The following is a 112,795-nucleotide window of genomic DNA, read 5'->3' as shown; positions in this document are numbered from 1 at the left end:
CGCCGGACTGTTGCAGGCCGTCGAGCGCGCCTCCGCCGCCATGGCCGCGATGCGCGAGGCGGAGGGCGCGGCCCTCGCCGCCGTGCTTCTCGCCCAGGTCGGCGCCATCGAGAAGCTGACCCTGATGGTCGAGACCGATCCATCCCGGACAGCCGACCAGATCCGCGCGCGGCTCGAAGCGCAGGTCGCCACGCTGATGGAGGGTGCCTCGGGTACGCTCGATCGCGACCGGCTGCATCAGGAAGTCGCGATCCTCGCCACCAAGGCCGATGTCCGCGAGGAGATCGATCGCCTGAAGTCGCACATCGCGGCCGCGCGCGACCTGCTCCAGAAGGGTGGGCCGGTGGGGCGCAAGCTCGATTTCCTGGCGCAAGAATTCAATCGCGAATCGAACACGATCTGTTCTAAATCCAATAGCGCGGCGGTGACCGCTGCGGGGATCGAGCTCAAGGTGGTCATCGACCAGTTCCGCGAGCAGGTGCAAAATCTGGAGTGATCGCATGGCCGGGCCGGAAAAGGGATTTGTCGAGATCGCGCGGCGCGGTTTGATGCTGGTGATTTCCTCGCCGTCCGGCGCCGGAAAATCCACTATCGCCCGCAATGTGCTGGAGCAGGTCGGCGGCATTTCGCTGTCGGTCAGCGTCACGACCCGCGAGCGCCGGCCCTCCGAGATCGAGGGCGTCCACTACCATTTCGTCAGCAAGAAGGAATTCGAGCGCCAGAAGGGCAGCGAAGCCCTGCTCGAATGGGCTCAGGTTCATGGCAATTCCTATGGCACGCCGCGCGAGCCCGTCGAGGTCGCGATGTCCGAGGGCCGCGACATGCTGTTCGACATCGACTGGCAGGGTGCCCAGCAATTGCAGGACAAGATGTCCGCCGACGTCGTATCGATCTTCATCCTGCCGCCGACGATGACCGAGCTGCAATCGCGCCTCACCCGCCGCGCCGAGGACAGCGCCGAAGTCATCGCGACGCGCCTCAAAAACGCCCGCGAGGAGATCGGCCACTGGGGCGAATACGATTACGTCGTGGTCAACGACGACCTCGACCGCGCCTTCGCCTCGGTCCGCGCGATCGTCGAGGCCGAACGGCTCAGACGCGACCGCCGCCACGGCCTGTTCGATTTCGTCAGCACGCTGTTGGGCTAAGCCGCCGCAAGCTTCTTTCGCGAAGGCAGGGTCATCGCTGCCACACCTGCGATCACGCAAACCAGCCCAATGCCGGCGGTCTGGGTAACAGTCTCTCCGAGAAATACCACGCCGATGCCAACGCCGATCGGCACGCGGAGATAGGCCTGCGCCGTCGTGCCGACCGAGCCAAGCGTCTGCATCAGCCGGAAGAAGATTACAAAGGCGAGTGCCGTCGAAAAGACTGAAAGCCCAAGAAGAGCGCCGATGGATTCGGTGGAAGGCGTGAGCGTCCACGGCCGGTCGACGATCAGACTTATCGGAATAAGTATGATCGCACCACAGATCATCGATCCCGCCGCCGGCATCATCGGATCGAGGCCCTTGAAATTCCGGCCGAAGATCGCCGCACCCGCATAGGCCATACTGGCCAGCAGGATCGCGAACTGTGCGGGTAGCTGGTCGCCGATCCCGGAAAGCGCCTCGGTGCCGATGATCAGGCAGACGCCGGCAAGACCCGCAACCACACCGAACATCTTGCGCGCGGTGACCGGCTCGTGACGGATGATCAGCACGGTCAGGAGGAAGGTGAAGATCGGCGTTGTCGAATTCAGGATCGTTGCGAGGCCAGCATCGACCGATTGTTCGGCCCAGGCGATCAACGTGAAGGGTATGACGCTGTTGAGGCATGCCTGGAAGAGAAACCGCCGCCATGTGGTCGCATCACGCGGCAAGGATAGACCGCGAAGCTTGATGACCGACACGAGTATCGATGCGGCGATAAGCGTGCGCACCGCGATCAGCGTCACCGGCGGGATGGTTTCCACGCCGACTTTGATGAAGGTATAGGACGATCCCCAGAGCGTGGCGAGCGCCAGCAGCAGGAGGATATTGGTGAGCGGCTTCGAGGTGGGAGCGGTCATGTCGGTCGGATCTCACATTGCTGATGCCGCATTCCTATCCTCGAACATCGCCACGATGCTTCGGCGCCGGTCGAAGTGTCACAGCAAATTTGCGATCCGGCAGAATTCCTCGATGCTGAGCGTTTCCGCCCGCCGCGAAGCATCGATCTCCGCTCGGTTGAGCAGCGCCTCGCCACCGAGCGGCTTCAGGCTCTGGCGCAGCATCTTGCGGCGCTGGCCGAAGGCAGCATGTGTCACGCGCTCGAGCTTTGAAAGTTCGCACGGGATCGGGTTCTTGCGCGGCTCGATATGCACCACGGTCGAAGTCACCTTCGGCGGCGGCGTGAAGGCCTGCGGCGACAGGTCGAACATCATTTCGGCGTGGGTCAGCCAGCCGCAGAGCACGCCGAGCCGGCCGTAATGGTCGTCGCCGGCCTCGGCCACGATGCGCTCGCCGACCTCCTTCTGGAACATCAGCGTCAGCGATTGCCAGAACGGCGGCCAAGGGACGGTAAGCCAGTTCACCAGAAGCTGCGTGCCGATGTTGTAGGGCAGGTTGGCGACTATCTTGAGCGGCACGCCGGGCTCCGCAAGCTTTGCGACATCGATTGTCAGCGCGTCGCCCTCGATCACAGTCAGCCGGCCGGGATAGTGATCCGAAATTTCCGCCAGCGCCGGGATCGCCCTGCGATCGCGTTCGACGGCGATAATATGCCTAGCGCCGAGTGCCAGCAGCGCGCGGGTCAGGCCGCCGGGGCCGGGGCCGATCTCGACCACGATGGCGTCGTCGATCTTGCCGGCATTGCGGGCGACCTTCTGCGTGATGTTGAGGTCGAGCAGGAAGTTTTGGCCGAGCGATTTCAGCGCATCGAGCCCGTGCTTCGCGATGACCTCGCGCAGCGGCGGCAGGCCGTCAAGTGCTGCCATGGACGGTCTCTCTCGATGCCATTTCGGCGGCCATTTTCAGCGCCGCGATCAGGCTGTTCGGCTTTGCCTTGCCGGTACCCGCGAGCGAAAACGCGGTTCCGTGATCGGGCGAGGTGCGGATGAAGGGAAGGCCGAGCGTGACATTGACGGCATCGTCGAAGCCGAGCGCCTTGGCCGGGATCAGCGCCTGGTCGTGATACATGCAGATCGCCACGTCATAGGTCTCGCGCGCTGCCTTGTGGAACATCGTATCGCCGGGCAGGGGGCCGACCGCGTTGATGCCGTCTGCGCGCAACTGCCGGATCGCAGGCGCCACGATGGCGTCGTCCTCGAGACCGAGCGCCCCATTCTCGCCGGCATGGGGGTTGAGCCCGGAAACCGCGAGCCGCGGCGCCTCGATGCCGAAGCGGCGATTGAGATCATGGGCGGTGATGCGGCAGGTCTCGTAGATCAGCCGCGTGGTCAGCTGTTCGGGAACGTCCTTCAATGGAATGTGGATGGTCACCGGCACGGTCCTGAGTTCAGGTCCGGCAATCATCATCACAGGCATTCCAGGCTGGCCCGTCACCTTGCGCCCGAGATCGGCGAGAAACTCGGTGTGACCCGGAAAGGTGAAGCCGGATTCGTAGAGCACCGACTTGGCGATCGGGTTGGTCACCATTGCCGCAGCCTTGCCGAGCATGGTCATTTCAACGGCGAGTTCGATGGCACGGATCGTACCATGCGCCGTGGCACTGTCCGGCTTGCCGGCCTCCACGCCCACCCCAGCCGGCACCGCCAGCACCGGCAGCGCCTCGTTGAAGACCGACGCGCCCGATTGCTCGTCGGCTTCCCGCATAGGCACGTCAAAACCGAGCATGATGGCACGTGCGGCCAGAACGTCGGGATCGCCGAGATAAAGGAAAGGCGGAACGCTGTCCGCATCCCGCCGCAACCATGCCATCAATGTAATGTCAGGGCCGATGCCGGCGGGATCGCCCTGTGTGAGGGCCAGGAGTGGCGCGGCACCAGTGACCATGATCAGCGGATCGTGACCTCGTTCATCTTCCTCAGTTCTTCCATATATTTCTTGGCATCTGGGCTCTCGCCCTCTTCCTTGGCCTTCTCGAGATCCTGCGTTTGGAACGCGACCTGTGCCGAAAAGTCGTCGCTCACCTCGCGCTTCTTGCAAATCGCGGTGTATTCAACGCCGGTTGCGCTGACAGTTGTCGTCGTGGTTCCGCCGACAGGCACGCCGGCGAGAAGTTTCTTCTGTGCTTCGGCAAGCTGGACTTCCAGAACGCGGCCGATATTGCGGATCGACACATCCTTGAAGCCGGCAGCAAAGACCTTGGCCTGGTCGCAGCCGGGATAGCTCTTGCGGGAGGCCTCGGCTTCGGCCTTGCGCTTGCCGGTAATCTTGGCGCGCTTGGATTCCGGCACGACGAAGATGACCTGCTGCAGGAAATATTCCGTCACTTTCGGTTTCTGGCCGTTGTTCTCCTTGAGCTTCGCGACGAAATCCTCGTTGCTCATGCGCCCGTTGCCGCCGCCGTAACGGCCCGAGACGGTTTTCGGCCAGCTCATCTGCACGCCGATATAGGCCTTGAAGTGCGCGGCGCCGATGCCGGCACGTTTCAGGATCTCGGTCAGTTGCTCAGTCGACATGTTGTTGTTCTTGGCAAACCGGGCGAAGGCCGCGTCAACGTCATCGGTGCTGACAGATGTACCGGTCCGAATAATCTCCTGTCGCTGCAGCACTTCATCGACAAGCTGCTGAGTCGCCACTTGCTTCAGGTTACCCTTGGCGCGTTGCAGCTTCAGGAAATTGACGCGCTTGGCGACGTCACCACTGGTGATGACGGTCGCGTTGACGGTGGCGGCGATCTGCTCGGCATGTGCCGGAACAAATGTCTGCGGCACGATGAATGCCGCGAGCAGCAAGGATGCCGCGCCGAGATAAAGCGAACGGACTTTGGCCATGGATCCAACCTCTTGCTTCGGGCTTTTATAGTGAAGTGGTGGAATTGCACATTCCTTGCGGCAAAACAATGTCATTCGCCCAATTTGAGCCAACTGAACTGTTTCCATTTAACAATGAAAGGCTCTAACGCTGCTTTACTGGAACACCGGCACCAGGGTCTGGCCGGCGATCGAGGTCGGCTCGGCGGTGTCACCGACCTTCACGTCGCCCAGCGTGCGGAAGGAAAGCCGTGCACCGATCTGCCAGTCGTTGGCCGATGTGTCGTTGAGGTCCTTCGTCTGGGTGAAGGCGAGCGCAAAAATGGTGCAGCTGTCGTCATAGGCAAAGCCGATGCCCCGGCGCGAAAGCACATTGTCGTCCATGTCCCAGGTCGCCGAGCCGTAAACGGTCCAGTTCTGGTCGAACTTGACGCCGCTGATCGTCTGTACTTCGTCATTGTCGGTCGGGTAGCCGTAGAGCGGCTGCGCGGCGATCTGCGAATAAGTGACCTCGGTCTGCAGCCAGTTTGAATTATAGCCCACAGTCACGTCGGACCGGCGGATATCCAAAGTTTTCTGGTCGAGCCGTCCGCCGAGCGCGAGGGAAAGCCCCACCGGTATTTCCACGCCTATGGCGCCGACATAATCGGAGGTCGCCGTTTCCAGGCCCGAATCCGCGCCGGCATAAACCAGGTCGGGTGACGCGAAGGAATTCTTGCCGTCGAGCAGGAACGACTGGCCGAAGACGCCGCGCAGTGTATAGCCGGCGTCGAACGTGCCGGTATAGCGGGCGCCGATATTGGCGCGCGTTCCGCCTTCGACCCTGTCGAAGCCCGAGAACTTGTCGCGGTCGAAGAGGTTGGATGCATCGAAGACGAAGCTCTGCGCGTCTTCGTTGGGCAGCCCGCCGGCAAGTTGCTCGTCCGGCCGGGCGAAGATCTGCGCGATTGGCTCGAAGATGTGGCTCGAATTGGCCGTCGTCATCAGGATCGGATACCGCGCTTCCAGCCCGGCGGTCAGCATGCTGCGGGTGGCGCTGTTGCCATTATGGAAATCGCCGGGATAAGCCGCCGAGGGATCGTTCATGTCGACCTGGAAACCGTCGCCACGCACGACCGCGAGCGGTGTCAGGACCAAACCGCCGGGCAAGATGAAGGTGCGCTTCCACTCCGCTTCCGTCGAGAAACGGTTGAAATTGCCGGCGAGACCGCGGAACCGGTCGGCGACATCGATGTGTTCGATCCGGTCAATTTGGTCGGTGTTGGTCCGGCTCAAACTGGTAAAATTGGTGACGACGGAGAGCTGCCCGCCGAGCACCGAGTCCGGATGATAATAGGTGTAGTCGAAGACCGGATGGACGACTGCCTGCTCCTTCTCGTCGCGACTGTGCGGATCTGCGTCCTGCACATCGAAATAATAGGACCGCATATCGAACGAATTGCGATGGCCAAGCCCCGTCAGGTAGGTCTGGTTGGTGCGGACTTGGTCGTCCACGCCGTCGAGCGAATAGGTACGGGCGAAATTGTTGTCGGACTGGACCATCACGTCCCAGCCGAAAGCCCAGCGCGGATTGATCTTGAAGTCGGCCTTGGATTGAATCATGCCACGCTGGTCGACCTTTGCATCCGACGTATCGTTGGTAAAGGCGCCGCGATTAAGCTGGTCGATGCCGGCGATCCTCAGCGTGTGTTGGCCGAGCCGGAAGCGCTGGCGGAACTCGGCGTCGAACATCACGCCCTGGTTGGTGAAGCCGGTCGTCGTCAGCGTTGCGTCCATGTGCGGCGTCAAAGTCTGGTAGTAGGGGATAGCCAGTCCGAAGCCGAGATTTTCGGCGGTGGACATGCGCGGGAACAGGAAGCCGGACTTCCGCTTCACCGTCGGATCGGGCACTTCAAGCACCGGGATATAGGCAATCGGCGCGCCGAACAGTTCGAAGCGCGCCTTTTCGAGCCGGACCGTATGGGTCTTGCCGTTGTTGATGACACGCTCGGCCTTGATCTGCCAGAGCGGCGGCTTCTCGGGATGTTCCTTGCAGGGCTCGCAGGCCGTATAGACGCCCTTGTTGAGGATCATCACGTCGGCATTGACGCGTTCGCCGCTGACGGCAACCAGGCGCGTATTGTCGGTGGTTTCGATCCTCAGCGCATCGACGAAGCCATTGGCGAAATTGTCGGTCACGTCGATCTTGTCGCCATAAACCCGGTTGCCGTTGGGCTCGATCAGTTCGATGTCGCCAATCGCGATCATCCGGCCGGATGCCTGGTCGTATTCCACGCGCTTGGCGACCAGCTTGTAGCCGGCGTAATTGATCTGCACGCCGCCGACGGCGATGATCTTCTTGGCATCCTGGTCGTAGATGAGTTCGGACGATGTCAGCAGCAGCTTCGAATCAGGCGACGGCTTCGCAGCCATCTGCTCGATCGCATTTTGTGCGAAAGCAGGCTGGAACGAGGGCAAAAAAAGTCCGCAGGCGGCCACTGCCGAAAGCAGCGCTCCGCCGAACACCCTTGTTATTCCGCGGTTGCCTGCCGCCACTAACCGTCCTCCTGATGCAGCAAAATGGTGGACCCGAGAAACATTGCGACCACGACCGGAATCCAGGCTGCAACGAACGGAGGTACAACACCGCTGCTACCGAATGCTTTAATCAGCACGGTGATCACATAAAGCACGAAGCCCGAAACGATGCCACCGAAAATCATGCTCTGCGATTGGTTGAACCTGCTGAATTTTAACGAGACTGTTGCCGAAATGAGAGTCATCGCGACGAGCAGGAATGGCATCGACATGAGGGAGTGATATTGCGATTCAAGCGTGAAAGTTGAGACCCCAAACGACCTCGCAGCCTCGATTTTCGAGGGAATGTCGAGAAACGCAACGGTTTCAGGTCGTGCGAGCCGCTCTTGGACGAACTCCCGTTTCAGATTGGTGCGGACCTGTACCGTCTTGAGCACGGCCGGAATTTGTCCGGGCCGGTTCTCGGTAACGTCGTTAAGCTCCCAGTAACCATCTTTCAACTTTGCCTGGCGTGCGTCCTGCCTGAGCACGATTCGGCTCTCCGGTCCGAAATGGATGAAGACTGCGTCCTCGATCGTCGTGCCATCGGCGCTGACGCGGGCACCACCGACGATCACGTCATCATCGGCGGTGATCTGGCGCAGCCAGGGAATGGTTTCATTCTTGCGGCCGAGCTGCTTCGAGGCCTTGAGATTGTTTTCGATCATCGTCGCCGTGCGCATGCCGGCGGCCGCGAGCGGATTGAGCACGAAGAGGCCGACGAGCCCGACGAGAATCGCCCCGGTGATGAAGGGCGCCATGAACTGCCAGACCGAAATCCCGGCAGCGCGCGTCACCACCATCTCCTGCTTGCGGTTGAGCGACACGAGCGTGGTGATGCCGGCAAAAAGCATGATGAATGGCAGCGTCTGCTGCAGGATAGACGGCACGCGGATCAGCGTCAGGAACAGGCTGTCGGCAAGCGTGAAGCCCGGAATGTCGCCCCGGCGTGAAGAAATCTCGATGAAATCGACGAGGTAGACGAGGGCTGTCACGCCGACGAGAAACCAGAAGATGGTCATCAGGTGGCGACGCAGGAAGTAGCGAAAAAGCGTGCCGGTGAAGATCAAGCGGCACCTCCGCTCTTTGCGCGTCCAGGAACGAGGCGGCCATAGAACTGAACGCAACTATCGGCAAATCGGGGAAACAGGCTGTCACGATCAAGCCGCGTGACGCTGCGATAGATGCCCGCGAGCAGCAGAAGATTGATGACGATCATGAAGCCATAGAGCTGCACCGGCGAGTTTACGCCGCCCTCGATCCGATTAGCCAGATAGAATGCGCTCCAACGGAACACGAATGCCAGGAACAGCGCCGAGATCAGCGGATGCAGCCGCCGCTCGCGATGCGAATGCGCCGAGCCCGCGACCATCAACGAAATCAGCGCAAAGGTCACCGGAAAGAACCAATCCGTCAGGCGCCGGTGCAGTTCTGCCCTGAAATCATTCGGTTTTTCCTTGTAGTATGGGTCGTTGGGATCGGGATTGAAGAGGAAGCCCAAGTCGCGGTCGCCGGCCCTCAGCGTGGCCTGTCCGCGCGAGGCCGATAGTTCGGAGAGGTCGAAGGAATAGGAGTCGAAATGGATGACCGAGACGCTGCGGCCCTCGATCTTGCGGTGGATTTCGCCGTCCTTCATGATCAGCGTGCCGCCGCTCTCGTCGACCGCGCCCTCGCGGGCATAGTAGATCATCTCGAAGCGCGGATCGCGGGAATCGGCGACGAACAGGCCCTTGAGGACGCGGCCCTGCATGCGCTCGGAGATCTGCACATAGAGGCCGTCGTCGATCTTGCGGAAGGCCTTCTCCTCGATGACGGATGACAACAGGTCGGCATAGGTGGCGGCGATCGTCTTGCGCATGCCGTAGCGCGAGATCGGCTCGAGAAAATTGTCGACGCCGAACGAGACGACGCAAAGTATGCCCGCGAGGATGAGCGCCGGCTTGTAAACCGTCCGCCGCGGCGCGCCCGATGCGTCGATCACCGCAAGTTCGTTATCGTTATTCATCGTCTGCAGCGTCTGCGTGACGCCGATGATCACGGCGAAAGGCATCACCACGGGGATCAGCGTCGGCAGCATGTAGGTGGCGAGCGCGACGAAGGATCCGATCGATTGTCCGCTATCGGTGACGAGATTGATTCGCCCCAGCACCTGCGTCACCCAGATGATCGCCAGCACTGGAATCAGCGCTGCGACGAACATCCGGAATATCCGGCCGAAGATATAGTTTTCCAGCAGGTTCATGCATGATCCGCGAGCGTGCCCGCCCCTGAGCGCCATCGGGGCATAAGACCCCGGATGTGGCACTTTTACCGCGCGCGTTCAAGTGTTGCAGAAATGCGGATCGGCCGGAAAATCAGCAGCAGCGACAGAGCGGCAGGGCTTGCAAGCCCCATGATCCAGCCGAGAGCCACATCGGACGGATAGTGTCCGCCCATCGCAACGCGCAGCAGGGGCGTCGCAATCGATATATCGATGATGACAGCCGCCGAAACCGTGCGAAACCGCCCCTTGAGTAGCGGCAGCAGGCAGATCAGCCACCCGGCGCTCGCGGCCTCGCCTGAAACGAAGGAACAGTTGGCAATACAGGCGCCAGAGAAATCGCCCGCCGCCGCAAAGGGCAACGTTCCGCCAAAGTCGATCGTCTCATGCGGCCTCGGCCGGCCGGAAAAGGTCTTGAGCAGGCCATTGACGATCAGAACCGGCCCGAGAAGAAAGCCGCCGATCAGGATCGCCCTGGTTCGCAGGGTTTCGCGATCAGCCCAGCCGCTGCGCAATCCGGTCCAGGCGATGTTTGCCAGTAGCGCGAAGGGTGCAAGCACCGGGATCCAGTAGAACAATTTTCGAAATACCGTGGCAACTTCGCTTTCGCGCGCCGCGAAGCCTTCGCAGAGCAGACCGGCTTGGGTCGCAGAGCCCCGGCAGAAGAGCGTGGTCAGGCCAAGGTCGATGCTTGGAAGATTGCGGAAGACAACGAAAATGATAAGCCAGGCGAACACGCAACGGAGGAGAAAAATGGCGTCTCGTTCTGTCCGGATGTCTGAAATCACGCCTAACCTCCGCAGTGATCGCCGTCATGTGCATGCGGATTGACTTGCGATCTCGTGATCGCCTTCTTCACCTCGGAGCGTTACAGGGCTATGACAGCACGCAACGCCGAGCTACTTGCAATGAATGACGCTCGGTCCAAGATGCAGGAATCACGTGCGTAAGCCTTAGGAGCAATAATGAGATCGTTTGAATTCGCCTTCGCCCGCTCTGCCAAGGCATCGAGCGGAACTGCCGTCGTTCTCAAGCTGCAGGACAATCAAGGTTTTTCCGGGGCTGATGCCGCCGACCCCGGCGCAAGCCTCGCGCGTGCCGCCAAAATCGCCAAGTTCAAAGGCAAGCTCCTCGCTAAGCTCGATATTCTTGCGCCGCAGGGTTCGGGCGCCGACCGGCTGGTCGCGATCGGATTGGGGAAGGCATCCGAACTGACCGCGCACGACTGGCTGAAAGCCGGGGGTGCCGCTGCCGCTGCCCTCAACGGCGCGGAAAAAGCGGTGATCTATCTTGATGCGCCCGGCCTGACCGTCACCGGCGAGCAGGCGGCCGATTTCGCGCTTGGCATGATCCTGCGCGGCTACAAGTTCGACAAGTACAAGTCCAAAAAGTCCGACGAAGACAACGGCGCTTCCGACAAGCCGGTACGGGTGACGATCGTCGTCTCGGCCTCGATCACCGCCAAGCGCTTCTTCGAGACGGCGCAGGCCGTGGCCGACGGCGTCATCCTGGCGCGCGACTTGGTGAATGAACCCGCCAACATCCTCGGCCCGTCGGAATTCGCCGCCAAGGCCAAGGAACTCGAGAAATTCGGCATCGAGATCGAAATTCTCACCGAGAAGGAAATGCGCAAGCTCGGCATGGGCGCGCTGCTCGGCGTGGCGCAGGGTTCGGTGCGGCCGCCGAGACTGGTCGTGATGAACTGGAAGGGTGGAAAGCCGAAGGACAAGACCTACGCCTTCATCGGCAAGGGCGTGGTGTTCGATACCGGCGGCATTTCGATCAAGCCGGCCGCCGGCATGGAAGACATGAAGGGCGATATGGGTGGCGCCGCCGCCGTGACCGGCCTCATGCATGTGCTCGCAGCCCGCAAGGCGAAGGTCAACGCCATCGGCGTCATCGGTCTGGTCGAGAACATGCCCGACGGCAATGCGCAGCGTCCGGGCGATATCGTCACCTCGATGTCGGGCCAGACGATCGAGGTCATCAACACCGATGCCGAGGGCCGTCTCGTGCTGGGCGATGCGCTCTGGTACGCCAATGAGCGCTTCAAGCCCGCTTTCATGATCAATCTCGCCACACTGACCGGCGCCATCGGCGTCGCGCTCGGCAGTTATCATGCCGGTCTGTTCTGCAATGACGACCGGCTGGCCGCCAATCTGCTCGCCGCGGGCATAAGCTCCAACGAAAAGCTGTGGAGAATGCCGCTCGGCCGTGAATATGACAAAATGATCGATAGCAAGTTCGCCGACATGAAGAACACCGGCGGCAGCCGGCAGGCGGGCGCGATCACCGCGGCCCAGTTCCTGAAGCGCTTCGTCGGTGAAACGCCCTGGGCACATCTCGATGTCGCTTCGCTTGCCATGGGCGCGCCGAGCGACGAGATCAACACGTCCTGGGGCTCCGGCTACGGCGTGCGGCTGCTCGATGAACTGGTGCGCACCTATTACGAAAGTTGAGAAGAGACGAATTGGAAATCCTGTTCTACCACCTTACCGAATCCCGGGTTGACGACGCGCTGCCCGCGCTTCTCGAGCGCAGCATCGAGCGCAACTGGCGCGTGACGGTCCAGACCACCAGCGAAGAGCGCTGCGAGGCGCTCGACACGCATCTCTGGACCTTCCGCGCCGATAGTTTCCTGCCGCACGGTATGGACAAGGACCCGCATGCCGATCGTCAACCGATCCTGCTGACCTCGGGCGCCGCCAACCAGAACAATGCGGGCGTACGTTTCGTCATCGACGGCGCTGAACCGCCGGAGCTCACTGGTTACGACCGCGTGGTCTTCATGTTCGACGGCCATGACGACGACCAGGTGCAATCCGCGCGAAGCCAGTGGAAGCGCCTCAAGGGCGAGGGGCATACACTCTCCTACTGGCAGCAGAACCATGACGGCCGTTGGGAGAAGAAGGCCTGAGCGGCGGGGTGCATCGGGCGGGCGCCGGGATTGCGGGCGTCAAAAATGCTAGCCATTGCAGGTTGAATGCACGTCATCCAGCAGCGCCCGAAATGCGTTGCCTCGAATTTCGGCGCAGTATGAGGCAAGTCCTTTTCGGCAGATTCATGTTGTTAATGAAAGCACTAGCATTAAGAGCAGAATTTCCGAGGACAACTTGAGGCAACCCTAAATTAGTGGTAACCTCCGGAGCTTGAGTTCTGGGGGATATTACGATGCGCAAAGCTAGTATCGCCTGCCTCGCATGTTCTGCATTCGCATATTCCGTAATCTATCCCCCGTCGTCAGGCGCCGAAATCATCGGCGACATCATGACGAGCGGCAGCGACTCCTTCGCCGCCCAGTTCGAAGGCCAGATGGGTACGCTCTGGCGGAATGGCAGCCTTCCCGTGACCCTGCACGTCATCGACAAGGGTGAGACCGATATCGGCAAGATCTGGGTCGACCGTTATCAGCTCGGCTACTTTCCCGCCTGGATGAATGCGCTGACCTGCGACCTTAATCCCGACGCCTGTTATCGGCCGCTTCATCTTCCGCCCGGGCCGATCGAGAAGAGCCGCTTGACCAGCACCTTCCAGCTCGGGACCGATCCTGGTGTGTGGCACGGCCTCGTGCCGGGCTATGTGCTGGTGCTGCCGGACATCACTGTCGTGCGTGACACGACATCGGTGACCCGGCCTTGGGAAAATGGCAGGTCACTGAAGGAACTGAAGGCCCGGAACTACGCCTGCCAGAAAAGGCTGATACCGGGCCTGACCTGCGATGCGATGTTCGAATACTACAACCCGAGGATTGGTCGCACCAGGGAGCGACCGGAAACATTCGAGGAGCCGGTCTACACCTACACGTTTCATATCGATTCCGAATGCGAGGACTACTGTGCCGTCCTCAAGCCCGCCGATCGACTGAAGCTGGAATCGAACGGAACGAAGGGCGTCTGGTGGGCGGAACCGCCTTACGAACTGGTGACGACCACCCCCGCGACCGGCAATGACAAGGAAATTCCGGGCAAGGTCGTTCAGCGTGTTGGCAAACTGGAAAACGCGCCCACCTTCGACCAGCGCCAGGCGCCGGATGCGATCGTCGAACAAGCGCAGGACAAGGCTCTTGACCAGAAGATCGACCAGGCAAAGGACGCCTACGAGAAGGGCAGCTGGGACACGATCCAGAAGGTGTCGCCCTTTAGCGACTGGATTTCGTCGCGCCAGAAGAACGAATGGCAGTTGGGGAAATTCCCCGATGACGAGGAGAAGTTCACCAACCTGCTATCCAGGGTCACTGGCATCCAGAATGTCATGATCATCGACAGCGCCTTCGATGAAAAGCATTGCGAATTTGCGGCCTCGAAAATCGTGGTCTGGGATTGCAAGAACCCCGAGAACGATTTCAGCCGGGAAAGCGTCTGCAAGGTCAGAAGCAACGACCAACTGGTTGCCGCCAACGAATCTGAACCGGGCGCCTCACCCCAGGTTCGCAGCCTGTGCGGTGATGCCGGTGTCGTCGAGGAAGTGCCCAATCCCGGTACGAGGGCCTTCCGAGACAAGAGCCATGGCACCCATCTTGCCGGGATTATCGCCGCGCGATGGGACGATCGTTTCGGCACGGGAGGCATCAATCCGACCGCCCGGATCATCGCGGTCGAGATCGATTTCGACAAGGCGAAGAACGATCGCTACGGACAATGGCTGGCTGCCAAGCTCTCCAAGCTGATGGTCGATATCAATGTCCGTGTTGTCAACCTGAGCCTCGGCTTCAGCGCATCCGGATCCTCGACGACCTCGAGTGGCAATATCCGAAGCAGCGATTGGCTCACGCAGCTCATCAAGGGCAAGAAGGGCTCGGTTTTCGTGGTCGCCGCGGGCAATGAGCGTGATCCCGACGACGAATGCCTCGTGATGCCCGCATGCAAGGTCGATGTGTTCAGCAATGTCGTGAGCGTGGTGGCGTTGGACCTGTCGGGCAAGAAGGTCCTGGAAAATGCGAATTACAACAAGAAGTTCACCCTTGGCAGTAGCGGCGAGCAGATCTTCGCGCCGATTCCCGGCAACAAGTTCTCGACCTTTTCGGGCAGCTCCCAGGCCGCCGCGATCGTGTCGGGCGCCGTCAGCCTGGCGATTTCGCTCGGAGAGAACTACGCCATGCGGCCACCCGAAATCCGCGACAGGCTGATTGCATGTTCCGACATACCGGATCGCGATCTTCTCGGAAAAATGATGGGCGGCGGCCTCGATTTCGACTGCTTCGCCACGGCGCAGGACGACATTGTCTATCTCGATGCGGACACCGCGACCAGTCCATTCGAGCTCGGTGAAGCGAAGCCTTCGAGTCTTCATTTCAAGGATATCAATGACGGGCACGCCACCGAGGTCGATTTCCCGCGGTTGCTCGGCTTCCAGCGTCTGTCGGATTCCAGTGACGACGTGATCATCTTCATGGCGCGCAAGGGCGAAGACAGCGGTAAGCAACCGGAACGGCTGCGCGGCTCGTTCCAGGAAGGCGATGTTCTCACGCTGCAGGACGGCGACGACCTCAAACGGTTCCCGGTCAAGAACATCGTCAAATATGTCCGGAAATCGGTCGAGGGAGACTGAGCATGAGCCGCCCTCGCATCGCAGGCTTTCTGCTGCTCTTTGCCTGTCTCCTGCCGCTGGCTTCAGTCGCACAGGAGCGGAAGATCGAGGCCGCGCGCGATGGCGCCCTCGACCAGCACGTCTCCGATATCTCGCTCTCCGCTTTCGAAGTCGAGCAGGATGGGGCCAACGCAGCCGCCACTTTCGAATATGCCCATGACGGCGCGCGCTATCTCCGTGTCACGATCGACGAACTGGTGCTCGAGGCGGGCGACAGGCTCACCATATCGGGCGTCAATCTCTCGCCGACCGGAGCGCTCAACGGGGAGGTTTTCGAGGGCCCTCTCGAGATCAGGAAGTCCTTCAAGACCGGCCTTATTTACGGCAGCACACTCAAGCTCGTGCTGACGTCTACGAGGCTCGATGCGGCACGAATCCATATCGCGCATTTTGTCTATGAGGAGGTGCCGCCTGATCCGCAACTCTCGATCTTCGACAATGACGATCGGGAGAATTTTGCCGATATCGCCGATCCATTGCTTAAAGTCACGGGCGGATCGGTCGTCTTCATCGCCTTCGTGGATGAGGAAGGCACGCCGCGGGTCTGCTCGGGTTTCCTGATCAACCCGATGATGGTCATGACCAACGACCACTGCGTCAACACGGCGGCGAAATGCAGCACCGCGACGATCGTCTTCGACTACCTGATGGTGGACGGCGTCATCACGATGGGAAAACAGCGCCATTGTGTCGCGGTGAAGGATGCCCTGACGGCGCTCGACTTCGCGGTCATCGAGATGGACCAGCCGGTCACGGACACAATGCCCATTCCACTTGCGGAGAGCGATGCCGCGCCGGGTGTGCCGACCTTTCTCGTGCAGCATCCCGGTGGCGAGCACAAGCAGCTTGCGCAACTGGGTTGCCAGCCGATCGACGCGCTGGCGCCCGGCCTGGAGCCCGCACAGCCCACCGATTTCACCCATCGTTGCGACACGATCGGTGGCTCATCCGGTTCGCCGATCCTCGTGGCTGCAGGCGATGGCGCCGGCAAGCGGTACTGCGTGACGGGTCTGCACCATCTCGGCTTCGACGATTTCGGTGCCTACGAGACCAAGAACCGGGCGGTGAAGATTTCGCTGATCGCTACCCGGCTCAAGCACAATTCCATCCAATTCGTTCAATGCGGCCAGTGAACAGGGGAAGTCCATGCAGATTGCGCGACGTCATTTTCTCATTTCGGGCGCGGCGCTGCTGCCGCTTTCACAGGCATCGACAGCCTCCGCGACCGACAATTGCGGGGCGGTGACGGAGAGGTCCGAAAACCTCGTCACCTCGATCAAGATCTCGAAGTTTTCGCCCCGGGCGCGGGCGGATCTGGTTGCGACACTGGTCAACAAATGGCCGGATGCCTTCGCGGGAGGCGTCAACACGCCCGTCAGGACACAGCATCTCATGGTCCAGATGGCGACCGAGACCGGCGGTTTCGCGCGCCTCGACGAGAATCTCAATTACAGCGCCAAGCGCCTGCGCCAGATCTTCCCCAAGCGGGTCTCGGCGGCAAAGGCACTCGAACTGGCGAACCGGCCCGAAGCCATCGCCAACCACGTCTATAACAGGCCTGATCTCGGCAATACTGAACTCGGCGATGGGTGGAAATATCGCGGATCGGGTTATATCCAGCTCACTGGCAAGTTCAATTTCAAGAAGCGTGGCGAAAAGCTGGGCCTGGATTTCGTCGGCAATCCGGAACAGGTCCGCCAGCCGATCACCGGCTTCAGCGCGGCCCTTGCTTACTGGAAGGCCATCGGCGGCAATGCACTTGCCGATGCCGGCAACATGAACAATGTCAGGAAGGCGGTGAATGGCGGCCTGAACGGCATCAAGGAAGCCAATTTATGGATGACGCGCGCGCGCAAGTTCTTCACGGCCGCGCCATCACAGGTCACCGAGGCGGGCGGACCGGATGCGGCGGAAATCGCCGCCGCCCAGGCCCTGTTGAACGATTTCGTCCAGACCGAAACGTCGGTACCAACGGAATCGGGCGACCCTGGCCGCTTTGTCGAATCCCTGCAGGAATTCCGCAAGGAAGCCGAGCTGCCGACCGTCAATACCGAGGGCATGCCCGTGCCGCTCAAGGTCAAGCTGCTCTATGATGAGGACCTGCTCTACACGTTGACCGATCCGGTCTTCCTGGTGCCATCCGATCCTGGATGACGACATTTACAAATGCATGAGGATGTTGGCCACGTTGCCCGACGGATCCCTGACGAAGAAACGGCGGACGCCCCAATCCTCGTCAGTCAGCGGATAGGTGATTTCGTGTCCTCTATGGACCGCGCGGGCAAAGACCGCTTCGATGTCATCGACCTCGATCGAAACGTCGGGCATAGGCGCACCGGCGCCACCCTCGCTTCCGATACTGAGCTGCGGCACCATTTTTCCGCCGGCAGCCAGTGTCACAATCCAGCCGTGGTCCATGACCACATCGAGGTCTTGCAGGTCGCGATAGAAGGCGGCCACTGCCGCCGGGTCCGGTGCGGGCAGGTTTGCCACGATGCGGAGCACGCTCATAGTGAGACCTATTCGAGAGTAATCGCCTCACCGGTACGGGGGCGCATGATATAGGTCTTCTCGTAATTGTAGGCCGTAACGCCTGTGACCGGGGTCAGCAATTTCGTGAATGGCGTCTGCAGCGAATATGTCGCCCGGACGGCGATGAGCTGCACGCCGGACTGGGCGATATTCGTGGGGATGGTGACCGGGGAGGCCACACCCTTGACGAGCGCGGGAGTATTGTAGCCGCGCGACCAGTTGACCTTTGCCTTCAGGGTCGCGTCGATGTCGAGGATCGCCAGTTCGATCTTGACGCCCGTTTTGCTGTATGGGTCGATGATTGTCGCGGCACCTGCGACGATGGCATCGATGTCGGCCGCCTTCCATGTCGCTTGCTGCGAGGTCATGTCACCGAGCGTCGACGCGATCTGGTTCATCTTGCGACTGACCGTTAGCGCCTGGCCGATATCGACGGTGCCGGCCATCATGGTCACCAGGATCGGAAACAGCAGCACGAACTCGATCGCCGAGACGCCGCTCCGGTCGCGCAGCAGGCGTGCGGATGCCTGTTGGAACGATGCCCGGCTCTTGACGATCGCATTCTTCAATCGTGTCATCATCAGAATGGCTCGTTCTTGATAAGCTCGGAAGAGCCGAGGACGTAGGAACCGTTGGAAAGCCGGGCCGATGCGATTGGATAGAGCTTGAAGACGGGATCCCACGGCAGGAAAGCCTGGACAAGCACGTAGCTTCCGGAGTCCCCGAGGTTGAAATCTTCCGTCACATTGAGCGCGCCGTTGGCGATCGGCGATACCCTGTTCACCGATGCCATGTCGGTCACCACGATGGCGCGCACCTTGAGATTGGTCGAGCAGCCGAAGGAAAGCGACAGGTTCGCACAGACCGTGTCCTTGAATTTCTTGGAGTCCCAGGCACCGGACTTTGCAACGCCGACACGCACCTGCCGCACCGTCTGGTGAACGGCGGCATCAAGGCCGGATTCCACGAAATACATCACCGCGATTTCGGCGATGGCGAAAATGACGACGAAAAACGGCAGCGCCAGGATCGCGAACTCGATCGCGGCACTGCCCTTCCTGTCCTTGATCAACGAGCGCAACAGCCTCATGCCCGCACTCTCCCGCGTGCTATCGGCCCATGGCGGACCATATCACCCGGATGTGCGTCGAGGATCGATGCTCCGGCGCAGCCGGATACGCCACGCAATTGGCGTGCGAATCTGGCGGCCGAATTGTTGACCTGGAGACGCATGAACTCACTCCGGATGCAATATCGATCGGGAGCTTATCGCCCAAGCCTTGCGTTTCGGTTAAGCAAAGGTGTTGAATTGACCCGGGTTCCGGAACGAAACGGTTCACTTTGAGAGCGATCCGTTATTTATCGGGAAATCTGGTCTGGATTGCCGGGTTGCACTGTTTTGGAGCAGGGAATGACAATTCTAAGGGTGACCGATACGGCCGGGTCGGCACTTTCTTTCGACTTGCGCGACGTTCTTGCCTCGCTGGCCCCGCGATCGCTCAAGGCAACGTGGATTCTGTCAGCGGTCGATGCTGGGTTCCCGAGCTTTGATGCGACCGGCCCCGGTAACGAAAGGCTGGAAGCGATGGCCCGGACCGGGGAACCCGTGAGCGGCAGTGCGCTGATGGCCGCCGCGCAGGATACCGTTCAGGTCATCTGGGGAACATTCACGGGGTACCTGCCTGCCATTCACGGCAGGCAATGGCTCGTCATTCGGGCGATCGACAGCGATTTTTATGAGATCATCACTGACGACCGAAAAGTCGTCAGCAAGATCGAGGCACGTTTCAACGCGGTCAGCTTTCACAACGAGATGTGGCAGTCGGCACCCAGAGACCCCGAGGTCGTGCCGTTCTACGGTTTCGAACCTAGCCGTTAGTCGTGGAACGCTTCGACGAACTTCCGTTTGCCCAGCATGAACGCATCGGCGACATGCGTCAGCGGCGAGATGTCGGCATCGCTGACACCCGACTTGATGATCTCTGCAAAGCGGCGGTAGAGCTCGGGATATTCTTCCTCCGGCTTCTCGAATGTAAGCTTGCCGTCGATGAAGAGCTTGGCGCCGCCATCGGCAAGCCGCATCGCGCCCTGTTCGGTCACCGCCTCGATATCCCAGGTCTGCTTGCCGGTCTGACGCCAGTCGAACACGGCCTCGACCTTGAGCTTATCGGCATTGGTGAAGTTGAGCGAGGCTGCGATCGGCGCGTCGCGGTTCTCGGGGAATTCCAGCACTGCCGATGACAGGAACACCGGCTTCGGCAGGATATGCGTGACGATCGACAGCGCATTGATACCCGGATCGAACACGCCGAGACCGCCTGCTTCCCAGATCCAGGCCTGGTTCGGATGCCAGTGGCGCACATCTTCCTTCCATGTGACGGTCATCGACTGGACCGGCGAGGCGGCGAGGAAGGATTTCGCGGCTTCCACCGCCGGCGCATAGCGCGAATGCCAACTGGCGAGAAGCGAAACGCCCTTGGCCGAGGCAATGCGCTGGAGATCCTGCACTTCGGAAATCGTCGCACCCGGCGGCTTTTCAAGGAACACGTGCTTGCCGGCCTGAAGAGCGGCAAGCGCCGCCTCATAGCGGAACTGCGGCGGCATGCAGAGCGACACCGCCTCGATGTCCGGCTTTGCCGCGAGCATCTCCTCGATCGACTTGTAATTGTCGATGCCATCGACCACGCCATTGCGGCTGGCTGCGGCGATCAACCGGTAGTCGGCATTCCCAGCCACGGCGGGCAGATGCTGATCGCGGACGATCTTGCCGATGCCCACGATCGCGAGCTTGATAGGTGCCATGGTTTCCTCCCGAAAAGTATGATTATTTGACTGGCGTTTTAGCAGAACAGCGGACGGAGGCAAGGGCATGCCGGGTCGTCCGCTAGGCTATTCCGCCGCTTCCATCTCCGCCGTCAGCAGCAGCCACTCTTCCTCGGTCTCGGCAAGTTTCTTCTCGGCATTCGCCCGTGCCTTCGCGAGTTCCGCTGCCCGGTTGGGGTTCTTGGCGAAGATCGCGGGATCGGCGAGTTCGGTGTCAATGCCTTGAATCAATCTCTCAATCTTGCCCATCAAGTTGTGGAGTTCATCCACTTTTTTCTTGAGCAAGGTCGGATTGATCCGCTTGGCGGGTTCAGCCCCGGTCGGCTCGGGAGGGAGGACCGGCGCATCTTCCTGCTTGCTCTTCTTGCCCTTCTTCGATGAACCCACGACGATGTCGCGATATTCCTCGAGGTCGCCCTCGAACGGCTTGACAGTTCCGTCGCGGACAAGCCACAGCCGATCGACGGTTGCCTCGATCAGATAGCGGTCATGCGAGATCAGGATCACTGCGCCCGAATAGTCGTTGAGTGCCTCGATCAGCGCGCGGCGGCTGTCCATGTCGAGATGGTTGGTCGGTTCGTCGAGGATCAGCAGGTTGGGCGCGTCAAAGGCCGCGAGTCCCATCAGCAGCCGTGCCTTCTCGCCGCCGGAGAGATCCTTGGCGGCAGTGTCCATCTTCTGCGTCGCAAGGCCCATCTGCGCGGTGCGGGCGCGGACCTTGGCCTCCGGATCGCCGGGCATCAGCCGGCGGACATGCGCCACGGCACTTTCCTCGGGCCTGAGGTCGTCGAGCTGGTGCTGGGCGAAGAAGCCGATCTTGAGGCTCGGAGCGACGGTCAGCCCACCGGAATCCGGCTTCAGGCGGCCGGAGATGAATTTAGCGAAGGTGGATTTGCCATTGCCGTTCGAACCGAGCAGCGCGATGCGGTCATCGGTATCGATACGCAGGTTCATCCGGGTCAATATCGGGTGACCGGGTCTGTAGCCCACCGAGCCGCCTTCGATGGCGATGATCGGTGAGGCGGCCTCCTTCTTCGGATCGGGAAACCTGAAGCCCTGGACATGATCGTGCACGACGGCCGCCACGGTGCCCATGCGTTCAAGCGCCTTGACCCGGCTCTGCGCCTGCTTGGCCTTCGTCGCCTTCGCCTTGAAGCGGTCGATGAAGCTCTGCAGGTGCTTGCGCGCGGCTTCGTTCTTCGCCTTCGCCTTGGTCTGTAGCTCCTCGGCCTCCGCCTTCTGCCGCTCGAACTGGTCGTATGGGCCGCGATAGAAGGTCAGCTTCTTCTGGTCGAGATGGACGATCGAATTGACCGCCGAATTCAACAGGTCGCGGTCGTGGCTGATGATGATGACCGTATGCGGATAGCGCCGCACATAATCCTCCAGCCACAGTGTGCCTTCGAGGTCGAGATAGTTGGTCGGCTCGTCGAGGAGAAGCAGGTCCGGCTCGGCGAAGAGCACCGCGGCCAACGCCACGCGCATGCGCCAGCCGCCGGAAAAACTCTTGGCCGGGCGCCGCTGTGCCGCCTCGTCGAAGCCGAGGCCGGCAAGGATCGAGGCCGCGCGCGACTCCGCCGAATAGGCGTCGATGTCGGCAAGCCTTATCTGGATCTCGGCGATCCGGTGCGGATCGGTGGCCGTCTCGGCCTCCGCCAGCAGGCTCGCGCGCTCCTTGTCGGCGGCAAGCACGATGTCGATAAGGGGCTCGTCGGTGCCCGGGGCCTCCTGGGCGACCTGGCCGATGCGCGCGCTCCTGGGCAGCGAGACCTCGCCGCCCTCGGGCACCATCTCGCCGGTCAGGACCTTGAACAGGGTGGATTTGCCCGCGCCGTTCCTGCCCACGAAGCCGACTTTGAAGCCGGTGGGAATGAAGACGCTGGCGTCTTCGAGCAACAGGCGTCCGGCAATCCGGATCGAAAGATTGGAAATCGTTATCATGGCGCTCTCAATAACCGGGATATCAGGGAAGGCAAGGGGCAGGGCGGTTTATCGGGCTGCCCGGATCAGATCCCAGGCGCCAACGATGTTCCCCCGGTAACAGGTTTGCTCGCCGTGCGGGCGTAGGTTTCTCCGACTGGCGCGATTGGATCGCGCCTTGCAGCAAGCATCTTTGTCCATCGAGAAATTGAAGGAGAATGGCGATGGGTCTGCAGGTTTTCGGTACTGATCGTTCAGAAAATGGTGTTATCGGCCAACTCGGCGCCGTCGATGACGCGCTTGTCAAAAAGGGGGTGCTTCTCAACAGTCTCGACGACATCGTGATGCTCGGCACAGGCTCAGGCCACCAGGTCGTCGTCAGGGGTGATGTCATCGGCCATATCGGCGGCATGACTTTGGGCGACAGCGCACTCGACGCCAACCAACGGCTGACGATCGCCTCGGACGCTTCGGTGATCGGTTCGACATTCAGCGGTGCGGTCATCTATGGCAGCAACAGCGTGGTCAGGAACGACGGCCAGCTCGGCGGCGGCACGAATGCGATTTCACTCTATGGCGACGATACCGGAACGACCTCGCGCCTGTTCAACACCGGGCTGATCGTCACGGAAAGCCTGTCGGCCGCTGCGATCTATCGCAACGGCGAGGAAGACTTCCGCCTGGTCAACGACGGAAAGATCAGTTCCAAGGCGGATTATGCCTATGACGGTACCGACTCCAGTGGCCGGCAGACGATCATCAATTCCGGGAGATTCGACGGCGGCATCATCTTCGGCGACGCCAACGATCGCTATATCGGAGCCGGTGGTCGCGTCGTTGGGATCATCAGTGGTGAGGTCGGAAACGACCGGCTCACGGGTGGCTCGAGGGCCGATCAGCTCGCCGGCGACGAAGGGCGAGACATCCTGAAAGGCAGTAAAGGTAGTGACGAGTTCATCTACCACCTCATGAACGACACCCATGTCGACCGGAGTGGCCGCGACCTGATCCAGGACTTCAGCCACCATCAGGGCGACAGGATCATCCTCAATGAACTCGATGCCAATATCGGTGGCGCCAACGATGCCTTCACCTTCATCGGCAAGAACGATTTCTCCAACACACCGGGCGAGTTGCGATACTATTTCTCCGGCAACAAGACCTTCATCGAAGGCACTGTCGACGCCGATGGCCAGGCCGATTTCATGATCGAACTCAAAGGCCGGATCAAGTTGGTGGAAGACGACTTCGTCCTCTGATGCAACCCTGGCACCCGGGCGCATGGGGCCACCGGATGCCATGCTCCAAAGCGAAACACTGTGGCTGCCTGTCGCCGGAAACTCTTAGCCAAACAAGCAAACTTCTGGAACACCCGGTAAAGCCGGGTGTTATTCTGCTTCATCGAACAGGTGAACGCCATGACCCAGTGGTTCGAGGAAAGATATATTTCCCGCGTGGAGCACCAGCAAAGCATCGCCTACTATACAAAGCTTGTTGCCCAGCTCTACCGTCAGGTCTGCGAACTCAGGGCGGCCAACGTCGATCCTGAAGCGATCGATGCGTTGATCGAGGAAAATCGGCGCAAGGCGGAGGACGAAATCCGCCGGCACATGCGACCACCCGCCCGCATTCTGCGTGGCAACGTCGTCAGCGTGGACTTCCAACGCCGTGTAAAGATGGACAGCGAATGAGGCCCTCGCCGAAAGGTGCCGGATATTGCTGCTATAGCCACTGCTTTCCGGCGAACCGCTGGAAATAGACCAGGTCGAGTGTCAGGCTGGGCTTGCCCAGGCTCGTCAAGATCATGTGGCACTGGCCGCGATGGTGGGTCTGGTGGTTGAAGAAATGAAGCATCGCCGAGCCGAGCTTCTGGGTGACCAATTGCGGATTGGTGATCGGCGTATAGGTGAAATTCTGTCCAAGTGACTCTTCCTCGACGCCTGCAACCCAATCCGCGATCCGTTCGTCCTCCACCTTGCGCGCCACTTCGAGCGCCGCGAGTTCCTCGAACAGAATGACGTCCAGCGCGGCCGGCGCGTCGCCCGCGCCGGTGAACCGCCGCATCCAGATCCGGTCGGCGCAGAGCAGGTGATTGAGCGTGCCCTTCATCGAGCCGAAGTGGGCGCCGCGATTGGAGCCGAATTCCTCCGGCGTCAGCGTGGTCGCGGCCGCATAGAGGGCTTCGTTGGCCCAGCGATTATAGGCGGCGAACATCTCGAAATGGTCTTTCATGATAGATCTCCCCTCACAGTCGATGCCAGTTAATCGTCCATGGCGGGTGCGATCAAGTGACGATCATTGATGTCAGGGATAACATTTATTGAACAGGCCCTCTTGTGACAGGTTCATGAAAATCCGACATCTGCCGCGTTCCGGCCGCTCCGACCCCTTGTTTTCCCCTGGGAAGGCGGTTAAGAGCCGCCCACCCAAGGAAACCAAGACAAAGGACCCTGAAAATGGCGATTGAACGCACCTTTTCGATGATCAAGCCGGACGCAACCCGCCGCAATCTCACCGGCGCCATCACCAAGATGCTGGAAGATGCAGGCCTTCGCGTCGTCGCTTCCAAGCGCGTCTGGATGAGCCTGCGCGAAGCCCAGGGCTTCTACGCCGTTCACAAGGATCGCCCATTCTTCGGCGAGCTCACTGAATTCATGTCTTCCGCTCCGACCATCGTGCAGGTCCTCGAAGGCGAGAACGCCATCGCCAAGAACCGCGAAGTGATGGGCGCCACCAACCCGGCCAACGCGGCTGAAGGCACCATCCGCAAGGTCCATGCCCTGTCGATCGGCGAAAATTCGGTCCATGGTTCGGACGCTCCGGAAACGGCCGCCGAAGAAATCGCCTACTGGTTCTCGGGCACCGAGATCGTCGGCTGATTCAAGTCCTGAGGCGCACGCCTTAGAGAATTGATACTATTCAGGAAACCGGGATGCGCTGCATCCCGGTTTTTTCATGCCCGCGGTTCGAACCTGAACATAGGCGCTCCGGGCATCAGCACAGCTTCGGCGGGGAAGGCGAGGTAGCTGTTGCAATGCCGGTCGAGCGCCTCGGCGAACAGTTCGGCGAGCCGGATGCTGTCCGAATTGGGCACGGTGCTGGTCAGGAATTTCGCCAGTTCCTCATGGCGACCGGAGGCAAATAGCAGATTTGCGGCAATCGACAGCTTCTGGCCGCTCGATTTCAGGGAGGCGAGGTCGCCGCCGGCGGCGATCACGGCGGCTGCGTCCTGCCACGCCTTGTACTGCGGCTTGAAATCCGCCGAAGCACCTTCGAGTTCTGGCGGCCGCGAAGCACCGCCATTGGCGGCATGTGTCTTCAGCGCCTCGATCGCCAGCATGTGGTCGAGGACCTCGCGCACATTGTCGCCGCCGAACCGCACGCCGGTCACCGGAATGTTCTTGAGTTTCCGGTCCATCTCGGCGCGGTTGCCGGAGGATTCCACCAGCGATTCATAGATCACCAGCCAGGCCGTCTCCATGTCGATCGTGCCGCCGTCGCGAGTCAGGTCGATGATCGCGGCTGCCGCCCGGCCGGCGCCGGCGAAATCGCCGGTCTGGTTGAGATAGGTCCCGAGATAGTCCCGTTCGGGTATCCGCGCCGCGGCGATCGTCGTTTCGTGGATCAGCGCGCGCACCATTTTCCCTTCCGCATCGGCAGGTGCCGGGCGAGGCAGAGCAGGTTTTCCCTTCAGTGCCGGCAGCCAGTGAAGCATGGTGGTCAGCGACTCGGCGCGCCCAAGGTCCTGCATCGCCGCGAGGAATACCGGCCAGGCGTTCGCGTCATCCTGTGTTGCGGCAAGGCTGGCGGCCAAGACATAGAGCTTCCGGGTCAATGCCTCGGCGCCGAGTGCCTTCTTGGACTCGTCATCGACATCGATCACTGAGAGGGCGGCGCCCTTTTCGAGTCCGCGGCGGCTCTCCTCTGGCAGTGCCGCGAGCTTGTCGAAGAAAAATGCAATCTCGCCGGAGCGGGTTGCGGCGCGAAGCGGCGAAAAGCCTCCGCCTGATATCATCAGGAAGTCCTTCTGACCCTCCGGCGCAGCGCTCGTCAGCGTTTCCTCAAGCCCGTTGGTGCTGATCCGCCATGTCATAAGCAGTTCGTGGGCGCGATCGACCTTGGCATTGGCAAGCGGCTCGACGAGCGCCGCGATCTGCTCGGCCGCAAGCTGCTGATACATGATCTTGAGATAGGCCGAGACCGTACCATGCCGGCGGTTCTGCAGCTTCGGGAGCTTGGAACGGTTGGCGATCACATAGTCTGCGAGCAGGACAATGTGATCCTGTGACGCGCAAACCTCCTGCGCGAAACCGGGCCGCAACCCTATGACAAGCGGCAGGGTCGATCCCAGGAGAAATGCACGTCTCGAAATCAAGGATGTTCGCCTCTGCAAGAGTGCCAAGCCTCCGGATTCACTAAGGCTTCTCTATGGCGAACGTATAAGGCCAAGGAATTATTTCAAGCCCAGCAATGGTGCTAGCCACATTTCTTGCGGAACTTGATCGAGCCATCAGGATTGAAAGCCTCCGGGTTCCGGTCATACTTGGCGCCGAGCACGAGTGCCTTTTCCGGCAGCATGGTCGCGTCGAGCGTCGAGTTCAGCGTCGTGTCGATGGTTTGCAGTTCCTCGCCATCGGCGCTTTTGAGGGTAATCTTGATCTTGTAGGCCTTGCCGGTGACCACGCAATTGACATCCGGGCTCTGGAGATCGATCCGCGTCATCTTGGGGAACACCTTCTGCTCCTTGATCAGCGGTGGACCCCCGGCGGGATCCTCGAACTCGGCCACCACCACCGCATCGTCGGGCGTCGTCGGCAGCCGGTTGAGCGTCAGCATGTAGAAGGCGCGCGCCACCCTGATGTTGAAGATGAAAACCTTGCCCTTGATGGTGATGTAGTCTTCGGGTTCGCGCTGGCATGCCGAGAGCAGCAATCCGGCCAGCAGGGCAGGGATGATCACGAGCCTCTTCATCGCGATGCCTCCCTGCGCTTCTTCTTGTAGTGAAGCCGTGCCTTGGCGCGGTTGCCGCAGACGGACATGTCGCACCAGGTACGGCTCTGGTTCTTGCTGCGGTCGATGAACAGCCATTCGCAATTGGGGCAGATCTTCAGCCGTTCCGTATCCGGCGAGGCGATCAGCTTCAGCGCCGAACGCGCCGTGGCGAGATCGACGGGGCAGGGATCGGGCCCAGGACCGGAATTGCCGGCATGGGCCGCAAACGTCGCTGAAAGCCGCCCGAGCAAGCCGGCGACCAGCCGATGGTCATCGGCGCCATGAAGCGTACGATGGCGGAAATGCGCATCGATCGCCTCCCTGAGCCCGATGAAATCCGCTTTCCGTCGATCCTCGACCGGCGCAAGATCGGGAAAGTCCGTCCGCTCCGCCGAAAGTTCGCTCGCGGCCTCGGCAAAGGCGCCGAACTGTTCCGGCACCGCGAAACGATCCGTCCGGCGCTTCTCGTCGAAGCGCAGGATCACGCTGTTGGCGACATCGAGCGCCAGCGCGCCACCGGTAAAGCGATGTGGTGTCCATTGAAACGTCATGGTACGAATTATAACTGGCAAAAACTATTTTGCCAGTTATAATTTCGTCATGCTCAGCGACACCCAACTCGCCTATTTCCTCCAGCAGAGTCTCAATGCCGCACCGGTCGCGGCGCTCTATGCCATGCTGGCTTTCGGCTATTCGCTAAGTTTCGCGCTGACCAAACGCGCGGATTTCACACCAGGCGCGCTCTTCGCCTTCGCAGGCCAGGTCTTCGTCTATTTCACCGCTTTCGGCTACGACCGGCTGTGGCTGATCTATCCTGCGGCGCTCGCGATCGGCGCCACGGCATCGATCACCTATACGCTGCTTGCTGCGGCCATTGTCGGGGACAAGGTGATCCGGCCGCTTGCGCGCATATCGCCCAATTCGGTCATCACCGCCTCGCTCGCCATCATGATCGTGCTGATGGAATTGGTTCGGATCGCAGCAAGTGCCAAGGATCTCTGGCTGTCGCCCTTTCTCAATGAGCGTATCACCTTCTGGGCTCATCCCGGCTATCCCGTCGTGCTTACCGCGATCCAGGTCATCAATGTCGTGTCGATGACCGCGATCGTGCTGCTCGGCGCCGCCGTGCTCGCCTATAGCAAGCAAGGCCGCAGCTGGCGCGCGGTGTCGGATGATGCCTTTGCCGCGACCCTCCTGGGGGTCGATGCGGGCAGGGTTCTCGTCGCGGCGGCACTGATCACGGCAGGAATTTCCGCCGTCGCCGGCGTGCTCGCCACGGCCTATTACGGATCGATGGATTTCGGTGCCGGCCTGATGTTCGGGCTCAAAGTGGTGATGATCGCCGCCATAGGCGACCAGTCGTCACCGGCAAAATGCGCGCTTGGCGCGGCACTCTACGGTCTCGCCGAGACGATGTGGGGCGCTTACATGCCCTATGTCTGGCGCGATCTTGCGATGTTCTCGGGCCTTGTGATCCTCGCAGTCGTGGCAAGGCAGGAGCGGCGGGTTTAATCCTTGTCGCGCCACCGCTCGAACGCGCTGGTATCCCCATCCCTGGCACTCACCCAGCCGCCCTCGCTGCCATCGACAAAATGCTCCTTCTTCCAGAAGGGTGCAGAGGTCTTGAGGTAGTCCATCACGAAATTGGCGGCGTCGAAGGCGGCTTGCCGATGGCTCGAAGCCGCCAGCACGAGCACGATATTGCCGCCCGGCGCGATTTTGCCGAAACGGTGGATGGCGGTCAGGCCCGTCACCGGCCAGCGGTCGATGGCGATCTCGCAGATACGGCGGATCTCGCGTTCGGCCATCCCCGGATAATGTTCGAGTTCGAGAGCAGCAAGCCTGCCGCCCTCGTCGCGGCACAATCCGGTGAAGCTGACGACCGCGCCGATATCGCGTCGGCCTGAAGAGAGCAGCGCGCTTTCGCGAGCCAGGTCGAAATCCTCGGCCTGTACCCGGATGACCGGCTCGACCCTCGCCATCTCAGCCGCCCGTCATCGGCGGGAAGATGCCGATCTCGCGCACCCCGGCGATCTTGTCGGTATGGTGGGCATGTTCCTGGTCGAGCGCCACGCGGATCACCCGGTCGTGCTCGAGCGCGATCTCGTATTCCTCGCCGAGCGTCTTGAGATGGTTGAGCAGGTCGCCGACGGTGATCACATCGGGCGGCAGGTCGATTTCCTCGTGGCCCTTGCCGATCCGTTCGCGCACCCAGGCGAAATAAACGAGCGACGCCTTCATTCCTCATCCACCACATGCTTGAGGCCGGCGCGGAAATAGTCGTAGCCGGTATAGACAGTCAGAAGCGCTGCGACCCAGAGCAGAGTGATGCCGATCTCGATCGTGAAAGGCAGCACTTTTTCGCCCGCAGGGCCGGCCAGCAGAAAGCCGATCGCAAGCATCTGTGCTGTTGTTTTCCACTTTGCGATGCGCGTGACCGGCACCGAGACCTTGAGGTCGGCGAGATATTCACGCAATCCCGCCACCAGGATTTCGCGGCTCAGGATGATGATGGCGGCCCACAGCGACCAGCCGGCAATAGTGCGCTCGGTGTCGGCGGCGAGCAGCAGCAGGCAGACGGAGATCAGCAGCTTGTCGGCGATCGGGTCGAGCATCTTGCCGATATTCGACGTCTGGTTCCAGATGCGTGCAAGATAGCCGTCGAGATAATCGGTGATCGATGCGACCGCGAAAAGACCGAGCGCGGTCCAGCGGGCGAAATCCGTACTTTGCAGCCGGCCCTCGACGAAGAAGCACAGGACGATCAGCGGAACCGCCAGGATGCGGCCATAGGTCAGCATATTCGGAATATTCAATGCGCGTTTCGCCATGATCACCGCTTCAGACTCGTGGGATGCAGCCAAGAAGAAGGCTTTGCTGCCAAAAGGTCAAGCCGGTGCGCCCGCTAAACCCCTTGGATGTCAATGCTTTCGTCCCCCGCTGTGTCGGAAAATAGGCAGCTACGGATCGCCATTCAAATTTATTCGGACGAAAATGAAAAAAATTCGGGGATTGTTCCCGGCGTAACATCGTGTGCCCCGGGTCGCAGGCATTTTAGGCTCAAGAAGAGGGCCTGAAAAACCTTCGACACCACAAAGGGTTAGACGACAATGTTGATGAATCGCGCCGATATCAGCGGCCACGAAAACCTGTTGCCGCAAATCAGGCAATACGTCGAAATGAGCGTGGAATTCCACGGCAGGCACCGCCGGTTCCTGCGCTTCGTGGATACGCGCCGGAAGTGGCTGCTGCTGCACCTGATCGCCGACACCTGCGGCCATGCCGACAACGCCGGCGGCATGCATGGTGCCGCGGCCAACTGGATCTGCGACCGTGCCTCCGAGCTGTGCATAGCGAGCCGCAACACCTCGCTCGCCTTCTTCAACCAGCTGGTCGCCTATGGCTATCTCACCAAAAAGGAATGCCGAGGCGACCGGCGCATCCGCCTCATCTCGCTTTCCCCGGGCGCCGAGGCCGTGATGCTGGATTGGACGCGGCTGGTGGTCGAAAGCGCTACCGGAGAGGACACCGGCTCGCTCGGCGAGGATTGCCTGCGCCGCATGTATCTCGACATCGCGGCAAGCCTGCTCGCCGACGGCAAATGGATGAAGCCACCAATCGATGTCAGCCTCACCCAGGATATGCGCGGCGGCTGGCTGGTCATGAGCGATATCCTGCGCCACCTGCCGGTCGAAGCCACCGGCGAGGCCTGGGTTCCGGCCCGGGACCTGAATATTCCTGATATGAGCCGGCATTTCGGCCTGTCGCGCAGCACACTCTACCGGCTGGTGCGCCTCTCGGTCGAGGCGGGAACCATGGCATGGGACGAGAAGGGCGCGATCTCCACACTGTCGATCAACCTCTACCACCTTCGCCAGTTCTGCCGCTGGCTCGGCCGCCTGCACGACGCGGCGGCGGATGCCCATGCCAGGCTCGCAGCCGGCACCGACGCCGAGCCGTCGGGCTTCGATATCCCCGCTCTGGGTGACATCGGCTATCCCGCATGCAAGTCGGACGCCGTCTCCTGCCGGTGAACAATCATCGATGATATTTCGTGGCCGGACGCGGCCGGAATTAGAACTCTCTCAACAGGTTACGACTATCTTCGAGCAAGGTCCGGAATCCCGGCCGGTTGCCGCAGAATCGCGCGGCTGGAGAAGGTCGATGAAACTGCCGGCACTGGCATTCGGATTGCTCGCCTCGCTCACGGCGGGACCATCGCTTGCCGACGAGTATTTGGCCTCCGACCGGTTCTTCATCATTCCCAACGTCTCGACGCTTGGCGCCGGTATCGAGGCAGGCTACCGCTGGAACGACAACTGGCAGGTCCGCGCCGGCATATCAGGATTTTCGACCTCCTATGTCTATCACGACCGCAAATCCGATCTGCCCTCGACACTGACCCTGCTCAACGGCGGCGTCACCGTGGATTACTTCCCCTTCGCCGGCGATTTCTATGTGTCGGGCGGCGTGCGCCTTTCGGCCAACAAGATCGAGGGCAAGGTCAAGAACATGGAAGCGAAGATGGGCGGCAGCAAAGTCACCGTCGATGATCCCCTGACCGACTTCACCGTTCGCCAGAATGTGATCCAGCCCTATATCGGCGCCGGATATTCCGTGCCGATCAACGAGCGGGTCTCGCTCAATTTCGACCTCGGCGCGCTCTATGCCGGCACGCCTTCGCTCAGCTACAATTCCCGCGCCACCGAACTCGGCTTCACCCGCGACCAGATTCGCGACCAGGCGGAGCGCGCCAGAAACCGGATTGCGCCGTTCAAGGTGTATCCGGTGGTGCAGGTGGGGCTGAAAATACAGTTTTGAGCTGAGCATCTTTCTGGAGGGCAGGAGTTAAGACATCGAGGCGCGTCAGAACTTCAACTCGTAAGTCTGAGCGTCTGGGTGAATAATTCGAATTCCTTCATACCAGGGGCTCTCGACGATTTTGCTATTAAATTCAACGTCGCCATTCTCTATTGCATTGAGAACTTGGGTGGAAACCGAGTCTGCCACCGAAAGAACTCTATTTGTAATTGCCTCCATACCAGCATCTGCGCTCGCATAAATGAGGCGGACATTTGGTGGCAGAAATCTTTGCTCAAAAAAGGGTTTCACTCGATCATTATATTGAGGCAAGTTGCCAAGATCAGAGTCAACGACGACTCCGACCTTCATGGAAGGAGAGAGAAAGTCCCGCTCTTCAAGTGATTCCAATGCCGCTTGCCAACCAAAATTCTCAGCCGCTTCCACCTTTAGATCACGGAACTCCCAGCAAAAAGGGACATCAAGTTTCCAGTATCTACTGGCACCCGGCGGTGGCGGCGCTTCTGTAAATGTAACGATCCCTGTTACGGATATTTTGTGGCCATTTATTATGCGCGTGTTGGTGTCTACGGCGCAAAGGAAGTCATAGTGCTTCGCTATTGCATCTGAGGGATCAAACGCAGCTCCGCCAAAAGATTGCGGTATTCGCGACAGTATTTTCGGCCCCTTCTTTCGATCATAAGTAATCTCAGAATAGACGTTCTGCATCGCTTTATTAAATTTGATTTCCCCCGTCTGACTGTTGATCGAGATTGAAAGCTCACTCTCTGCGCCAACGGTTGTAGCGTAAATATGCTCGTTGCGTGTTTTGCGGCTCGGACGCTTTTTCATCCTATCCTCGTTCGTTAGATCGGGTAGTAGCAAATGCTTACAACTTTGCGCACAACCTGCATACGCTTCCTTGTATTTGAAAATGTGGAAACCGGGTATCGTCGCCCGCGCCTCAACACTTTCTTAACCACTCAGCAGTTGCCCAATTGACTCATAAACAAAAATGGAACAAATAAGAAACATAAACGAGCGGGTCTCGCTCAGTTTCGACCTCGGCGCGCTCTATGCCGGCACGCCCTCGCTCAGCTACAATTCCCGCGCCACCGAACTCGGCTTCACCCGCGACCAGATTCGCGACCAGGCGGAGCGTGCGAGAAACCGGATCGCGCCGTTCAAGGTGCTGCCCGTGGTGCAGGTGGGGCTGAAGGTGGCATTCTGACCGGTTTCATGCTGCAACCTGCTCGGAAACGGCTTTGCCGGGTGGTACGACTTCGCCTATTTCCATACCGATGCTGCTGATGATGCGCGAGACCGGCCATTCTTTCCATTCCGTGGCCTTGTAGCGCGACAGCGCCACTTTGAATAAATCCGACGCCCGATCCTTGCTGCCCTGGCGGAAATGGATCAGCGCGCGGTAGGCGTTGACGATGCAGTCGTTGACATCCTGCCCGTTCTCGGCATCCGCAAGCATCGCCAACGCTTCGTCATGTCGGCCAAGCTCGGCGAGTACCGAGCCTCGAGAGCCGCGAAGCGTCGCGGATGTGGGGTTGAGTTCGAGCGCGCGCTTCGACCAGCGATCCATTTCGTTGCGATAGCGAGAGAAATCGCGGCAGAGCAGGTCGGTAATGAGGGCGTCCAGCACCATCATTTCCTCCGCAGGATGGGTGTCGCCACTAGACAGCGCTTGGTCCAGGCCGAGAATTGTTGCGTCACTGAGGATGCCATCAGATTGTGATCTGGAGGCGAGATGAAAGGCCAGGCGGTCCGACTGCGCGGTCAACGTAGGCGGAATTGAGCCTGATGACGCATACGGCATGATCGTTGCGAGATATCCGGCCCTATATGCCGCCCCATAAGGTTCCTTGCTCGTCAACAGGCGCAGGAATGACAAGCCGTCACTTGCCATCCGCCGACCGTAGATCTGCACTTCTCTTGGCCAAAGACAGAGAAAGATAATCACAAGCTGACTCAGAAGAGCGGGGACTAAGATGGCATTTGTAAGCTCCGACGGTTCGATCCGATCCGAGATGACGATAAATGCAATCAGGAACAGGATGCTCGCGGCGGGACCACCTGCGGTAAAAATGATCATCTGGTAGCGCCGTCCCGTAATGGGGGGAAATGCACGCACGATGCCCGCGAGCGGCAGCAGATTGATCTCGATGTTTATGCCGGACAGGCGAAAGCGAAAAATGCGCGGACCGGAGCCGACCTTTATCTCGAATATGCGCAATCCGGCCAGATCGCCCGCAACGGCATGCCCGTATTCATGCACAAACAAGACCAGCCAGGATGTGAGCACATACGAGATCAGCACAATGAGGAGGGTCAATGCAGGCTCGCAAAGTTAACGGTTCGGGTTACTGATCAACACAGTTGCAGGTAACTCCTGCCATATCAAAGGGTCTACGTTCAAGGTGTATCCAGTCGTGCAGGTGGGGGTTGAAGGTGGCATTCTGAGGGAGGCGCCGAACACCGGCGCGCCTCTGACCCCGTTGAGACCAGAGACGCAGCTTTTCGACAGTTAAACCCGCTTTTCGTCTGTCTACCCGGCGGTCAGAATATTTCCGCCACCGGCTGGCCAAGCGCCATCGCACCCGTGTATCGCGCCTGGGGACCCTGCTGAAGCGGGTGAAAGCGCGCGCCTTGCACGTCGCGGAAGCGCCGCTCCAGCCCGTTAGCCCGATAGAAACCGGCCCCGCCGGCGAGTTCCATCGCCAGCTCCGTCGCCTCGATCGCATGTCGGGCGACCAGAGAGCGGCCGATCATCACTTCGTTGACGCTCTCGGCCGAGGGCGCATTGCGGGCGACGATATCGAGCATCCAGCGGTGCGCGAGTTGTGCGGCGCGGAGCGAGGTATCCATCCGGCCGGCGAGGCTTGTCGCGTGATCGCTGGCGGGCTTCTTCTTGGCAAGATCGATGGCAATGTCACGGGCGTTTTCGGCGATACCGAGATAGACCGCATAGATCAGCGGAAAGGCGACGGTCGCGATCACCTGGAACAGCGGATGCCATTCGCCCGCCTTTCGCGACAGCGCCACGTTGGCATCGGGAATGAAGAGGTTTTCGAACACAACGTCGTTGGACCCCGTGCCGCGCATGCCGAGCGTCCGCCAGGTGTTTTCGATTCTCACCTCGGGCGATTTCATCGGTGCGCCGAAATGGATAACGGACCGCGTGCCGTCCGCTGCCTCATGAACGGCGCCGGTCATCAGGATCGCGCCAGCTTCGGCGCCTGATGTGAACACCTTGCGGGCGTTGACACGGTAGCCGCCCTCGACCTTTTCCGCCTTGCCCGAGCCGCCGATCCAGTCCGAACCGCCGCTGGAGAGCAGGATCAGACGTTCGGCGGCGACGCGCTTGAGAAGCGGCTCGACGGCGGCGACCTTCTGGTGCCTCCAGCGCCATGCCGGGATGGCCACCTGATGCGTGTGCATCGAGAAGGCGAGCGCGGTGGAACCGCAGGCATGTGCGAGGATGCGCAGCATGTCGGCGAGTTCTGCGACCTCCGCCCCACGACCGCCGAGTTCGACGGGCACGGCCGCCTCGATCAGGCCCGACTCCTTGAGCATGGCGTAGTTCTCGGTGACGAAGCAATCGCTCTCGTCTGTCGTCGCGGCGCGATCCGCGATTGCGGGTGCCAGCGATGCCGCGATCTCGGCGACGCTTCTCCCAGGGGTGTCTGTCATATGAGGGGTGAGTGCAAATTCGGCTGCGGCTTGCATGTCGATATCCTTCAATTATGAAACTATGCCATCAATCTTGCGCGCACTTCCGGTCGGCTACCAGTTCAGGAACTGTACTGCCCCCCACGAGACGGTTGCCCGACGCCGTTGCGGACAGTGGCGTCACTCGCTTGGCTCTGGTGGAAATCTCGACTATCATGGGTTTTTCGACGGCCCTGAAAGGTCTCCAATGCAAGAGCGCGGTGGGTATGGGCAGTTCTGCCCGGTTTCGATGGCCTCGGAGATTCTATGTTCGCGCTGGACGACGCTTGTGGTGCGCGAATTGCTATGCGGCTCGACGCGTTTCAACGAACTTCGTCGTGGCGTCCCCAAAATGTCCCCGGCACTGCTTTCCAAGCGCCTCAAGGAACTCGAACAGGCGGGCGTGGTCACGACGTTGCGCAAGCCGGGCGGCGCTGTGGAGTATGGGTTGACGAACGCTGGAGAAGAGCTTCGCCCGCTCATCCTCGGCCTTGGAAACTGGGCGCAGCGATGGATGGAATCCAGGCTGTCGCTGAAGAATCTCGATCCTTCGCTGCTGATGTGGGACATGCGCCGCAACCTCGCTGCCGGACATCTGCCGCCCCGCCGCTGCACGATTCAGTTTCTGTATCCCGAACTCATTGCTTCGCAGAAGAGTTGGTGGCTGGTGGTCGAGAACGGAAGTGCCGATCTCTGCAATTTTGACCCCGGATACGATCTCGACCTGCTGGTCCGTGGATCGCTGCGGTCAATGACCGCCATCTGGATGGGTCTCACCACCATCCGGCGTGAGACCGATGCAGGCGAACTCGACATAGAGGGCGACCCCGCGATCGCCCGGAGCATGCCGGACTGGCTTGGCCTGAGCGGTTTCGCCACCGTGCAGCGAATGGTGCAGTAACCCAATTCAAGGTCAGCCAGGCGTTTGCCAGGCTAAAGTTCTCCGACCCCTGTGAATAGCGGGTGGTCCCTCGTCGCTCTCAACACTTTTTTAACCACCCAGCATTTGCCCAATTGACTCGCGAACAAAAATGGAACAAATAAGAAACATAAACGAACAGGAGGCGTAAATGACCGATTTTCTTCGAGACATGGCAGCGTTCACCTCAATCGTCATGTTTGTGACCAGCTGCGCTGTGTTGATGATCACTTTCTAGTGGGTAAGGACAGGGTCCCTTAAACAGGACTCGCGCCACGGGCACCGTGCCGATACTATTCCGGCATCGCGAAACGGTGGCATGGCATGGCAGGTGATTCTCATTCAGGGACGGAACAGGCGCTCAGTGAGAGCCCGCAATTCGTCCATCTGAGGGTCCACTCCGCCTACTCGCTTCTCGAGGGCGCGCTGCCGGTCAAGAAGATCATCGCCAAGGCGCTCGACGACAATCAGCCCGCCATCGGGCTGACCGATACGAACAATCTCTTCGCCGCACTCGAATTTTCCAAGACCGCCTCGGGCGACGGGCTGCAGCCGCTGATCGGCTGCCAGCTCTCGATCGACATGGAAGACGAGTTCGGCGACGACAGGAACGGCCGCCAGCAGCAACTGCGCAAGCTGCCGGCAATCGTGATGATCGCCGCCACGGCCGAGGGCTATCACACGCTGTCCGGTCTCGTCAGCCGCGCCTATATGCAGGGCGAGGGGCCGGGCACTATCCATATCAAGCGATCCTGGCTCGGCGATTCCGTTCCCGGCGTGATCGCGCTGACCGGTGCGCGTGGCGGCCCGGTGGATGTTGCGATCGCCGAGGGACAGAAGGAAGTCGCCGAAGCCCGGCTGCAAACCCTCGCGTCACTCTTCGGTGACCGGCTCTATGTCGAGCTGCAACGGCATGGAAATTACGACCGTGGGCATGAAGCCGCGATGCTCAATCTCGCCTACCGTTTCGAACTGCCAATCGTCGCGACCAACGAGCCGTTCTTCCCGACGCTGGATTATTTCGAGGCCCATGATGCGCTGATGGCCGTGGCCCACAATGCCATGGTCTCCGACGACAACCGTTTCCGCCTGACGCCCGACCACTATTTCAAGTCGCGCGCCGAGATGGCGAAACTCTTCGCCGACCTGCCGGAGGCGATCGACAACACGGTCGAGATCGCGCGCCGCTGTTCCTTCATCCTCAAGACCGTGGCGCCGATCCTGCCGCGCTTCACCAGTGAGGCCGCCGCCGAAGGCACCGATCCGGAATCCGAGGAATTGAAGCGCCAGTCCTGGGAAGGGCTGGACATGCGGCTCAAGACCATCGGTCTGGCACCCGGCTATACCGAGGAGGATTATCGCGAGCGTCTGGAATTCGAGCTCGGTGTCATCGAGGGCATGAAGTTCCCCGGCTACTTCCTGATCGTCGCCGACTTCATCAAATGGGCCAAGGCGCACGATATCCCGGTCGGGCCGGGCCGTGGCTCGGGCGCTGGGTCGCTGGTCGCCTATGCGCTGACCGTCACCGACATCGATCCCTTACGCTTCTCGCTGCTCTTCGAACGCTTCCTCAATCCCGAACGCGTCTCGATGCCCGACTTCGACATCGACTTCTGCCAGGATCGGCGCGAAGAGGTGATCCGCTATGTCCAGGCCAAATACGGCCGCGAACAGGTGGCGCAGATCATCACCTTCGGTTCGCTGCAGGCCCGCGCGGCACTGCGCGACGTCGGCCGCGTGCTCGAAATGCCCTATGGCCAGGTCGACCGGATCTGCAAGCTGGTGCCGAACAACCCGGCCAACCCGACGCCGCTCTCCAAGGCGATCGAGGAGGAGCCGCGCCTGAAGGAAGAGGCCGAGCGCGAGCCGGTCATCGCCCGCCTGCTCGATATCGCCCAGAAGATCGAGGGCCTCTATCGCCATGCCTCGACGCATGCCGCCGGCATCGTCATCGGCGACCGGCCGCTTGCCGAGCTCGTGCCACTCTACCGCGATCCGCGCTCGGACATGCCCGTCACCCAGTTCAACATGAAATGGGTGGAGCAGGCGGGTCTGGTAAAGTTCGACTTCCTCGGCCTCAAGACGCTGACGGTGCTCAAGACCGCCGTCGACCTGATCGCCCGAAAGGGCATCCACATAGACCTCGCGTTGCTGCCGCTCGACGACCCCAAGAGCTACGAGATGATGTCGCGCGGCGAGACGGTCGGCATCTTCCAGATTGAAAGTGCCGGCATGCGCAAGGCGCTGCTCGGCATGAAGCCCGACTGCATCGAGGATATCATCGCGCTGGTGGCGCTTTACCGTCCGGGCCCGATGGAGAACATCCCGGTCTACAACGCCCGCAAGCACGGCGACGAGGAGATCGAATCCATCCATCCGATGATCGATCATCTGCTGAAAGAAACCCAGGGCGTCATCGTCTACCAGGAGCAGGTGATGCAGATCGCCCAGGTGCTCTCTGGCTATTCGCTCGGCGAAGCCGACATGCTGCGCCGCGCCATGGGCAAGAAGATCAAGGCGGAGATGGACCAGCAGCGCTCGCGTTTCGTACAGGGCGCGATGGCCAACAAGGTGTCGAAGCCCCAGGCCGACAATATCTTTGATCTTCTGGCCAAGTTCGCCAACTACGGCTTCAACAAATCCCACGCTGCGGCCTATGCCGTGGTCTCGTTCCAGACCGCCTATATGAAGGCGCATCATCCGGTCGAGTTCCTCGCCGCCTCGATGACGCTCGACATGGGCAATGCCGAGAAGGTCAACGACTTCCGCCAGGATGCGCTACGCCTCGGCATCAAGGTCGTCGCACCCTCGGTACAGACCTCATTCCGACCGTTTGAGGTCGGCGAGAACTGCATCTATTTCTCGCTCGCCGCGATCAAGGGCGTCGGCGAGGCGGTGGTCGAGCACATCGTCGAAGCGCGCGGGACCACGCCCTTCGCCAGCCTCGAGGATTTCTGCCTGCGCACCGATCCGAAATTCGTCAACCGCCGCGTCTGGGAAAGCCTGATCTTCGCCGGCGCCTTCGATTGCTTCGGCGTCGATCGCGCGCTTCTGAGTGGCGGCATCGATCGCCTTATGGCCTTTGCCCAGCGGGCAGTGTCCGACAAGGTCAGCGGGCAGGGCGACATTTTCGGCTCGATGAGTTCAGGCCCGGAAAAGATCATCTTCCAGCCCGTCGCGCCATGGCTGCCATCGGAAAAGCTGCTCAAGGAATTCCAGGTCCTCGGCTTCTACCTCACCGCCCATCCGCTCGATACCTATGGCAGTCTCCTGGAGAAGATGCGGGTCCAGACCTTCGCCAATTTCTCCAATGCCGTCAAACAAGGCAAGGCGCCGGGCCGGCTCGCGGGCACGGTGACCTCGAAGCAAGAGCGCAAGACGCGCACCGGCAACAAGATGGGCATCGTCACCTTCTCGGATTCCTCGGGCCAGTTCGAGGCCGTGATGTTCTCGGAAGCCTTGGCGCAATACCGCGACGTGCTGGAAACCGGCAAGAGCTTCGTCATCGGCGTCGAAGCCGAGGAGCGGCCCGAAGGCATCAGCCTCAGGATCAATTCGCTGCAATCGCTCGAGGAAAAATCGGTGCAGATGCAAAAGGCGATGCGCGTGTTCCTGCGCGATGCCGGCCCACTCCGCAGCGTCACCACCCATCTCGGCGCACGCGGCGAGGGACTCGTCTCCTTCATCCTGATCAAGGAGGACGGCCGCAAGGAGATCGAGGTCGAGCTACCGGAGAAATACCGCATCTCGCCGGAGATCGCAGCGGCCCTCAGGGCGAGCCCCGGTGTCGTGGATGTCGAACTGGTCTAGCCGGTTCCGAGTTGTGTTGTTACTCAAAGTAGAGTACGGCGGGAATCGGCAATCAATGGGTACGCCACCAGACGAACGGCGGCGAATGGAGTCGGGTTTTGAGTTCGGCATTTGATTATCGGGAAAAGCAGGTCTTCAGGGATGTTGATTTTCACCTGGAGAGAAGTTTCACTGTCGCACTGGATGATGGCGGATGGTTGATCTTCGGCCAACATCCGGCCTTCCTGTCACCCCAGGAGGATGATGGACTTTATTGGGCCCGGTTCGATGCCGATGGCCAGCGCATTGACAAGCTTTACAAAACTGAATTCGTTCAAACGTTGATGAATCCGCCTACGGTCATCACCACGGTGGCCGAGGGATGGCTCTTTACCTATCAGAACTATGAGGCATCGCGATACAAGACCTATTATCAACTTATCGGCCATAATGGCGAGTTGATCGGCGACCACGTAGCGCTGACCGATCTCCCTGATGAGCACCAACCGACCGGCGCCACCATCCTGTCGAATGGCGATCGGCTGGTGACGGGCATGACGGGCCACGCTTTCAGCCTGAACCGGGAACAATATTTCCAGCGGCTCGATGAGGAGGGGAACAAGCGCGGTGGTCTGAACCAGATTGCCAGCAGTCTGGATCTGGCCTTTAGCGAACAAAGCGACGGCAGCGTCAATGTCGTCTATGTCTCCAAGAGCGACGGCGTCGAAGAACCCGTACTGATGGTTAGCCGCTTCGCTGCGGATGGAAGCCAGGTAGGAATGGCCGCAGCGATTGGCACCGTGCCGGCGCAAGAACTGGTTCGTGGAGAGATTTTCATCCTCGACGACGGCTCCTATCTCATCTCCGCCGTCTCGCAGGACGATTGGAACGGATATGTCCTGCAAATTCGCATGGACGCGGAAGGGCATCTGATTGGGGATGTCGAGATCGTGCAGCAATCCCCGGACCCGCTTTGGATCGTCGATCGGGAAACCACGCTGCTGCCGGATGGCGGCTGGGTCACCGTCTGGTCCGAACGGAACAGCAATTACGGCTTTGGCGACCTCTACATGCGCCGCTACGACGAGGACGGCAACGCCGTCGCGGATGCGGAACGCGTCGATACCGCCTGGCGCGGCAACAAGAGCAGCATCGACGTCGTGGTGCTCGAAGATGGCGGATGGCTGGTCAGTTGGCGCTACACCCGCTCGGATATCAACATGGATGCCACCTTCTTCCAGCGATATTCCGCCGACGGTGAACGCATTGAAAACAACAATGCGCCGGAGGGGACGAACTTCCAGATCGATGTCGGTCGTGGTGCAAGCTACACGTTCGACGATAGCGATTTCGTCTTTAACGACCTGGAGCAAGACGAGCTCAAGTCGGTTACGATTTCAGCCATGTCGCCGGAGGCGCGCCTGTTCCTGATGGGGGATCGCGTCTCTGCCGGCGACGTGATTGAAGTCGACGAGCTCGACCAGTTGAATTGGCTGGCCGGTGGCAAGAGCGGATGGTTCGATTATCTGGTCACTGATGACGGCGCCATCGGCGCGACCGACAACAACGCGGATGCCGAGGCAAATCGCGTTACCATCAATATCCTGCCTTCCGTGATCGGCACACAGAGGAACGACGATCTCCTGGACAACAACAGGGGCCGGACTTTCATGACGGGCCTCGCGGGTAATGATACTCTAAACGGCGGTGCCGGAAATGATAGTTTGTTTGGGGGGGCAGGCCGGGATCGCCTGTTCGGCGGAGATGGTGGCGATCTGCTTGTCGGCGGAAAGGGCAGAGATGTGCTCACTGGTGGAGGTGGAGCAGATGTCTTCCGCTTTCATGATGGAACGGCGCAGGACACGATAAGGAATTTCGGCCGCAACGATACTATCGATCTCCGGGATTTCCACGATTTCACAAGCTTCGCCCATCTGGAATCGCGCATCCGCTATGGATTCCGTGACGCGATGATCAAGCTCGACAACGATGACTGGTTGCTCGTGGAAGGCCCCGCTTCGGACTCCCTGAGTGACAAATACTTCCTCTTCTACACTGAGTAAGCGAAGAGTTCAGCGGAGCGACGCGACCGTGTAGACGCAGAGGGACGAGCCCGGCCCGTGCACTCAACGCCGTTCGATCACCCCTCCGTCTTCGACACCGGCTTGGTGATCGGTGATGATTTCAGTGGCCTTGCCGGCCTCGCTTTCGGCGCGATGTCGGCAATCGTCAGCATTCTGCCTGCATCGACAGCAGTTCCCGCATGGTCATCCGCTTGAACGCTTCGACCATGGCATCGCCCTCGACCCGATCGAGCGAGATCGCCAGCCGCATCGTGCTTTCCCCAAGCTGCCAGATCAGCAGCGCAGAGGCCTCGACTTCGGCCCTGTCGATATCGCCGAATGCCCGCTTCATCGCGTCCGCCAGCATGGTGGCACAGAGCCGGCTCTCCTGGAGGTCCAACGCCATCAACTGCTTGTCCGCCTGCATGCCCGACCAGACATCGCGCATCACCGGCTCGGACAGGAACAGCGCGTAATATTGGTCGATGAGGTCGAGATAGGCCGATTTGAGGCCCTCGACATCATGCACCGTGTCGAGTGCATTGCTGATGCAGACCCGGCTCTCGAGGTTGTAGCGCTCGGCCAGGCTGCGGATGATCGCGCTCTTGTCAGGGAAATACTGATAGAGCGAACCGATTGAAATCCCTACCCGTTCGGCGAGTTCTCCCATCTTCAACCGGTCGCTGCCGGTCCTGGCAATCAGGTCCGACGCGGACGACAGGATCTTGTCCAGCCGTTCGCGGGCGCGCTGTTGCATCGGCTGCTTGCGGGCCATGGATGCCGGGCGGGCGACCGCCGTGCGATCCGCTTCGACCACTTCATTTTTCTCGATCTGGGCCATTGACATTCCAAAAGTGAGGATTTATCGCTTTTACATATGTGAGGATTACTCACGTTAACAGATGGAGATTGAAATGACAATGCCTGGTAATTCCAACGGCGACGTTCTGGTTCTCGGCGGCAATGGCAAGACTGGCAGCCGCATTGTGGAGCGGCTCCGCAACCTCGGCGCGCCCGTTCGCATCGGCTCGCGCAAAGCGCCCATCCCCTTCGATTGGGAAAATGCAGCGACCTGGAAGCCGGCGCTCGATGGCGTCTCGACCGTCTATGTCGCCTTCCAGCCGGATATCGCCATGCCCGGTGCACTCGAAGTCGTGAGCAGTTTCTTCGACACCGCGATGGTCTGCGGTGCGAAGAAGATCATCCTGCTTTCGGGCCGGGGTGAGGTGGAGGCCGAGGAGGCGGAGCGCGCGCTGCAGGCCACCAAAGCGGATTGGACCATTCTCCGCTCCAGCTGGTTCGCGCAGAATTTCAACGAGAGCTGGCTCCTCGATCCCATCCTCGAGGGCGAGGTTTTCCTGCCCAGCGGGTTGGCGGCCGATCCGTTCGTCGATGCCGAGGATCTCGCCGATATGGCGGTCGCCGCAATCATGACATCGGATCATTCCCGCGTGCTTTACGACATCACCGGTCCCGGGGCGCTGACCTTCGAGGATGCGATCGGCAGGATCGCCCGGGCAACCGGCCGCGACATATCCTTCACGGCGATCCCGCCAGAAGCCTATCGCGAGGAGCTGGTACGGATGGAACTGCCGGCGGAATATGTCGATCTCATCATGTATCTCTTCACCACCGTGCTCGACGGCCGCAACACGCCGGTCACCGATGCGGTAGAACGGGCGCTCGGCCGCCCGGCCGGGAGCTTCGACGATTATGTTGCGCGGACAGCGGCAACCGGCATCTGGGGAGGCAACAATGTCTGATCGAATAATCCACGCGCTCACGATCACAAGTGTACTCGGCAGTGGCATCGTCGCCGGCGTCTTCTTCGCCTTCTCGTCCTTCGTCATGGCAGCACTCGCCCGCCTTCCCGCCAACCAGGGGATCGCGGCCATGCAGTCGATCAACATCACGGTGATCAATCCGCTGTTCATGCTGATCCTGTTCGGTACCGGCCTGCTGGGTGCGGCGCTCGCCGTCGGCGTCTATCTCGCATGGCCCCAGCCGCGCGGGCTGCTGCTTGTGGCGGGCGCTGTCATCTATATCGTCGGAGTCCTCGGTGTCACCATGGCGGGCAACGTGCCGCTCAACGATGCGCTCGCCGCCACCAATCCTCAGAGTGCGGAGTCCGCATCATGGTGGGCCGGCTATCTCAAGGATTGGACGACATGGAACCATGTCAGGACGATCGCCTCCGCGCTGTCGATGCTCCTGTTCTTGCTGGCACTGTGATGTGGGGTCGTGGTTAGAAGGCGTGGCGCAATTGGCAACGGCCGCGAAATGCGGCCGCTGTACTAAGATCGCTAGCGAATGTCGGAGGCTCAGCCTTCCGTCTTCGGCGCAGCCTTCGTGATCGTGATGAAATCGGTGCCCTGACCGGTTTCGCTTTCGGTGCCGATGTCGGTGATCGTCAGCGACGAGCCGTTGCCGAGCATGGTCTCGATCTTGGCGCGAAGCTCTGAGGGAACCGTGACTCGCTTGAGGGCCGTCTCGGCAGCATCCGGCGCCAGCGCGTCGGCCGGAACCGTGATGCCCAGGCGCTTGGCAGCCTTGTCGCCGATATAGTTGTCGAGCGTCGTCGCATACCATTCGGCCGAGTTCTGCGCCGGGTTAACGCGGATCGCGGTGTAGAAATGCGTGCCGAGCGCGACTTCCGGCTGGTCGAGATCGACGGCTGCGTCGAAGATCGGCTTGAAGTTGCGGCGGACCGACAGCCAGCCGGTGAGCGGCTTCCTGTTCATGACCTTGTGGATCGACAGCATGAACGCCTGGTCCATCACACCGGTCGGCTTCTGGCCGTGCAGTTCCTGATAGGCCTTCACGGCATCGCGGGTCTTCTTGCCGATGCCGCCATCGTGTGGGCCGTCATAATAGCCCAGACGTGTGAGCAAGGCCTGGGCGTCGGCGAATTTCTGGCGTTCGCTGACCCGGGTGATCAGGATCTTGAGCGGTGGCTCGGCCTTCGGCATCGCGGCCACGGCGAGCGCGCCGTTCTTCGGCAGGTTGTCGTTCGATGCCACCTCGACCTCAGTGTCGCCGGTCACCGTGGGGCGAAGTTCGGCGTCGCTCAGAAGCTCGGCTGCCGGCTGCGCGAAGCGCGGCATGAAGAGGTCGGCGGTGGTGATCCGCTGCGGCGCGATCTCGCGATCGGAAATGATTACGTGGAAGCCGCGCTTGGTCATCGGAAACAGCATCTTGGCAAATTCGCGCGGCATGCGCACGCAGCCATGCGAAGCCGGGTAATCCGGCACATACTTGCCTTCGTGCAGCGCCACGCCCGACCAGGTGATGCGCTGCATCCACGGCATCGGCGCATCGTCATAGAGGTTGGAATGGTGCATCTTCTTCTTCTCGATGATTGAGAAGATGCCGGATGGCGTGGTGTGGCCACGCTTGCCGGTTGAGACGTTGGTCGAGGTGACGACCTGGTCGCCATCGTAGACGACAAGCGTCTGCGTGTCCTTCGACACGAAAATCTGCAGTGGTGCGGTATCCTCGGCGGCAAGCACCGCCGTCCCGAAAACGGTCGAGGCGGTCAGGGCGAGCGAAAATGCAAGACGGGTAAGCATGTGTGTGTCCCCACGCAATACTGGTTGCCGAAAAGGTTAGAAGCCTTCATTTAAAGAATCTTTGCAGCGCCGTAAGTTACCGTGGGAACAGGGCTATGCCTGGCTTTACGGTTAATTGATCGTAAAGCCCCGGATACCGCAGGCTGAAATCAAAATCGGTTCATCCACCAGATGATACCAAATGTGCCTGCGCTGGCAACTATTACGAGAGCTGCAAAGTGAAAGCTCGATATGCGGTCAAGCCAGGGCTCGCGCGGCAAATCCTCCGCCAGAACCTTCATTCGTTCTGGATCGCTATGTTTCAGCCGTCGGAAGTGTAAGATTCGAGGCATAACCCCTTGTAGCAGGGTGCTGTTAACAATCATTAAGCGATTGGTGATTTCGGAGCCATCTTCGGTTGCCGTGGCGATTGGCCCTCACGCGTGCCCGCGCTTCCCCTTACCGAACGTATAGCCGGTCTCGATACTCTTGTTGCCGAACTTGTCGCGCAGCGTGTCCATCGCGGCTTCCGCCTTGGCGCGGCGGCCGGCATCGCGGTCGATCAGGTCGGGCGGGTCGGCGGTGGCGGAATCGGCGAGATCGCAGACGCCGATGCCGAGCAGGCGGTATTTGGTCCCGTCGAGTTCGCGCTCCAGCAGCGATTGTCCCTCGCGGAAAATCCGGTCGGCGAGCTGGGTATGGGCTTCGAGCTTCCGATTGCGCGTGCAGGTCTTGAAATCCTGGGTTTTCAGCTTCAGTACCACGGTCTGGCCGGCAATCGCCGCCTTCTTGAGTCGCCGCGACACCTGTTCGGCGAGCGCCCGCAGCACCGGCACCAGATCCTCGGGCTTTGAATAGTCCTCGAAAAACGTCGTCTCGGCGGAAACCGTCTTGGCCTCGTCGTTGAGGTGAACCTTGCGCTCGTCCTGCCCGCGCGAGAGATTGAACAGCCGCTTGCCCATCACGCCGTAGCGGCGCATCAACACGTCCTCGTCCATCTCCTGCAATTGCCCGATCATGGTGATCCCGTCGCTGGCGAGTGTCGCGGCAAACGCCTTGCCGACGCCCCAGATCAGCGTCACCGGCCGCTCTTTCAGGAAACCGTAGGCCTCCTCTTCGCCGATCACCGAAAAGCCGCGCGGCTTGTTCATATCAGACGCCACCTTGGCGAGGAACTTGCAGTAGGACAGACCGACCGAAACCGTGATGCCGATCTCCTGCTCGACGCGCCGGGCGAATTTCGCCAGCGTCCGCGCCGGCGGATCGTGATGCAGGCGCTGGGTGCCGGCGAGGTCGAGAAAGGCCTCGTCGATCGACAGCGGCTGCACCAGCGGTGTCAGATCCTGCATCATCCGGCGCACCTCGCGGCCGACGCGGGCATATTTCTCCATGTCGGGCTTGATCACGATCGCCTGCGGACAGGCCTCGAGCGCTTTGAACATCGGCATGGCGCTCCTGACGCCATGGATGCGCGCGACATAGCAGGCGGTCGAGACCACGCCGCGCTTTCCCCCGCCGATGATCACCGGCTTGTCGGCAAGTTCGGGATTGTCGCGTTTCTCCACCGAGGCGTAGAAGGCATCGCAATCTACATGGGCGATCGTCAGCCGGTCGAGCTCCGGATGCACCATCAGCCGCGGCGACCCGCACGCACGGCAGCGCCGTCCAGCGCCGGAAACCGGCGCCAGGCAGTCGCGGCAGAAGCCGGGATTATGGTCTGGATTGCTCATGCGACGCCGGAACAGAGGTTGAACGGCCGACATTACGATGGCGGCGCGCGGCGCTCAAGCGGGATTCGGAGAGCCTTCATGACACGGCGTCTCAGTTGTGATCCCCGAGACCCAACCGCTTCCGTATCACCCGCTCCGCATCCGCCCAATCCTCGGCCACGACGATATGCTCTTCCGCCTTCGGCAGCATCTTGCGGAACACCGCGTTGACCATCAAATGGATGAGCAGGCAATCCGGCGCACTGTCACGTACCGAACCATGGTTGCGCAGGATATCATCGATGAACACGGCCGGAATACTGCGCCCGCCGATCAGGCTCGCCACGACCGGCCCCTTCGGTTCCTCGGTCGCGATCATCGGATAGGTCAGCCCATGCATATCCAGCACCGTGCGCCGGACATCCTGATGCCGTGGCGGCATGGCTGTCAGGAAGACGATGTCGGCATCCACATCGAGGCGCTTCAGCACATCCACGACCTCGGGGGCAGGGGTCTGCCACTTATCCTGGCTGGCAAAGAATGCCTCCTGCATCTCCGCGACCCGGTCATCGCTGGCCGCGATGCCGCCCACTATGCTGCGGATATTGCCATGCAGCCGGAAACTGTCCGGATGCAGCCGGTGCTCGACCGAATTCAGGTAGCGGTCGAACGGATCGAGGAATTCCAGCACCACCTCGTCGACGTCGCAGACCACCAGCGGCCGTGAAGATCCGGCGAGCGCCTTGATGATATCGCCGCTCACATCCACGCGTCGTCTCCCGGCCCGCTGAGTTTATGGTGGCAGGCGGCAACGAATTCCGCCTTCACAGCGTTCTGCTCGCAGAAGGTCATCAACGTCGGCTCGTGGTTCATCAGGAAGCCCGTCAGGCCGGCGAAGAAGCCTGGTTCCCGCGCCGCCTGCCGGATCGATCCGGCCTCGATGCCGGAAAGCGCCAGGAAGCGGCCCATCATGTCGGGGTCCTGGGTCAGCCAGCCGAGAACCTTGATCGCCAGTTCCTCGGCCTGTTCGCCGCTCGGCGTCATGCCCTTCATCGGGATTTTGTCGCGCATATTTCTTCTTTATAAACCTAATGACCGTAAGGTGGAGCTTGGAACATTTAAGAATCCGAATGACAATACCTATATAGAGTTCGGAAACAGCTTGTAAAATCAGGATTAGAGAACGGCGCCATGCCAAAACAGGTTATGATTGTCGAAGACAATGAGCTCAACATGAAGCTCTTTCGTGACCTGATCGAGGCGTCCGGTTACCGGACGATTCAGACCCGGAACGGGATGGAAGCGCTCGATCTGGCACGCAAGCATCGTCCCGATCTCATCCTCATGGATATCCAGCTGCCCGAAGTTTCGGGCCTGGAAGTCACCAAATGGCTGAAGGAGGATGACGACCTGCATGTCATCCCGGTCATCGCGGTGACGGCGTTCGCCATGAAGGGAGACGAGGAGCGCATCCGCCAGGGCGGCTGCGAGGCCTATGTTTCCAAGCCCATCTCGGTTCCGAAGTTCCTGCAGACCATCAAGACCTATCTTGGCGACGCTTAGGTCCCGACCTAGCTGGAAATCACGGATTGTTGTATGACCGCGCGTATTCTAGTCGTTGACGATATTCCAGCCAATGTGAAGCTTCTGGAAGCCAGGCTTCTGGCCGAGTATTTCGACGTGCTCACCGCTGAGAACGGCTACGAATGCCTCGATATCTGCAGCAAGGTCTCCGTCGATGTGATCCTGCTCGATATCATGATGCCCGGCATGGATGGTTTCGAGGTCTGCGAGAAGCTGAAGTCCAATCCGAAGACCGCACACATCCCGGTCGTCATGGTCACCGCGCTCGACCAGCCCGCCGATCGCGTGCGCGGCTTACGGGCAGGGGCCGACGATTTCCTCACCAAGCCCGTCAACGACATGCAGCTCATGGCGCGCGTGAAAAGCCTCGTGCGGCTCAAGATGCTGTCGGACGAACTCAAGCTGCGTGCCGAAACCGCCCGTTCGATCGGGCTGGAAGATCACCTTGCTCGCGCCGCACAGGCAGAGGAAGTCGCCAGCATCCTGCTCGTCGATGGCCGCGCCAATTCGCAGGAGCGCATCGCGCGTGCGCTGAGGCCGATTGCCGACATCACCGCCATGAACGATCCGCAGGCCGCGATCTTTGAGGCTGCCGAGGGTCACTTCGACCTCATCATCGTCAATTCCAACTTCGACGATTACGACGCGCTGCGTCTCTGCTCGCAGCTCCGCTCGCTCGAGCGCTCCCGTTTCATCCCGGTCCTTCTGGTGGTCGATCAGGGCGGCGAGAGCATGGTGGTCCGCGCGCTCGAACTCGGCGTCAACGATTACATCCTCCGTCCGGTCGATCCCAACGAACTGCTGGTGCGCTGCCTGACCCAGCTCAAGCGCAAGCGCTACAACGACCGCCTGCGCGACAGCGTGCAGCAGACGATCGAGCTCGCCGTGACCGACGGGCTGACCGGCCTCAACAACCGCCGCTATCTCGACAAGCACTTGAAGCTGCTCTTCGATCGTGCGATCGCACGCGGCCGGCCGCTTTCGATCTGCATCACCGATATCGATCGCTTCAAATCGGTCAACGACACCTACGGCCACGATGCCGGCGACGAGGTGTTGAAGGAATTCGCCGCCCGCATCCGTTCCACGGTGCGCGGCGCCGATCTCGCCTGCCGCTTCGGCGGCGAGGAATTCGTGGTCATCATGCCCGACACATTGCCGGATACGGCTGCGGCAATCGCCGAGCGCCTGCGGCATGTCGTGGAATCGCAACCCTTCCAACTCCGCCAGAATGGCACGGCGCTGACAATTACCGCGTCGCTGGGTTTTTCCTCGACCATCGGTGGCGCCGAATCAGCGGAACAATTGCTCAAGCAGGCCGATCGTGCGCTCTACGAAGCAAAGCATGGCGGCCGCAATCGGGTTGTGGCGGCGGCTGCTTAGAATCTGCGGATTGTATTTTCCTGGTTCGCACGGTTATCCACAGACAATCCTGGCGGATTTTGTTATTACATAGGCATCGCGGGTGCTTTCGTTCTTGTATGAGCTTAGCGAGAATTACGCCCCATCGTCGAATCTCTATTAAAAGTAGTGCCCGTTAACTGGGTGCAATATCCCCAAGTTGATAAAAGTCAATTCTAGGACAGAATACCCGTCTCTTAGTCGGCTCTTCCACAGCATAGCTTGCTGCTTTCAGTTGCGTATTGTGGAATCACGGGGAGTATTTAATACTGGCGCATAGCGCGAGTATTTGGCAATACGACCAAAGTGTTTGTATGCCGCTGTACGGGGCAGGAGCCTGCCCGGACGTTAACCATTTGTACAATTTTACAGCGGGTTGGTTAATAACCCGTTGATTTCCTCGCCATTTCGGGGCATGTTCAACCTGCATGGGAGTGGTAGCTAACTGCTCACAGATTCGGATACCCCATGATGCTCAGGTCCGCCGCATCTCCTGGGTCGTGGGGCCGGTCGGTCAGCTAGTAATATCTGCGGAGTCCTCGTTCTGCTTTTACTGTTGACCGACCCCCATTGAACGCCATCGCCTGAACGGGCGATGGCGTTTTCAATTTGGGCGAGTCTCTCGTGTGTTATTTGTCCGGCAGCTTGTCATGGAAATGCGCGTAGACCTGCTTGGCCACGGCTTCCGAAATTCCCGGCACCGACAGAAGATCCGTAATTCCCGCGCGCGACACCGCCTTTGCCGTGCCGAAATGCTGCAGCAATGCGCGCTTGCGGCCGGGGCCGATGCCGGCGACCTCGTCGAGCGGGTTCTTCACCAGTTCCTTCTTGCGCCGCGCCCTGTGCGAGCCGATCGCGAAGCGATGCGCCTCGTCGCGCATGCGCTGGATGAAATAGAGCACGGGGTCGCGCGGCGGCAGGGAGAAGCTCTGCTTGCCTGATTGAAAGAAGCGCTCGCGGCCGGCCTCGCGGTCCTGCCCCTTGGCGACGCCGATCGCGATCACGCTGTCGGTGATGCCGAGTTCTTCGAGGATCGCCCGAACCGCCGTCATCTGGCCCTGGCCGCCGTCGATCAGGATCACATCCGGCCAGGCGGGGAAGGGCGCCTCTTCCGCCGCCTGCGAGCGGTCCGGAATGCCTTCCTCCTTGATCAGCCGCGAAAAGCGCCGGGTCATGACTTCGCGCATCATGCCGAAGTCGTCACCGGGCGTCAGTTCCTCGGATTTGATGTTGAACTTCCGGTACTGGCTCTTGACGAAACCTTCCGGCCCAGCGACCACCATACCGCCCACGGCATTGGTGCCCATGATATGCGAGTTGTCGTAGATTTCGATCCGGCGCGGCGGGTAGGGCAGTCCGAATGTCTCGACCATGCCATTGAGCAGCCGTGCCTGCGAACTCGTCTCGGCGAGCTGCCGCCCATGTGCCTCACGCGCATTGTTGAGCGCATGCTCCACCACTTCGCGCTTCTCGCCCCGCTGCGGCGTGTTGATGTGGACACGGAAGCCCGAGCGCTCCGTCAGAGCATCCGAGAGCAATTGTTGCTCTTCGATGGCCTCCGACAGCAGAATATGCCGTGGACAGGGCTTGTCATCATAGAATTGTGCCAAGAACGCGTTCAACACTTCAGCGCCGCTCAGCGCCGGATCGGCTTTAGGGAAGTATGCACGGTTGCCCCAGTTCTGGCCTGTCCGGTAGAAGAACACCTGGATGCAGCTGAGCCCGCCATCGTGATAAATGGCGAAGACATCCGCTTCCTCGATCGAGGCGAGGTTGATGCCCTGGTGGCTCTGCACATGCGACAGCGCCGCCAGCCGGTCGCGATAGACTGCCGCGCGCTCGAAATCGAGATCCTCGGCCGCCTCGTTCATGCCCTTGGCAATCGTCGCCTTGACCAACTGGCTGCGGCCCGAGAGAAAGTCGCGCGCCTCGGTCACCAGTTCCGCATAATCCTCGTCGCTGACCTCGCGCGTGCAGGGCCCGGCACAGCGCTTGATCTGGTAGAGCAGACAGGGCCGCGTGCGGCTTTCGAACACCGAGTCCGTGCAGGTGCGCAGCAGGAAGGCGCGCTGCAGCGAATTAATCGTCCGCCCCACCGCAATCGCCGAGGCGAAGGGTCCGAAATAATCGCCCTTCCTGACGCGTGCGCCGCGATGCTTCATGATCGCCGGCGCCCGGTGTCCACCCGAGATCAGGATATAGGGAAAGCTCTTGTCGTCGCGCAGCAGCACGTTGAAGCGTGGCCGGAGCCGCTTGATCAGGTTCGCCTCGAGCAGCAGCGCCTCGGTTTCCGTCCTTGTGATGACGAATTCCATATTGGCGGTCAGCCGCACCATCTGGCCGATGCGGTTTGAATGCACGCGGCCGGCGGCATAATTGCCGACGCGCTTCTTCAGCGACCGCGCCTTGCCGACATAGAGCACTTCATTTTCCGCATTCAGCATGCGGTAGACGCCGGGACTGTTGGGCAATTGCTTGACGAATTCGCCGATCAATTCCATGCCGGTCAGGCTGGTCTCGAGACGCGGCGTCTCGTTCCAGGCGATCGTCGCGCCGGTCGCATCCGTCAGCGGCACATCCGCAGTGACCGCGGGTGCTTCCACGACCTCGTCGTCGTCTTCCTCGATCGCGTTCTCATCATAGAGAATGCCGCCATCATCAGGCGTTCGTCCGTTCATTCCACGACCTCCGCCACGTCGGGCGTCTGCCAGGCCAGGTGCTGGCCGCCATCGAGCGCGATCATCTGGCCGGTGAGCGACGGTGTATCATGCAGGTATCGGATCGTCCGGCCGAACTCGTCGAGATCGGCACCCTTTTTCATGATCAGGCCCGCCGTCTGCTTTTCGAAATCGGCCTGCGTCTGGCGCGCGGCCGGCAGCGTGGGACCGGGACCGATCGCGTTGACGCGGATGCGTGGGGCCAGCGCCTGTGCCGCCGTCTTGGTCGCCATATAGAGTGCCGCCTTCGAAAGCGTATAGGAATAGAATCGCGGGGTGGGGGACCAGACCCGCTGGTCGATGATGTTGACCACAAGCCCGCTGACGGATTCCGGCAGTTGCCGCGCGAAATCTCGGGTCAGGATCGATGGCGCCTTCACATGGATCTCGAAATGCTCGTCGAACAGCGCTTCGTCGAAATGCTCGACGCTGTCCTGACGGAAAATCGAGGCATTGTTGACCAGCACGCCGAGCGGTCCGAGCTGTGCGACCGCCTCCGCGATGATGGATTGGCGCTCTTTTCCGTCGGTCAGGTCGCCGGAAACCACCGCCGCGCGGCCGCCCGCCGCCACAATCTCGTCGCGCAGCGCCGCCGCCCGGTCGAGAGACTGCGACGCGTGGATAGCAACGGCATAATCATGGGCCGCGAGTTCCCTGACAATCGCCGCGCCGATACGCTGGGCGCCGCCGGTGACAAGCACTGTCTTCAGTTGCCGGGATGTCAAATCAGGACCTTCAGAATCACGTTTGGATATTCGTTAATAGATATAGTGCGGCTCAGGCTGGTACAAACCCAAACGCAGAGGATTTTTTAACCGTAATATTCGATGTAATATTTCATCCAATTTTCGGTTTATATTAAAAGATTGATTGCCTGAAGATATGTATAGTTAATGAATAGTTGATTATTGGATTGTTGCATTGATAAAATAACACAACATCGCCATGATTTATTCATGCTTTGGTAACTTCATTTCCCCATTTAGGAAGCATCAATTCTTTCAGTCCGGGAGCGGATTGGTGTTCAGAACTGGTGCTGGAAATCGCGGAATCCGCCGGTCCGGCACGGGAAATCAAGGAGTAGTAACATGCGTAACCTCATCAAGACCCTCACGGCTTCGGTCATCCTCGTTTCCGCTGCTGCCGGCTTCGCCCGCGCGGCCGATGCCGTCGACGAGATTCCTTCAGCACCTGAAGCCGTCGAAACCGTCACCGACGGCAACTGGGAAGGCGCTTATGTCGGCGGCAAGCTCACCCACCAGTGGGGCAAGGTCAAGGACACCAAGGATTACGACGCCAATGGCTTCGGCGGCGGCGTCTATACCGGCTACAACAAGCAGGACGGCCAGATCGTCTACGGTGTCGAAGCCGACGTGAACTATTCGGGCATCGACAAGGGCTACAAAGGCGTCGAAACCGAGCAGGGCGTCAACGGCTCGCTGCGCGCCCGCGTCGGCTACGATCTCTCGCCGGCTCTGGTCTATGCGACCGGCGGTCTGGCCGCCACCAATCTGGAAAGCAAGGACGCAACCTCGAGCGACAGCAAGAACTTGATCGGCGTGACCATCGGCGCCGGCGTGGAAACCAAGATCACCGAGTCGATCACGGCGCGTACCGAATACCGCTTCACCAACTACCAGAGCCAGACCTTCGATCTCGACTCCGGCGCCACCGAGCGCGGCCTGAAGGATCACCAGGTCAATATCGGCCTCGGCGTGAAATTCTGATCAAAACCCAATCGTCGGGGGACGAGGGGCCGGGTGAAAACCCGGCCCCGATTTTTATTTAGGCGCCTGTGGCACCATGTCCGCATGGGCGGGAAAGAACTTCTCGAATTTCTTCGTCCAGTTCCTGAGCTTCGGTCGGCCCTTTTCCCATTGGCCGGGAAAGCGCAAGCCCAGATAGCCGATCAGCGCCGCGAGCGCGAAGTGGCCGCCATGCAGGTTCTTGTTGGTCTTCGGCAGGTTGGCCTCGATATGGTCGAGCCCGCGCGTCACCTTCGTCCACTGCCTGTCGATCCACGGCTGGTGGACGAGCTCAGTCGGCCGCATCCGCCGCTCGTAGACGATTGCCAGCAGGCAGTCGGTGATGCCGTCGCACAGCGCTTCGAACACTTCCGCATCGGTTCGCTTTTCGGGATTGCGCGGGTAAAGCCCGTTCTTCGTCATGCGGTTGAAATATTGCATGATCGCCCTGGAATCGTAGACCGAGGGCGCATCCTCGCGGATCAGCACCGGGATCTTGCCGAGCGGGTTGTTGCCGGTCAGCATTTCGGGCGCCTCTTCGGTGCTGGTCGTGACGCTCTCGACATCGAGGCCGAGATATTTCGCTGCCATTCGCGCTTTGGCGGAATAGGGCGAGGTGGGCGAGTAAAGCAGTTTCATTTTTATCCTCAGGGCAGGGCGGGAAGGTTGACGATGCGGGCGCGGCAGGCATTCCTGTCGACCTCGGCGCAATCTCGGAAGGCGAGCGATTTGGTCATGCAAACGCGGATTTCAGTGAGTTGCCCGCCTTGGCAGGAAACGGCGACACCCTTGTGCGTCAGGCCCGGATTGGCCTTCGTCATCAGGGTCTCGATCTCGTCGATAGCAAGCCTGCGCGGAAGTCGTCCGTCGAACACGACAGGCGGCACACGCACTTTCTGATAGGCAGCCCTCAACGTCTGGAAATAAGTCCGCTGGTTCAGCCCCGAACAGCTCCCATGCTTGCGCCATTCATGGCCCGCAAGCCCGGCCGAAGGGATGATATCGAACATCGTCTCCGTGAGCGACGGCGGCACGCGCTCCGGTTCGCGGCTGGAACAGTATTCCGGCCAGCCGCGCTCGTTCTGCGGCCACAGCCCATGCACGATGAACGTATAGGGCCGGCGACCCCTGCACTGGGCGGTCGAGCCGTCGCGGTCGTTGGCCGCACACCAACTGGGCGACCACGAGAGCGACAAGACATAGAAATCGAAGTCATCCGCAAACGCCCGGCTACCGCCTGAGAGCAGCGCCAGAAGCAGGAAAACTCGGGCAGCAATACGCTTCATCCGTCGTTTCCGGTTTCCCAGCCGATCGTATTGCGGATCGTCGAGCAATCCTTGCCGTAAATGTGCCACGGATCGAGCCCCGCGATGCAGAATTCAAGTCCCGAAAGCGGCGGCATGCCGGCAAGGCCCCACGGCTTTTCCAGGAGATACCACATGTCGCGTATCGTGCCGTCGTTCATCCGCGCGTTGGCATGGCACCATTTGCGGGCGACGGTATGGGTCTCGTCGCGCTTGCTGTCGAGCCGCTCGCGCGGATGGATGACCTCGACGAGAAAAATCCTGGTCTTGGTCACGCCGCGGAACCTGTGATCCACCTTCTGCTTCAGCGTCTCGATGACCCACGGCGTCGTGCAATAGTCGGTCGGATCCGGCAGGCGGAGTTCACCGGCCGCTGCGTTGCCGGCTGGCACCAGCGCGGTCAGCGTCAGCGCGAGGGAAAGCGCGGTGCGAGCGAGAAACATCGTCATGACTCCGATAGACAAGTGCCGCACCTTGATCCGGATGCGAATGCCGGGTCAAGTGCAAACCTGTCACACTTGCCGGTCTATAAATCGGCCCCGCTGCGATTACGTCTATTGAGGCCAGAAGTCCATGAAGCTCGTCCATATCTCCGACATCCATATCAATCCCGAGCCGATCCTCGGCATCGATCCGGTGGCCAATTTCAAGGCCTGCATCGATCACGTCGCCGAATTCCAGCCCGATGCCGACCGCGTGGTGATCACCGGCGACCTCACTCACCACGGCCGGCGCGAAAGCTACGAACTGCTGCGCGGGATGCTCGATCAAAGCGCATTGAAGAACGACCTCGCGCCGCGCCTGCTGATCGGCAATCACGACGACCGCGACACGTTCCGCGCCGTCTTCCCGGAAGCCGCGGCCGACCACAACGGCCATGTGCAATGGTATGAGGATGTCGCCGCCGGCCGCTTCGTCTATCTCGACACATCAGAAAAGGGCACCGACGCCGGCCACTATGGTGAGGAGCGCCGCGCATGGCTCGCCCATGTGCTGGATCTTGCGCGCGAGGATGGTGTGCCAGCCTGGATCTTCATGCACCACAATCCGGCCGCCGTGCATGTCGCCAATGCCGACCAGATCGGCCTTGTCGACGAAGCTGCCTTCCAGGCGCTGGTCTCGGATTATCGCGACGTCGTGCGCCACATCTTCTTCGGCCATTGCCACTATACGCTGAGCGGCATGATCGATGGCATTCCATTCTCGGCGCCGCGTTCGACCTGCCACACATGCTGGCCGGATTTCTCCGGCATCGCCAACCGCATGGGCTATGGCGACCTCGTGCCCAACTACAATGTCTGCATGCTCAACGAGCGTTCGACCGTGATTCACTCGGTCGATTTTCTCGATCAGCACAAGGTGAAGTGGCGGATGGATTGAATAAATCGGCGTAATTGTAATACGCTAGCAAAAGTATGACGATTTAAGCATTGATTAAATATGGGACTAAAAATCGCCCCATGCAGGAGACTTCTTAACCTTGAGATAGCCCAGCCGTATTAGAACCGGAGCCTACTGCTGAGCGGGGGCTTCAACATGCATTTTACACAAGATCACATCAGAGCAATCGGACGCGATAAATCCGGAAACTTCGCGATGACCCTAGCGCTATTGATGGCGCCCCTTGTGCTCGCGATGGGAACTGCCATCGATTATGGCTATGCGATGAGTGTCAGAACCGAAATGCAGAGCGCGGCCGATATCGCGGCCGTTCAGGCATTGTCGGAGCAGTCCGCGGGCGTCATTGCAGCTTTGACCCAGAGCCTGAGCGGCAAACTCGAACTCGCGGAAACGGATGCTGGGCACCTCTTCGAAGCCAACCTCCAGGAAAAGTCCAAGGATTATCTTGACTCCAAAGAGATCAACATCGTGCGGACGGGCAATACATTCGTTTCCACGGTAGGCTTCCAGGCGACGGTCCCGACCAGCTTTCTCGGCATGTTCGGAGTAAGAAAGATCGATGTCTCCGGCGTTGCGAAGGCCACTTACGTTCCCGCGAAATATATCGACTTCCACCTGATGCTCGACAATTCGCCGTCCATGGGACTGGGCGCCACCACGGCGGATATCGCCAATCTGATTAACGCCACCAAGAATAATGCGGCAGACGCAAGTTGCGCATTCGCCTGTCATGTTGATGATGGCAAGAACAATGACTATTACAGCCTTGCCAAGAAAATCGGGGTGACCACGCGGATCGAAATGGTCATCAAAGCGTCTCAGACGATGTTGGAAACAGCCGTAAAAACCCGCCGATATTCGGATCAGTATCGCATGGCGCTCTACTCTCTTGGCAAAAAGGCGAAGGATGCCGGTCTCACAAAGGTTGCTGATCTTTCTGATGAACTGGACAAGCTCGAGGACGAAGCAGGCAAGATCGAACTTATGAGCATTCCGAGCCATAAAGAGCCAAACATGCAAACGGATCTGGTCGGCAGCCTGACGGAGCTTGAGAAAATAATAGGCAAGGCGGGTACGGGCCAAAATTCGGCCGATCGTCAAAAGGTTCTTTTCCTCGTCAGCGACGGTCTTGAAGACACCAAGCGTCCGACTACGTGCCTAAAAAAGGTAATGACGGGCGGGACCAATGAAGGGCGTTGCCAAGCGCCAATGAATGAAAGCATCTGTCAAACTATTCGCGACAACGGCGTGACGATCGCCGTCCTCTACACCACCTATCAGCCGATCGATAACAACGGCCACTATAACAAGTGGATCAAACCGTTCCGCGCGGAAATACCGACCCGTATGAAGAACTGTGCTTCGGAAGGCCTATTTTTCGAGGTCAGCCCGTCCCAAGGTATCGAAGAAGCGATGAACGCTCTCTTTCTCAAGGTCGTCAACATGCCACGGCTGACGCAATAACCTGCGTCAGTCCCTCTGACCCAATAGCATCGCGTGAGGCCAAAGCGATCCCGCGCCCGCCGCTCCTTGAGGAACGGCAGCAGGATGGCGGATGGAGCCATGCGAAGTCAGACGATGCCGAGAGGTCTCGCGAGCATCGCCAGTCCGGCGACAAGCAGCACGGCCGCCATCACCTGTGCCATGCGCTTTCCGCCGGGTGCCAGCTTCTCAAGCGCGACATAGAGCGCGATGCCGACGATCCACCAGAGGTTCATGGCGCCGCCAACGAAGAGCAGCGACATCAGGGCCCAGCAGCACCCCAGGCAGTAGAGGCCATGAATGAGCCCCATGCGGAACGCCGCGGCGCGCCCTGTTCGCCGATGACGTGTGAGCGCCTCCACGGGTCCGCGACAATGATCGAGGCAGGCGGCTTTCACGGGAGACAATTGATAGAGGCCGGCACCGATCAGGACCGCTGCGGCGAGATAGGGGGTGGCAAGGTTCATGTACATTGCCGATACCAATCCGCTGGCCGACAAAAGGCCTTGCGCCACGGTCGCCACCAGGCTGAACGCTGCCCATACGACGAGGTAACCGGAGAGGAACTCGAGCGGCCCCCAGGCGCCGCGGTCTCGATTGAGCGCTCCGTAAAGCAGGATGGTCGGAGCGGCACTGGGAACCATCATGGCGACCATCATCAGCCACCACATGAAGAAAATGACGACCGCGTAGCCCGGCGTCCAAACCATCGGCATTATCATATCAGGCATGTCGCCGATCAGTGCCCCGGCAGGCCCGGTATCCAGCGACATATCGAATGACGACATGCCGGTTCCCGCCCCCGACAGGATGAAGCAGGCCGAGGCCGTGACGCCCAGAAGTATCGCCCCGATGACGATCACGCGATCGCGGGTCAGGATGCGTTCGACGATCGACTGGTCCACGGTCCGTCCTCAGGCAGCGTGTTCGATCACACCTTGGCCATTCATGTACACCCGGCAGATATGCGAGTGCGTACTCTTGTTCTTTTCAAGCGAGATAGCACCAAAGGTCCGTGTCGTGCCGCTGGCCACTTCGGCAACGCGATATTCGAATCCGTGCGGCAGGTTGATGCGAGCGCGATGCTCCTGGCCGGTCACGGGGTTGCGCATCGGTTCGACGTCCATCTCGAACACATCTGGCACACGAACATATCCCGTGCGTGATTCCATATCGATGCGCATGTCGATCGGCTTGGTCAGCGTTTCCAGCTTGTTCGGTGCCATTTTGCTGAAGACCCAGAACATGGTTGCCATGTCCTCGGTCTCGCCTCCGGTGACGATCGTTTCGATGGCGTCGCGCTGTGCCGGTGTCGCCGCCGAATCCACCACCAATTGTATCGTGCCGTTGCCGAGATGGATCGGACCCGGCCAATAGGCCGTCAGCGCGATCTTCACGCCATCCAGCCGGACATCGCCGAAATGGCCCGACTTGACGACGAAGCCGACGGCAGCTTCGCAATTGTCATGGGTCGGCAGCGAATTGAATTGGCAAGGACATCCGGGATCGCAATTGCAGTTCGCGATTTCCAGTGCGTCGATCTCCCAAGGTGTCATGGAAACCTCCCCCAAACCGGTCTTGGATGTGCCTAATGTAGATACCACTAAACCGGAATACGGGATACTTTTATTTGGCCGGCCACCGCACAATACTTCCGATTGTGGTGCGACGCGCCGCTCACTCGCCCCGGACCCACCAGCAGCGCGAGAGGCCGAAGCGATCCTGCGCCAGCCGCTCCTTGAGAAACGGCAGGAGAATGTCGAGTTCGTCCTTCAGCGTATAGGGCGGATTGACGACGATAAGACCCGAGCCGGTCAGGCCTTCCTCGCGATGACCCTTCACGGTCAGCTCGGCGCCCAGCATTTTCGGAATCTCGAGTTCAAAAAGCGCCTCGTGGAATTCGCGGATCGGCGCGGTATTCTTCAGCGGATACCACAGGCAGTAGACCCCGCCGGGAAACTTCCGCCATGCCTTGGCGAAATTATCGACCAGGCGCTTGTATTCGTTCGGCTCCTCGAAGGGCGGATCGACCAGGATCAATCCGCGCTTCTCCTTCGGCGGCAGGTGCGCGTTGAGCGCCAGCCAGCCATCGAGATGGGTGACGCGGGTCTGGAAGTCGCCTTCGAAATTTGCATGCAGCGTCTCGTAGTCCTCGGGATGCAGCTCCATCAGCGAGAGCCGGTCTTCCTTCCTCAGCAACATGCGCGAGAGCTTGGGCGAGCCGGGATAGAGCATGACATTGGTCGTCGCGTTGAGCGCCTTGACCGCATCGAGATAGGGCGCTAACAGCGGCGCGACTTGTCTGGGCAGGTCGGCACCCATCAGCCGGCCGATGCCGCCGAGCCATTCGCCGGTCTTCTGGGCTTCCTCAGCCGAGAGATCATAAAGCCCGATGCCCGCATGGGTGTCGATCACCCGGAACGGCTTGTCCTTGAGCTTGAGATACTCGATCAGCCGCGCGAGCACTGCGTGCTTCAGCACATCGGCAAAATTCCCGGCATGATAGATGTGGCGGTAATTCATGACTTTCCGTGAAGCTCTTATGATTTTTCGCAATTGCGAGATGATGCGCTTTTCGGCGCCGCCCGCATCGAATATAGAAATGCCATGAATATTGCGACCCGCGACATAGAAAAAGTCACCATCGGTCACACGGCCTGTCCGCATGACTGTCCCTCGACCTGCGCGCTCGATGTCGAGATCGGCGCCGATGGCCGCATTGGGCGGGTGAGGGGCTCGGTCTCCAACAGCTATACCGCCGGCGTGATCTGCGCCAAGGTCGCGCGCTATGCCGAACGGCTCTATCATCCCGACCGGCTGATGCACCCGATACGCCACACTGGCGCCAAGGGTGCCGGCGGCTGGCAGCAGATCAAGTGGGAAGACGCGCTCGACGAGATCGCCGAAGCCTTCGTCAAGGCCGAAGCCCGGCACGGCTCGGAGACGGTCTGGCCCTATTATTACGCCGGCACGATGGGCTGGGTGCAGCGCGATTCCATCGACCGGCTGCGCCACGCCAAGCGCTATTCCGGCTTCTTCGATTCGATCTGCACCAACCAGGCCTGGACCGGCGTCGTCATGGGCACCGGCGCGCTGCGTGGTCCCGACCCGCGCGAAATGGCGAAATCCGACTGCGTCGTGATCTGGGGCACAAATGCCGTCTCGACCCAGGTCAATGTGATGACGCATGCGATCCGCGCCCGCAAGGAACGCGGCGCCAGGATCGTCGTCGTCGATATCTACGACAATCCGACGATGAAACAGGCCGACATGAAGCTGATCCTCAAGCCGGGATCGGACGCCGCGCTTGCCTGCGCCGTCATGCATGTCGCCTTCCGCGACGGTCATGCCGACCGGGACTATCTCGCGAAATACTCCGACGATCCCGCTGGCCTCGAAGCACATCTCCGGACCCGGACCCCGGAGTGGGCGGCCGGCATCACCGGCCTTTCGATCGAGGAAATCGAGACTTTCGCACGCCTCGTTGGCACCACGAAGAAGACCTATTTCCGCCTCGGCTACGGCTTCACCCGTTCGCGCAATGGCGCGGTATCGATGCATGCGGCGCTGTCGGTGCCTGTTGTGCTCGGCTCGTTCCGGCATGAGGGCGGTGGCGGCTTCCATTCCAATTCCGGCATCTTCGGCCTGGACAACCGGCTGCTCACCGGCGCGGCATTTGCCGATCCCGCCATCCGGCACCTGGCACAGACCGAGCTCGGCCGCATCCTCACCGGAGACAAGGCCTCGCTGCAGGGCGGCCCGCCGGTCACCGCCATGCTGATCCAGAACACCAATCCGATGAATGTCATGCCCGAGCAGCGGCTGGTGCGGCAGGGTTTTGCCCGCGACGATCTCTTCGTTGCCGTGCACGAGCAGTTCATGACCGAGACGGCCGATATCGCCGACATCGTGCTGCCCGCCACCATGTTCGTCGAGCATGACGATATCTACCGCGCCGGCGGCCAGAGCCACATTCTATTAGGCCCCAAGCTCGTCGAGCCGCCCGAGGATGTGCGCACCAATCTCTTCGTCATCGAGGAGCTTGCAAAGCGCCTCGGCGTCTCCGACATGCCCGGCTTCGGCCTGACCGAGCGCCAGCATATCGACGCGATCCTTTCGCCAGCCGATCTGCCGAGCTATGAAGAACTCGCCGCCGACAAATGGTTCGACCGCCAGCCCGATTTCGAGACCGCGCATTACCTCAATGGCTTCGCCCAGCCCGATGGCAAGTTCCGCTTCAAGCCGGACTGGAAGGGCCAGCGCGGCCCGACGCGCCCGCCCGAAAGCATGGGCCTGATGGGGCCAGTCGATACCCTGCCAACTTTCCCGGATTACTGGACCTCGATCGAGGAGACCGATGCTGCCCATCCCTATCGCCTCGCCACACCGCCGGCGCGCAATTATCTCAATTCCACCTTCGCCGAGACGAAAACCTCGCGCGAAAAGGAAGGCCGTCCGGAACTGATGATCTCGCCCGCCGATGCGGCACGCGAAGGCATCGCCACCGGCGACATCGTCACCATCGGAAACGACAGGGCCTCGATCCGCATCCACGCCAGGGTCACCGACTTGACCAAGCCCGGCGTGGTGTTGGCCGAAGGGCTGTGGCCCAACAAGGCCCATCTCGACGGCGAGGGCATCAACGTACTAACGAGCGCCGAGGCCGCCGCCCCCTATGGCGGCGTCGGCCTGCACGACAATCACGTATGGCTCAGGAAGTAGAGCAATCCATGGATATGAAGATAGAGCCGAAGATCAGGATCCTGGCGCGCGAGACGCTGTCGAAGCGCTTCGTCAATCTGGAGAAGGTGACCGTCGAGCACGCCACGCTCGCCGGTGGACGCCAGACGGTCGAACGCGAGATCCACGACCACGGCAATGCCGCGACGATCCTGCTTTACGATCCCTCGAAGAAAACCGTCGTGCTGGTGCGCCAGTTGCGCGTGCCTGTTTTCCTCAACGGCGGCGAAGGCTTCATGATCGAGGCGCCCGCCGGGCTCAACGACGGCGACCACCCAGCCGACGCGATCGCCCGCGAGGCGATGGAGGAGACCGGCTATCTGGTCGAGAGTGCCGAATTCCTGTTCGATGCCTATATGTCGCCGGGAACGCTCACCGAACGCGTCAGCTTCTTTGCCGCCGAGATCGACATGTCGAAGAAGGTCGCCGAGGGCGGCGGACTGGCCGGCGAAGGCGAGGACATCGAAGTCCTCGAAATCCCCCTCGACAAGGCCATCGCCATGCTCGCCACCGGCGAAATCTGCGACGGCAAGACGATCATGCTGCTGCAATGGGCTAAGATGAAGTATCTGGCGTAAGCTATTGCAGGACGTCTGATTTCAGGGCAGCCAGTTGTTCGGATCGTAGATCCTGATCCTGTTGTTCCGGTTGCTTTTCGATTAAGCCCCGTGGCACTTCTTGAATTTCTTGCCTGAGCCACAAGGACACGGATCATTCCGCCCGACGCGCGCCATCGCGGCCGCAACCGGTTCGGCATCAACCTCGCCGCTCACGTATCGCCATTCTCCACCGATCCGGCGGAACGCCAAGCGCTCGCCCTGCACATGCAGTCGGCCATTCTCGCGAAAGCGCGCCGTGAAGGTCACGCTGCCCCGGTCGTCGCCCGCTTGCCCGGCTTCGGTCGCGGTGATCTCCAACCCCAGCCATTCGGTTTGGGGTAACGACAGTGCCAGCTCGGCGCGATTGAATTTCAGCGCCGCCTCGCCGGCAGAAGTCTTCTGGAGATAATCGAGGTCGCCGATCGTGAAGGCCGAATAGCGCGAGCGCATCAAGGCCACAGCCGTCGGCGCAGGCCGGCCGGCGATGAGGGGACCGCAGCAGAAGTCGGAGGCCTTGTTCGACCCGCAGGGACATGGACCCATATTGCAAACCCTACCGCCGATCATGCCAATCCGGCCGTGGATACGGCGGCGGTTTGGTGATCGCGCGGATAGCCCACAGCGTCAATATCGGGGGACAAATGCAAGTCAGTGGCAGACAGCCGCCTCTCTTGAAGCGGCCATTGCAATCACTTGTTCTGCATCAGCCAGATCTTGCCCGCCATGGTGATCGCATGGGGATCTTCATTGGCGTTGTCGGCGATATTGCATCTGGCCACGAGGCCATTTTCCCGGAGTTCCTCCAGGATCGTCGTCGTGACGAACTTGATCTTCTGCGGCCGTTCCTTGAACCGGTCGCTCTTCAGGTAGGTCACCTCGGCGTTGAGGTGGGTCCATTTCTTGGGCTGCTGCGGATGGAGATTGCCATCTTTCGCCAGCTTGAGCCCTCTTATCTGTGTCGGTGTCAGCATCAGCATCGTCGTAGCCACGTGTTACCCTTGTGTTTCATCATCATGTCAGAACAAAAAAGGCCAGGCAAGATGCCTGACCCGGTCGGTAGCCTGCGTTCGCAATGCCAGTACATCCGTGGTCAGCGGAACGCAGAAACCGGTTTTAGGCGGCCTTGAGATTGCAGGCCGACATCTTGCCCGACTTGTTGTCGCGCTCCATGTCGTAGCCGATCTTCTGGCCTTCGACGATTTCGCGCATTCCGGCGCGTTCGACGGCCGAGATGTGGACGAACGCGTCAGCGCCGCCGTCGTCAGGCTGAATGAAGCCGAAGCCCTTGGTGGCATTGAACCATTTAACTGTGCCAGTGGTCATGTTTGAACCCTTTCATAGCATATTGAACGACCGCCGTGCCGAGCACTGCGGATGGTGATAGCGATTTTTGAAAGGAAGGTTCGTTCAGGGCGCGGTGCTAATGCGCGGTAACCAAAGCTCAGCAAGCAAAATATCGATAAACTGTAAATAGTCACATATATAGGCAATGTCAACTTTTAGTTTAGAATGGCTGCTATGCAAAGATTTCCATTCGGATTGCGAATGCGCGATTTCTCGAGGGATGCTGCCGTTTCCTCAGGAGAATGTCGCCTTTCACAGAAGAACCCGACGAACCGAAGATAGCGGCCAATGAGACGCCTTCCACAGGGCTCATGAGAAACCAAAGCTGGCCTGAAGCGATCAACCTGTGGTACGAATCCTTAATATACCGCACGCGAGATCGGCAATGCCACTACATGATGCAGAACGGATCAAACTTCTAATCCGCGACGGGTCCATATCGGCTGTGACTGTCGATACTGCAATTTTCGACCAATATGGCTGCAAATTGAATCACCCTGTCCTTGCTCGCCTAGATCAAGTTAAGAAAGGTGGCGTCCGCCTTGTCCTTTCAAATGTTGTCCTTAACGAGGTCACAAAGCATATTGCGGAGGGCGCCGCAGATACAGCGAGAACGCTTCGGAGCGCACTGAAGCAGCATGAGCGCAGATGGCAGTTGGGCAAGAATCTCGACGACGCAATTGAAGAATTTCAACTCGCAGTCGACCCCGTAGTCTTAGCAAGCGAGCAAATCATCGCTTACGTCGAGGCGGTTGGCGCAGAGTTAATTCCAGGAGAAGGGAATGGCGATCTGGCGGCCGAAGTGCTGAGACGCTACTTCATAGCCGATCCACCTTTTGAAAAATCCGAGAAGAAGAAGCACGAATTTCCAGACGCGTTTGCTCTGCTTAGCCTTGAACAATCTGCGAAGGAAAGGCAGACGACATTCCTGTGTGTGAGCCCCGATAGGGGTTGGGCGGCCTTCGCCGAAAAGTCCGACCATTTGGTCGTCTTCCCTAAACTCGATGTCGTATTGTCATGGTTCAATGATCCTGGACGGCACGTAGCAGATAGGGTCATTGGAATTTGGAAAAATCGTCAGCCAGCCAACCTGACTCAGGAAATTAGTGCTGCCTTTGAAAATTTTCTTGACGGTTTAAGGTTTGACGTCCGGGGGCATGGACCTCTGGATTATGAGGCAGAACCCATCGGCGCTGTTCTACAATATATAGATTTGGACCAGATCGGACAGCCGTCAGTTCTTTTGGAGGACGAGGACGAGGTCGATTTCGTAGTTAGCGTTGTTGCCGTCGTCGGCTTCGAAGCGCAGTTCGATTTCTACGTTTACGACTCATCCGACGACGAGAATGTGAACGTCGGCACGGAAATTCAGTATGCGGAAGATGCTTTGCTATTCGAGGTTAATCTAGTTGTCTCTAGGAAAGTAGACGGGGAGCAACTTGAGGTTTTGTTTGCCTCCATTTCTTCCCCTCGAATCATCGTTGATTTCGGATACGTTGATCCATTTAAGGACGAAGATCCAACCCACGAGAAATACTAAGCGACGTTGCGTTTGGCCTGCTATTTAGCAGGCAGATCGCAATCGGCAATTTTGGCTAAGCAAGCCATCCTTTACGCCCAAACTTCTTGAGGCAAGCATCTGGTCGGCTGCCGCCTGCATGCGACCGTTCGGTGTGCATCAGATGATAGCATCATGCTAACTTGATCTGAAATCGCCAACATCACGTCGACTACAAGGCGGCATTTTGTGAGTTTTTCCTAATTAAATCAATTCATTATCTCGATACAGGTTTATATTCCTATTTTCTCTTCCCAACCATCCAATCCTGTGGCACAATCCCTTCCGTTCTGCCCTCGGCTACCCCGCATGGCGATGCGGGCGAGGCAGGACCGGTGCCTGCTGCGGGAAGACGACGTAAAGTCCCGCATCGGGCGTCCGCGAGAAGGGACCTCCCCCGGGTGCCGCCTGCAAAGGCCAAGTACCCGTGGCGTGCGTTGTACCGCACACAAGCCCATCCCCCTGGAAATTTCAGGTCCGGGAACTGGATGGGCGCAGACGGTCGAGTTCGCGGATGAAAATACACCGAACGGGGCACGGATACGTGTCTTAACCGGCTGCCGCGAGGCGGCCTATTACCCTGGCACGGAGACGTGCCCCGGCCGATCCTATTTGCCCGGAGCGAAGGGATTGGGGACGTGCATGGTCAAACCACGGAGCGGAAAGGCTCGCGTGAATGCGGAGGTGTGTTGGAGAGGGAAGATAGAGATGAAATCGCAAACGTCGGAGCAAGCTCGCCCCCCTCTGCCCTGCCGGGCATCTCCCCCACAGGTGGGGAGAATGGCAGGTGGCGCTTACCCTGCCTCAATTGACCGTTCGTTGCTCAGCACTCGACATTCGATTTCGGGCGAGGTTGGCGCCTCTAGCCATTCTCCCTCCTTGTGGGGGAGATGCCCGGCAGGGCAGAGGGGGGTGATGGCCGGACGAGACGTCAGCGACGGCAATCCACCCCTTCTCCTGAGGAAATCCCGCACTTCCCGCATCTGCCCACTGGCAATCCCGCATTCTATTCGCTATTCGCTACCCGCAACACACCGTCCCGGAGCTAGACATGACCGACGCCAAGAAAAACGGCCTGACCTACAGCGATGCGGGCGTCGATATCGATGCCGGCAACCTGATGGTCGAGAAGATCAAGCCGCTGGTGCGCTCCACGAAGAGGCCGGGCGCCGATACCGAGATCGGCGGCTTCGGCGGCCTGTTCGATCTGAAGGCCGCGGGCTTTGTCGATCCGATCCTGGTGGCCGCCAACGACGGCGTCGGCACCAAGCTCAAGGTCGCGATCGATGCGGGCAAGCATGACACGGTCGGCATCGACCTCGTCGCCATGTGCGTCAACGACCTCGTCGTACAGGCGGCCGAGCCGCTGCTCTTCCTCGACTATTTCGCCACCGGCAAGCTCGATCCCGACCAGGGTGCCGCGATCGTGGCAGGCATCGCCGAAGGCTGCCGCCAGGCCGGCTGCGCGCTCATCGGCGGCGAGACCGCCGAAATGCCGGGCATGTACCGCGATGGCGACTACGATCTCGCGGGCTTTGCCGTGGGTGCCGCGGAGCGTGGGACATTGCTGCCGGCCGGCGACATTGCCGAGGGCGACGTGATCCTCGGCCTCGCCTCCTCGGGCGTGCACTCCAACGGCTATTCGCTGGTCCGCAAGATCGTCGAGCTCTCCGGCCTCGGCTGGGATGCCACCGCACCTTTCGACGCCGGCAAGACGCTCGGCGAAGCGCTGCTGGAACCGACGAAGATCTATGTGAAGCCGCTGCTCAAGACGATCCGCGAGACCGGTGCGATCAAGGCGCTGGCCCATATCACCGGCGGCGGCTTTCCGGAAAACATTCCGCGCGTGCTGCCGAAGGCGCTCGCGGCCGAAGTCGATCTCGCTGCGATCCCGGTCAAACCGGTGTTCCGCTGGCTGGCATCGACGGGCGGCGTCGCGGAGAAGGAAATGCTGCGCACCTTCAATTGCGGCATCGGCATGATCGCCGTCGTTCCCGCCGACAAGGCTGCCGAAGTCGCCGCCGTGCTGACTGCGGAAGGTGAAACCGTCGTCACGCTTGGCCGGATGATCGCCCGCGCCGAAGGGGCCGCCGGCGTCAGCTACAAGGGTACGCTCGCCCTATGACGTCTCCCCGCAAGCGCGCCGCGATCATGATCTCGGGCGGCGGCTCCAACATGGCCGCGCTGATCGCAGCATCGCGCGAGCCAGGCTATCCCGTGGAATTCGTCGGCGTGGTTTCCGATCACGCGAATGCTGGCGGGCTAGTGAAGGCCGAGGCTGCTGATGTACCGGCAATCGCCTTCGAGCGTAAGGATTTCCCCTCCAAGGCCGCGCATGAAGCTGCGATCCTCGCGCATCTCGCAAGTCTCGACCTCGATCTAATCTGCCTCGCCGGCTACATGCGGCTGCTCTCGCCGGATTTCATCAACGCCTGGCGAAACCGGATCATCAACATTCACCCGTCGCTCCTGCCGCTCTATCCCGGTCTCCACACCCACCAGCGGGCGATCGATGCCGGCGCCAAACTCGCGGGATGCAGCGTGCATTTCGTCACCGAAGGCGTCGATGAAGGCCCTGTTGTCGCGCAGGCTGCCGTGCCGGTCCTCACTGGAGACACCGCCGAAACGCTCGCGGCCCGCATCCTGAAGGTCGAGCACAAGCTCTATGCGCTGGCGCTCCGCAAGGTCGCGGACGGCACGACAACGACCGACGAAATGGCGCAGGTCATCTCGCTCGGGTGAGAGATCGATAAAATCCGACCGTCATAAAAAACCGCAAATAAACCGCCCCGGCATTCATCCCCGCGCTGAAAACCGCTGTTAAGATCAATTTAACGGCGTTGCCCGCCAATGGGAGCACATCGAAGGGATAAGCATGCGGAAACTCGTGTCCATATGGACTGTATTGCCCAAGGGACAGCAGCTTTTTCTCGTGGCGCTGGCCACGTTCATCGTCATTCCCTTTGTCGTTCTGCTCTTCCTGCAGATTTACAACGCCTATCACCTGACCCAGCTCGGCAACGATATCGCGATCAAGGAAAACGAGTGGAAGATCGCGGCCGCCAAGCTCAACGCCAATGTCGATCCGGAAAGCCTGAAGAGCCCCGCCAATCAGTTCGCCTACAAGCTCATGGAAGTCCATGACGACATGGTCGCCGAACGCCGGGTGATCGTCACCATCCAGCAGCCGCTCGGCGAGAAGAAGCTGAAATCCGGCAAGACATTCACCGACGACGAGCTTCTCAATGCCGCCTCCGAGAAGATCAACGACATGGGCGAGGCCGAATGCGCCGCCATGCTCGAGACGCTGGCCGGCAGTTGCACCGTGATGTCGGCGACGGGCCGCGCGCTCGGCAGCAATGCCTACGAATACCAGCTGCAGCTCGCCTTCGCCGAAAAGAGCAAGCTCGGCACCGTCGATCCGACGATGTCCTATGAATTCCTCGTCACCAAATCGAGCCCCGGCAAGGCCGCGACCGCCGCACGTGTCTACTTCGAGAAGGCGGCCGGCCTGCGCCAGCGCATCTACCAGGATGTCGCCGATACCTGTGCTGCCATGCGCAAGAAATCCGGCAATTGCAGCATCACCGCGCTTTCGGTGGCCTCCAAGCTGGACCGCGGCACGCCGATGGTCCGGGTTTCGGCGTCGGCGGCTTACGCCAGCCTTGTGCGGGCATCCGAAGTAACCGCCAGCACCCGTTGAAGCCTCTCCAATCGGTGATATCCTCGAACTCCCGGTGATTTGGAGAGATTCGCCATGAATTTTCGTGCATTGGCCGCGAGCGTAGCGCTTCTTTCGATACCCGCCGCATCGCATGCCGGCGACATGCTGCTTTCCTCGGCCGATGGCACGGTCATCTTTCGCGGCAGCTACGGCATATCAGCGATCAAGGCCAACGAACTGGTCTACGAGGGCAAAGCCAAGGTCTCGCAACTGATCTGGAAAAGCCAGGGCATCAGCACATTCACCGGCGACGCGTCATTCGCGCTCGACAAATCTTTCTACGTGAAGGCAATCGGCACCATAGGCCTCGGCGGCGATGGCTACATGGCCGATTACGACTGGTTCAATCCCGGCGGCCCCTGGACCCACCGCTCACAGCATCCCGACACCCGTCTCGACCATTATTTCGCGCTGAGCCTCGAGGCCGGCCGCGAGATCCTCTCCCATGACGGCACGGCGGTCTCCCTCGGCGGCGGCTTTAGATATACCGACATCAAATGGTCGGCCTATGGCGGCTCCTTCGTCTATTCCGACACCGGCTTCCGCGCTGACCGGGGCAAATTCCCGGATGGCGAGAAGGGCATTTCCTACCAGCAGCAATGGCCGGTGCCGTATCTCGGCGTCAATCTCAGTCACACCGAAGGCGCCTGGACCTTCGGCAGCGCGCTGCAGGGCGGCATCGCGGTCGATGCCGACGGCACCGACGACCACTGGATGCGCGACCTGCGCTTCATCGATCATTTCGACACGACGCCGGCGGTGATGATCTCGGCATCGGCCGAATACGAATTCCGGCCCGACACCGCCTTCTATCTCTCGGGATCGTTCGACCACATGTTCAGGACCCGGGCGGACACCGACGAGATCGACAAGCTCACCGGCGACAAACTCAAATTTCCAGATAGCGCCGGCGCGGATTATCAATCGGTGACCGTGTCGGTCGGGCTGAGAGGGAAGTTCTGAACGTTTGACCGATCACAAGATGTCGCACCCTTGACCACCCCTCCATCCCCGTCATATTGCCATGACGCAATTCACGGGGATGCGACGACCGATGACCACTCATATCTCGGGCAGGAACCTGCGCCGCCAGATATTCTTCTGGCTGCTCGTGCTCGCCGCCTTCATCGGCTTCCTGATGCTGTTCTCGTCGATCCTGCTGCCTTTCGTGGCGGGCATGGCGCTGGCCTACTTCCTCGATCCGGTGGCGGACCGGCTGCAGCGCTGGGGGTTTTCGCGCATGGCGGCGACGTCGGTGATCCTCATGTCCTTCGTCATCCTGCTGACGATCGCGCTGATGATCATCGTCCCGCTTCTCGCGAGCCAGGCCGCCGATTTTGCCAAGAACGTGCCGGGTTACGTGACCTCGTTGCAGGGAATTCTCGCGGAGACCAATTCGACACTCGTGCCCGACTGGCTGAAGGATCAGATGGGTACGCTCAAGGAAAATGTCGGCAAGTATATCGGCGAGGGCGCAACCTTCATCGCCGGTGTCTTCGTGCAGATCTGGGCCTCGGGCAAGGCGCTGGTCGATATCCTGTCGCTGCTGGTGATTACGCCGGTGGTTGCCTTCTACCTGCTCCTCGACTGGGACAAGATGATTGCCAAGGTCGATCGCTGGGTGCCGCGCGACTGGACTGGTGTGGTGCGGCGGCTCGCCGGCGAGATGGATCATGCGATCGCCGGCTTCGTGCGCGGCCAGGGCACGATCTGCATCGTTCTGGCGGTGTTGTACGGCGGCAGCCTGTCGCTGGCGGGGCTGAATTTCGGCCTGCTGATCGGCATCGTGTCGGGGCTGGTATCCTTCATTCCCTATGTCGGTTCGCTGCTCGGACTGGTGCTGTCGGTGGGCGTGGCGCTCGTCCAGTTCTGGCCTGATTATCCCTGGATCGGGCTGATCGCCGCGATTTTCTTCCTCGGCCAGGTCATCGACGGCTATGTGCTGCAACCGAAGCTGATCGGCGAGCGGATCGGGCTCCATCCGGTATGGCTGATGTTCGCGCTGCTGGCCTTCGGCTCGCTGTTCGGTTTTGTCGGCCTGCTTGTGGCGGTGCCGCTCTCGGCCTGCATCGCGGTGCTGGTGCGCTATGCGCTGTCGCGCTATCTCGACAGCGACCTCTATCATGGCGACGCGACACCGGATGCCGACAAGCCGCAGATCATTGCCGAGGACGCGACTATCCTGATCGTCAAGGAAAAGTGATAGGCTTGCTCGCATGAAAGCCACCAGAGCCGCAAAGCCGGAGCAACTGCCGCTCGACCTGCGCCATGACGCGGCGACCGGGCGCGACGATCTCGTGATCTCCGATCCGGTGAGCGCGGCCGCCTCGATCATCGACCGCTGGCCTGACTGGGCCTCCTCAGTGGTCATCATCACCGGACCCGAAGGCTCGGGCAAATCGCATCTGGCCCAGGTGTGGCGCCGGAAGAGCGGCGCGAAATCCGTGCGGCCGGTGGCTGGCTCCGGCGCCATCGAGGCTGCCGGCGAGGGGCCGGTGCTGATCGAGGACGCCGACCGCGAAGGCTTCGACGAAACCGAACTGTTCCACCTGATTAACGCGGTTCGCTCGGCGGGCACCAGCCTGCTGATCACGGCGCGGAGCTGGCCGTTGGCGTGGGGTGTAAAGCTTCCTGACCTCGTCTCGCGGCTGAAGGCGGCCACCACGGTCGAGATCGGTGCGCCCGATGACATGCTGCTGTCGCAGATACTGGTCAAGCTGTTTGCCGACCGGCAATTGCAGGTCGATGACAAGCTGGTCGCCTATATCGTGTCGCGCATGGAGCGTTCGCTCGCCGCCGCGCAGACGATCGTCGAGCGGCTCGATACGCTGGGGCTGTCGCGCGGCTCGCGGATTTCGCGCGCGCTTGCCGCCGAGGTGATGGGCGCGCTTTCCGAGCGTGAAGACGATTGACTGTCACGGAACTGTCGTCATTCTGTAATAATTCAGGGCCGATTTTGCTTTTTTGAATATTTGTATGGAGGTGACGGGATGGAAGCTGGTGCGAGTGGGCTGATAGCGATGGAAATGCCGGCTGAGCTCCAGGCGGCTCCAGCGTCGACTATCCGCGAGAGCCCCGACCGCTTCATCAACCGTGAATTCTCCTGGCTTCAGTTCAACCGGCGGGTCCTTGAAGAGACGCTCAACGTCAACCATCCGCTGCTTGAGCGGGTGCGGTTCCTGTCGATCTCGGCCAACAATCTGGACGAATTCTTCATGGTGCGGGTCGCGGGCCTCGAGGGCCAGGTGCGCGCCAATATCGCCGTCAAGAGCCCCGACGGACTGACCCCTGCCGAGCAGCTCGAACAGATCCTCAGGGAAATCAACAACCTGCAGATGGAGCAGCAGGCGGCACTCGCCGTGCTACAGCAATATCTTGCCCGCGAGGATATCCTGATCGTCCGGCCCGGCGCGCTCAGCAAGGAAGACCGCAGGTGGCTGGAGAAGGAATTCGACGAGGCGATCTTTCCGGTGCTGACGCCGCTCAGCATCGATCCCGCCCATCCCTTCCCGTTCATTCCCAATCTCGGATTCTCGATCGCGCTGCAACTGTCGAGCCTGTTGGGCAAGGAGCCGATGACGGCGCTGATCCGCCTGCCGCAGGCGCTCGACCGCTTCATCAAACTGCCCGACCAGAAGGGCACGCTGCGCTACATCACGCTGGAAGATGCGGTTGAAGCCTTCATCACCAAGCTCTTTCCAGGCTACAAGGTCGAGGGCTCCGGCACGTTCCGCATCATCCGCGACAGCGATATCGAGGTCGAGGAAGAAGCCGAAGACCTGGTCCGGTTTTTCGAAAGCGCGCTCAAGCGCCGCCGGCGTGGTTCGGTGATCCGCATCGAAACCGATAGCGAGATGCCGCAATCGCTGAGGAACTTCGTCACCCACGAACTCGGCGTGCCGGAAAACCGCACCGCGGTTCTGCCGGGCTTCCTGGCGCTCGATGCACTCTCGGAGATCGCCAAGGCGCCGCGTGACGACCTGCGCTTCGCCGCCTATAATGCCCGCCATCCCGAACGGGTGCGCGAGCATGCCGGCGACTGTTTCGCTGCGATCCGCGAGAAGGACATGATCGTCCATCACCCTTATGAGAGCTTCGACGTGGTGGTGCAGTTCCTGATCCAGGCCGCGCGCGACCCCGATGTGGTGGCGATCAAGCAGACCCTCTACCGCACCTCCAACGACAGCCCGATTGTACGCGCGCTGATCGACGCCGCAGAGGCCGGCAAGTCGGTGACGGCACTGGTCGAACTCAAGGCGCGGTTCGACGAGGAGGCCAATATCCGCTGGGCGCGCGACCTGGAACGAGCCGGCGTGCAGGTCGTGTTCGGCTTCATCGAACTCAAGACCCACGCCAAGATGAGCATGGTGGTGCGCCGCGAAGACAGGCGCCTGCGCACCTATTGCCACCTCGGCACCGGCAATTACCACCCCGTGACCGCGAAGATCTATACCGACCTCAGCTACTTCACCTGCAATCCGATCATCGCCCATGACATGGCCAACATCTTCAACTTCATCACCGGCTACGGCGAGCCGGAAGCGGGCATGAAGATAGCAATGTCACCCAACACGCTGCGCCCGCGCATTCTCCAGCACGTCCGCGAGGAGATCGAGCATGCCAAGGGGGGCAAGCCGGCTGCGATCTGGATGAAGATGAACTCTCTGGTCGATCCCGAGATCATCGACGCGCTTTATGACGCCAGCGCCGCCGGCGTGAAGGTGGAACTCATCGTGCGCGGCATCTGCTGCCTCAGGCCCCAGGTCGAGGGCCTGTCGGAAAATATCTGGGTCCGCTCCGTCGTGGGCCGCTTCCTTGAGCACAGCCGTATCTTCTGCTTCGGCAATGGTTTCGGCCTGCCGAGCGAGAAGGCATTGGTCTATATCGGCTCGGCCGACATGATGCCGCGCAACCTCGACCGGCGCGTCGAGACGATGGTGCCGCTGGTCAACAAGACTGTGCATGAGCAGGTGCTGTCCCAGATCATGCTGGCCAACCTGATTGACAACCAGCAGTCCTACGAGATACTCCCCGACGGCACTTCCAGGCGCGTAACGGTACGCGAAGGAGAGGAACCCTTTAACGCGCAGCTCTATTTCATGACCAATCCGTCGCTCTCCGGACGCGGCGAAGCGTTGAAATCGAGCGCGCCGAAGCTGATCGCCGGCAGGTTCCCATCCTCCGGCCGGAAATGACAGAAGCGCTGAATTCGGTATCTCATGGTAGAATCTGAAGCCCAGGGACGGTTGCCCGGCATGGAGCCGGTGTCGATCGTCGATATCGGATCCAATTCGGTCAGGCTCGTGATCTATGAGGGGCTCAACCGCGCCCCCACCATGCTGTTCAACGAAAAGGTCATGTGCGGCCTCGGCAAGGGGCTGGCGCAGACCGGCAACATGGATGCGCAGAGCGTGGAACGCGCACTGACCGCGCTCAAGCGGTTCAGGGCGCTGGCGACGCAGGCGCGGTCGCGTACCATGTTCGCCATCGCCACCGCAGCGGCCCGCGAGGCGAAGAACGGCCCCGAATTCATCCGGCAGGCCGAACTGATCCTCGGGCAGAAGATACGGGTCCTCTCCGGCGAGGAAGAGGCGCATTTCTCGGCGCTCGGCATCGTCAGCGGCTATTTCGACGCCGATGGCATCGTCGGCGACCTCGGTGGCGGCTCACTCGAACTGGTCGATGTGCGCGGCAAGGGGCACGGCACGGGACTGACGACGCCGCTCGGCGGATTGCGGCTCTCGGAATTCTCGGGCGGCTCGCTGACCAAGGCGGCCAATCATACCCGCAAGCTCCTGCGTGGCGTCGATTTCCTCCGGGAAGGTGAGGGGCGCACCTTCTATGCCGTCGGCGGCACATGGCGCGCGCTGGCCAAGCTGCACATGGAGCTCAGGAACTATCCGCTCCACATGGTCCAGGACTACCGCCTTGGCCTCGACGAAGCGATGGTTTTCCTCGACGAGGTGATCCGCAACAAGGAACAGAAGGAACCGGCCTATCAGTCGGTTTCCCGTTCGCGCCGCGCGCTGCTGCCCTATGGCGCAGTCGCCATGCGCGAGGTGCTGGCGGAAATGAAGCCGTCGCGCGTCTCCTTCTCGCAGCAGGGTGTGCGCGAGGGCTATCTCTATTCGCTGCTGCCGGACGCTGAGAAGGCGCAGGATCCGCTGCTGTCGGCGGCGCGCGAACTGGCAGTCCTGCGTGCCCGCTCGCCCGAACATGCCCGCGAGCTTGCCAGGTGGACCGGTGAAATGGTTCCGGCCTTCGGCATCCGCGAGACGGTGGAGGAGGGGCGCTACCGACAGGCAGCCTGCCTGCTCGCCGATATCAGCTGGCGCGCCCATCCGGATTATCGCGGCCTGCAGGCGCTAAACCTGATCGCGCATGGCGCCTTCATCGGGATCACCCATCCCGGCCGGGCGTTCATTGCGCTCGCCAACTATTACCGTTTCGAAGGCCTGAACGACGACCACGAGACGGACGAACTCTCGACGATTGCCACGCCGCGCCTGCTGGAACTGGCAAAGCTGCTCGGCGGCCTGCTGCGCGTTGCCTACGTCTTCTCGGCCTCGATGCCGGGCATCGTCCGGCACCTCCGCTTCGAGGCGCCGAAAATCCCGCAAAGCGGTCTCGATCTCGAATTCGTCGTGCCGCACGAATATTCGGCCTTCAGCGGCGAGCGCATCGAGGGACGGCTGCAGCAGCTTTCCAAGCTCACCGGCAAGAAGCTGGCATTCCGGTTCGAGTGAGCCAATCCGCACATCGCTAAAAATTAACTGACCGCAACAAGACTCTGTAAAGCCTATAATTTATTGATGAACTATCGCCGTGCCTGAGCGCGTTATTTAGTAACCAATTGCCCCCATCATCGCCCTAATATGTGGGTTAGGGGGTTTCAGTGGTTAGCGTCAAGCTTGGTGCAAAAGTCAAAAACTTCGATTTCGATGTCGCTGACATTAGATTCAAGAGCCTCGGTGAGGATCCGCCGAAGATTTCGATCGGCAGGAACGAAATCAAGCTTACGGAAGATAAGAACAACTATGTCGTGCTCGAAGGCGAGTTCAAGTTCAAACTGGGCGGTGACGTCCAAGACATGATCAGAAGCCTCGATTCGGTCACCGTCGTGGCCGATGGCAAAGAGGTGTATTCAGCATCTGATCTCGACCTGACCGCGCGTGAAATCGGTGAGGCCTTCAAGGTCAAGGACTGGCTCGCCGAACAGGACTTCGTCGTCAGGGGCAATGCCTCCGGCAGCCAGCTTACTGCCTCGGGCCACAAAGACGTCATGCACGGGCTGGCCGGTAATGACAGCCTGTTCGGCCTGGCCGGCAACGATAAGCTGTTTGGCGATGCCGGAAACGATGTCCTGAACGGCGGCGAGGGCAATGACTTCCTCACGGGCGGCCTCGGCATCGACACGTTCATTTTCGTTTCCGGCGACGGTGCGGACGTCGTTATGGACTTCACTGCAAAGGGCAGGGCGCACGAGATCATCGATCTCACTGCTGTCGATAGTGTTGCGTCCTTCGAGGATCTGTCGCTCGATCAGGCCGGCAAGAATGTCGTCCTCGACCTTGGCGACGGCGACACGATCACGCTTAGGAATGTGGCGCTCGCCAATCTCGACGCCTCCGATTTCCTGTTCTGATACAATATTCTGTCTAACACCCGGCGCCGGTCTCACTCAGAGACCGGCGCCATTTCTATTTTAGCTTTTATGTATTAGAAAGTATATCCTGCGCGAATTGACAATAGGCAGGAATGCAAGATCTGGATCGTTTTTGTTCGTAAAATATTTTCTATACAGAATATTGGCTAGCCGAATTACCGCTTCTTAACTGTACTGTCTCACCGAAATTTCAGCTTTAGACCATAAGTTCATCTCAACACCAAGGCGGTGGGTAATCAGGGGTGAAAAAATGATCAACGTAACTTTCGGCGCTGCTGGCGCCTCGGATTTCAATGTTTCGAACTTCGTGTTCCAGGCGCTTACTGGCGCAAGTTTCAAGGTTGAGTTCCAGGAAGGCACAGGTGAAGCGCTCGACAGCGTGCGCTTCTATTCCGGCAAGAATGACTATGTAGAATTGAAGGGTCAATTCAACGCGGAAGACCCGGTGGACCAGGAAACCGCGAGCTTGCTCGACAACGTCGAAACAGTCGCCAGCTACAAGGTGGTCGCTAATGGCAAGGTTGCCTTCCAGATTTCCGGACTGGAAATCGGTGCGGATCAATTGCACAGCTTCAAGGCGCTCGGCAATTATCTTGCGGGCAGCGACTATCAGATCACCGGCAACAATGCCGCCAATGATCTTTACACTGCCGATGGCGCCGACAAGCTGAATGGTCTCGACGGCAATGACTTTCTGTTCAGCGGCGCCGGCGATGACGCCTTGCTGGGCGGCAAGGGCAACGACAGGTTCGAAGCCGGCAAGGGCAACGACAGCATTAACGACAAGATCGGCGCCGACACCCTGATTTTCCACAGGGGCGATGGCACCGACAGTGTCACGGGCTTCAACTTTGTCGGCAAGGGCCACGATAATATCGACCTTTCCGAGTATTTCGGCGGCGACAAGGAGCTTCGCTTCAAGGACCTCGACATTTCCAGGCAGGGAAAGTCCGATGTCGTGATCGATCTCGATGGTGCCGACCAGATCGTCCTGCACGGTGTGACCACCAAGCAGATCGACGCCTCGGACTTCCAGTTCTAAGACGGACAGAATGAAACAAGGGCCTGGCGGACGACCGCCGGGCCCTTTTTGCATGAATTGCGGCTTATTCGGCGGCGAGCGAAAACTCGACCACGTCAACCTTGCGGTTGACGAAGCGCAGCGCCATCTCGCCCTGGATCAGCTTCAGGGCAGGCTCGCCGAACAGTTCGCGCCGCCAGCCGTGCAGGGCGGCGACTTCGGCTTCTTCGCCCTTGGAGGCAATGGCATCGAGGTCGTCGCCGGAGGCGATGATCTTCGAGGCGACGCCGTTCTTTTCGGCGATCAGCTTGAGCAGGACTTTCAGCATTTCCACGGCCGCGCCGCTGCCTTCGGGCGCGTTGCCGGAGCGCGGAATGCGCGGAAGGTCCGCCTTCGGGATGGCGAGCGCCGCATTGACCGCGCCGAGGATCGCGGCGCCATTCTGCGAGCGCTCATAGCCCTTGGGGATCGTGCGCAGGCGAGCGAGCGCTTCGGTGTCCTTTGGCTGCTGCTGGGCGATCTCGAAGACCGCATCGTCCTTCAGCACGCGGCCGCGCGGCACGTCACGCGAGCGGGCCTCGCGCTCGCGCCATGCGGCGAGGTTCTTGAGGATCGCCAGTTCGATCGGCTTGCGCACCCGCATCCTCAGCCGCTGCCAGGCGTCGTCGGGGTGCAGGTCGTAGGTCTCACGGGATTCGAGCACCGACATTTCTTCGGCCAGCCACTCCGTGCGGCCCTCGCGCTCGAGTTCGCCCTTGAGGTGGAGATAGACATCCTTCAGGTGCGTGACGTCGGCGATGGCATAATCGAGCTGCTTTTCCGACAGCGGACGATGGCTCCAGTCGGTGAAGCGCGAGGACTTGTCGAGCTGGACGTTGACGATGCGCTGGACGAGCGTGTCATACGACGCCGAGTCGCCGAAGCCGCAGACCATGGCGGCCACCTGCGTGTCGAATATCGGATGCGGGATCAGCCCGCCGCGATTGAATATGATTTCGATATCCTGGCGCGCCGCGTGGAACACCTTGGTGACCGACGTATCGGCCATCAGCTTGAAGAACGGGGCGAGGTCGATGCCGGGTGCGAGCGGATCGACGATGGCGTCGAGATCGGGCCCCGAGAGCTGGATCAGGCAGAGCTGCGGCCAGAACGTCGTCTCGCGCAGGAATTCGGTATCGACTGCGACATAGTCGTGCCGGGCAAATATTTCGCAGGCCTCGGCGAGTTCCTCGGTCTTGAGAATGATCTTCATAAATACAGAGTCCGTATTGTTTTGATGTTCTTCCGCTTATGGCGGGCAAAAATCAAGGCTCGGCGAAAGCTTTGCCCGCATTTTATCCAGGGCGTTGCAGCTTGCGTGTCAACGTATAGGCGAGAAATATCGCCTGCGTCGCGGCCGTGAAGGCAAACATCGACTTCGGACCGAACCAGCCCATGATAGATGCGGCAAGCCATGGACCGATCACGGCGCCGGCCGCCCAGTAGAAAAGCAGGGCCGCGGTGATGGTGGCGAACTCGCCGGGGCCGGCGCGATCGTTGGCATGCGCCGAACACATCGAATAGAGCGGCATCGAGAATGCGCCGAGCAGGAAGACGCCCGCGATGTTGAGAAAGATGCTGTTGCCCGCGAAGAAGAACAGCAGCATGCTCGCCAGCATGCCACCGGCAGTCGCCACCATGATCACCGTGCGCCGGTCCTTACGGTCCGAATAGTGGCCGAACGGATATTGCAGCACGACGCCCGATATGATGCTGGCCGCGAGGAACCAGGCGGTCACCGTCGTGTCGAAGCCGAGTTCGAGGCAATAGACCGGTCCGAGCGATCGATAGACGGTATTGGTCATGCCGACGGCGAAGCAACCGACGGCGGCGAGCGGCGAGGTCAGCCACAGATATCTCATGTCGAAATTGACATGGTCGGGCGGCGAGGGGCTGGATTTGTCGGCGAGCGAGATCGGCGTCAGCGACAGCGACAGCGCGATCGCCGAGATACCGAACAGGATGAAGGACGTGCCGCCGAACCACGGCAGGAAATACTGCGCCGACGTGTTGGCGGCAAGGTCGACATAGCGGTAGACTGAAAGCGTGCGCGCGCGGATAGCGTTGTCGACCTTGGAATTGAGCCAGCTCTCGATGACGGCAAAGAGCACGGCAAGGCAATAGCCGCTGATCAGGCGCAGGATGGTCCACAGCCACGGATCGACCACCAGGCCCGCCAGGATGATCGTCGCCGTCGAAATCGCCGCCATCGCCGAGAAGGCACGGATATGGCCGATCTGACGGAGCAGATGCGTGATGTGGAAGCAGCCGAGCGCGAAGCCGAGATAATAGGATGCGGTGATCAGCCCGATCAGCCAAGGCGGAAAGCCCTCCGACGAGGCCCGCCAGGCAATCAGCGTGCCCTGCAGGCCATTGCCGAACATCAGAAGCGCTGCTGAGGCGAGAAGCGGGATGAGGGAAGTAAGCTTGTTCATGCGAGGGTTACGCGTGGAGAATGGCCGCCTGAATCGGCCCTGATCTATTCCTAGCGGCAAACACAGCCGAAGTCCGTCCGAATCCGGCATGCCAGGTCAAAAAATGCGTAGGCTAGGGGTGGCTCGATTTGGGCTTGGGCGGGCCACCGATTTTCCCTGGCATGTGATTGGACAGGTTGAAGCCGCCGTGGTCTAATTCGCGAACGAAACGAGGGGAACGGTTATGCCTGTTGTCACGACGGATGCGGATCTCATCGGCACCTATGTCGAACAGGTCGAACTTCAAGGCACGGGCATCAAGGTTTCCATCGCGGTCGAGACGACGGTGCAGATGAGCCTCGACGACGCGATATTCGTGGGCGCCGCTTCGACCGGCAACAGACTTGTCGTGCATGGCCTGGTGCACGCCGAGCGTGATGAGGGCAATTCCGCCACGTCCGCGATCAATGCCGTCGGCGCCGGCACGGCGATCACCATTTCCGAGACAGGTTTCGTCTCGGGTTTTGTCGGCATAGAATCCCAGGGGGCGGACGCGCGCATCGTCAATCAAGGTCTGGTGATCGGAGCGGTCGCCGGCGGTACCGGTATCATCTATTCCGGGACCAGCGCCGAGATCGTCAACGCGGGCACGGTGAGCGGCGATACAGGCGTTGCGTTTTTCGCGAGCTCGGGGAGCTTGGTCAACGAGAAGGGCGGCACGATCATCGGATACGACATCGGCGTGCTGATGCTCTCCCCCGCCGACGGGCTCACGCTCAGGAATTTCGGCGAGATCGAGACCTTCGGGCTCGGCATTGCCGTCGAGGGCGGCGGTACCGGCGACGTGGTGATAAATAGCGGCTTCATCAACGGCAGGATCGCGCTGCATGGCGGCGCCGACGTCTTCGATAATCGCGGCGGCCGGCTGAACGGCGCCTTCCTTGGCGGCGCGGGCGACGACACACTGATCACAGAGCGCAATCTCAGCTTCGTCGAGGGTGTCGGCGAGGGTGTGGACACGGTGAAGGCCACGCGCAATTTCACACTCGGCGACAATGTCGAGGCGCTGATCCTGATCGGCGGCTTTGATTCCAAGGGGACGGGAAGCGCCGGGGACAACGAAATATCGGGCAATTCCGGCGACAACCGCATCAAGGGCATGGACGGAGCCGATCTGCTCGGCGGCGGCAAGGGTGACGATCTCCTGTCTGGCGGCGCGGATGAGGACACCTTCGTCATGAAGAAGGGCTGGGGCCGCGACACCCTGTCCGACTATGTCGACGAGACCGACCAGATCGCCATTCTCGACGTGAAGGGGATCGAGGATTTCGGCGATCTCGAAAAGCATATCGAGCAGAAGGGCGCAGACACCCTGATCCTGCTCGGCAGGGGCGACACGCTGGTGCTGAAAGGCGTTGACGCGGACCTGCTCGAGGCGACCGATTTTTCTTTCACGATCTGAAGCGGATTACGATCCGCCCGGCCGATTTGGTCCCAGCGTTCAGAAGAAATCGAAATACTTGTCCTTGCCCTCGATCTGGGCCTGGGTCACATCCTCCAGCGTCAGCGTATCGCCTGTCGGCAATTCGAGGGTCACGTTGGTCCCGTCCTCGGTGACGACCTCTGTGAACGTGATGTCGTCATAGAGGTAATAGTCCATATAGATGAAGTCGTGGTCGTTGCCGGTCAGGTCGAAATCGGTGACGGTGTCGGCATCATAGCCGGTCAGGAAGGCGAAGGTGTCGGCGCCGGCGCCGCCGGTCAGCGTGTCGTTGCCGCGATGGCCGTAGAACCAGTCGTCGCCGCCCCGGCCGCTGAGCGTGTCATCGCCGGCAAAGCCCCACATGCTGTCCTTCTTCGCCGAACCGCTGACCGTGTCGTCGCCGTCCATCAGCCCGTGCAGGATGCGAAAGGGATCGCTTTTCAGGCTGAACGCCTTGTAGAGATCGGCGGCGTCGGCCTCCAGATTGTCGAACGTGTAGATGCGCTGGCCCTTGTTGTTGAAGAACTCGGCGCTCTCTATCGTGCCATCCGTGATGACGTTCTGGGTCTTTTCGAAGTTCTCGCCCTCGAAGACCATGGACGTGCCGTCCTTGTCTTTCAGCGTGAACGTGTCGTCGTTGAGTTTGGAGATAGCGAGTGTCTTGCCGTCGAACTGGGAGAAATTGTCGAAATCGGGCAGTCTCTTGCCGTAGACGATCGTAGCCATTTGGGAATCCTCATGATGCCTTGGCCGGACAAGACACGATGAGGATTGCGCTGGGCTGGTGAGAGCCTTCCGCCTTGACAAATCGGGCACATCATGCGCTTGTCCCGCCGAATTTTAACGACCCATTTTCCGGGATTCCCGGCAGGATATTCGACATGCAGGACCAACAGTTTCACCGCTACCGCAGCCATACATGCGCGGCACTCCGCAAATCCGACGTCGGCCAGACCGTGCGTATTTCCGGCTGGGTGCATCGCGTGCGCGACCACGGCGGCCTGCTGTTCATCGACCTGCGCGACCATTACGGCATGACCCAGATCGTCGTCGATCCGGATTCGCCGGCCTTCAAGGCGGCCGAGACCGTGCGCGGTGAATGGGTGATCCGCATCGACGGCCTGGTCAAGGCGCGTTCGGAAGACACGATCAACAAGCAGATGGCGACTGGCGAGATCGAGCTTTACGCGCAGGAGATCGAAGTGCTCTCCGCCGCCAAGGAACTGCCGCTGCCCGTGTTCGGCGAGCCTGATTATCCCGAAGACATCCGCCTCAAATACCGCTTCCTGGATCTCCGCCGCGAGACGCTGCACAAGAACATCGTCAAGCGCAGCCAGATCATATCAGACATGCGCAACCGGATGACCGATGCCGGCTTCGGCGAATATTCGACGCCGATCCTGACTGCGTCGTCGCCCGAAGGCGCGCGTGACTTCCTGGTGCCGTCGCGCATCCATCCCGGTACATTCTTCGCGCTGCCGCAGGCGCCGCAGCAGTATAAGCAGCTCTTGATGGTGGCCGGTTTCGACCGCTATTTCCAGATCGCGCCCTGCTTCCGCGACGAAGACCCGCGCGCCGACCGCCTGCCGGGCGAATTCTACCAGCTCGACGTCGAAATGAGCTTCGTCACGCAGGAAGACGTGTGGGACACGATGGGTCCCGTGATGACCGAAGTGTTCGAGAAATTCGCCGACGGCAAGCCGGTGACCAAGGACTGGCCGCGCATTCCCTACGACGTCGCGATCCGCAAATACGGCTCCGACAAGCCCGACCTCCGCAACCCGATCGAGATGCAGAGCGTCACCGAGCATTTCGCCGGCTCGGGCTTCAAAGTGTTCGCCGGCATGATCGAGAGGAACCCGAAGGTCGAGGTCTGGGCGATCCCGGCCAAGACCGGTGGTTCGCGCGCTTTCTGCGACCGCATGAACGCCTGGGCACAATCGACCGGTCAGCCGGGGCTGGGCTATATCTTCTGGCGCAAGGAAGAAGACGGCACGACCGGTGGTTCCGGCCCGCTCGCCAAGAATATCGGCGAGGAGCGCACCGAAGCGATCCGCACGCAACTTGGCCTGGATGTCGGCGACGCCTGCTTCTTCGTGGCCGGTGAGCCGTCGAAGTTCTACAAGTTCGCAGGCGAGGCGCGCACCAAGGCGGGCGAGGAACTGAACCTTGTCGATCGCGACCGGTTCGAACTGTGCTGGATCGTCGACTTCCCGTTCTTCGAATACAATGACGAAGACAAGAAGGTCGATTTCGCCCACAACCCGTTCTCGATGCCGCAGGGCGGGCTTGAAGCGCTCGAAACGCAGGATCCCTTGACGATCAAGGCCTATCAGTATGACGCTGTCTGCAACGGTTTCGAAATCGCCTCTGGCTCGATCCGCAACCAGTCGCCGGAACTGATGGTCAAGGCATTCGAGCTGGTGGGTCTCAGCCAGACCGACGTCGAGGAACGCTTCGGCGGCATGTACCGCGCCTTCCAGTACGGCGCCCCTCCGCATGGCGGCTGCGCCTTCGGTATCGACCGCGTGGTGATGCTGCTCGTGGGTGCCAAGAACTTGCGCGAGATCACGCTGTTCCCAATGAACCAGCAGGCGCAGGACCTCTTGATGAACGCACCGGCTCCGGCCATGCCGAAGCAGCTGATGGAGCTGTCGCTCCGGGTTATTCCGCCGGTGAAGAAAGACTGAGCTAACAGCTTGAGCGCAAAATGAAATCCCGGAGGGCGACTTCCGGGATTTTGTGTTTCCGGCAGCACCGGTACTCGCCGTAAGCGTGATTCAAGAAAAGAGACGATCTCACATCGCACCGCCGACCGCTGTGGTTGCATGAGTCGAGTAATCGTGCTTAATCAATTCTTAATGCCTTTCCCGAGTGACTTCCGTCGGCCGTTCAGTTCTTTGGTCCATCTATTATAATGGGAGATATTGATGTCCTCACAGGCAACGGCCGGCACGGAAACGCTCGTCAATAGCTATACCACGAGCTATCAGGACGAGCCCTCGGTGACGGCGCTGGCCGATGGCGGCTGGCTGGTGTCATGGATGTCCCTTGGCCAGGACGGTTCAAGTTATGGCATCTACCAGCAGCGCTACGATGTCGATGGCGTGGCATCCGGCACGGAAACTCTGGTCAATAGCTATATTACGGACTGGCAGAACAATCCCTCGGTGACGGCGCTGGCCGATGGCGGCTGGCTGCAGACATGGCATTCCTGGAGCCAGGATGGCGGCTTATATGGCATCTACCAGCAGCGCTACGATGCTGATGGGCTGGCATCCGGCACGGAAACGCTGGTCAATAGCTTTACGCCGGGCGATCAGTACGATTCCTCGGTGACGGCGCTGGCCGATGGGGGCTGGGTGGTGACCTGGGCGTCCAATTTTCTGGATGGCTCCAGTTATGGCATCTACCAGCAGCGCTACGGTGCCGATGGCGTGGCATCCGGCACGGAAACACCAGTCAATAGCTATACGACGGACTATCAGTACAAACCCTCGGTGACGGCGCTGGCCGATGGCGGCTGGCTGGTGACATGGGCATCCCTTGGCCAGGATGGCAGCTTATTTGGCATCTACCAGCAGCGCTACGATGCTGATGGGCTGGCATCCGGCACGGAAACGCTGGTCAATAGCTATACGACGGGCTATCAGGACACTCCCTCTGTGACGGCGCTGGCCGACGGCGGCTGGCTGGTGACATGGTCGTCCGATGGCCAGGATGGTCATGCCTGGGGCATCTATCAGCAGCGCTACGATGCCGATGGTGTGGCATCCGGCACGGAAACACCAGTCAATAGCTATACCACGGACGATCAGTACCAGCCCTCTGTGACGGCGCTGGCCGATGGCGGCTGGCTGGTGACATGGTCGTCCTATGGTCAGGATGGCGAAGCCTATGGCATCTACCAGCAGCGCTACGACGCCGAAGGTGCTGCATCCGGCACGGAAACGCTGGTCAATAGCTATACGACGGACTATCAGTACAAACCCTCAGTGACGGCGCTGGTCGATGGCGGCTGGCTGGTGACATGGGCATCCTATGGCCAGGATGGCTCGGAATATGGCATCTACCAGCGCCATTTCGCCGCCGATGTCCGGGGCGGGGCACTGGCAGACATCCTTGCCGGCACCAGCTGGGACGAGACGCTGATCGGCTTTGGCGGCAATGACACGCTCGACGGCAAGGGTGGCGACGACATTCTGATCGGCGGTTTCGGCAATGACATCTATGTGGTCGATTCCACCGGCGACCAGATACAGGAAATGGCGGTGCAGGGTACCGATACCGTGCTGTCATCGATCAGTTTCAGTCTCGCTGGCATGTCCAGCATCGAGCACCTGACATTGACCGGTTCAGGCGATATCAATGCCACCGGCAATGCGCTCGACAATGTTCTCACCGGCAATTCCAGCGACAACACGGTTGAAGGCGGCGGCGGTGCGGATACGCTGATCGGTGGCGATGGCGCCGACACGCTGATCGGTGGTAGCGGCAACGACATTTACGTGGTCGAATCCACCAGCGACCAGATTCAGGAACTGGCGGCGCAGGGAACCGACGAAGTGCGTGCATCGGTCGGGTTCAGCCTGCTCTTATTGGCCGATGTCGAGAACCTGACATTGACCGGGCTGATGAACATCAAGGCGACCGGCAACGCCACGGCCAACAGCCTCGCGGGCAATGCCGGAAAGAACATAATCAAGGCGCTGGACGGCGCCGACATTCTCGCCGGCGGCAAGGGCAACGATACGTTGTTCGGCGGCGCCGGTATCGACACGTTCGTCTTCAACACCGATGACGACGCCGACAGGATCAAGGATTTCGATTCCAAGGGCGTCGATCATGATGTGATCGATCTTTCCGGCCTCGCCGCCATCACCGATTTTGCCGATCTCAAGGCCGGCCACATGAGGCAGCAGGGCGCGAATGTGGTCATCAATGGCACCCAGGGTGATATGATTACGCTGGAGGGCGTCAGGATCAAGGACCTCGACGCGGGCGATTTCCTGTTCTGACATCCGGAAGCCGGCGCCTGGCGGAATTTCCATTGTGACTCACCAAGCATCCGGCGTGCGCACCATGTGTACGATATTGGCCGGGTTCATGATCCAGCCGCCCTTGAAATCCGGGCCGAGATCCTCGATTTGGTCGCAACGGACGGCGCCACCGGTTTCGAGACGGGTGAGGGCAACCTGGTGGTCGTCGGTGAAGAGCTCAAGCCAGACTTCGGCCTGGGTGTAGTTTGGCGCCTCGTCGATCCAGAGCCTGTTGGGGCCGAGGATGAAGCCAACGGCCGGGGCCTTGGTGTCGAAGGAAGGCAGCTTCACCACGTCGCGGTAAAAGGCGATGACGGCTTCGTACTGATGCGACGGCACTTTCATGGCGATGTTGACGCCGCCCTTGATCTCTGATGTCATGGTGCTGTTCCTCTATCTGTCCTGCCAGCCGTCAACCCGCTTTGTGGGGTGCCGGTCGAGTACGAAGTTCGGCTCGATACCGTGCTCGAGCCAGATCTTTGCGCCAGCCAGGACCAGGACAAAACCTTCTGTGGAGTCGAGTACCGCCTGTAGCCGGGCGTCGTCATCCCCCTTGAAGCCGCTGTTTTCGACTTCGACCCAGGTCTGGCCGGAACGGTGTTCCCTGAAACGCCATTCGACCTGCGTGGGATTGCCTTCCGTATCCCACAGGATGCGGATAAGCCTGTGGGGTTCGATGGCGAGCACGCGTACATGCGTCGTGAATCCGTACATCTCCCAGGTCCAATCGAGTTCGGCGCCCTCGGTCAGGCGCGCCGAGCCATGGGTGAACCAGAAGCGGGCGGTGATCGTGGGGTCGGCGAAGGCCTCGAAGACGTCGGGAACCGGACGTCGGATGAGGAGTTCGCTTCGGGCAATGAGTTCGGTCATGGCAAGGCTCCTTACATCTCGATATTCTGCTCTGATGCGACCACACCCTTCATCTCGGAGGGATAGTAGCCGTCGCGCAGGTTGATGCCGTATTCGACATAGGCCTTCATGCACGCCAGCATCTGCGACCAGCCCTCGCAATTCATGTAGGACGATTTCTGGCCGCGCGCGTTCTCGCGCCAGCCGGTTTCGGCGATCGTTACCATGGTGCCGCCGTCGTCCAGCTGCTTGAAACGCATCTCAACCCTGGTCTTGTAGGCGTCCTCGCCCTCGTCGACCATCGCATCCCAGCGGAAGACGATCTTCCGGTTCTCCTCGACCTCATCGACGATAACAGGCGCCATGCCGAACCAGGTCACGGTCGTGCCGGCGACCAAGGGCGCACTCGCGCCCCCGATGGTGGTGAAATAGCCTGAGAGCTTGGTGGGGTTGACGACGGCGTCGAAGACTTCCGCCACGGGGCGGCCAATGCGGCCGTTCACACGAAATTCCAGCGTCATGCTGTCCTCCATCGTTTGACTGGCAGTAGAATATGTTATAAAAACATAACATGTCAAGCGATTCAAAAGACGACGAGATTTTCAAGGCGCTGGCGAACGGCACGCGCCGGCGAATGCTGGACACGATCAGGGATGCACCGCGGACAACGGGCGCGCTCTGCGAGGCGTTTCCTGACATGGATCGCTGCACGGTCATGCAGCATCTCAAAGTGCTGGAAAATGCCGGCCTGGTGCTGGTGACGCGCGAGGGCAGGGAGCGGTGGAACCACCTCAATGCCATGCCGATCCAGGAGATCCACGACCGCTGGATCAGCCAATATGCGGGGCATGCGATGAGTGTGCTGACGGCGATGCAGGCTGGGATGGATGGCCCACCCCGGTAACGGGGCGGGCCGGTTCTTCTACTTCTTGAGCGGCGCCAGCCGCGCGAACTGCGCTTCCTGCTGGCGAGTCAGCATCCAGCCGGGATATTCGGCGGGCAGCGCGCTGACGGCGTCGAGCTTTTCCATCTCTTCCGAAGTCAGTTCGATCTCGGTCGCGGCAAGATTGTCGTCGAGCTGCTCGGTGTTCTTGGCGCCGATGATGACCGACATCACGAAGCGCTTGTTGAGCACGTAGGCGAGCGCGATCCGGGCGATGGAGACGCCGCGCGCCTCGGCGATCTCGCGCATCACGTCGATGCAATCGAACGCGCGATCCTTGTTCAGCGGCGGGAAATCGAAGGTCACGCGGCGAGCATCGTTCGGGCCGCCGCCTTCCCTGGCGTATTTACCCGAGAGGAAGCCGCCGGCGAGCGGGCTCCACACCATCAGGCCGAGCTTCTCGCTCTCGAGCAACGGCACGATCTCGCGTTCGAGATCGCGCCCGGCGATGGTGTAATAGGCCTGGAGGGTGACGGGCTTGGCGTAGTCGTGTTTGTCGGCGACGCCGAGCGCCTTGGTGATGCGCCATGCCTGCCAGTTGGAAATGCCCCAGTAGCGGACATGACCCTGGCGGACGAGGTCTTCCATGGCGCGCACCGTCTCCTCGACCGGCGTGATCGGGTCGGTGCCGTGGATCTGGTAGAGGTCGATATAGTCGGTGCCGAGACGCTTGAGGCTCGCCTTGACGCCATCCATGATGTGGCCGCGCGAGGAGGAACCGTCGTTTCGTCCGGTGCCCATCGAGCCGAAGACCTTGGTGGCGAGCACGATGTCGGTGCGCGGGCGGCCGGAATTCTTCATCGCCTGGCCGGTGATTTCTTCCGAGACACCTTCGGAATAGACATCCGCCGTATCGATGAAATTGACGCCGGCATCGAGCGCCTTAGCGACGATATTGTCGGCAACGGATTGATCGAGTTGGCCGATGGCGGTCCAGAAGCCCTTGCCGCCGAAGGTCATCGTACCAAGGCAGATTTCGGATACGGCAAGGCCGGTATTCCCTAACGTTTTATAGCGCATAGCGGAAATCCTTGAGAGAGATTTTTAGAAGATACGGTCGGGCCGGCGTACGCGCAGAAAGGCGGCGGGGGTCCGAAGGAGCCGGCTGGGAGGGACGCGATTACGTGGCCGGCTGATGAATATATTGCGCCGCAACAGGCGCGTTTCAAGCGCTGGCCGCAAATAATGCCGGACCTCGTTTCGTCAGTGCTGATCGCCTCCTATGTCGGCACCGTCACGGGCCGCTGGCGGAGCGGGGTGTCGCTCGCGGTCGCGCTCGGCCTGTCCTATGCGGTGATGTACCTGATCCTCAGGGTTGCGGGCGGCGTGAGCCGCCCGGATCGATCGACACCCAGAAAGCACAAAAAACCCGGAAGGCTTGGCCTTCCGGGTTTCCATTTTGCGATGTTTATTAAGAACCGCCGATCAATCGTTCGCAGTCACCTGGACATTAAGCGTCTTGACCAGGTTGGCCGGATCGCCCATGGCGGCACCCATGATCTGCGGGGCGGCGAGCGGCTGGGCCGGGTTGGCCGAGACGGTCAGGCTCTTCGGATCGTCGAGATAGGCATTCGCCGCGGCTTCGATCTGCTTCTGCAGGTCGGGCATGTTCATGGCGCCGAGCATCATCGGCAGCATGCCCTTGAGCGACTGCGCCATCTGCTTGCCGTCCACGCCCTGCTGCTTGCCGGCGAATTCGAGCGCCTTGGCGGTGATGCCGGCGTCGTCGAAGCGGACCGAGGCGCCGTTGTAGATCAACTGCTGCATCAGGCCCATCATGGACATGCCGAGTGCCTGCTGGCCGGCGGCCTTGTCAGGATTGGTCTCGGAAGCCTTGACCGCATCCTGCATCGCCTTGATGAAATCGAGCGTGTAGCCCGACATCGAGAAATTGATGTCCAGGCGGCCGACATTGTCGAAATCGAAGGCATATTCGCTCATTTCGAACTTGCCGTCGGCGACGGTCCACGAGCCCTTCATCGTGACTTCGCCCTTGACGTTCTGCAGGCCGAGTGCGGCGATGGCTTCCTGCGCCTTCGGATCGGGAGCGGTGGTCATGTCGATATTGACCCCGGAAATGGTGGCGTCGAAATCGAACTTGCTCTGGTCTTCGGCGGCGGTGAGATTGCCCTCGGCGCCCTCGAGCGAGAAGACCTGCTTGCCCTGCGCCGATACGGTGACCGGGCCGACGGCGAAGTTTTCATAGAGCATCATGGAATCGATCGTGCCGGGCTTCGGCTCGTTGGGGATGTAGACGCCGCCGATGCTCATGCCGGTGGCGGTGATCGTCGCGCCTTCCTGCGTGGTGTTGATATCGGAAAATGCGATCTTCTCGATCGTGTAGCCTTCGTCACCCTCTTCGACATTTTCCAGCGTCACGTCACCGATCGGGAAGGACTTGCCGTCCGTGCCGGCGGCGATCACGGTGACACCGGTCAGCTTCACATTGGCGCCATCGACGGAGGTCGAAGCAGCCTCGATCTTGCCGCCCTGGACGCTGTAAACCGCGTTGATCTTGGCGAGCACGTCATTGCCGTCGAGCGCGAAGGCCGAATTTGCAAAGCCGAGAAACGCGGTGCCGGCGAGCAACACGCTGAAGGAGCGGTTCAATTTCATGGGTGGTCCCTTTCTAGAGGTCAGAATTCGGTTGGAATGCATCCACAGGCAAAAACGGTTGATGCGCCGTTTATATTCTCAGTGAAGGCAATATCCCACTGGAATTCGGACTTTTTTTGGGGAACTCGCGGCTATGGTAACCGCGAGTCTAAGTGGCCGGATAACTTTGCATGAACCGGCTCGCACGAGCCGGTCCATGCGGATATCACTTGACGTTGACCGTGTAGCTCCAATGCTTGGCGGAGCCGTAACTCGCGCCCGGCGCCAGGCCAGGAACGCTCATCGTGAAGCCGAACTTGTCCGGTCCGCGATAGCCCTTGTTGGGCGTGTACCAGACGGCGAGTCCGCGCGCTGGCCGACCCTTGCAGCCGCCCTTTGAATTCATCTTCGACATCCGCCATTCCGTCCTCAGCGTGCCGTTTTGCGGCTTGCGGTTGACGCGGACGACTGGCTTGCCCATCGATTCGCAGCCATATTCGAGCGACGTGTAGAAATAGAAGAAGCCGACTGGATTGACCACATTGGCCTTGGCGTCGAGGCTTTCGGCGGATGCCGGAGCCCAAATGGAGAGAAGCAGCGCAAGCGCTGCCGTGATTTGAATGATAATGCGCATGGATGCCCCTGAACTATACTTGCATATGGCGCGTAATGGTTGCGCCGCCATCGCTGATAGCAGGAAATATATTTGCCATTCAATCCACCCGTGATGATTTTCCGAGTTGCAGTTAATGCGTGTCAATTCGGCATCTATCCCGACGGGCTATCCACAGCGCAATCACGTGGAATCCTTGCCCTTTCCGGCTCGTTTGGCTAAAGCGAATCCATGGCAAGCATCGAAAAGCCGCCCGGCGGCGGCGACCACATCCAGCCGGTCGATCTGAAGACAGCTCTCGAGGAGCGGTATCTCGCTTACGCGCTCTCGACGATCATGCATCGTGCGCTGCCTGACGTCCGCGACGGCCTCAAGCCGGTGCATCGCCGCATCGTCCACGCGATGAGCGAGATGGGCGTGCGACCCAATACCGCCTACAAGAAATGCGCCCGTATCGTCGGCGACGTGATGGGTAAATTCCATCCGCATGGCGACCAGTCGATCTACGATGCGCTGGTGCGCCTGTCGCAGGAATTCGCCATCCGCTATCCGATTGTCGATGGCCAGGGCAATTTCGGCAATATCGACGGCGATAACCCGGCGGCCATGCGTTACACGGAAGCACGGATGACCGAGGTCGCCTCGCTGCTGCTCGAAGGCATCGGCGAGGATGCGGTCGATTTCCGCCCGACCTACAACGAGGAAGACGAAGAGCCCGTCGTGTTGCCGGGCGCGTTCCCCAATCTTCTTGCCAATGGCTCGTCCGGCATCGCTGTCGGCATGGCGACCAACATCCCGCCGCACAATGTGCATGAACTCTGCGATGCCGCACTGCTGCTGATCAAGAAACCCGATGCGACCATCGAGGACCTTGTCGAGCACGTCGCGGGTCCGGATTTCCCCACGGGCGGCACGATCATCGACAACAAGAAGACGATCATCGACGCCTATGCGACCGGCCGCGGCGGCTTCCGCGTGCGCGCCAAGTGGGTGCAGGAGGATCTCGGCCGCGGCGGCTACCAGATCATCATCACCGAAATTCCCTACCAGGTGCAGAAGTCGCGGCTGATCGAGAAGATCGCCGAACTGCTGCTCGCCCGCCGGCTGCCGCTGCTCGAGGATATCCGCGACGAATCCGCCGAGGACGTGCGGATCGTGCTGATCCCCAAGAGCCGCACCGTCGATCCGGCGCTGCTGATGGAGCAGCTCTATCGGCTGACCGAGCTCGAGAACCGCATCTCGCTCAACATGAACGTGCTTTCCATGGGCAAGGTGCCCAGGGTCATGTCGCTGAAAGAGGTGCTGGTCGAGTGGCTGGCGCACCGCAAGGAAGTGCTGATCCGCCGCTCGCGGCATCGTCTGGCGGCGATCGAGCGCAGGCTGGAAATTCTCGGCGGCTACCTGATCGCCTATCTCAATATCGATGAGGTGATCCGCATCATCCGCGAGGAGGATGAGCCGAAGCAGGAGATGATGGAGAGGTTCAGCCTCACCGACCTGCAGGCGGAATCGATCCTCAACATGCGGCTGCGCTCCTTGCGCAAGCTGGAAGAATTCGAGATCCGCACCGAGTTCGACAATCTCTCCACGGAGAAGGCGGGTATCGAGGCGCTGCTCGCCTCCGAGGACAAGCAGTGGACCACCATCGCCTGGGAAGTCGGCGAGGTGAAGAAGAAATTCGCCAAGGCAACGCCGCTCGGCCGTCGCCGCACCGATTTCGCCGATGCGCCGGAGACCGACGAAGAGGCGATCAGCCAGGCGATGATCGAGAAGGAGCCGGTGACGGTCGTCGTTTCGGAGAAGGGCTGGATCCGCGCACTGAAGGGCCATACGACGGATCGTGCGGCGCTGCAGTTCAAGGAAGGCGACAGCCTCAAGATCGCCTTCAACGCCCAGACCACCGACAAGGTGATCATTTTCACGACCGGCGGCAAGGCGTTTACGCTCGGCGCCGACAAGCTGCCGGGCGGGCGCGGTCATGGCGAGCCGCTTCGCATCATGATCGACATGGACAACGACCAGGACGTGCTGACCGCCTTCGTGCTCGACACGTCGCGCAAGCTGGTTGTGGCCTCGCACCAGGGCTATGGCTTCCTGGTACCCGAGGGAGAACTCGTCGCCAATACCCGCAAGGGCAAGCAGATCCTTAATGTGTCGATGCCCGACGAGGCCAAGCTCGTGATCCCCGCCAAGGGCGATCATGTCGCCGTGGTCGGCGAGAACCGCAAGATGCTGGTCTTCCCGGCGGCGCAATTACCGGAGATGAGCCGCGGCAAGGGCGTCCGTCTGCAACGCTTCAAGGACGGCGGCATTTCCGACCTCCGCGTGTTCAACATGGAGGAGGGGCTCTCCTGGGACGATTCCGCCGGCCGCAATTTCGTGCGCAAGCGGGAAGAGCTTGCGGAATGGACGGGTGATCGGGCCACGGCGGGCCGGACGGTGCCTAAGGGTTTCCCGAGGTCGGGCAAGTTCGCGGGTTGATCAGAGCGGGACGGTGAAATCGCGGAGAAACCGCGTGGCGCCGTCCTCGTCGATTTCGCCGGCTGCGAGCATCATCATTGCCGCGTAGGCTTCGGCGTTCGTTGCCATGAACCGGAAGCCGTTCATTTCTAGAAAGACGATTGCGGAGATGAGCGCGATGCGTCGATTGCCTTCGATGAAAGGGCAGTTCATCGTTAGCGAATAAAAATAGGCGGCTGCCAGCGTGGCGATGTCCGTTTCTCCGAACGCTGCCTTGTTCTTTGCTCGTGCCAGCGCGGATTCAAGACTGCCTTCGTCGCGCACGCCCTTCTCTCCGCCGAGCCGGCCAGTCTGGACCGAATGGAAGCGTTCGACGAACTTCCGTTCCAGGAAAACGACTGTCATTCGGCAAGCTTCTTCAACGCTACCCTGTATTTTTCCATGACGATCCGCGCTGCCGCGATCTGCCGTTGAAAGTTCACGTCCGTGGTGTGAAGGGTCAGCTTCCCGTCCTCTGCGACGAGTTCGAGATCGTCGCCCTCCCGAAGTGCGTATCGATCAAGGATTTCCTTGGGAAGTATGACACCGAGCGAATTGCCGACGCGACGAAGCCTGATTTCCATGAACGCCTCCCATGTTATAATTAAATTATAACATGGGATTTGTCTGCGTCAATGCAGCGGTATCTCGTCCCGTCGCATCGTATGCGTTGAGTGCCACACCAGCGCGATGAGAATGATCGCGCCGCCGATCAAGGTCGGCACCGGCGGTTCCTCGGTGAAGATCAGCCACACCCAGACTGGCGCCAGCACCGTTTCGAGCAGGTAGAACATGCCGGTTTCGGCGGCTGAGAGATATTTCGGGCCGATGGCGAGCGCCCAGAAGGCGAAGGGCGTGATGATGATGCCGTTGAGGATGATCCAGAACGGGTCGTTGATCTGGTAGCCGCTCCCCTTCATCATCACCAGACCGCCGACGATTGCCGGCAGGATCGCCGCCACCATCGGCGTGAAGCCGAAATCCTGGCGCGAGGCGCGGCTATAGGTGAGGGCACCAGCGATGGCGAGTGCGGAGGCCGCCGCCGACAGGTCGCCCCAGACGTGACCGCTTTCGAGGCCGTTCGAGACGATGATCAGCACGCCTATCGTCATCGCCGCCATGGCGACGAAGGTGGCGCGGCGCGGCTTCTCGCGCAGGAAGATCCACGACAGCAGCGCGCCGAACATCGGATTGAAGGCGAGGATAAAGGCGACATTGGCCGACGTCGTGTTGAACACCGCCAGCATGAAGGTGATCGTCCCCGTGGCATAGAGCATCGAGACCACGACGCCGGGAAGACCCGGCACCAGTGTCGGCGTCTTCCCAGTGATCATCCGGATCACCCAGATCGCGAGCAAAGCCACGGCCACGGTGAAGATCGACCGCATGAACAGGATCGACCAGATATCGCCATCCGCAAGCCGTACGACGGGAATATCGAAGGACAGTGCCAGGCCGCCGCAAAAGGTCAGCAAGACGCCCTTCATGTGAGGGGACAATTTTGAAAAGGGCATGATGCGGGAATCCGCGAAAGGAATTATTCTGCGGGAGGGGTGTAGCGGGTCCAGCCCTGCATGAGAAGATGCTCCTGCGGCAGGAAGCGGGTCTTATACGTCATCTTCCGCGAACCCTCGACCCAGTAGCCGAGATAAACATGCGGCAGGCCCTTGGCCTTCGCGCGGCGGATATGGTCGAGGATCATAAAGGTGCCGAGCGAGCGGTCGGTGAGCGACGGATCGTAATAGGAATAGACCATGGAGAGGCCGTCGGCCATCGAATCGGTGAGCGCCACGGCAACCAGCCTTCCGGCCGGTTTTTCGGCGATGCCGTCGCCTTCTTCGCGAATCCGGTATTCGATTATCCTGGTGTTCACATGCGTGTCCTCGATCATCATTGCATAATCGAGCACGGTCATGTCGGACATGCCGCCTTTCTGGTGGCGGCTGTCGAGATATTGCCGGAACAGCGCGAACTGTTCGGTCGAGGGTTCGGCGGGATACTCCTTGGCCAGCAGATCGGTATTGCCGGCAACCGCCCGCTTCATCGATTTTGTCGGCTCGAATTCGTCGACGATGATGCGAACCGAGACGCAGGCGCGGCAGTTCTCGCAGGCCGGGCGATAGGCAATGTTCTGCGACCGGCGGAACCCGCCCTGGGTGAGGATATCGTTCATCTCCGGCGCGCGCTGGCCGACGAGATGCGTAAAGACCTTGCGCTCGGTCTGGCCCGGCAGATAGGGGCAGGGCGCGGGGGCCGTCATGAAAAACTGCGGCGAAGGGTGGACCTGCGTATTCATTCTCTAGAGAGATTCTCTCGCCATTGGCTATTCGACCAAGCATGGCGAAAGATTATGAAACGTCAATCCCGGATTATTGCGAGAGTTCTCAACGGAATGTCGCGCTGGCGCGCATCATGCAGGTGCCGAGCAGCATATCGTGGATCAGCCGCTTGCGCGAGGTGAACAGGCCAGCCAGGAGCAGGAACGGCGTCAGCACCGAATTGATGACCCAGAAGGCGATGACATGGACGACTGCGATCGAAAAATCGATGCGGCGGCCATCGTCGCGCTCCATCGTCAGGTCCATCACCTGCATCCCGGGCGTCGCCTGGCGCTCCGAACTCAGCGTCAGCGCGAAATAGAGGCCCGCGACGATGAAGAAGGAGACTGGATAAAGCATGAAACCCAAGCCCAACGTCAGGATCGAGAAGAAGAACAGGATCACCCAGGCCGGCACCAACAGCACCGCGATCAGCATGTAGTCGATGACGAATGCCAGGACGCGTCGCGTCAACACGCCGTCGAAGGCATGGTCGAGATATTGCCCGTCCTGTTGATATGCATCAGTCATCGCAGTCATCCCATTGCCAAACACTCGACTGAGAGATGGACATTGAAGCGCGCCGGCGCAAGAGTTTGGCGAATTTCGTTCGCGGTTTATTAGCGCAGATGAATCTTCGAGAAGACGTCGGGGTCTACCCCAAGCGTACGAAGGTCACGCGAGCGGGGCTGGTGGCCGCTTTCGGCTGCTGCGGCGGCCGCGACTGCCGCGCCAAACACCGTGAGGGCACGGCCAAGGTAATTTGAAGTCCTGGATTGGATGCGGGACATCGGGATTCTCCTTTGTTAATTCTGCATTACAGTTGGTGTGGCAGCGTCGATGCTGCAACGCACAATTCAACATCTCTGATATGCAAAACAGGACCATCCTCCAGTCGGGCCATGCCGGGAAGGGTTCCGAATGCCTTGGAACAGCGTCGCAATCAGCGCTTTGCGAGCAGCCTTGCCACGTCCATGGCGAAATAGGTCAGGATGCCGTCGCAGCCGGCACGCTTGAACGAGAGCAGCTGTTCGAGCATCACCCGCTCGCCATCGATCCAGCCTTGCGCTGCGGCGGCCTTCACCATCGTGTATTCGCCCGACACCTGGTAGGCGAAGACGGGCAGGCCGAACTCCTGCTTGATGCGCCAGCAGATGTCGAGATAGGGCAGCCCCGGCTTGACCATCAGCATGTCGGCGCCTTCCTCGACATCGAGCGCCGCATCGCGCAGCGCCTCGGTGCCGTTGGCGGGATCGATGTAATAGGTCTTCTTGTCGCCCTTGAGCAGGCCACTGGTCGAGATCGCCTCGCGATAAGGTCCGTAATGAGCGGATGCGAATTTCGTCGCATAGGACATGATGCCGACATCCTGGTGCCCGGCCGCATCCAGCGCCCCGCGGATCGCGCCGACCCGGCCGTCCATCATGTCGGAAGGCGCGATAATATCGGAACCGGCATCGGCCTGCATGACGGCTGCGCGTGCGATCGCATCCACGGTCTCGTCATTGACGATGATGCCGCCGCGCAGGATGCCGTCATGGCCGTGGCTGGTGAACGGGTCGAGCGCCACATCGGTGATGATGCCGATCCCGGGCACCGCCTTCTTGATCGCCCGGGTCGCCTCGTTGATCAGGTTGCTTTCGACCAGCGAATGCGAGCCTGTCTCGTCACGCAGCGAAAGATCCTCGTTGGGGAAGGTGGCGAGGGCGGGAATGCCGAGGTCGGCCGCCTGCTTCGCGGCTTCCACGGCCTTGTCGATGCTCATCCGGTTGACGCCGGGCATGGCCGGGATCGGCTCGATGATACCCGAGCCCGCGACAATGAAGATCGGCCAGATCAGGTCGTCCACCGTCAACTGGTTTTCACGCACCATGCGACGCGTCCAGTCGGCCTTGCGATTGCGCCGCATGCGGCGGTGGCCGGTGATGTGGTCCACGAGATGGGTTCTGTCGGTCATCCTGCTCGTCCTTCGATCGATCCGGGTGCCGGATTAGCATGTGCATTGACAAAAGGAAAAGGGATTGCCGGGCCGGGGAGGGCGGCGGATCGTCCCATTATTGGATTGGAGGCCCGATTCCGCCCAAGACTGTTCATCGGAGTTTCGATCGGCTAGAAACGCGATATGACCGATACCGAGACATTGCCGCAGCGGACTTTCTTCCTGCCGGAACTTCTGATGACGATCTTCATGCGCATGGTGGCTGTCGCCTGCCTGTGGTTTGCGCTCGACATCTGGTCGGACCTGATCGGATACGGCTCGAACGGCATATTGCGCTTCGACCTCTTGGACACCGACATGCAGGCGGCGGCGGCGGCACTTTCGGTGCTCTACCCGGTGGCGGCCATCGGCCTGTGGCTCAAGGGCTCCTGGGGACCCGTGGTCTGGACGGTGACTGCGGCGGTGGAAGTCGCGCGCCACGAGAGCTTTCCAGGCATCTTCGGAACCTCGGGTCCGACCCTGCTGATGATCGTCTCGACGGTGGCGCTTTACTTGGCGCTGAGGATCACATTGTGGCTGAAAAAGCCGGTCAGGGCGGGCCCCAAATTGGCGGCCAGGTAACGGCTTGTTGACCAAGACAGATGGAATGAAAGCAGTAAGAGCCTGTTAATCCTATGATTTAAGTAGAATTTTAGAGGCACGCGCTAATTTGCATCACATAAGGCGGACAGACAAAAACAAGACCGCCGTTAAACAGTGAGGCAGAAAAATGAACGCGAAGCTCAAGGCCCCCGTACAGGCGATCGATCCCTCCGAGCAGGTCATCCACAATCTCTATCTCGAAAGCGTGCATCTGGTCGAGCGGCTGCACCGCCGTCTCCTCGATGTCATCAAGGACGAGTTCGACCGCCAGGGCCGCGACGACATCAACGCCGTGCAGGCGCTTCTCCTCTTCAACATCGGCTCTTCGGAACTGACCGCCGGCGAACTGCGCTCACGCGGTTACTACATGGGCTCGAACGTGTCCTACAACGTCAAGAAGCTGGTCGACCTCGGCTTCATCAACCACGCCCGCTCCCGCATCGACCGCCGCTCGGTCCGCATCTCGCTGACCGACAAGGGCCAGGACGTCGCCGAAACAGTGGCAAAACTCTACCAGCGCCATGTCGGCTCGATCCACAAGGTCGGCGGCATCGGCACGGATGAGTTCGGCCAGATGAACAAGCTGCTGCAGAGATTGGATCGGTTCTGGAACGACCAGATTTTGTATCGGCTGTAATGGGCTAGGCAGACCGGACTGCATTTCCTCCAGTCATGCAGAACAGATGAAACGCGGCGTGGCGAAAGCTGCGTCGCGTTTTCGTATCTCATCCTCGATCGATCATCACCGCAATCAGCGCGGCAGCAGCTTGCGTCCGGCATTGCGGATCGTGATCATCGCATCCGCGCCCTGGCCGACGAGCCCGGCAGCCATGGCGCCTTCGAGGGCTTCGGTATAGTCCTTGCCTTCGAGCAGATGCTTCTTGGCATAGCTTTCGACGGCGCCGCGCGTCGCGGTCGGCGAGACGCCATATCTGTTGCTATGGAATGCATTGAGGATGATTTGGTACTTTTCTTCTGGCTTCATGGTCTCTCTCTGAATTGCTAAGGCCGTGCTATCAGTAAGCGGGCCGGTTTCATAGGGTCCTTATGGAAATCGGACGGGCTGTGGGCCATGCACGGTGAATTTCGTCTCTCCGCACGTGCTGCCTGTCCATTGACTTCCATCCCTCCAAGCCCAACATATCACCTGTGGTTGGAAGGTTTTGAAAGGTCAGGTCAGATGTTGTTATTCGTTCTCGGTGCATGCGCAGTGGCGCTGACTTTTGCCGCGATCAACCTGATGGCCGCCAAGAAGCGCCTCGTCGACCAGCAGATCGACCGGATCATCGCGCAGAAGCTGCTGACCCAGAGGGACGAGATGACCGTCGAGATTCTCGATCTCCGCGAAGCCAATGGCGTGATGCGCAACCTGCTCATGGACATCGCCGAGAACGAGGCGACGGCCAAGGTCGTCAACGACCTGCCCGAGGATGTGATGACCCGCATCGCCACCAACCGCGCCGCCCGCCGACGGGAACTGCTGGCGGAGGTCGACGCCGTGCTGCGGTCCGACGAGATGACCGACGCCAGCATGTAGGTCTCGCGTCCGGTAGGATTTTATGCTACTTTCTCGCAATGTGAGAAATGGAGGCAAAATCCATGCAGACTGCTGAAAAAATCTCGATCACCATGACGCCTGAAATGTTGCGCTCGATCCGCGAGAGCGTCGATGCTGGCGAATATGCCTCGACGAGCGAGGTGATACGGCACGCGATGCGGCTTTGGCAGCGGGATCGGGATGAGCATGCGGAGACGCTTGCGATGATGAAGAGACGCATCCGAAAGTCGCTCGATGATCCTCGTCCTGATCTAACCGAGGAAGAGGCGGAGGCCGTGATCGAAGCGATGTTCGAGCGAGTGGATCGGGAACTCGACAATGCGTCGTCTTAGGGTCTCGTATCTTGATTCCAAGGATCAAGACGAATTGCCTCCGTCAAATTAAACCCCGCCCCGAAACGTTCTTTCTCCAACAGGGCCGATAGCCCACCTGGAGATCAATATGAACGTTCTCAAAACCGTGCTGGCGATCGCCGCGCTCTTCTTCGTCGCATCCTGCACCATCGAATCCGACACCGTCCTGCCCGATCCGACGGCGGCGGGCGATGCGATTCCCGGCTTTCCCTCCGACAGACCTTTCCGGCTCGAAACATTCGAGAAGGACAAGCGGGCCTACAAGGCATTCGCGACGATTACGCCGGAGCGCGAAACCGAGGCGATGCGTTATATCGTGACCTTCGATGATGGCACGCCCAACCGGCTCGTCGTGCAGGCACGGAAGATCAGCGAGAACAATTATCTCATCCGCTTCGCCCAGACGATCGAGGGCTTGCGACCGAGCCTCAGCGAAAGCGGTCTCGGCTTCGTCACCATCCGCGATGACGAATACTACCTGATGAGCGGCATCACCGATGACGGTCAATTGGAGGAAATGTTCCCCGGCCAGACGCTGCCTCGCGGTGCCGGCACATCGACAATCAAGCTCGATACGATGGACCAGGCCAAGACGATTTCGGCGTGGTTCGGCGCCAACTTCCAGAAGCTCGCGGAGTACAAGGATTACACCAAGTTCAGGGTTGTGAAGGAACAGAACTGATGTTCCACACCATGCGATGAATTCAGCACAATGCCGCCACAATAATGTGACATCGACGCCACATGAGGGTGGCCAAACAGGGCAGGGATCGCCGCCGGACGGTTTTGATATTGTCTGAACCGCTCGTCGGCTGCAAAGCTGCACATGCATCCCCACTTCGTTAACCGTATTCGTGTTAGGCAAGAGGCTGATTTTCAGTTTTTGCCGGGACAACAGGAAGGCAGATCGCATGTCCGAACGTGACAGTTTTTCATCCATTTCCCGCCGCAGGTTCCTGACTTCCGCCGCCGCGCTTGGCGCCGCCGTCGTTGCCGGACCGGTGCTGGCGGATGACATATCGATGGAGGACATCATCAATGCGCCGCGCCGTGGCAACTGGGACGACCAGTTCGACGCCAAGGCCTCGCGCACCGCGGCGGCGATCTCGACCAAAAACCCGATCTTTGGACCAGGCGCCTCCGCCAACCTGCAACAGGCGATCTTTGACTATGAGTCGATCGTTGCCAATGGTGGCTGGCCGAAGGTCAGCACCACTGTCAAGCTCAAGATCGGCATGAGCGACCCCGCCATCGCGCAACTCCGCAAGCGTCTGATGATATCGGGCGACCTCGCCAAATCAGCCGGCATTTCCAACGAATACGACTCGCTGGTCGAGGAGGGCGTCAAGCGCTTCCAGGCCCGCCACGGTCTGCCGCTCGATGGCGTCATCGGCAAATACACGCTTGAAGCCATCAACATTCCGGCCGATACGCGCCTGATGCAGCTGCGCACCAATCTCGAGCGCGTCAACGCCATCACCGTGGATCTCGGCCAGCGTTACGTCATGGTCAACATTCCGGCCGCCTATATCGAAGCCGTCGAGAACAATCGCGTGGCTCAGCGCCACACGGCCATCGTCGGCCGCATCAGCCGTCCGACGCCGATCCTCGACTCCAAGATCTATAATGTCACGCTCAATCCCTACTGGACCGCGCCGCGTTCGATCGTCGAGAAGGACATCATGCCGCTGATGCGCAAGGACCCGAAATACCTTGCAGACAACAAGATCCGGCTGTTCGACGGCAAGGGCAATGAAGTCGATCCGACAACGATCGACTGGAATGCCGAGGCGCCCGACCTGATGTTCCGCCAGGACCCCGGCAAGATCAACGCCATGGCCTCGACGAAGATCAACTTCCACAACGAGCATGCCACCTACATGCACGACACGCCGTCGCAGGGCCTGTTCAACAAGCTGTCGCGCTTTGAATCCTCGGGCTGCGTCCGCTGCCAGAACGTGCGCGACCTGACGACCTGGATTCTGCGCGACCAGCCGGGCTGGAGCCGCCAGCAGATCGAGGCGACGATCAGGACCGGCGTCAACACGCCGATCCAGGTGACGAACGAAATTCCGATCTATTTCAAATATGTCACGGCCTGGTCTGCCAAGGACCGCGTCGTGCAGTTCCGCGACGACATCTACCAGATGGACGGCGCGCAGGAGCTGGCGCTGCAGACCGGCCTCAACCAAGAGCCGGTCGTGGCCAACTGATTGGCCTAACAGGATTGGATATTAAGCCGCCCGGATGAAAGTCCGGGCGGTTTTCGTTTGTCGGGGCCGGATCTGCCATCAGTCTCGAAGAATTTCTACAAGTTTTTGAAAGTAAAAGGTTTTTCCGGCGCCGATGGTTCGGCCGGACCTTCCTTCGATGCTGCTATATGCAAATAAATTCATAAGCAAAATCAGTAGCATCTTGGCTTGAATTACGACGTCTGGCCACCTTTCGCAGTTTCGTGGGGAACAGCACCCGATATGGGACGGCCGCACCATTGGTCCATCGAGAGCGGCAGCCACCGGAACCACTCCTGCCGCTGGAACCCAATACGAAGGATTGAACCAATGGCTAATTACTACGGAAACGGTGACGACAACACCATCAACGGCAGCATCAACGACGACTTCATCTACGGTAAGGGCGGTAGCGACCTGCTTTATGGCAGCTTCGGCAACGACTTCATCAATGGCGGTGCTGGCGACGACTTTCTCTTCGGCGGCGACGGCGACGACATCCTCTTCGGCGCCAAGGGCGACGATACGATGGAAGGCGGTCTCGGCGCCGACCAGTTCAGGGGCGGCAAGGGCATCGACACGGTCGATTATTCTGCGGCGACGTCTGCTGTCACTGCGTGGATCCCGTTCAACAACACGGGCGGCTATGCGACAGGCGACAGTTTCGTGAAGGTGGAGAATCTCATCGGTAGCGCCTACGCCGACAGTCTTCAGGCGGCGAACGGCGGCACGTCATTCGGCGGCGGCGGCAACGACCAAATCTACGGTGCTTCCTATGGCACCGGCACCGATGCCGGTGTGCTTCGCGGCGATGCGGGTTTCGACACGCTTCACATGAATTACGGCGAGACCCGCGCCTGGGTGCAGTTCGGCCAAGGCTTCGACACGATCTCCCAGTTCACGGAGAACGAAGACATGCTGATGATCGACCTGTCGGAATTCGGCCTTGGCGGCTCGCTGGATGCCAATGAACTGGTCAACTCCAACACTGTGACGGCGGTCGGCGGCAACGCTCAGTTCATCTACGAAGGCGACACCGGCCGGTTGTGGTTCGACCAGAACGGCACCGGCGGCGGCGGCCTGACCTTGATTTCCGAGTTCGCGGCGTCGTCGATCATCGCCGGCACCCTCGACCTGGGCGACTTCGAACTCGTCTGAGACGTTTTCTCGAAAGCCATGGCAGCCGGCGCATCCACGCGCCGGCTGCTTCACTTTATGACGTACGACGCAAGTGCCACATCGCCCGGCGCAAACCGTCTTGCCCTTGGCGGCCTCTCCCGCTAAGACCCTGATCGACAGTCAGGTCACCTATCCCGGAGAGAGATCGAAGACATGAGCGCCAACGACGCCTTTTTCACCCGCACGCTTGCCGATACCGATCCAGACATCGCCAGCGCGATCTCAAAGGAACTCGGCCGCCAGCGCCACGAAATCGAGCTCATCGCGTCGGAGAACATTGTGTCCCGCGCGGTGCTCGAGGCGCAGGGCTCGATCATGACCAACAAATATGCCGAGGGCTATCCGGGCAAGCGCTACTATGGCGGCTGCCAGTATGTCGATATCGCCGAGGAACTGGCGATCGACCGCGCCAAGCAGCTGTTCGGCGTCAATTTCGCCAACGTCCAGCCGAATTCCGGCTCGCAGATGAACCAGGCCGTGTTCCTGGCGCTGCTGCAGCCTGGCGACACCTTCATGGGCCTCGACCTCAATTCGGGCGGTCACCTGACCCACGGCTCACCGGTCAACATGTCCGGCAAGTGGTTCAACGTCGTCTCCTACGGGGTGCGCGAGGAAGACCATCTCCTCGACATGGAAGACGTCCGCAGGAAGGCCGAACAGCACAAGCCGAAGCTGATCATCGCCGGCGGTACTGCCTATTCCCGCATCTGGGACTGGAAGGCCTTCCGCGAGATCGCCGATAGCGTCGGTGCCTACCTGATGGTCGACATGGCCCACATCGCCGGCCTCGTTGCCGGCGGCCAGCATCCGTCGCCGTTCCCGCATTGCCACGTTGCGACCACCACGACCCACAAATCGCTGCGCGGCCCGCGCGGCGGCATGATCCTGACCAATGACGAGGATCTGGCGAAGAAGTTCAATTCGGCCGTGTTCCCCGGCCTGCAGGGCGGTCCGCTGATGCACGTCATCGCCGCCAAGGCCGTGGCTTTCGGCGAAGCGCTGAAGCCCGAGTTCAAGGACTATGCCGCGCAGGTGGTCAAGAACGCCAAGGCGCTCGCCGCTTCGCTGAAGTCGAACGGCCTCGACGTCGTCTCGGGCGGTACCGACAATCACCTGATGCTGGTCGATTTGCGCAAGAAGAACGCGACCGGCAAGCGCGCCGAAACCGCGCTCGGCCGCGCCTATATCACCTGCAACAAGAACGGCATCCCCTTCGACCCGGAAAAGCCGTTCGTGACTTCGGGTGTCCGTCTCGGCACCCCGGCCGGCACGACACGAGGGTTCAAGGAAGCCGAATTCACCGAGATCGGCAACCTGATCGTCGAAGTTCTCGACGGCCTGCGCGAAGCCAATTCCGATGAAGGCAATGCTGCGACCGAAGCCAAGGTACGCGACAAGGTCATGGCGCTGACCGGCCGCTTCCCGATGTACGGCTATATGTAAGCGCGATTGGCTTTACGCTAATTGCGAAACCCTCTCCGGCAACGGGGAGGGTTTTTCGTTTGCGGTTGTCAAAAAGGGGGAGTTGCCGGGCCGTCAGCCTTCGAGCGCGAGCGAGGAGACCAGTCGCACCGGTCGCGCCGCCGGGGTGGATACGATCTGTTCGACAATATCCGCAATCTCGAACACCGCCCGGTTTTCCACGACATTGGCCGCGATATTGGCCTTGTAGCGCGAGAGATCGCGGAGCATGCGCTCGCCCGCACCGGCGACATCCTTCCGGAAGCTGCGGACGACGATGCCGAGACCGTTGTCGCGCACCCATTCGACATTGGCGCGCTCCTGCGGCAGCGTGCTCGCATTGCGCTCGATGATGACGGGGCAGCCGGTGAAAATGGCTTCGCTCAGGCTGCCGGGGCCGGGCTTGCCGATGAAGAAATCCGCGAGCCGCAGATAATCAGCGACATTGTTGACGAAGCCGACCGGATGGCAGTTGGCGCGCACCTTGAGGCTCTCGAGCAGTTTCTTGTTGTTGCCGCACATGACGATGGTCTGGATGTCCAGTCCGGATTTCTCGAACTGTCCCAGGATTGTCTGGGTTGCGGCGAACGAGCCGTTGCCGCCGAACATGATCAGCGCCGTCGCGCGATCCTCCGAGAGGCCGAGACTGCGCAGGGTCATGCCCGTGGATTGCGGTGGCTGGTAGAAGGAGTCTTTCAGGATCATGCCCGAGACTTCGAAAATCCGGTTCTCGGCATAGAAACCGGTCGCACGTGCCTGCTTGGCGGCTTTCGGCGTACCGCAGATCACGAACTGGTCCTGGTCCTCCATCCAGAAATGTGGCGGATAGTCGACCATATCGGTCATGACCGTGAGGTATGGAATGTCCGATGCGAAGGCGCGGAGTGCGCAGAAGATCACGCGGTTGAAATTGGGGATGACCGAGAGAACGAGATCGGGCCTTGCCGTCTCCGGATTGCGCCACCGGTCGACAAGCAGTTGTTCGATCTCCTGCGAATAACGACGAACGAAGCCTTGCAGGATAGGCAGGATCGCGCCGAGGCCCCGGGTGGTGCCGCGCTTGAGCGCCGTATTGTAGATATCCTGTGCCTGCCAGCCGGAAAGATTAAGCTTCGGCGCCACCGGTATCAGCAGGCGTTGCAGCGAACCTGTGACGCGTCGGGTCAGGCGGTGCACGGGATCGATGGGTTCGAGCAATTTCTGCAGATCGACGGGAACGATCCGCCAGTCCGGATGCCGCTTTTCGATAAGGCGCGAAAGGGCATGCATGGCATTCCGATGGCCGCCGCCGGCATCAAAATAGATGATTTCGATCGTTCTCGAAGCCAAGCGTCAAATTCCAGTCCGGTCCCGCATCCGGCTTGCATACTTGCCAAAAGCGTTGACGTGTCAAGCGCGGCTCGCCGCAGTGCACATATGAAATTGAAGCTTGCCGCGATTGCGTAGGCCCCGCCTCTTGTGAGTGGCAGCGGCTAACGCTAAAGGCATATCAGGACAAACCACCGACCCAAGGTTCACATGCGCTGCCCGTTCTGCAATTCGGAAGACACACAGGTCAAGGATTCCCGGCCCGCCGAGGATGGTTCCTCGATCCGCCGCCGGCGCATCTGCCCCGATTGCGGTGGTCGCTTCACGACGTTCGAGCGGGTGCAACTGCGCGAACTGACCGTGATCAAGAAATCCGGCCGCAAGGTACCCTTCGAGCGCGAAAAGCTGGTCAAGAGTTTCGAGATCGCGCTCAGGAAGCGGCCGATAGATCGCGACCGCATTGAGCGCGCCGTCTCGGGCATCATCCGCAGGCTGGAGAGTTCAGGCGAGACTGAAATCTCGTCGGAAGATATCGGCACGCAGGTGCTGGAATCGCTGAAAAGCCTCGACGATGTAGCTTTCGTCCGCTACGCCTCGGTCTATCGCGACTTCACCCATATCGAGGATTTCTCCGAGGCGATCACCCAGATATCGGCGAAGATTGCCCGAGACCCGGGCAACGAGCGCTGAGCCATGAATGATGATCAGCGGCATGAAGACGAACGCTTCATGGCTGCCGCCATCCGCCTGTCCCGCTGGCATCTCGGCGCCACCGGCGCTAACCCATCGGTCGGCTGCCTGATCGTCAAGGATGGCGTCATCGTCGGACGTGGCGTCACCGCGCGCACGGGCCGGCCGCATGCCGAGACCCAGGCGCTTGCCGATGCAGGCGAGGCGGCGCGCGGCGCCACCGCCTATGTAACGCTCGAACCCTGCTCCCATCACGGCAAGACGCCGCCCTGCACCGAAGCGCTGATTTCCTATGGCGTGGCGCGGGTTGTCGTTGCCGCGACGGATCCCGATCCGCGCGTGTCGGGCAGGGGCCTCGGGATGCTGGCCGAGGCGGATATCGAGGTCGTAGCCGGCGTGCTCGAGGCGCAGGCTGAGACGCAGCTTGAAGCCTACATGAATCGCCAACGCAGGAAACGGCCGCAAGTGACTCTGAAACTTGCCGTTTCCGCCGATGGCATGATCGGCCGTGAGGGCGAGGGGCAGGTTGCCATCACGGGCCACGAGGCGCGCGCGCAGTCGCATATACTTAGAGCCGAGAGCGATGCGATCCTGGTCGGCATCGGTACGGTGCTTGCCGATGATCCGGAACTGACCTGCCGCCTGACGGGGCTGGAGGATCGCTCGCCGGTGCGTGTGGTGCTGGACCGGCGGCTCGACACGCCGCTGTCATCTAAACTCGTGGCCGGCATCACGCAGGATCATCCGCTGCTCGTCGCCGCAAGTCCCGATGCGGATGTTAGGCACCGCACGGCACTCGAAGCCACTGGCGCCGAGGTGCTTGATATCAGAGGCCCGGACTACCAGATACTGCTCGAAATGCTGGCCGCGCGTGGGCTGTCCTCACTCATCGTCGAGGGGGGCCGGCGGGCCGCGACGGCGTTTCTCGCGCAGGGGCTGGTTGACCGCATCATGCTGTTTTCGTCCGACGTCATCGTCGGCGATGGCGGCATCGCATCGCCGGTGGCGCGCGACAACCTGCCGGAAGGCTTCAAATTGCGGACGGAAGCTGTGTTCGGCGCCGACCGGCTTCATGAATATATAAAGGCATAGATCATGTTCACAGGCATCGTCACCGACATTGGCACAGTCGACAGGATTACCCCGCTCAACGAGGGCATCAAGCTTCGCGTCCTGACCAGCGAGGACCCAGCCACGATTGCCATCGGCGCTTCGGTCGCCCATGCCGGCGTTTGCCTCACTGTGACGGGATTGCCCGAGACCGGCTCCAACGAGCGGTGGATCGAAACCGAGGCGTGGGAAGAGGCGCTGCGGCTGACCACGATCAGCGGCTGGCGAGAAGGCACCCGGCTCAACCTGGAGCGTTCACTGAAAATCGGCGACGAACTCGGCGGCCACATCGTGTCCGGACATGTCGACGGCATGGCGGAGATCGTATCGGTCGAGGAAGAAGGCGATGCCGTTCGCTACACGCTGCGCGCACCCGAAGGACATGCCAAATTCGTAGCCCAGAAGGGCTCCGTTGCGCTCGATGGCACGTCGCTGACCGTCAACAAGGTCGATGGCGATCTGTTCGACGTGCTGTTGATCCGCCACACGCTCGAAGTCACCACCTGGGGCGACCGCAAGGCCGGCGATTTCGTGAATTTCGAGGCCGATACGATGGCGCGCTACGCCGCGCGGCTCAAGGAATTCGACTGACAGCGGGAATCAAAAAAGGCGCTCGGTCCACCGGGCGCCTTCGTCATTATCCGACGGATTAAAGCCTTAATCTTACTCGTCAACCGCGCCGTCGAGGTTGAGGTCGAGAAGCGGTCCGCTATTCCAGTAGTTGCGCTCGTTCTTGGGAATCGAGCTGAAGGTCGTCTGGCCGACCGAGCCGCGCTGCTGGGTGATCGTCGGCTCGTCGATGACGTTGATGCCGGTCGGATCGGTGGTCGTCGACTGGGCATTGGCACCGCCAGCAACTATGGAGCCCAACAAAGCGAGCGTGATCGTGAGCGAGCGGGTCATTTCGTACTCCTGACGGCAAATTTGGCATTTTCAAGTCAACACTACGGCAAACTGGTTGATTTGGAAAGCTACTCCATTGACGGAACGTTCTTATTTTGGAGGGGGTGACATTCCCAGAATTCACTTGCCAACCCCGCCCGTCCGTGGTTTTACCCCGCTCAATTATGAGGCAATTCGCCTTCTGCCGTCCTTTGAGGAATGTTCATGGCCAAGAAAAAGCATGCCCCCC

113 protein-coding genes (2 of these 113 running past the window's edge) are annotated in these 112,795 nt (G+C 60.4%); 55 read left to right on the top strand and 58 right to left on the bottom strand.

The genetic code is table 11. The annotated features are described in order from the left end of the window. Both ACSQ26_RS13300 and gmk read left to right on the top strand, forming a co-directional pair. On the top strand, positions 1-496 hold the 3' portion of the coding sequence (locus tag ACSQ26_RS13300) for a YicC/YloC family endoribonuclease (protein WP_436009478.1). 395 nt of this gene lie to the left of the window's left edge; only the last 496 of its 891 coding nucleotides appear in the window; its start codon lies off the left edge, out of view; the stop codon is at positions 494-496. A gap of 4 nt (positions 497-500) precedes the next feature. Further along, positions 501-1,148: a guanylate kinase gene (gene gmk, locus ACSQ26_RS13295; protein WP_436009476.1), complete on the top strand. Its 648-nt coding sequence runs from the start codon at positions 501-503 to the stop codon at positions 1,146-1,148. Here the strand turns inward: gmk and ACSQ26_RS13290 are convergent. The 8 genes from ACSQ26_RS13290 to ACSQ26_RS13255 all read right to left on the bottom strand — a co-directional run bounded on the left by ACSQ26_RS13290 (position 1,145) and on the right by ACSQ26_RS13255 (position 10,501). Beyond that, positions 1,145-2,050, bottom strand: coding sequence for a DMT family transporter (locus ACSQ26_RS13290; RefSeq protein WP_436009474.1), 906 nt, complete (start codon positions 2,048-2,050; stop codon positions 1,145-1,147). The genes gmk and ACSQ26_RS13290 overlap by 4 nt on opposite strands. A 78-nt stretch (positions 2,051-2,128) precedes the next feature. After that, complete coding sequence (gene rsmA, locus ACSQ26_RS13285; RefSeq protein WP_436009472.1) at positions 2,129-2,956, bottom strand: 16S rRNA (adenine(1518)-N(6)/adenine(1519)-N(6))-dimethyltransferase RsmA; 828 nt, start codon at positions 2,954-2,956, stop codon at positions 2,129-2,131. Then, the gene (gene pdxA / locus ACSQ26_RS13280; RefSeq protein ID WP_436009470.1) at positions 2,943-3,974 is read right to left on the bottom strand and encodes a 4-hydroxythreonine-4-phosphate dehydrogenase PdxA; all 1,032 of its coding nucleotides are present in this window, start codon (positions 3,972-3,974) and stop codon (positions 2,943-2,945) included. The genes rsmA and pdxA overlap by 14 nt, the downstream gene beginning before the upstream one ends. A 2-nt stretch (positions 3,975-3,976) precedes the next feature. Further along, positions 3,977-4,918: a SurA N-terminal domain-containing protein gene (locus ACSQ26_RS13275; RefSeq protein ID WP_436009468.1), complete on the bottom strand. Its 942-nt coding sequence runs from the start codon at positions 4,916-4,918 to the stop codon at positions 3,977-3,979. A gap of 135 nt (positions 4,919-5,053) precedes the next feature. After that, positions 5,054-7,432 (bottom strand): LPS-assembly protein LptD, encoded by a 2,379-nt coding sequence (locus ACSQ26_RS13270; RefSeq protein WP_436009466.1) that lies wholly within the window; start codon positions 7,430-7,432, stop codon positions 5,054-5,056. Beyond that, the gene (gene lptG / locus ACSQ26_RS13265; RefSeq protein ID WP_436015260.1) at positions 7,432-8,520 is read right to left on the bottom strand and encodes an LPS export ABC transporter permease LptG; all 1,089 of its coding nucleotides are present in this window, start codon (positions 8,518-8,520) and stop codon (positions 7,432-7,434) included. Before lptG ends, ACSQ26_RS13270 begins: the two co-directional genes overlap by 1 nt. Next, complete coding sequence (locus ACSQ26_RS13260; RefSeq protein ID WP_436009464.1) at positions 8,520-9,695, bottom strand: LptF/LptG family permease; 1,176 nt, start codon at positions 9,693-9,695, stop codon at positions 8,520-8,522. Before ACSQ26_RS13260 ends, lptG begins: the two co-directional genes overlap by 1 nt. Positions 9,696-9,760: 65 nt before the next feature. Next, positions 9,761-10,501, bottom strand: coding sequence for a phosphatase PAP2 family protein (locus ACSQ26_RS13255; protein WP_436009462.1), 741 nt, complete (start codon positions 10,499-10,501; stop codon positions 9,761-9,763). A 174-nt stretch (positions 10,502-10,675) separates the two neighbouring features. Here ACSQ26_RS13255 and ACSQ26_RS13250 point away from each other — a divergent pair, with 174 nt between their 5' ends. From ACSQ26_RS13250 to ACSQ26_RS13230, 5 genes are all read left to right on the top strand, one after another. Then, positions 10,676-12,172 carry a leucyl aminopeptidase gene (locus tag ACSQ26_RS13250; RefSeq protein WP_436015258.1) on the top strand — a complete coding sequence of 499 codons (1,497 nt, stop codon included), beginning with the start codon at positions 10,676-10,678 and terminating at the stop codon, positions 12,170-12,172. A gap of 11 nt (positions 12,173-12,183) precedes the next feature. Beyond that, entirely contained in the window at positions 12,184-12,630 is a 447-nt protein-coding gene (locus tag ACSQ26_RS13245; protein ID WP_436009460.1) for a DNA polymerase III subunit chi, read from the top strand. 254 nt (positions 12,631-12,884) lie between these two features. Then, complete coding sequence (locus tag ACSQ26_RS13240) at positions 12,885-15,260, top strand: S8 family peptidase (protein ID WP_436009458.1); 2,376 nt, start codon at positions 12,885-12,887, stop codon at positions 15,258-15,260. Between the two features lie 2 nt (positions 15,261-15,262). After that, a complete protein-coding gene (locus ACSQ26_RS13235) occupies positions 15,263-16,432 on the top strand; it encodes a trypsin-like serine peptidase (protein ID WP_436009456.1) in 1,170 nt (389 codons plus the stop codon). Between the two features lie 13 nt (positions 16,433-16,445). After that, positions 16,446-17,453, top strand: a complete 1,008-nt coding sequence (locus ACSQ26_RS13230) for a glycoside hydrolase family 19 protein (protein WP_436009454.1) — start codon at positions 16,446-16,448, stop codon at positions 17,451-17,453. A gap of 6 nt (positions 17,454-17,459) precedes the next feature. Here the strand turns inward: ACSQ26_RS13230 and ACSQ26_RS13225 are convergent, their stop codons facing one another. Genes ACSQ26_RS13225 through ACSQ26_RS13215 form a run of 3 tightly spaced genes read right to left on the bottom strand, consistent with a single transcriptional unit; the run spans position 17,460 to position 18,921 of the window. Then, positions 17,460-17,810, bottom strand: coding sequence for a VOC family protein (locus tag ACSQ26_RS13225; protein ID WP_436009452.1), 351 nt, complete (start codon positions 17,808-17,810; stop codon positions 17,460-17,462). An 8-nt stretch (positions 17,811-17,818) separates the two neighbouring features. After that, complete coding sequence (locus ACSQ26_RS13220; RefSeq protein WP_436009450.1) at positions 17,819-18,412, bottom strand: TadE/TadG family type IV pilus assembly protein; 594 nt, start codon at positions 18,410-18,412, stop codon at positions 17,819-17,821. Further along, positions 18,412-18,921 (bottom strand): TadE/TadG family type IV pilus assembly protein, encoded by a 510-nt coding sequence (locus tag ACSQ26_RS13215; protein ID WP_436009448.1) that lies wholly within the window; start codon positions 18,919-18,921, stop codon positions 18,412-18,414. Before ACSQ26_RS13215 ends, ACSQ26_RS13220 begins: the two co-directional genes overlap by 1 nt. A 321-nt stretch (positions 18,922-19,242) precedes the next feature. Between ACSQ26_RS13215 and ACSQ26_RS13210 the strand changes: the two genes are divergently transcribed. Continuing rightward, a complete protein-coding gene (locus ACSQ26_RS13210) occupies positions 19,243-19,710 on the top strand; it encodes a hypothetical protein (RefSeq protein ID WP_436009446.1) in 468 nt (155 codons plus the stop codon). Here the strand turns inward: ACSQ26_RS13210 and ACSQ26_RS13205 are convergent. Together ACSQ26_RS13205 and ACSQ26_RS13200 are read right to left on the bottom strand one after the other, a co-directional pair. Continuing rightward, the gene (locus tag ACSQ26_RS13205; RefSeq protein ID WP_436009444.1) at positions 19,707-20,633 is read right to left on the bottom strand and encodes a Gfo/Idh/MocA family protein; all 927 of its coding nucleotides are present in this window, start codon (positions 20,631-20,633) and stop codon (positions 19,707-19,709) included. The genes ACSQ26_RS13210 and ACSQ26_RS13205 overlap by 4 nt on opposite strands. 87 nt (positions 20,634-20,720) lie before the next feature. Further along, positions 20,721-22,595 (bottom strand): ABC-F family ATP-binding cassette domain-containing protein, encoded by a 1,875-nt coding sequence (locus tag ACSQ26_RS13200; protein WP_436009442.1) that lies wholly within the window; start codon positions 22,593-22,595, stop codon positions 20,721-20,723. A gap of 203 nt (positions 22,596-22,798) precedes the next feature. On the opposite strand from ACSQ26_RS13200, the gene ACSQ26_RS13195 reads away from it, so the two are divergent. Together ACSQ26_RS13195 and ACSQ26_RS13190 are read left to right on the top strand one after the other, a co-directional pair. Continuing rightward, positions 22,799-23,833 carry a calcium-binding protein gene (locus tag ACSQ26_RS13195; protein WP_436009440.1) on the top strand — a complete coding sequence of 345 codons (1,035 nt, stop codon included), beginning with the start codon at positions 22,799-22,801 and terminating at the stop codon, positions 23,831-23,833. 159 nt (positions 23,834-23,992) lie between these two features. Beyond that, positions 23,993-24,265, top strand: a complete 273-nt coding sequence (locus ACSQ26_RS13190) for a hypothetical protein (protein WP_436009438.1) — start codon at positions 23,993-23,995, stop codon at positions 24,263-24,265. Between the two features lie 31 nt (positions 24,266-24,296). On the opposite strand, the gene ACSQ26_RS13185 is transcribed toward ACSQ26_RS13190, so the two are convergent. Next, positions 24,297-24,806 (bottom strand): DinB family protein, encoded by a 510-nt coding sequence (locus tag ACSQ26_RS13185; RefSeq protein ID WP_436009436.1) that lies wholly within the window; start codon positions 24,804-24,806, stop codon positions 24,297-24,299. 224 nt (positions 24,807-25,030) lie between these two features. On the opposite strand from ACSQ26_RS13185, the gene ndk reads away from it, so the two are divergent. Then, complete coding sequence (gene ndk / locus ACSQ26_RS13180) at positions 25,031-25,453, top strand: nucleoside-diphosphate kinase (RefSeq protein ID WP_436009434.1); 423 nt, start codon at positions 25,031-25,033, stop codon at positions 25,451-25,453. A gap of 74 nt (positions 25,454-25,527) precedes the next feature. Here ndk and ACSQ26_RS13175 read toward each other — a convergent pair whose 3' ends face one another. From ACSQ26_RS13175 to ACSQ26_RS13165, 3 genes are all read right to left on the bottom strand, one after another. Next, positions 25,528-26,949 carry a hypothetical protein gene (locus ACSQ26_RS13175; RefSeq protein WP_436009432.1) on the bottom strand — a complete coding sequence of 474 codons (1,422 nt, stop codon included), beginning with the start codon at positions 26,947-26,949 and terminating at the stop codon, positions 25,528-25,530. Between the two features lie 101 nt (positions 26,950-27,050). Then, entirely contained in the window at positions 27,051-27,545 is a 495-nt protein-coding gene (locus tag ACSQ26_RS13170) for a hypothetical protein (protein WP_436009430.1), read from the bottom strand. Further along, on the bottom strand, positions 27,542-28,117 hold the full coding sequence (locus tag ACSQ26_RS13165) for a CGNR zinc finger domain-containing protein (protein ID WP_436009428.1): 576 nt from the start codon (positions 28,115-28,117) through the stop codon (positions 27,542-27,544). The genes ACSQ26_RS13170 and ACSQ26_RS13165 overlap by 4 nt, the downstream gene beginning before the upstream one ends. A 49-nt stretch (positions 28,118-28,166) precedes the next feature. Here ACSQ26_RS13165 and ACSQ26_RS13160 point away from each other — a divergent pair, with 49 nt between their 5' ends. Continuing rightward, a complete protein-coding gene (locus ACSQ26_RS13160) occupies positions 28,167-29,078 on the top strand; it encodes a branched-chain amino acid ABC transporter permease (protein ID WP_436015256.1) in 912 nt (303 codons plus the stop codon). Here ACSQ26_RS13160 and ACSQ26_RS13155 read toward each other — a convergent pair. Genes ACSQ26_RS13155 through pgsA form a run of 3 tightly spaced genes read right to left on the bottom strand, consistent with a single transcriptional unit; the run spans position 29,075 to position 30,397 of the window. Further along, positions 29,075-29,548: a molybdenum cofactor biosynthesis protein MoaE gene (locus tag ACSQ26_RS13155; protein WP_436009426.1), complete on the bottom strand. Its 474-nt coding sequence runs from the start codon at positions 29,546-29,548 to the stop codon at positions 29,075-29,077. The genes ACSQ26_RS13160 and ACSQ26_RS13155 overlap by 4 nt on opposite strands. Position 29,549: 1 nt before the next feature. Beyond that, complete coding sequence (moaD, locus tag ACSQ26_RS13150; protein ID WP_436009424.1) at positions 29,550-29,807, bottom strand: molybdopterin converting factor subunit 1; 258 nt, start codon at positions 29,805-29,807, stop codon at positions 29,550-29,552. After that, positions 29,804-30,397, bottom strand: coding sequence for a CDP-diacylglycerol--glycerol-3-phosphate 3-phosphatidyltransferase (gene pgsA, locus ACSQ26_RS13145; RefSeq protein WP_436009422.1), 594 nt, complete (start codon positions 30,395-30,397; stop codon positions 29,804-29,806). The genes moaD and pgsA overlap by 4 nt, the downstream gene beginning before the upstream one ends. Positions 30,398-30,676: 279 nt before the next feature. On the opposite strand from pgsA, the gene ACSQ26_RS13140 reads away from it, so the two are divergent. Both ACSQ26_RS13140 and ACSQ26_RS13135 read left to right on the top strand, forming a co-directional pair. Beyond that, a complete protein-coding gene (locus tag ACSQ26_RS13140; protein ID WP_436009420.1) occupies positions 30,677-31,600 on the top strand; it encodes a hypothetical protein in 924 nt (307 codons plus the stop codon). Between the two features lie 130 nt (positions 31,601-31,730). Further along, entirely contained in the window at positions 31,731-32,387 is a 657-nt protein-coding gene (locus ACSQ26_RS13135; RefSeq protein WP_436009418.1) for an outer membrane protein, read from the top strand. Positions 32,388-32,432: 45 nt separating this feature from the next. On the opposite strand, the gene ACSQ26_RS13130 is transcribed toward ACSQ26_RS13135, so the two are convergent. Further along, entirely contained in the window at positions 32,433-33,218 is a 786-nt protein-coding gene (locus tag ACSQ26_RS13130; protein WP_436009416.1) for a hypothetical protein, read from the bottom strand. 163 nt (positions 33,219-33,381) lie between these two features. Between ACSQ26_RS13130 and ACSQ26_RS13125 the strand changes: the two genes are divergently transcribed. Then, positions 33,382-33,597 (top strand): hypothetical protein, encoded by a 216-nt coding sequence (locus ACSQ26_RS13125; RefSeq protein ID WP_436009414.1) that lies wholly within the window; start codon positions 33,382-33,384, stop codon positions 33,595-33,597. Positions 33,598-33,603: 6 nt separating this feature from the next. On the opposite strand, the gene ACSQ26_RS13120 is transcribed toward ACSQ26_RS13125, so the two are convergent. Next, positions 33,604-34,710: a site-2 protease family protein gene (locus ACSQ26_RS13120; protein ID WP_436009412.1), complete on the bottom strand. Its 1,107-nt coding sequence runs from the start codon at positions 34,708-34,710 to the stop codon at positions 33,604-33,606. Between the two features lie 224 nt (positions 34,711-34,934). Next, the gene (locus ACSQ26_RS13115) at positions 34,935-36,068 is read right to left on the bottom strand and encodes an acyl-CoA dehydrogenase family protein (protein ID WP_436015254.1); all 1,134 of its coding nucleotides are present in this window, start codon (positions 36,066-36,068) and stop codon (positions 34,935-34,937) included. Between the two features lie 226 nt (positions 36,069-36,294). Between ACSQ26_RS13115 and ACSQ26_RS13110 the strand changes: the two genes are divergently transcribed. The 3 genes from ACSQ26_RS13110 (at position 36,295) to ACSQ26_RS13100 (ending at position 42,857) form a co-directional block, all read left to right on the top strand. Then, a complete protein-coding gene (locus ACSQ26_RS13110; RefSeq protein WP_436009410.1) occupies positions 36,295-36,987 on the top strand; it encodes a winged helix-turn-helix transcriptional regulator in 693 nt (230 codons plus the stop codon). 342 nt (positions 36,988-37,329) lie between these two features. After that, on the top strand, positions 37,330-40,815 hold the full coding sequence (dnaE, locus tag ACSQ26_RS13105; RefSeq protein ID WP_436009408.1) for a DNA polymerase III subunit alpha: 3,486 nt from the start codon (positions 37,330-37,332) through the stop codon (positions 40,813-40,815). 98 nt (positions 40,816-40,913) lie between these two features. Further along, positions 40,914-42,857 (top strand): calcium-binding protein, encoded by a 1,944-nt coding sequence (locus tag ACSQ26_RS13100; RefSeq protein ID WP_436009406.1) that lies wholly within the window; start codon positions 40,914-40,916, stop codon positions 42,855-42,857. A 166-nt stretch (positions 42,858-43,023) separates the two neighbouring features. On the opposite strand, the gene ACSQ26_RS13095 is transcribed toward ACSQ26_RS13100, so the two are convergent. Further along, entirely contained in the window at positions 43,024-43,698 is a 675-nt protein-coding gene (locus ACSQ26_RS13095; RefSeq protein ID WP_436009404.1) for a TetR family transcriptional regulator, read from the bottom strand. Positions 43,699-43,771: 73 nt separating this feature from the next. Between ACSQ26_RS13095 and ACSQ26_RS13090 the strand changes: the two genes are divergently transcribed. Together ACSQ26_RS13090 and ACSQ26_RS13085 are read left to right on the top strand one after the other, a co-directional pair. Further along, complete coding sequence (locus tag ACSQ26_RS13090) at positions 43,772-44,620, top strand: NmrA family transcriptional regulator (RefSeq protein WP_436009402.1); 849 nt, start codon at positions 43,772-43,774, stop codon at positions 44,618-44,620. Beyond that, positions 44,613-45,089, top strand: a complete 477-nt coding sequence (locus ACSQ26_RS13085) for a DUF1772 domain-containing protein (RefSeq protein WP_436009400.1) — start codon at positions 44,613-44,615, stop codon at positions 45,087-45,089. The genes ACSQ26_RS13090 and ACSQ26_RS13085 overlap by 8 nt, the downstream gene beginning before the upstream one ends. Before the next feature lie 89 nt (positions 45,090-45,178). Here the strand turns inward: ACSQ26_RS13085 and ACSQ26_RS13080 are convergent, their stop codons facing one another. From ACSQ26_RS13080 to ACSQ26_RS13065, 4 genes are all read right to left on the bottom strand, one after another. Further along, entirely contained in the window at positions 45,179-46,426 is a 1,248-nt protein-coding gene (locus ACSQ26_RS13080) for a L,D-transpeptidase family protein (protein ID WP_436009398.1), read from the bottom strand. Between the two features lie 416 nt (positions 46,427-46,842). After that, positions 46,843-48,135 (bottom strand): DNA polymerase IV, encoded by a 1,293-nt coding sequence (locus ACSQ26_RS13075; protein ID WP_436009396.1) that lies wholly within the window; start codon positions 48,133-48,135, stop codon positions 46,843-46,845. A gap of 91 nt (positions 48,136-48,226) precedes the next feature. Next, positions 48,227-48,883 (bottom strand): hypothetical protein, encoded by a 657-nt coding sequence (locus ACSQ26_RS13070; RefSeq protein ID WP_436009394.1) that lies wholly within the window; start codon positions 48,881-48,883, stop codon positions 48,227-48,229. After that, entirely contained in the window at positions 48,874-49,185 is a 312-nt protein-coding gene (locus tag ACSQ26_RS13065; protein ID WP_436009392.1) for a DUF3572 domain-containing protein, read from the bottom strand. Before ACSQ26_RS13065 ends, ACSQ26_RS13070 begins: the two co-directional genes overlap by 10 nt. 120 nt (positions 49,186-49,305) lie before the next feature. Here ACSQ26_RS13065 and ACSQ26_RS13060 point away from each other — a divergent pair, with 120 nt between their 5' ends. Both ACSQ26_RS13060 and ACSQ26_RS13055 read left to right on the top strand, forming a co-directional pair. After that, positions 49,306-49,677 carry a response regulator gene (locus ACSQ26_RS13060; protein ID WP_258161598.1) on the top strand — a complete coding sequence of 124 codons (372 nt, stop codon included), beginning with the start codon at positions 49,306-49,308 and terminating at the stop codon, positions 49,675-49,677. A 33-nt stretch (positions 49,678-49,710) separates the two neighbouring features. After that, positions 49,711-51,081, top strand: a complete 1,371-nt coding sequence (locus tag ACSQ26_RS13055) for a PleD family two-component system response regulator (protein WP_436009390.1) — start codon at positions 49,711-49,713, stop codon at positions 51,079-51,081. A 647-nt stretch (positions 51,082-51,728) separates the two neighbouring features. Here ACSQ26_RS13055 and uvrC read toward each other — a convergent pair. After that, a complete protein-coding gene (uvrC, locus tag ACSQ26_RS13050) occupies positions 51,729-53,777 on the bottom strand; it encodes an excinuclease ABC subunit UvrC (RefSeq protein ID WP_436009388.1) in 2,049 nt (682 codons plus the stop codon). Then, the gene (locus ACSQ26_RS13045) at positions 53,774-54,541 is read right to left on the bottom strand and encodes an SDR family oxidoreductase (protein ID WP_436009386.1); all 768 of its coding nucleotides are present in this window, start codon (positions 54,539-54,541) and stop codon (positions 53,774-53,776) included. The genes uvrC and ACSQ26_RS13045 overlap by 4 nt, the downstream gene beginning before the upstream one ends. A gap of 363 nt (positions 54,542-54,904) precedes the next feature. On the opposite strand from ACSQ26_RS13045, the gene ACSQ26_RS13040 reads away from it, so the two are divergent. Then, positions 54,905-55,543: an outer membrane protein gene (locus ACSQ26_RS13040; protein ID WP_436009384.1), complete on the top strand. Its 639-nt coding sequence runs from the start codon at positions 54,905-54,907 to the stop codon at positions 55,541-55,543. A gap of 54 nt (positions 55,544-55,597) precedes the next feature. Here ACSQ26_RS13040 and ACSQ26_RS13035 read toward each other — a convergent pair whose 3' ends face one another. The 3 genes from ACSQ26_RS13035 to ACSQ26_RS13025 are packed head-to-tail and all read right to left on the bottom strand — an operon-like array spanning position 55,598 to position 57,314. Beyond that, positions 55,598-56,200, bottom strand: a complete 603-nt coding sequence (locus tag ACSQ26_RS13035) for a glutathione S-transferase (RefSeq protein ID WP_436009382.1) — start codon at positions 56,198-56,200, stop codon at positions 55,598-55,600. Positions 56,201-56,208: 8 nt separating this feature from the next. Continuing rightward, entirely contained in the window at positions 56,209-56,847 is a 639-nt protein-coding gene (locus tag ACSQ26_RS13030) for a ribonuclease T2 family protein (RefSeq protein WP_436009380.1), read from the bottom strand. Continuing rightward, on the bottom strand, positions 56,844-57,314 hold the full coding sequence (locus tag ACSQ26_RS13025; protein ID WP_436009378.1) for a hypothetical protein: 471 nt from the start codon (positions 57,312-57,314) through the stop codon (positions 56,844-56,846). Before ACSQ26_RS13025 ends, ACSQ26_RS13030 begins: the two co-directional genes overlap by 4 nt. Positions 57,315-57,438: 124 nt before the next feature. Between ACSQ26_RS13025 and ACSQ26_RS13020 the strand changes: the two genes are divergently transcribed. Continuing rightward, on the top strand, positions 57,439-58,245 hold the full coding sequence (locus ACSQ26_RS13020) for a phosphodiesterase (RefSeq protein ID WP_436009376.1): 807 nt from the start codon (positions 57,439-57,441) through the stop codon (positions 58,243-58,245). A 156-nt stretch (positions 58,246-58,401) separates the two neighbouring features. Beyond that, positions 58,402-59,730 (top strand): pilus assembly protein TadG-related protein, encoded by a 1,329-nt coding sequence (locus ACSQ26_RS13015; RefSeq protein WP_436009374.1) that lies wholly within the window; start codon positions 58,402-58,404, stop codon positions 59,728-59,730. A 107-nt stretch (positions 59,731-59,837) separates the two neighbouring features. Here the strand turns inward: ACSQ26_RS13015 and ACSQ26_RS13010 are convergent, their stop codons facing one another. The 3 genes from ACSQ26_RS13010 to ACSQ26_RS13000 all read right to left on the bottom strand — a co-directional run bounded on the left by ACSQ26_RS13010 (position 59,838) and on the right by ACSQ26_RS13000 (position 62,271). Beyond that, on the bottom strand, positions 59,838-60,653 hold the full coding sequence (locus tag ACSQ26_RS13010; protein WP_436009372.1) for a DUF2182 domain-containing protein: 816 nt from the start codon (positions 60,651-60,653) through the stop codon (positions 59,838-59,840). 9 nt (positions 60,654-60,662) lie between these two features. Next, on the bottom strand, positions 60,663-61,304 hold the full coding sequence (locus ACSQ26_RS13005) for a DUF1326 domain-containing protein (protein ID WP_436009370.1): 642 nt from the start codon (positions 61,302-61,304) through the stop codon (positions 60,663-60,665). Positions 61,305-61,425: 121 nt separating this feature from the next. Beyond that, complete coding sequence (locus tag ACSQ26_RS13000) at positions 61,426-62,271, bottom strand: 23S rRNA (adenine(2030)-N(6))-methyltransferase RlmJ (RefSeq protein WP_436009368.1); 846 nt, start codon at positions 62,269-62,271, stop codon at positions 61,426-61,428. Between the two features lie 84 nt (positions 62,272-62,355). Between ACSQ26_RS13000 and ACSQ26_RS12995 the strand changes: the two genes are divergently transcribed. Beyond that, positions 62,356-64,470, top strand: coding sequence for a molybdopterin oxidoreductase family protein (locus ACSQ26_RS12995; RefSeq protein ID WP_436009366.1), 2,115 nt, complete (start codon positions 62,356-62,358; stop codon positions 64,468-64,470). A gap of 8 nt (positions 64,471-64,478) precedes the next feature. After that, on the top strand, positions 64,479-65,066 hold the full coding sequence (locus tag ACSQ26_RS12990; RefSeq protein ID WP_436009364.1) for an NUDIX domain-containing protein: 588 nt from the start codon (positions 64,479-64,481) through the stop codon (positions 65,064-65,066). Positions 65,067-65,147: 81 nt separating this feature from the next. Here the strand turns inward: ACSQ26_RS12990 and ACSQ26_RS12985 are convergent, their stop codons facing one another. The 3 genes from ACSQ26_RS12985 to ACSQ26_RS12975 all read right to left on the bottom strand — a co-directional run bounded on the left by ACSQ26_RS12985 (position 65,148) and on the right by ACSQ26_RS12975 (position 66,410). Next, positions 65,148-65,546, bottom strand: a complete 399-nt coding sequence (locus ACSQ26_RS12985) for a YchJ family protein (RefSeq protein WP_436009362.1) — start codon at positions 65,544-65,546, stop codon at positions 65,148-65,150. Between the two features lie 230 nt (positions 65,547-65,776). Beyond that, positions 65,777-66,064 carry a hypothetical protein gene (locus ACSQ26_RS12980; RefSeq protein WP_258162785.1) on the bottom strand — a complete coding sequence of 96 codons (288 nt, stop codon included), beginning with the start codon at positions 66,062-66,064 and terminating at the stop codon, positions 65,777-65,779. 136 nt (positions 66,065-66,200) lie between these two features. After that, positions 66,201-66,410: a cold-shock protein gene (locus ACSQ26_RS12975; RefSeq protein ID WP_436009360.1), complete on the bottom strand. Its 210-nt coding sequence runs from the start codon at positions 66,408-66,410 to the stop codon at positions 66,201-66,203. A gap of 406 nt (positions 66,411-66,816) precedes the next feature. On the opposite strand from ACSQ26_RS12975, the gene ACSQ26_RS12970 reads away from it, so the two are divergent. From ACSQ26_RS12970 to ACSQ26_RS12920, 11 genes are all read left to right on the top strand, one after another. Next, the gene (locus ACSQ26_RS12970; protein ID WP_436009358.1) at positions 66,817-67,971 is read left to right on the top strand and encodes a PIN domain-containing protein; all 1,155 of its coding nucleotides are present in this window, start codon (positions 66,817-66,819) and stop codon (positions 67,969-67,971) included. 1,069 nt (positions 67,972-69,040) lie between these two features. Beyond that, positions 69,041-70,114: a phosphoribosylformylglycinamidine cyclo-ligase gene (gene purM / locus ACSQ26_RS12965; protein WP_436009356.1), complete on the top strand. Its 1,074-nt coding sequence runs from the start codon at positions 69,041-69,043 to the stop codon at positions 70,112-70,114. Next, positions 70,111-70,731: a phosphoribosylglycinamide formyltransferase gene (purN, locus tag ACSQ26_RS12960; RefSeq protein WP_436009354.1), complete on the top strand. Its 621-nt coding sequence runs from the start codon at positions 70,111-70,113 to the stop codon at positions 70,729-70,731. Before purM ends, purN begins: the two co-directional genes overlap by 4 nt. Positions 70,732-70,864: 133 nt before the next feature. Further along, positions 70,865-71,692: a hypothetical protein gene (locus ACSQ26_RS12955; protein ID WP_436009352.1), complete on the top strand. Its 828-nt coding sequence runs from the start codon at positions 70,865-70,867 to the stop codon at positions 71,690-71,692. 54 nt (positions 71,693-71,746) lie between these two features. Beyond that, a complete protein-coding gene (locus ACSQ26_RS12950; RefSeq protein WP_436009350.1) occupies positions 71,747-72,676 on the top strand; it encodes an omptin family outer membrane protease in 930 nt (309 codons plus the stop codon). 91 nt (positions 72,677-72,767) lie between these two features. Further along, positions 72,768-73,916, top strand: a complete 1,149-nt coding sequence (locus tag ACSQ26_RS12945) for an AI-2E family transporter (RefSeq protein WP_436009348.1) — start codon at positions 72,768-72,770, stop codon at positions 73,914-73,916. Positions 73,917-73,929: 13 nt separating this feature from the next. Next, positions 73,930-74,625 (top strand): DnaA regulatory inactivator HdaA, encoded by a 696-nt coding sequence (gene hdaA / locus ACSQ26_RS12940; protein ID WP_436009346.1) that lies wholly within the window; start codon positions 73,930-73,932, stop codon positions 74,623-74,625. Positions 74,626-74,703: 78 nt separating this feature from the next. Beyond that, positions 74,704-76,908 (top strand): RNA degradosome polyphosphate kinase, encoded by a 2,205-nt coding sequence (locus tag ACSQ26_RS12935; protein ID WP_436009344.1) that lies wholly within the window; start codon positions 74,704-74,706, stop codon positions 76,906-76,908. A gap of 24 nt (positions 76,909-76,932) precedes the next feature. After that, positions 76,933-78,459, top strand: a complete 1,527-nt coding sequence (gene ppx, locus ACSQ26_RS12930; RefSeq protein ID WP_436009342.1) for an exopolyphosphatase — start codon at positions 76,933-76,935, stop codon at positions 78,457-78,459. A gap of 149 nt (positions 78,460-78,608) precedes the next feature. Next, the gene (locus tag ACSQ26_RS12925) at positions 78,609-79,358 is read left to right on the top strand and encodes a calcium-binding protein (RefSeq protein ID WP_436009340.1); all 750 of its coding nucleotides are present in this window, start codon (positions 78,609-78,611) and stop codon (positions 79,356-79,358) included. Positions 79,359-79,629: 271 nt separating this feature from the next. Continuing rightward, positions 79,630-80,421 carry a calcium-binding protein gene (locus ACSQ26_RS12920; protein ID WP_436009338.1) on the top strand — a complete coding sequence of 264 codons (792 nt, stop codon included), beginning with the start codon at positions 79,630-79,632 and terminating at the stop codon, positions 80,419-80,421. Between the two features lie 64 nt (positions 80,422-80,485). Here ACSQ26_RS12920 and rnd read toward each other — a convergent pair whose 3' ends face one another. Together rnd and ACSQ26_RS12910 are read right to left on the bottom strand one after the other, a co-directional pair. Further along, a complete protein-coding gene (gene rnd / locus ACSQ26_RS12915) occupies positions 80,486-81,652 on the bottom strand; it encodes a ribonuclease D (RefSeq protein ID WP_436009336.1) in 1,167 nt (388 codons plus the stop codon). Positions 81,653-81,734: 82 nt separating this feature from the next. Further along, positions 81,735-82,874 carry an MFS transporter gene (locus ACSQ26_RS12910; protein WP_436009334.1) on the bottom strand — a complete coding sequence of 380 codons (1,140 nt, stop codon included), beginning with the start codon at positions 82,872-82,874 and terminating at the stop codon, positions 81,735-81,737. A 223-nt stretch (positions 82,875-83,097) separates the two neighbouring features. Here ACSQ26_RS12910 and ACSQ26_RS12905 point away from each other — a divergent pair, with 223 nt between their 5' ends. Next, positions 83,098-84,315: a calcium-binding protein gene (locus tag ACSQ26_RS12905; protein ID WP_436009332.1), complete on the top strand. Its 1,218-nt coding sequence runs from the start codon at positions 83,098-83,100 to the stop codon at positions 84,313-84,315. A 39-nt stretch (positions 84,316-84,354) separates the two neighbouring features. On the opposite strand, the gene ACSQ26_RS12900 is transcribed toward ACSQ26_RS12905, so the two are convergent. Continuing rightward, positions 84,355-85,062, bottom strand: coding sequence for a hypothetical protein (locus tag ACSQ26_RS12900; RefSeq protein WP_436009330.1), 708 nt, complete (start codon positions 85,060-85,062; stop codon positions 84,355-84,357). Between the two features lie 155 nt (positions 85,063-85,217). Between ACSQ26_RS12900 and aspS the strand changes: the two genes are divergently transcribed. Together aspS and ACSQ26_RS12890 are read left to right on the top strand one after the other, a co-directional pair. Then, complete coding sequence (gene aspS / locus ACSQ26_RS12895; protein WP_436009328.1) at positions 85,218-87,026, top strand: aspartate--tRNA ligase; 1,809 nt, start codon at positions 85,218-85,220, stop codon at positions 87,024-87,026. Between the two features lie 240 nt (positions 87,027-87,266). Next, a complete protein-coding gene (locus ACSQ26_RS12890) occupies positions 87,267-89,354 on the top strand; it encodes a calcium-binding protein (protein ID WP_436009326.1) in 2,088 nt (695 codons plus the stop codon). Positions 89,355-89,393: 39 nt separating this feature from the next. On the opposite strand, the gene ACSQ26_RS12885 is transcribed toward ACSQ26_RS12890, so the two are convergent. The 3 genes from ACSQ26_RS12885 to ACSQ26_RS12875 are packed head-to-tail and all read right to left on the bottom strand — an operon-like array spanning position 89,394 to position 90,745. Continuing rightward, positions 89,394-89,756 (bottom strand): hypothetical protein, encoded by a 363-nt coding sequence (locus ACSQ26_RS12885; RefSeq protein WP_436009324.1) that lies wholly within the window; start codon positions 89,754-89,756, stop codon positions 89,394-89,396. 12 nt (positions 89,757-89,768) lie between these two features. Further along, positions 89,769-90,245: an SRPBCC family protein gene (locus ACSQ26_RS12880; RefSeq protein WP_436009322.1), complete on the bottom strand. Its 477-nt coding sequence runs from the start codon at positions 90,243-90,245 to the stop codon at positions 89,769-89,771. Positions 90,246-90,256: 11 nt separating this feature from the next. Beyond that, a complete protein-coding gene (locus ACSQ26_RS12875; protein WP_436009320.1) occupies positions 90,257-90,745 on the bottom strand; it encodes an SRPBCC domain-containing protein in 489 nt (162 codons plus the stop codon). 50 nt (positions 90,746-90,795) lie between these two features. On the opposite strand from ACSQ26_RS12875, the gene ACSQ26_RS12870 reads away from it, so the two are divergent. Next, positions 90,796-91,128 (top strand): ArsR/SmtB family transcription factor, encoded by a 333-nt coding sequence (locus ACSQ26_RS12870; RefSeq protein WP_436009318.1) that lies wholly within the window; start codon positions 90,796-90,798, stop codon positions 91,126-91,128. Between the two features lie 18 nt (positions 91,129-91,146). On the opposite strand, the gene ACSQ26_RS12865 is transcribed toward ACSQ26_RS12870, so the two are convergent. From ACSQ26_RS12865 to ACSQ26_RS12855, 3 genes are all read right to left on the bottom strand, one after another. Beyond that, a complete protein-coding gene (locus ACSQ26_RS12865) occupies positions 91,147-92,187 on the bottom strand; it encodes an aldo/keto reductase (protein ID WP_436009316.1) in 1,041 nt (346 codons plus the stop codon). A gap of 405 nt (positions 92,188-92,592) precedes the next feature. Further along, positions 92,593-93,783 (bottom strand): hypothetical protein, encoded by a 1,191-nt coding sequence (locus ACSQ26_RS12860; protein ID WP_436009314.1) that lies wholly within the window; start codon positions 93,781-93,783, stop codon positions 92,593-92,595. 205 nt (positions 93,784-93,988) lie between these two features. Then, positions 93,989-94,396, bottom strand: a complete 408-nt coding sequence (locus tag ACSQ26_RS12855; RefSeq protein ID WP_436009312.1) for a hypothetical protein — start codon at positions 94,394-94,396, stop codon at positions 93,989-93,991. 210 nt (positions 94,397-94,606) lie between these two features. On the opposite strand from ACSQ26_RS12855, the gene parC reads away from it, so the two are divergent. After that, entirely contained in the window at positions 94,607-96,856 is a 2,250-nt protein-coding gene (parC, locus tag ACSQ26_RS12850) for a DNA topoisomerase IV subunit A (RefSeq protein ID WP_436009310.1), read from the top strand. Here parC and ACSQ26_RS12845 read toward each other — a convergent pair whose 3' ends face one another. From ACSQ26_RS12845 to hemB, 7 genes are all read right to left on the bottom strand, one after another. Then, positions 96,857-97,240: a type II toxin-antitoxin system death-on-curing family toxin gene (locus tag ACSQ26_RS12845; protein ID WP_436009308.1), complete on the bottom strand. Its 384-nt coding sequence runs from the start codon at positions 97,238-97,240 to the stop codon at positions 96,857-96,859. Next, the gene (locus ACSQ26_RS12840) at positions 97,237-97,458 is read right to left on the bottom strand and encodes an AbrB/MazE/SpoVT family DNA-binding domain-containing protein (protein WP_436009306.1); all 222 of its coding nucleotides are present in this window, start codon (positions 97,456-97,458) and stop codon (positions 97,237-97,239) included. Before ACSQ26_RS12840 ends, ACSQ26_RS12845 begins: the two co-directional genes overlap by 4 nt. A 48-nt stretch (positions 97,459-97,506) precedes the next feature. Further along, positions 97,507-98,388, bottom strand: coding sequence for a DMT family transporter (locus tag ACSQ26_RS12835; protein WP_436009304.1), 882 nt, complete (start codon positions 98,386-98,388; stop codon positions 97,507-97,509). Between the two features lie 23 nt (positions 98,389-98,411). Then, on the bottom strand, positions 98,412-99,170 hold the full coding sequence (locus ACSQ26_RS12830; protein WP_436009302.1) for an arginyltransferase: 759 nt from the start codon (positions 99,168-99,170) through the stop codon (positions 98,412-98,414). An 88-nt stretch (positions 99,171-99,258) separates the two neighbouring features. Then, positions 99,259-99,723: an RDD family protein gene (locus ACSQ26_RS12825; protein ID WP_436009300.1), complete on the bottom strand. Its 465-nt coding sequence runs from the start codon at positions 99,721-99,723 to the stop codon at positions 99,259-99,261. A gap of 89 nt (positions 99,724-99,812) precedes the next feature. Next, entirely contained in the window at positions 99,813-99,983 is a 171-nt protein-coding gene (locus ACSQ26_RS12820) for a hypothetical protein (protein ID WP_436009298.1), read from the bottom strand. A 152-nt stretch (positions 99,984-100,135) separates the two neighbouring features. Then, positions 100,136-101,149: a porphobilinogen synthase gene (hemB, locus tag ACSQ26_RS12815; RefSeq protein ID WP_436009296.1), complete on the bottom strand. Its 1,014-nt coding sequence runs from the start codon at positions 101,147-101,149 to the stop codon at positions 100,136-100,138. Between the two features lie 165 nt (positions 101,150-101,314). On the opposite strand from hemB, the gene ACSQ26_RS12810 reads away from it, so the two are divergent. Further along, positions 101,315-101,752, top strand: a complete 438-nt coding sequence (locus ACSQ26_RS12810; RefSeq protein WP_436009294.1) for a DUF6163 family protein — start codon at positions 101,315-101,317, stop codon at positions 101,750-101,752. 148 nt (positions 101,753-101,900) lie between these two features. After that, on the top strand, positions 101,901-102,410 hold the full coding sequence (gene ldtR / locus ACSQ26_RS12805) for a transcriptional regulator LdtR (RefSeq protein ID WP_258161658.1): 510 nt from the start codon (positions 101,901-101,903) through the stop codon (positions 102,408-102,410). Positions 102,411-102,524: 114 nt separating this feature from the next. Here the strand turns inward: ldtR and ACSQ26_RS12800 are convergent, their stop codons facing one another. After that, entirely contained in the window at positions 102,525-102,758 is a 234-nt protein-coding gene (locus ACSQ26_RS12800; protein ID WP_436009292.1) for a hypothetical protein, read from the bottom strand. A 195-nt stretch (positions 102,759-102,953) separates the two neighbouring features. Between ACSQ26_RS12800 and ACSQ26_RS12795 the strand changes: the two genes are divergently transcribed. The 6 genes from ACSQ26_RS12795 (at position 102,954) to glyA (ending at position 108,537) form a co-directional block, all read left to right on the top strand. Next, positions 102,954-103,310: a hypothetical protein gene (locus tag ACSQ26_RS12795; protein WP_436009290.1), complete on the top strand. Its 357-nt coding sequence runs from the start codon at positions 102,954-102,956 to the stop codon at positions 103,308-103,310. Between the two features lie 62 nt (positions 103,311-103,372). Beyond that, entirely contained in the window at positions 103,373-103,663 is a 291-nt protein-coding gene (locus ACSQ26_RS12790; protein ID WP_436009288.1) for a ribbon-helix-helix domain-containing protein, read from the top strand. A 109-nt stretch (positions 103,664-103,772) separates the two neighbouring features. Continuing rightward, on the top strand, positions 103,773-104,366 hold the full coding sequence (locus ACSQ26_RS12785; protein ID WP_436009286.1) for a hypothetical protein: 594 nt from the start codon (positions 103,773-103,775) through the stop codon (positions 104,364-104,366). 229 nt (positions 104,367-104,595) lie between these two features. Then, complete coding sequence (locus ACSQ26_RS12780) at positions 104,596-105,897, top strand: L,D-transpeptidase family protein (protein WP_436009284.1); 1,302 nt, start codon at positions 104,596-104,598, stop codon at positions 105,895-105,897. Between the two features lie 348 nt (positions 105,898-106,245). Then, positions 106,246-107,073 carry a calcium-binding protein gene (locus ACSQ26_RS12775; RefSeq protein ID WP_436009282.1) on the top strand — a complete coding sequence of 276 codons (828 nt, stop codon included), beginning with the start codon at positions 106,246-106,248 and terminating at the stop codon, positions 107,071-107,073. Between the two features lie 174 nt (positions 107,074-107,247). Then, a complete protein-coding gene (gene glyA / locus ACSQ26_RS12770; RefSeq protein WP_436009280.1) occupies positions 107,248-108,537 on the top strand; it encodes a serine hydroxymethyltransferase in 1,290 nt (429 codons plus the stop codon). Positions 108,538-108,630: 93 nt separating this feature from the next. On the opposite strand, the gene ACSQ26_RS12765 is transcribed toward glyA, so the two are convergent. After that, positions 108,631-109,884, bottom strand: coding sequence for a glycosyltransferase (locus ACSQ26_RS12765; RefSeq protein WP_436009278.1), 1,254 nt, complete (start codon positions 109,882-109,884; stop codon positions 108,631-108,633). A gap of 189 nt (positions 109,885-110,073) precedes the next feature. On the opposite strand from ACSQ26_RS12765, the gene nrdR reads away from it, so the two are divergent. Genes nrdR through ACSQ26_RS12750 form a run of 3 tightly spaced genes read left to right on the top strand, consistent with a single transcriptional unit; the run spans position 110,074 to position 112,254 of the window. Next, positions 110,074-110,553 (top strand): transcriptional regulator NrdR, encoded by a 480-nt coding sequence (gene nrdR, locus ACSQ26_RS12760; protein ID WP_436009276.1) that lies wholly within the window; start codon positions 110,074-110,076, stop codon positions 110,551-110,553. 3 nt (positions 110,554-110,556) lie between these two features. After that, a complete protein-coding gene (gene ribD / locus ACSQ26_RS12755; RefSeq protein ID WP_436009274.1) occupies positions 110,557-111,645 on the top strand; it encodes a bifunctional diaminohydroxyphosphoribosylaminopyrimidine deaminase/5-amino-6-(5-phosphoribosylamino)uracil reductase RibD in 1,089 nt (362 codons plus the stop codon). 3 nt (positions 111,646-111,648) lie between these two features. Beyond that, positions 111,649-112,254, top strand: coding sequence for a riboflavin synthase (locus tag ACSQ26_RS12750; RefSeq protein WP_436009272.1), 606 nt, complete (start codon positions 111,649-111,651; stop codon positions 112,252-112,254). Positions 112,255-112,326: 72 nt separating this feature from the next. Here ACSQ26_RS12750 and ACSQ26_RS12745 read toward each other — a convergent pair whose 3' ends face one another. Then, positions 112,327-112,566, bottom strand: a complete 240-nt coding sequence (locus ACSQ26_RS12745; protein ID WP_436009270.1) for a hypothetical protein — start codon at positions 112,564-112,566, stop codon at positions 112,327-112,329. Between the two features lie 204 nt (positions 112,567-112,770). Between ACSQ26_RS12745 and ribH the strand changes: the two genes are divergently transcribed. Next, a protein-coding gene (ribH, locus tag ACSQ26_RS12740) for a 6,7-dimethyl-8-ribityllumazine synthase (RefSeq protein ID WP_436009268.1) crosses the window boundary here: on the top strand, positions 112,771-112,795 show its beginning. It continues 434 nt past the right edge of the window; 25 of the gene's 459 nt are visible here — the first part of the coding sequence; the start codon lies at positions 112,771-112,773; its stop codon lies off the right edge, out of view.

The organism is Rhizobium sp. LjRoot254 (assembly GCF_964254105.1).
Taxonomy (GTDB): Bacteria; Pseudomonadota; Alphaproteobacteria; order Rhizobiales; family Rhizobiaceae; genus Rhizobium_E.
The sequence above is the reverse complement of the archived record's forward strand: the minus strand, read 5'-3'. Positions and strand labels throughout refer to the sequence as shown.

Bases quoted from the DNA above. Each gene is read 5' to 3' on its own strand.
- ACSQ26_RS13240 (WP_436009458.1), top strand. From the start codon at position 12,885: ATGCGCAAAGCTAGTATCGCCTGCCTCGCATGTTCTGCATTCGCATAT.
- ACSQ26_RS13125 (WP_436009414.1), top strand. From the start codon at position 33,382: ATGGAACAAATAAGAAACATAAACGAGCGGGTCTCGCTCAGTTTCGAC.
- ACSQ26_RS12810 (WP_436009294.1), top strand. From the start codon at position 101,315: ATGACCGATACCGAGACATTGCCGCAGCGGACTTTCTTCCTGCCGGAA.
- ACSQ26_RS13035 (WP_436009382.1), bottom strand. From the start codon at position 56,200: ATGAAACTGCTTTACTCGCCCACCTCGCCCTATTCCGCCAAAGCGCGA.
- ACSQ26_RS12980 (WP_258162785.1), bottom strand. From the start codon at position 66,064: ATGCTGATGCTGACACCGACACAGATAAGAGGGCTCAAGCTGGCGAAA.
- ACSQ26_RS13115 (WP_436015254.1), bottom strand. From the start codon at position 36,068: ATGACAGACACCCCTGGGAGAAGCGTCGCCGAGATCGCGGCATCGCTG.
- moaD (WP_436009424.1), bottom strand. From the start codon at position 29,807: ATGAAGGCGTCGCTCGTTTATTTCGCCTGGGTGCGCGAACGGATCGGC.
- ACSQ26_RS13170 (WP_436009430.1), bottom strand. From the start codon at position 27,545: ATGAAGAGGCTCGTGATCATCCCTGCCCTGCTGGCCGGATTGCTGCTC.
- ppx (WP_436009342.1), top strand. From the start codon at position 76,933: ATGGTAGAATCTGAAGCCCAGGGACGGTTGCCCGGCATGGAGCCGGTG.
- ACSQ26_RS12745 (WP_436009270.1), bottom strand. From the start codon at position 112,566: ATGACCCGCTCGCTCACGATCACGCTCGCTTTGTTGGGCTCCATAGTT.
- ACSQ26_RS12825 (WP_436009300.1), bottom strand. From the start codon at position 99,723: ATGACTGATGCATATCAACAGGACGGGCAATATCTCGACCATGCCTTC.
- dnaE (WP_436009408.1), top strand. From the start codon at position 37,330: ATGGCAGGTGATTCTCATTCAGGGACGGAACAGGCGCTCAGTGAGAGC.
- hdaA (WP_436009346.1), top strand. From the start codon at position 73,930: ATGAAAGCCACCAGAGCCGCAAAGCCGGAGCAACTGCCGCTCGACCTG.
- pdxA (WP_436009470.1), bottom strand. From the start codon at position 3,974: ATGGTCACTGGTGCCGCGCCACTCCTGGCCCTCACACAGGGCGATCCC.
- ACSQ26_RS13080 (WP_436009398.1), bottom strand. From the start codon at position 46,426: ATGCTTACCCGTCTTGCATTTTCGCTCGCCCTGACCGCCTCGACCGTT.
- ACSQ26_RS12775 (WP_436009282.1), top strand. From the start codon at position 106,246: ATGGCTAATTACTACGGAAACGGTGACGACAACACCATCAACGGCAGC.
- hemB (WP_436009296.1), bottom strand. From the start codon at position 101,149: ATGACCGACAGAACCCATCTCGTGGACCACATCACCGGCCACCGCCGC.
- ACSQ26_RS12845 (WP_436009308.1), bottom strand. From the start codon at position 97,240: ATGACAGTCGTTTTCCTGGAACGGAAGTTCGTCGAACGCTTCCATTCG.
- ACSQ26_RS13030 (WP_436009380.1), bottom strand. From the start codon at position 56,847: ATGAAGCGTATTGCTGCCCGAGTTTTCCTGCTTCTGGCGCTGCTCTCA.
- ACSQ26_RS13110 (WP_436009410.1), top strand. From the start codon at position 36,295: ATGCAAGAGCGCGGTGGGTATGGGCAGTTCTGCCCGGTTTCGATGGCC.
- ACSQ26_RS13225 (WP_436009452.1), bottom strand. From the start codon at position 17,810: ATGAGCGTGCTCCGCATCGTGGCAAACCTGCCCGCACCGGACCCGGCG.
- ACSQ26_RS12910 (WP_436009334.1), bottom strand. From the start codon at position 82,874: ATGAACAAGCTTACTTCCCTCATCCCGCTTCTCGCCTCAGCAGCGCTT.
- gmk (WP_436009476.1), top strand. From the start codon at position 501: ATGGCCGGGCCGGAAAAGGGATTTGTCGAGATCGCGCGGCGCGGTTTG.
- rsmA (WP_436009472.1), bottom strand. From the start codon at position 2,956: ATGGCAGCACTTGACGGCCTGCCGCCGCTGCGCGAGGTCATCGCGAAG.
- aspS (WP_436009328.1), top strand. From the start codon at position 85,218: ATGCAGGACCAACAGTTTCACCGCTACCGCAGCCATACATGCGCGGCA.
- ACSQ26_RS13020 (WP_436009376.1), top strand. From the start codon at position 57,439: ATGAAGCTCGTCCATATCTCCGACATCCATATCAATCCCGAGCCGATC.
- ACSQ26_RS13275 (WP_436009468.1), bottom strand. From the start codon at position 4,918: ATGGCCAAAGTCCGTTCGCTTTATCTCGGCGCGGCATCCTTGCTGCTC.
- ACSQ26_RS13155 (WP_436009426.1), bottom strand. From the start codon at position 29,548: ATGGCGAGGGTCGAGCCGGTCATCCGGGTACAGGCCGAGGATTTCGAC.
- ACSQ26_RS13000 (WP_436009368.1), bottom strand. From the start codon at position 62,271: ATGAATTACCGCCACATCTATCATGCCGGGAATTTTGCCGATGTGCTG.
- uvrC (WP_436009388.1), bottom strand. From the start codon at position 53,777: ATGAACGGACGAACGCCTGATGATGGCGGCATTCTCTATGATGAGAAC.
- ACSQ26_RS12820 (WP_436009298.1), bottom strand. From the start codon at position 99,983: ATGTCCCGCATCCAATCCAGGACTTCAAATTACCTTGGCCGTGCCCTC.
- ACSQ26_RS12835 (WP_436009304.1), bottom strand. From the start codon at position 98,388: ATGCCCTTTTCAAAATTGTCCCCTCACATGAAGGGCGTCTTGCTGACC.
- ACSQ26_RS13220 (WP_436009450.1), bottom strand. From the start codon at position 18,412: ATGATGACACGATTGAAGAATGCGATCGTCAAGAGCCGGGCATCGTTC.
- ACSQ26_RS13190 (WP_436009438.1), top strand. From the start codon at position 23,993: ATGACCCAGTGGTTCGAGGAAAGATATATTTCCCGCGTGGAGCACCAG.
- ACSQ26_RS12840 (WP_436009306.1), bottom strand. From the start codon at position 97,458: ATGGAAATCAGGCTTCGTCGCGTCGGCAATTCGCTCGGTGTCATACTT.
- ACSQ26_RS12920 (WP_436009338.1), top strand. From the start codon at position 79,630: ATGATCAACGTAACTTTCGGCGCTGCTGGCGCCTCGGATTTCAATGTT.
- ACSQ26_RS13130 (WP_436009416.1), bottom strand. From the start codon at position 33,218: ATGAAAAAGCGTCCGAGCCGCAAAACACGCAACGAGCATATTTACGCT.
- ACSQ26_RS12855 (WP_436009312.1), bottom strand. From the start codon at position 94,396: ATGCGCATTATCATTCAAATCACGGCAGCGCTTGCGCTGCTTCTCTCC.
- ACSQ26_RS13290 (WP_436009474.1), bottom strand. From the start codon at position 2,050: ATGACCGCTCCCACCTCGAAGCCGCTCACCAATATCCTCCTGCTGCTG.
- ACSQ26_RS12990 (WP_436009364.1), top strand. From the start codon at position 64,479: ATGGATATGAAGATAGAGCCGAAGATCAGGATCCTGGCGCGCGAGACG.
- ACSQ26_RS12875 (WP_436009320.1), bottom strand. From the start codon at position 90,745: ATGACGCTGGAATTTCGTGTGAACGGCCGCATTGGCCGCCCCGTGGCG.
- ACSQ26_RS12950 (WP_436009350.1), top strand. From the start codon at position 71,747: ATGAATTTTCGTGCATTGGCCGCGAGCGTAGCGCTTCTTTCGATACCC.
- ACSQ26_RS13160 (WP_436015256.1), top strand. From the start codon at position 28,167: ATGCTCAGCGACACCCAACTCGCCTATTTCCTCCAGCAGAGTCTCAAT.
- ACSQ26_RS12970 (WP_436009358.1), top strand. From the start codon at position 66,817: ATGCCACTACATGATGCAGAACGGATCAAACTTCTAATCCGCGACGGG.
- ACSQ26_RS13135 (WP_436009418.1), top strand. From the start codon at position 31,731: ATGAAACTGCCGGCACTGGCATTCGGATTGCTCGCCTCGCTCACGGCG.
- parC (WP_436009310.1), top strand. From the start codon at position 94,607: ATGGCAAGCATCGAAAAGCCGCCCGGCGGCGGCGACCACATCCAGCCG.
- ACSQ26_RS13260 (WP_436009464.1), bottom strand. From the start codon at position 9,695: ATGAACCTGCTGGAAAACTATATCTTCGGCCGGATATTCCGGATGTTC.
- ACSQ26_RS13230 (WP_436009454.1), top strand. From the start codon at position 16,446: ATGCAGATTGCGCGACGTCATTTTCTCATTTCGGGCGCGGCGCTGCTG.
- ACSQ26_RS12795 (WP_436009290.1), top strand. From the start codon at position 102,954: ATGTTGTTATTCGTTCTCGGTGCATGCGCAGTGGCGCTGACTTTTGCC.
- ACSQ26_RS13235 (WP_436009456.1), top strand. From the start codon at position 15,263: ATGAGCCGCCCTCGCATCGCAGGCTTTCTGCTGCTCTTTGCCTGTCTC.
- ACSQ26_RS13085 (WP_436009400.1), top strand. From the start codon at position 44,613: ATGTCTGATCGAATAATCCACGCGCTCACGATCACAAGTGTACTCGGC.
- ACSQ26_RS13210 (WP_436009446.1), top strand. From the start codon at position 19,243: ATGACAATTCTAAGGGTGACCGATACGGCCGGGTCGGCACTTTCTTTC.
- ACSQ26_RS13015 (WP_436009374.1), top strand. From the start codon at position 58,402: ATGCATTTTACACAAGATCACATCAGAGCAATCGGACGCGATAAATCC.
- ACSQ26_RS13185 (WP_436009436.1), bottom strand. From the start codon at position 24,806: ATGAAAGACCATTTCGAGATGTTCGCCGCCTATAATCGCTGGGCCAAC.
- ACSQ26_RS13140 (WP_436009420.1), top strand. From the start codon at position 30,677: ATGTTGATGAATCGCGCCGATATCAGCGGCCACGAAAACCTGTTGCCG.
- ACSQ26_RS12975 (WP_436009360.1), bottom strand. From the start codon at position 66,410: ATGACCACTGGCACAGTTAAATGGTTCAATGCCACCAAGGGCTTCGGC.
- ACSQ26_RS12995 (WP_436009366.1), top strand. From the start codon at position 62,356: ATGAATATTGCGACCCGCGACATAGAAAAAGTCACCATCGGTCACACG.
- ACSQ26_RS13025 (WP_436009378.1), bottom strand. From the start codon at position 57,314: ATGACGATGTTTCTCGCTCGCACCGCGCTTTCCCTCGCGCTGACGCTG.
- ACSQ26_RS13040 (WP_436009384.1), top strand. From the start codon at position 54,905: ATGCGTAACCTCATCAAGACCCTCACGGCTTCGGTCATCCTCGTTTCC.
- ACSQ26_RS13065 (WP_436009392.1), bottom strand. From the start codon at position 49,185: ATGCGCGACAAAATCCCGATGAAGGGCATGACGCCGAGCGGCGAACAG.
- ribD (WP_436009274.1), top strand. From the start codon at position 110,557: ATGAATGATGATCAGCGGCATGAAGACGAACGCTTCATGGCTGCCGCC.
- pgsA (WP_436009422.1), bottom strand. From the start codon at position 30,397: ATGGCGAAACGCGCATTGAATATTCCGAATATGCTGACCTATGGCCGC.
- purM (WP_436009356.1), top strand. From the start codon at position 69,041: ATGACCGACGCCAAGAAAAACGGCCTGACCTACAGCGATGCGGGCGTC.
- ACSQ26_RS12955 (WP_436009352.1), top strand. From the start codon at position 70,865: ATGCGGAAACTCGTGTCCATATGGACTGTATTGCCCAAGGGACAGCAG.
- ACSQ26_RS13215 (WP_436009448.1), bottom strand. From the start codon at position 18,921: ATGAGGCTGTTGCGCTCGTTGATCAAGGACAGGAAGGGCAGTGCCGCG.
- rnd (WP_436009336.1), bottom strand. From the start codon at position 81,652: ATGAAGATCATTCTCAAGACCGAGGAACTCGCCGAGGCCTGCGAAATA.
- glyA (WP_436009280.1), top strand. From the start codon at position 107,248: ATGAGCGCCAACGACGCCTTTTTCACCCGCACGCTTGCCGATACCGAT.
- ACSQ26_RS12880 (WP_436009322.1), bottom strand. From the start codon at position 90,245: ATGACCGAACTCATTGCCCGAAGCGAACTCCTCATCCGACGTCCGGTT.
- ACSQ26_RS12750 (WP_436009272.1), top strand. From the start codon at position 111,649: ATGTTCACAGGCATCGTCACCGACATTGGCACAGTCGACAGGATTACC.
- ACSQ26_RS13165 (WP_436009428.1), bottom strand. From the start codon at position 28,117: ATGACGTTTCAATGGACACCACATCGCTTTACCGGTGGCGCGCTGGCG.
- ACSQ26_RS12785 (WP_436009286.1), top strand. From the start codon at position 103,773: ATGAACGTTCTCAAAACCGTGCTGGCGATCGCCGCGCTCTTCTTCGTC.
- ACSQ26_RS12890 (WP_436009326.1), top strand. From the start codon at position 87,267: ATGTCCTCACAGGCAACGGCCGGCACGGAAACGCTCGTCAATAGCTAT.
- ACSQ26_RS12800 (WP_436009292.1), bottom strand. From the start codon at position 102,758: ATGAAGCCAGAAGAAAAGTACCAAATCATCCTCAATGCATTCCATAGC.
- ACSQ26_RS12865 (WP_436009316.1), bottom strand. From the start codon at position 92,187: ATGCGCTATAAAACGTTAGGGAATACCGGCCTTGCCGTATCCGAAATC.
- ACSQ26_RS13090 (WP_436009402.1), top strand. From the start codon at position 43,772: ATGACAATGCCTGGTAATTCCAACGGCGACGTTCTGGTTCTCGGCGGC.
- ACSQ26_RS12860 (WP_436009314.1), bottom strand. From the start codon at position 93,783: ATGAAATTGAACCGCTCCTTCAGCGTGTTGCTCGCCGGCACCGCGTTT.
- ACSQ26_RS12885 (WP_436009324.1), bottom strand. From the start codon at position 89,756: ATGACATCAGAGATCAAGGGCGGCGTCAACATCGCCATGAAAGTGCCG.
- ACSQ26_RS12900 (WP_436009330.1), bottom strand. From the start codon at position 85,062: ATGGCTACGATCGTCTACGGCAAGAGACTGCCCGATTTCGACAATTTC.
- nrdR (WP_436009276.1), top strand. From the start codon at position 110,074: ATGCGCTGCCCGTTCTGCAATTCGGAAGACACACAGGTCAAGGATTCC.
- ACSQ26_RS13200 (WP_436009442.1), bottom strand. From the start codon at position 22,595: ATGATAACGATTTCCAATCTTTCGATCCGGATTGCCGGACGCCTGTTG.
- ACSQ26_RS13205 (WP_436009444.1), bottom strand. From the start codon at position 20,633: ATGGCACCTATCAAGCTCGCGATCGTGGGCATCGGCAAGATCGTCCGC.
- ACSQ26_RS13195 (WP_436009440.1), top strand. From the start codon at position 22,799: ATGGGTCTGCAGGTTTTCGGTACTGATCGTTCAGAAAATGGTGTTATC.
- ACSQ26_RS13055 (WP_436009390.1), top strand. From the start codon at position 49,711: ATGACCGCGCGTATTCTAGTCGTTGACGATATTCCAGCCAATGTGAAG.
- ACSQ26_RS13005 (WP_436009370.1), bottom strand. From the start codon at position 61,304: ATGACACCTTGGGAGATCGACGCACTGGAAATCGCGAACTGCAATTGC.
- ACSQ26_RS12935 (WP_436009344.1), top strand. From the start codon at position 74,704: ATGGAAGCTGGTGCGAGTGGGCTGATAGCGATGGAAATGCCGGCTGAG.
- ACSQ26_RS12830 (WP_436009302.1), bottom strand. From the start codon at position 99,170: ATGAATACGCAGGTCCACCCTTCGCCGCAGTTTTTCATGACGGCCCCC.
- ACSQ26_RS12780 (WP_436009284.1), top strand. From the start codon at position 104,596: ATGTCCGAACGTGACAGTTTTTCATCCATTTCCCGCCGCAGGTTCCTG.
- ndk (WP_436009434.1), top strand. From the start codon at position 25,031: ATGGCGATTGAACGCACCTTTTCGATGATCAAGCCGGACGCAACCCGC.
- ACSQ26_RS13095 (WP_436009404.1), bottom strand. From the start codon at position 43,698: ATGGCCCAGATCGAGAAAAATGAAGTGGTCGAAGCGGATCGCACGGCG.
- ACSQ26_RS12790 (WP_436009288.1), top strand. From the start codon at position 103,373: ATGCAGACTGCTGAAAAAATCTCGATCACCATGACGCCTGAAATGTTG.
- purN (WP_436009354.1), top strand. From the start codon at position 70,111: ATGACGTCTCCCCGCAAGCGCGCCGCGATCATGATCTCGGGCGGCGGC.
- ACSQ26_RS13075 (WP_436009396.1), bottom strand. From the start codon at position 48,135: ATGAGCAATCCAGACCATAATCCCGGCTTCTGCCGCGACTGCCTGGCG.
- ldtR (WP_258161658.1), top strand. From the start codon at position 101,901: ATGAACGCGAAGCTCAAGGCCCCCGTACAGGCGATCGATCCCTCCGAG.
- ACSQ26_RS12905 (WP_436009332.1), top strand. From the start codon at position 83,098: ATGCCTGTTGTCACGACGGATGCGGATCTCATCGGCACCTATGTCGAA.
- ACSQ26_RS13060 (WP_258161598.1), top strand. From the start codon at position 49,306: ATGCCAAAACAGGTTATGATTGTCGAAGACAATGAGCTCAACATGAAG.
- ACSQ26_RS12870 (WP_436009318.1), top strand. From the start codon at position 90,796: ATGTCAAGCGATTCAAAAGACGACGAGATTTTCAAGGCGCTGGCGAAC.
- ACSQ26_RS12945 (WP_436009348.1), top strand. From the start codon at position 72,768: ATGACCACTCATATCTCGGGCAGGAACCTGCGCCGCCAGATATTCTTC.